Source organism: Pseudoalteromonas sp. SG44-8, from assembly GCF_014164125.1.
Classification (GTDB): domain Bacteria; phylum Pseudomonadota; class Gammaproteobacteria; order Enterobacterales; family Alteromonadaceae; genus Pseudoalteromonas; species Pseudoalteromonas rhizosphaerae.
Map to the genome: position 1 here is coordinate 115,344 of NZ_JACJEQ010000005.1, position 111,047 is coordinate 226,390.

Consider the following 111,047-nt stretch of genomic DNA (forward strand, 5'->3'; position numbering starts at 1 on the left):
TTTTATTTGGATGAAGAATAATACTTTTTTCAACCTTAGCCGATGAAATATTGCCAGTTTTATTGTCTGTATTAAACAAGTTTCACTTAAGTTACATCTTACTGTATTTGCTATAACGGCTCGCTTTTAAGAATATTTTCACAACTCGGTCAAAGATTTCTCTATTACTAAATTCCTCAATAGAGGCGTTAGCGAGGGTTTTCCTCTACCAAAACCTTATTGAGAAACGACGCAAGTACGCTGCGCATTTCGTCTACCCAAGGGTGAAATAGCCAAAAGGTGTGCGGTGTATCGGGTATGGTATACACTTGTTGATGGACGTTGTTTTTAATTAGCTGCGCTACAAAAGCATCTCTGCCAACATGAAAACGGTCATGGGAAGAGTTAATAAATAATGTTGCTGGAGTATGTTTACTTAAATATTCTACCGGCGAAACCGCATGCCAACGTTTTGGCTCTTGTGCATAACGCCCACCTAACCAAAGCGCTGCATAAGAAATCTTTCCAGGTTTATCTTCAAACATCCTCGCCGCTGTTGAGGTTAAATCAGCCACGCCGTCAATGTTCACGATTGCTTGCACTGCTTCGTAAGGCGATTTTGTATCGTGATTGGTACTCATGGCCCCGAATAACGTGGCCATATGAGCACCAGAAGACGCCCCTAACACCGCGATTTTTTTGGTATCTATCATATATAATTTATGATGTTGTTTTAGCCACTTAATCGCATCGTTGATATCTGCCATTGCAGCTGGATAGAGCGCCATTTTAGAGGTTCTATATTCGACACTTACCGCCACAAAACCTTGGCCAGCTAACCAGCGTGCCGTTGGCGTTTGATGAGACTTGTTACCAGTCCTCCATCCGCCGCCATGGATCATTACGACCAACGGTTTAGCCTGCTCTGCTTTATTAGGATAAAATAAGTCAAGGTGCAGCGTTGAGCCATCCACCGTTTTGTAAGCTAAGTTGTAATGTTCACTGATAGACTGTGCTGTTTGCTCGATATTTTCCGGTTTGTTTATCGGACTAATAAAAGGAAACTGTTTCTTGTTTTTTCGATACTCACTTTCAATGGTGTACTCAGCCATTTCACCACTGAGTGAACTGACAACCTCACGCGTCGATACCTGCTGTATTGCTTGTTGAATACGGGGAGATTGATACCATTCACCCAAGATATTTTCCCAAGTAAAAGATGCTGCTTTACTCTCATTTAGCTGTCTTCTATTCGTTGTTATAAATGCCCCAGGACCGGAAGAATTGTACTCAAAAAAACGAGCATCTTCTGCACGAAACACCTTTTTCCCACCGGCTCTAGCTGTTCCTTCCATTGGATGCCAAGCTTCTTGTTGAATATGCGCTCCCATCCAAGTATCTATAAATACTGTTTGTCCTATTGCATTAGGATCTGCATACCTTCCATCAGGGAATGTAGTTGTAGGATGCCAAGGTCTTCCTAACCCCATACTATTGTCTTGCACCCCTTCCTCTGCGCTAAGAGCACAATCAATAAAAACCAGACCAAATGCTTGCTCAATATTAGTACTTGGTGCAGTAATAAAACCTATCGGTAACTGTTTGTTAGGTCTAGCCCGAGTCACTATGTTCGACTTATAAAAAACGGCGGCTCCGCCCCCAAAAATAAAGTCAACATGACCACTTATGGTATTATTGATAAATAAAGATCTCCCTGCTTTCGTGTAAAGAGTATCTTGATATCCACTGATTTTTACATGATTAAACAATGCTTTATCACTACCATAGTCGGTCAATACAGCCACTGCTTGTAGACCTGATACGCGTTTTGGATCCTCGTTACTCAGCGCATCGTAATACGCAAAGTCAAAGGTGTTCTCAATATGCAAGTTTTCAACACTAAAATTGGGTGATTTAATAGTTAACGTGGCTGAGTTTGATGTTCCTAGGTTGCCACCATTTACTGTTGCTTTTCCTGAATAGTCATCAAAATATAATCGAGTAGTATCAGCCCCTGCACCTGATAACGTAATAAAAGGTTTGTTAATAACGAGTTTTTCATAATAGTCACCAGAGGCTATTTTAATAATATAGGGCTGAGATAAATTATTAGGTGCTTGCTCAATAGCTTGTGCAATGGTGGCAAAAGCGTGTTCATTGTTTTTATCAACAATTGCATCAACTCGTGGTGATACGAGTTCATTCGCAGATAAGCTTTGACATATAAGTCCAAAGAAAAATAATAAGCCCTGAATAGTACCGCTTATTGTTTTTAACCGACCATGTAACTGCATGTGAAGTTTTCCTTACATAGTAAAAATAGCATGTTTAAAGTAGGCCTGTGGCGAGTAAGTAAGATCATTTTTTACTAACTATATTTGGCTGCCAGCCACGCATCACGTTTTTAATGGTGTAGTCTTGCGCTTCGACTTGACTCAGTTGATGCGCCCAAGCCACTCGCTTAATACTATTAGTCCCCTGCCCTGAGTTATTAAACTCAGCATAAAAAACGGTTTCCTGTTTACTAACATCCCCCCAATTTTGCCAACCTTCAGGAGCAATATGCAGACCTAAGTCAGAGTTAATGAACACAGTTTTTGCGTGGTGTCTCCAAGGACGGCCAAGATAAACTTTATCAACAGCAGCACTGGCAGTTAGCTTCACACGATTAAACACAAATCCAAACGCCTGATTTTTAGGGGTAGAAGCAGCTGTAATATAAGAGTTACTGAGTGACTTAACTTCACAGTCTTCGAACATTGCTGTGCCTTCACCAAAAATAAAGTCTGTGGTGCCTTCGATATAACAATCTTTGAAATACGAGCGAAACCCTTCGCCAGCTAGGTACAAGGAATCTTGATGGCCTTTGATAGCTACGTTATTTATGCTTACTCGATCAGCCTCGATATGCAAAGCAACAGCCTGCCCAACCGCGCCTGCACTATTAATAATAGTCAAATTTTGGGCGCTAAAGTCATTCCCTCGCACCATTAATGTATATGTGTGAAAGGTACTATTTCGACCTAAATTTATCTTATTAAAATGGTCGCCATAGGTAATAATTGTATTTTCTTTACTTTCACCTATTAGTTTTATTCGTGTATTCCATGAGTAAACTTCTACCTTTTCTGCATAAACGCCATTTTTAACGAAAATACTTATGTCATGCCAAGGGTAAGTTTTACTTGCATTGATTGCTGCCTGAATGGAAGTAAAATCGCCCGTACCATCTTTGGAGACTACCATCTTTGTGGCGTACTCTTGAGCCACTACCGATCGCGCCCCAAATGATACAAGAAACAATGTAATTAAAAGCGCTAAAGGACTTGTTCTTTTGTTTTTTGTAATCACTGTCGTAACCACCCTTTTATTATTGATATCACAATCGCTCTCATCTTATGGGGACAGCAACTGAACACCTGTAGCCATAACTTCTACATAGCAGTCACAGTTTGCAACATAGCTGATTATCTGTGAACGAAGTTAGCATGTAACGCAATTCCAACTAATTGGACTGGTATTTATCCAAAAAATCTTCTTCAATACTTATTTCTAACAAATTATGCTACCGGTGGCAAATTTATTTAAATATCATTCCCTAAAAAAATCAGCGTGTTATTTTTTACAAAAATAAAGCTCGCAGATCTAACGATACAAATCATACATTATATTAACAAACAACTTGACACCAAACTGCCACCGGTGGCAATCTGATAAAAATAAATTTTATTAGTGGTAACTTATGTAAACAAAGTAACAGCATCTCTACTTTTAATTTAACGCGCTACCTTATCAAATAGTGCGCAATTTAATCTCTCTTTGTTCCAAGGAAGCAATAATGAAACTAACACACACATTTATGAAAAGCTTAATTGCTACTAACGTGCTTGCCGCCCTTACCGTAAGTTCATTCTTTAGTAACGCTCAAGAATCTCAACCAGCAGCATCTGAGGATGTTGAGGTCATTGAAGTAAAAGGCTTTCGTGGTTCTTTAATTAAAGCCTTAGAAGCCAAACGAGATGCAGCTAATACTCGTGAGTCAATTATGGCTGAAGATATTGGTAAGTTTCCAGACTTGAATGTGGCAGAAGCCATTCAGCGAGTTCCTGGAGTGGCAATATCGCGCGAAGGTGGTGAAGGTCGTAATATTGTTCTACGAGGTTTTAGCCCGGGTTTTACCCGAACCACGCTTAACGGTATGGAAGTACCCGCAGGAAGTGATGGTCTCGATTCTGGCGGCGTAACTGTTAACAATAGTCGAGCCTTTGACTTCCATGTATTTGCATCAGAGCTTTTCAACCGTATAGATATTCAAAAAACGCAAACAGCCTCGATTGAAGAAGGTGGTATTGCTGGTACAGTCGATATGTACTCTGCACGCCCTTTTGATAACCCCGGCTTCAATTCGACCCTGTCACTTAAAGGTGGCTATAATGATTTAACCAGTGAAGTTGACCCTAGATTTGCTTTCTTAGCCAGTAATACATTTGCTGATAATACCTTTGGTGCACTTTTTTCGGTCGCAGTATCAGATAGAAGTGTGCGTCAAGAAGGCTTTGGCAGCGTGCGCTGGGAGCCAACAAATCGAATTGGTAATGGCACATGGGGTGACACTTCTGGGCTATCGACCATCAACGGAACGCCTAGTAATTACTGTGGTGCTGAAGAAGCTATATCCTGTTTATGGGTACCTCGGTTACCGCGGGCTGATTTTTTCGGGAATGAGCAAAAACGTATTGGGGTTACCGGTTCTTTGCAATATAAGCCTAATGACGACATGTTATTCACATTGGATATATTGCATTCTGAGTTAGAAAATGATCGCAGAAACTACAACTCTATGGAGTGGCTAGTTAATCGTGGTGCTCCGGGTGATTTCCAAGGTCAAAGCCCCGTTTCGTTTACAGTCGATGAGTCGGGTAAAGTCCTTGTTGCTGGCAGTTTTGAAAATGTCACCTCATGGTACGAAAGCCGATACCAGGTGTCCGATTCGATATTTGACCAGTATGTATTATCTGGCGATATTCAACTTAATGATCGCTGGTCGCTTGACCTTATGGCTGGTATGGCTAAAAACGACGCTGACAGAGAAGAAATTCGTTATTACTACCGATCGGTTCCCCACTTCTACTCCTATGATTACAGCAGTGGAAATGCAGCGACAGTAGATTATGGCGATTACGATACGACCGATCCTAATAACTACCTTGATGCAGTCAATGCCTCTAATCGTAGTGACGATGTTAAAAAATCAAATACCACAGTGAAACTGGATCTCGCTTATGCCGGAGATAGCTTTGATATAAAAACCGGACTTGCCTTTAATGACAGAGAAGTAGAATATAGAACGGCAGATGGTGACTTTACTCCCTTTGACCCTTCAAAATATACAACCCCATTTCCGTATTCGGATTTTGGTAAAGGCTTAGATGGCGCTACTTTGGCTCCTTTTCTTGTTGCTGACTTTGATAAGCTAGAGGCCGACGGTATTCTTACTCATAATTATACCAATAATGCAGCTCAAGGCTGGGTGGTAGGTGAGAAAACACAAGCCCTTTACCTTGAATTAAACAGTGATCATGAAATTGGTGACATGTATCTTCGTACTAACTTTGGCGTGCGCTATGTCAACACTGAGGTCACTTCTGAAGCCATTATAAACAATAGTCCTTTGTCGGTTACGCGCGATTACAATAACTTCTTACCATCGATGAATTTAGCACTTGAAGTCACCGATGATATAGTGACTCGTTTTGCTTATGCTCGCAGCATGACTCGCCCAAGTCTAGGTAGTTTAAATATTGCTTCACCGCAGTTTGGGTATACGACTTTTACTGTAGGTAACTTAGGTAATCCTGGACTGAACCCTTATGAATCAAATGATGTTGACCTGAGTGTTGAATGGTATTTCGCAGAAGAAGCTGTTGTTGCTTTTAATGTTTTTAATAAAGACATAGTGACCTCTCTTGATACTGAAGAAGTAGAAAAACTGGTAGACGAAGAGTTTTGGCCATCTATTTACGCTGATCCTCAGTATATAGCCACAGCCCCCCTAGGTGACCCCGCATCGCAAACCTATACACACCGCATACCAGTCAATAATAACGACGGCTATAGCGTGACTGGTTATGAGCTGATGTATCAACAACCCTTTATCTTTTTAGACGGTTGGCTGTCTAACTTTGGTGTGGTTGCTAACTTCACACATGTAAGCGCACAAGACTCTACAGGCTTGTCACCCAATTCTTATAATGCAACATTGTATTATGATGAAGAAAACTATGGCGCTCGTATATCATTAAACAAACGCGATGATTACCTACTTCAAGAGCCAGCCGGAAACGGCCATGCTCAAGAGCGTAAGTTTGGTCCGACTCATGTAGACGTATCTGCATTTTATAATGTGAATGAAAACATTTCGCTTTCACTGGAAATTATTAATTTAACAGACGAAGTTGAACGCATATATGGTACCGGAGACGGAGATCTCAACTTAACGAGAGAATACAGCCATACCGGTACACAATACTTTATCGGCGCAAGTTATACATTTTAGTAAACTGCAACGAATCAGTGTCTATTTGAACTGATAAAAAAGCCCGCAGATACATAAAATATGCGGGCTTTTTTGTATCTAGCTTTTATGTAATGTTTGTAAAAACCCATTAAAGATATGCAAAAAAGTAGGCTGCAATGAGATTGCAATAATCGATTACTGAGTAACGCGCCTATATGTGTTTGCCGTAAGCTACTTGCTTAACAGCCACATCGACAGACGAAGTAAACGAATTTGTTTATTGATTTAGAATTGACCGTCACTATATAAAAACGGTCAAATAAAATACTAGTGCCTATTGACAGAGTTTAGGCTCATATGTGTTAAGTGCTGATTACATTCAATACTTTTTAAAATATTGCAAAACCTCAACTTTAGTCAGTGCAGTTGGATCACATGTATACTCAAACTCTTCCATTTGCTCTGCACTATGCTTATTTGGTGATGACAACACAGATCCTTTGGGGGCATAGGCTTTGAGCAATACACCACCTGACTCAATAGAATTTAACCCACTAGCAAACATTTCAGCGACACTACGTTTTGGAGTCCAACAAAAACCAATTTTATTCTGTTCATGTAAAAATCTACATTCACCGCGATATAAAACCAAATCATCACCATCGTATTTTGGTAATGAAAGCTTAAGGATCTTAAGCAAAAGCATATCATCTGATAGCTTACGTCTTATATGGCCACCATTTTCAGTCCAAAGAAGATGTATTTTATCTCTTTTAAAATCAAGTGAATCAGACATTTTCAATATAAAACTAAAAGCCTGAGTCCAAATCTCCCCATCGATATCACATGTATATATACCGCGAATAAACTTGCGCGCGATTTCTTCGGATAACTCCATGACTCATTTGCCTTATAAGTATTTAATTAACACTTTTTAATTTACCTAAATAAACTTTATGTACTTTTGCAACTTCAATAACCTGATAATTTGTTAAGCCACACAAACAACCAACACGAGTATGCCCCTCAACTAAATGTAAATCTATTTCTGGCTTCCCTAGTACTTCACCTTTAATAAATATAGGAGGTGTAATCCATGTTCCGTGTTGCTTCCAGTGCTCTAAAACATTTTCTCTGCAATCTATTGCTGAATCACCAATTTCGTCATAGTGAGAAGCGTCTTCTGAAACTTCTAGAATAAAATCAGGGTGGGTAGCAGAGCGACCTAAATTAAGCATTTTACTTGTAGGTATTTCTACAAGTTGCCACTCGATCGAGTTTAAGTCGATTGCACCATACAGCTCTTGAAATTGAAACTTATCACTATGGTCAATATAAAATTGTTCAATTACTGATTTAGGAGCATCGATTCCATATTCATTTTGCAGTCGTTTAATAGAACTTTCCGCTTCAAACCTTAGAAAATTGATATTTTGTAAGTCGCTAAATTTCAACGCATCTCCCATAGGCACTTAACGCCCGCAGCACGCGCGGCTTTTTTAATGGAGGCGCAGCCGCAATGAAAAAGCCGTCGCTGTGCCTGCGCTTGTTAACTTTTGTCTCGGTCTGCAATCTGTTGAATCCCCTTGGTGGCTGAGACAACTGACTGATTGAGGGCCTTAAACTCCTTCACCAAGTTAGGCCCATATCCGTGCTCTGCCGATTCACTACGCTCAAATGTTCGGATATCCAGAGAGGACGTTGCGCTTAACCGTCTAGAGTAAAATTTCGGATTTCCCACTGCATAGTACTGGGATTCAACTTGTATCGGCTCATCGCCGATATACTTGTAAAGGCCACCATACTGCCCCCAAGTTAAGGTGATTTTCTGACCCGGTGCTAAAAATGGAATTCCTGTCACGATGGGGCCAACCTCCATCGATGCTGGCATTTTCTCTGGTACCTCGATGCTGAATGCTTCGTAGGGAAGCGGCCGATTTGGATTAAACTGTATGCTGTGTGCCGCTCCATTACCGATGTTCTTGATAATAAGGTTTACAAATGAAGGTCGTTTAATGTCGGGATCGGCGTAGACAATAACAACTGGATCAGTAGATGAGCGAAAGACAGCGTAAGTGACGACTACGGACGCCGTTGCAATCAAGGCCATAAAGACCGAAATCCAGTTACCAATATCCATCTTGTCGTGACCTCTAAGAAGTTAACGCCTAAATAACAGGCTAAGTAATGGTTGGCTATAATGTGTAGCGAAACGTAGCCAACTGTTACGTGTCCTTGTTGATTTTCTTGTTAGCCGAAAATTGGCAACATGCAAGTTTATACGCAGCAATACCGAACCAGCCCATTGTAGGAATTGCCCATAACCTTTGGATTAAACCATTAATTTCTTGAGGAATAAACCCTGCGTAAATAAGCCAAAACATAAAAACATGCAATACAGTAACAGCAACAGATAAACTTTCAAATACACTAGATTTAATTACATTTTTAAACTCAAGTGCAAAAGCCATAGGAGCAATAATCATGAATATTGATAAGTTATACAAAAGATGAAGCGGAGTTTCGAGTGTCCAAATTCCCGCACTAATCATGCTTATACCAAATAAAGATGTTGCTAACATTGCGGTAGAAAATCGATTTAGCGAGAGTGATTGCATTGCAAATGCGAAACCACACATAGATAACCCAATGATAATGTCAGCTATACGGTGGGTATAAGCATAAATTGGATCTTCTAATGCAACATAACTAATACTTTTTTCAACGAAATCAAAATCAGGAATAACAACTCCAAGCCCTATATTCACTATTGAAGCGATCCAAATAATATGAGCTTGTTTAAGTAACCAGTAGTTTAGATTATTCACCGTACTTCCTTTTTCGGCTAACGCCGCTATAACCTGCCCAAATTATGGAGCAGTTTTGTGCGACAATGAGCGCAGCGAATTGCACAAAATCGCGTAGTAATTTGGGTCAGGTTGATAGCTTTGTTAGCTACTGAACCTTTCGATAAAACATGTTACCGAATTTAGACTTAAAAACGTAATAAAACTTCCGATTACCCCTGTATAGAGCTGGATATTGATCTACCAATTCGTGTTCCTGCTCCATGACTATCCGGAATAACATTGGTGGTGAGTCCCTATACCACTCGATTACACCTTGAACTGTTTTAACACTTCCATCTTTGAGTTTTTCATTAAAAAGAAACTTATCATCTTTTGTTATTTCAAAAGTAAAATGTTCTTTTTGCCAGTCAGAATTTCTGCCTGGGTAAAAGCTACTATCTATTTCGTAAAGTCCTACGACACGCTCTTTCGTTATTGGAAAATGAGCATATAGAGCAAGCCCAACAAGAATGCTAGGTAACACCCAAATTACACCAAGTTTTTTAAGGTAAATTACCTTTCTCGTTTTTACGTACTTCCATACATTTATAAGCGAAGACACACCCACAAATATGGCAAAGAGAAAGAAAAACAAAAAACCAAAAAACGGCACGTACTTAATTCCCCTGGGTAGCTAACGCCGTTTTAAGCGGCAAATTGCAGTTGGCTAAAATAAGTGAGGCACGAACAAAAAGCCAACTGTAATTTGTCCGTCTTGAAAACCCTTGTTAGCTTTTAATGAATTGCACCATATCATCCAGGTATGAATAAAATCCGCTTCTCCATAAATAGCCTGGATGGTATGTTCTTAAAGTCTTCTCTGGCAAATGATGCGATGAAACCTTTGCTAGCTGTCTTTCTGAACGGTCGTTGATACTAGAGAACGAAACATCATCAAATATGTTAGAAATATGTTTGTCGTAGTTTGGACCAGATAGAAAAATTACAATATCAGGCTTATAGTATTCTAACTCTTTCTTAGTGAGCTCTAGCACGGAATTTTGCCATTCTAAAACAACTTTAGATGGTGCCCCAACTTCCCCACAGCGTCCGATTTTAATCACATTATTCCAGACAAATCCAACAGTTTTAGAATCAAAAGAAAATTCATGCCTGAGTCGTTCCTGTATTTTTGAGAAAGCATTCCAAAACTGTCCGCTATAACTAAAGCACTTTCCTTTGTTGAAAAAATCGTCGTATACATTCAGCAAATGGGATACTCCACCTGAGTGTGGAAACTCACACTCCCAATCGTTGGTTTCTTGACCAAAAATCATTACCTTCACATCGGCCTCAACGAAATCATTACTAGCTTTCAAGCATAACAAGTTCGTTGGACTATCAGAGGAAACTTGTTCCGTGAAAGTATTTTCAAGATGGGTTAATACGCCCTGATAATCTATTGAGTGCACAATGTCTCCTAAAAGCTAACGCCCTGCTAAGGGGCAGTTGCGAGTGTTGTTGGCGAAGCCAGCGAGTAACTGTCCCGCAGCGTATTTTGCTGCGAACTTGAGCAGTTTGTTAGGTGTTTGGGTAGTAAACAAGTGAACTTCCTTCTTCAAGTGCTTCTGTATAAAAACCAGTAAAACCTTTATAAGTGTCGGTATTAAGCACCTCTACCTTCAAGGTGTTACCTGTTAAATTTATCACTTGGTCGAAGCCATATTTTTTAACTTCAATTAATGCCCGATCAAAATTTAACTCATCAATATCTTGAGCTATGAACACCATACATTTATGAACAACACCAATTTCAGGCTCAACATAGTCATATTCTGAGTTTCCAACAAACATCCCTTGAAAACCGTAAATGTAGACAACTTTCATAGACACCTAACGCCCCAAGCAGCGGAAAACGCGAACGTTTTGGCGCAGCCAGTGAGTGGTTTTCCGATGACTTGGATTGTTAGGTGCATTCATTTACAACTGCCAGCCCCAAATCTATGTGCGCGACTATATAGCCGTAATCCTTTTTTGAAAGGATGTCGCTTTTATATTGACGCTTTGCTAATTGGTGCGTCCAGATTTCACCACATGGTGCATCAGGAATGGCAGTGTCAACTTCAAGCAAATAGGTTTCACTTATTGTGTGACCCTTTTTCACGATACTTTTAGCACACAAACTCAATGCGTACTCAACAGCATATTTATCGACACTTGGTAACCCTACAAATTCAACGTCACAACCGAGCTTCTCATTACCTTGAGAGTCGACATACCGTAGTTGGCCGGTAGTACAAGAAACCAAAAACAACGAAATAAAAATTACCAAAAGTCGCACTATATTCAAAATTTTATCCTGTGCACCTAACGCCCTAATAATGGGCTAAAAATAGTTTGCTAAAATGTTGAGGAACGAAAACAGCAAACTGTTTTTAGTCCTTATTTATTAGCTTGTTAGGTACCGAAGTACACCTTAGCTTTATCGTACTTGAATAGATAAGCAATAAGCAAGCATGGAACTATTAAAGCAAAAGGTAAATAGATAAAACTATCGCCATTAGCGTTTGGAATGACAAAAGTTGCTAAAATAACAAAAGCATAAAACTGGCGGCAATATTGCCATTTTTTAATAAGTAAAATAGCGCTAGTAGGAAAAAACAAACCTATTAAAATTAAGTGAACACCCAAATCATTTTGCCAAATTTCATCAAAACCCATTGACTGACCTTTGTAGGAAAAATTCACATCAAAGCCAGGTATTACAGCCGACAGGAAAAACAAAAAGCAAAATAATCCGTGTGCTGTTATGAATTTCAATATTAGAGGCATAGATTTGAAATCTTCGACCACGATTAGGTACCTAACGCCTTGCTAAGCGGATAAAAATGGTTGGCTATAATCGCGGAGCGATGGCCAACTGTTTTTATTCCGTTTAAGCAACTTGTTAGGCCTTTTTGCGATTAGCACGCTTGTATTTAGCTTGATACTCACGCCTTTGCTTTGTAACTTCGTAAAGAACTATACCAGTCGTTGTTGCTAGATTTAAACTCTCAATCATTCCAAACATTGGTATAGATATACAAGCCTCACTTTTCTCAATGACTAAATCACTTACGCCACGGGCTTCATTACCAAACCAAACTGCAAGTTTAGGTTGTGTATAATCAGCTTCATGTAACACAAAGTTTTGTTTTCCCTTTATATGAGGTGAAGTTACTACTGAAGTGAATCTATTGGCTTCAAGATGATCTAGGCACTCTTCAGTACTATCGAAGCGTTTCACGAAAGTCCATTTTGAAGCAGAAACAGATATCTTGGAAAGTGATTTTCTCTCTCGAATTTCTTCCCAATCATCAGGTAAGGATTTTCGGCTATCAACTACATATATTTTTTCTACACCTAGAGCATTTGCATTTCTAATAACAGACCCAATATTTTTTACATCCATTGGATTTTCTAAGACTGCAATCAGGTTTTTACATTGATATTCTTTAATTTCATCAGCTCGTTGTCGAACCGTACTTTTTGAGTTTTCCATTATACTCTCGATTTATAGAATGAGGCCTAACGCCTCAAACACTGGCGCGTAGGTTGGCGCTGTTTTTGCGGCTTTTGGTTTTTAGCAAAAAACCGCGACAGCCGTTATGCGTCCAGTGATTTGACTTGTTATGTTTTTGATTACTGAACTAAAAATTCTAATTCAGGTGACGTTTTACTAGGAATGAACTCTGTTACTTCATAGCTAGCCAAACCGTAAATTTTAAATGGATCCTCAGATAATATTTGTTCTAAAGCCTCCCTGCTTTCTGCTCTAGCTAAGATCACCCCACCTATGCGAGGCTCTTTTCTACCTGATGCTAGAAATACACCATTTGAGTATTGTTTGTTCAAATATTCAATATGGCTATTCAGATGCTTATCAACTTCACTCATATCACAAACATATGTAAGGGAAACTACGAACATGATTCGATACCTTCTTATTCAAATTAAAAAATTATAAACTCTGGTTTTCTACCGCATTTACACTCAAAACGAGAATAAAACATAACGCCCCAAGCAGGGGATTTTGTGAGTGTTTTTCAGCGAGTAAAATTCCCGCTGACTTGGTTTGTTATACATCCGCCTTACAACCTCTTTTGCCAACGAGTTGGGTAAACCCCTTTGAATACAATATTCATGAATTCATCTTTACTAATAAGTTCTTTCTTGAGTTTAAAGCCATAATAAATAGCGCCTGATACTAGACAAAATATATACAGCGAGACTGCCAAAGCCAATATACACAAGGCGAATGCGGCCGACATTAAACCACCACTATAGCTACGAATAGGCACATCAGCCTCAATACCTAAGCTGGAAGCTATTACAAAGAACAAGTTGTACGCAACGATAATTCCTAAGGTGCAACCAACAGAACCTACTTTCACAGTCTGCGAATAAAAATAAGGCTTTAACTTCCTCTGACTGTTTATAGCTCGGATTAAAATGTGACGTACCTCAAGGATGTATAACAGTTTATTCAAAGGATCTAAACCCACAAGTTGCAGACAGAAAATCCTTTGAGTTTTTTAATAATTTCAGTCTAACTCTGTATCTAAATGTAAATCAAGGGATTTATCTTTGTTGTTATTTTGTTATTGTAAATCACAAGAAATAAACCCGCGAGTTGTTAAAAAAAATCAAAACTGTTTATGAATACAGGAAAATAAAGCAGATAAAGATACGCGTGTCGCTCATTTTCCTGAATATGGGAGCAAACAACAGCTTGATTATTCAATGAGTTATTATCCTAAATCTATATCAACGTCAGTTTCCCACTTGAAACAATCTCTAAACTTTAATTTTCACCGTTGGGTTTCGTTGCTCTGAACCACAACCTACGATAATAAATTTTACGCCGACCTGCTTTGGTTTTTCCTAGTTCCTAGCGCCTAAATCCTAGTCCCTCACCCGAATCGCCAATAAAAAAGCGCGAGATTAACTCGCGCTTTAAAATAACTCAAAACTGTATTTTGTCTTAAACTTACCGCTTAAGGCTTACAACTTATAGCTCTAAGAGCTATTCGCCCTTCGCTTTTAAATTTATAAACTCTGCCAATTCTTCTGGTTGCCCCATTAGGGTGAAGATCTGTTGGTTAATTTCGGTCATGGTTTGCCCTTCTGGCAAGCTTGCTGACACGGTTAATGAGCTTAAGCCTTGCGTGAAGTTTTTAATCGCTTCACTCAGTTCCTCGCTGACTGGCGCTTGTTGTAGCTGCATATTGACCATTTGCTGCATTTGCTCCAGCGTCATACCTTGCTTTTCAAGCGTTTGTTCAACGAGTGCTTTAAATTCACCTTCGTTATTGAGGGCAATTTCGATGCTGCGTGGTTCAAGCTCTGCAAGCGCCTCCATTAGTAAGGTTTGTTGCTGTAATTGCTGCTCTAAAGTCGGCTGTTGACTACCTAGTTGTTGCTGCATTTTGCTCAGCGCCAATGAAGCATTCATCAATGCGGTTGATTTTGCTAGACCAAGGTTAAAATTAAGGCCTACAATATTTTTAGCATTAAGCGCAAAGTCGATATCACTATCACCTGATTTTTCATCATAGTTCATCAATGTATGGAGATCATAACTAGCAGCAGCGAGTTTATTGTTAGCGTCTGGTGGTAACTGCGCTAAAAAATGCTCACTGAAGGTAAAGTTTTTTATGCTCAACTCGGTACGAGGAGCAATTTTATCTACTTCATATCCCGCCACTTCAATGCTCGCAATATTAGCAACTAGCTGCTGATCAAAACCAGTGATTTGCATATTTGATATTTCAACACTTTGCCCAAGCACGCTGGCCGAAATATCTTCATAACTGGCTGTTACACCCATTTGCTGGCTCATTAATGCAAGCTGACGATCAACCTCTACTTTAACTTCTTGAGTCAGTGCATGATTTGCATAGCTAACACCACCGATAGCCGCAACGACAACAACAGCAACAATTGCGAGTTTTTTCATTCTATTTCCTTATTACGATTTCTATTATCACCGTTGTTATTTAGCTTAGTCTCTAACGGCTTTAGACTTAAGATTTTGCTAAGCGTATCATTCAATAATACCTTTGATAAGGCCTAGCATAAGTAAGTGCAAATTGATTTGCACTTTTTTGAGCGTGGCTAATTAATTAAACTTAGCAGTTCATGCACTGTTTTAACTGGGGTTATTTTAGCGCCCAGCCCTTCCATTGATTTATGGTAATTACGAAATGGAATAAATATTTCGGTAAAACCATGTTGGGCAGCTTCTTTAACGCGTGGCACGCCACTGTCGATTGGCCGTACGTCACCGTTTAAACTCAGCTCGCCCATTATGCAGGTGGTACGCGGTACAACAAACTCATTTAAGCTACTGAGTAAGGCAGTCACTAAGGCTAAATCGATACAGGTTTCGGTTTCATCAATTCTCAGCCCGCCAACAATATTAAAAAACGTATCATGAAAGATTTTGGTTTTAGTGTGCTTGCGTAAAATACCAGTGAGCATTTTTATTCGGTTCATATTTAAACCTACGCACACTCGCTGTGGAAACTCCGCCTCGGTTTCGGTGGTTAAACATTGTATTTCGAGCAACAAGTTGCGGTTACCTTTTCGAATGCAAGTAATGGTTGAACCGGGTGAGTCGGTACTTGATCCCGATAAAAATATTTCACTGGGGTTATCAACACTTAGCATACCGCGTTCGCACATTCTAAAAATGCCTACAGTATCAATGTCACCAAAGCGGTTTTTATTGGCGCGCAAGGTACGTATTTGCCCATCGTTAGTGTCGATATGTAATAACGCATCAACAATATGCACTAAGGTTTGCGGCCCCGCTATTTCATTATTTTTATTTACGTGGGCAATAATAAACATAGTGACGTCGTTTTGCTTACAGTACTGTGTAAGCGCTTGCGCGGCACTTTTAACTTGTGACGGTGAACCTGGGCTGCCGTTTGCGGTATCAGTAACAACCGCTTGAATAGAATCGATTACTGCAAACTTGATGTTATTTTTTTCAAGCTCGTCGATAATGGTTTCAACACTGGTTTCTGATAACAAATACAGTTCGTCTGGGTTGTAATCGAGCTTTAAACGATTAACACGGTTTTTAAATTGCGATAACGACTCTTCTGCGGTGCAGTAAAGTGATGGCATACGCTGTGACATGCGCGCGACTAAATCCGATAATAAAGTCGTTTTACCTGCTCCGGGATCGCCTGAAATAATATTCACAGAACCTGTGGTTACGCCACCTGATAATACTCGGTCAAGTTCACCAATACCGGTTAGTTGCTTTTCGGCTTCGGTGGTTGCGATGTCATTAATTTTTTTCGAGCCACCGCCAACGCCACCAGCATAGCCGCCAACAACGCTGCGCGTTGCTGCTTTTTTAGTTTGCCCTGCTGAGGGCTTAAATTCGGCTAAGGTATTCCATGCGCCACAGCGACACTGTCCTTGCCAGCGTTGGTAGTTCATTCCGCATTCGGTGCAAACAAACTCTATTTTTGCTGCTTTTGCCATTAACTTTTGCCTACCTTCGTCATTTTGAAATCATTTATGTCCATACTAGGATGATCTTTAATTTATTGTTACGTTATCGTGCGCTGAATATTGACCTTGCCAATCAGGCAATTCAACGCCACAATCGAGATATATAAAAAAGCAAGGTTTATCACTTTTACTTTAGGGCATATTTTTTGCTTAATCTTTTTAGCTTGGGCTTTTTTGATTAATAAACTAAAGTAATGAGCCATTTATTTGGCAATCTCATAATAATAAAAATTAAAGATGGTAACTCATTACACCGCACATGCTGCAAACCAGCAACCAAGTGAGTGTGTAAATACATGTGCAGTATACCAACTTTTTAGAATAGACGGTGATGGTTTTATAAATGACTGAAGACACTCTGCTTAAATATGAAAGTTTAGTTGATGAGCTTAAATCATATTTAGGTAATGCCAAATTTGACACGATCTTTAAATCGAAGACAGCGGGTTTAACAAAACCTGAGCAGTTCTTGATCAAGATGGAAATGTCGCGCTTGTCGCAACCTATCGCCCGTTTTATTGATTTACGCGGCCAAGTAACAGGTCAAGTTAAACCTTATGAGTATGAAGGCAAACAACACTTTATGGATGAAACCGCTATTGCGGTATTTGAACAAGCCATAGAACGCCATGGTGGTTATACCCTTGCTGTTTACGAAGCTGTAATGAACACCGATAATAACCATCGTGTAATGCAAAAAAAAGCCGCTGAACAAGCTAAGCAACCTGAGTTACAGAATGAACAAAAATTAGATTGCCAGGTTATTAAATTTGCCTCTTATGAAAGTCGCCGTGAAGAACGGATGAACTATTCAATCAAAATCACTGTAGAACTCAACAAAGACAACACCATTGCAGCAACCACCTCAGATATATCTTTAAGTGGCGCAAAAATAAAGCTCTCACCGCGCTATCAAGTCAAAAAAGGGCAGTTATTAGGACTGCGTTTAGTCGGTCTTGAGCAAGATTTTGAATTAGGTTTAAAAAACGGCATTCAATATGAAGTTGTTGCAGTTGAGAAAATCTCTGCGGAATTTAATCATATTCGCTTAAAACGTACTTTTATAGAAAATAACGCAAAATTTGATGAGTTTTTAGAAAGCTTTATTCACGGCAATAAGCGTCGCTATAAAGTAAATTTAGATAATACTTTAGATGCCGTCGTATCAAAAGGCTATGAGCAGTACTATATTCCCCGGGTGACTTCGTTATTTACTTTTTTTAGTTTGCAAAACGATAAACTCTACCCAAGTTTAGTGCTGACCACTGAAAACAATATTTTTATTCAGCGTTATTTTTGCGATGAGCGAAAGCTGTCATGTTTATACACTATTTTAAATCAGCAACGTTTAAGTCAGTTACTAAGTAACCCAGCCCCAGTTAAAGAAGAGTATTTATACACCTTTACGCACGTGGTTGCTGGAAAAGTATATTATTACTCAGCAACACGCACGGAGTTGACTGCAGAGCCGCAATTAAGCGCATTATTTTTTGGTTTTGGTAGCCAAAAAGAAAGCTGGCAATGTTTTAAAGTACAGTTAATGCCAAGCCATCCAGAAGATTCATTTATTCCATTAAGCTTACCAAATACCGCTGGCAAAGATATTGAAAAATTAAACAAGCCACCAACGCCTCGCGTACAAGGAATGATCAAAGACGTAAAATATCTAGTGATTTTAACAGCAGTCGGAACAGACGTTGAACGAGCGCATTATCAAAGTTTTAGTTACGATAAAAGTATAGTTAATCAGCTCAAGCACTTTGGCCATGGCAAACATAAAACCCCACCAAAGCTTGAAACCGTGGATTTAGAGTATGTAAACCTACGCTCTCACAAACGCTATTTGTATAAAACCGATGTAGTATTAACAACTCAGGATGAGCAAACACATACCGCTCATAGTCGTGATTTCTCGGTGATGGGGTTGCAAATTGAGTGTGACCAACCGGTTACTTTTCAAAAAGGTGAAGTTGTTGAATTAAGCTTACCTGAGCTGCAAAAAATAACCAAAAAGCACACGCTGAGTAAATTAAAGTACGAAGTGATGGCGGTCAGTAAATCGTTCACCACTATCAACTTAAAAGCCTTACGTATTGTTGATAACCCACACGAAGGGGTGAAATTTTTTACGCAGTTAATTGAAAATAATAAAGATAAACTAAAAGTATCTGAAGAAGCGCCAAAGGTGCCAGGATTATCGACAGCGCTGCGAAATATGGTAACTAAAAGTGTCTGCCAATTTCCGTTTTATTTACATAAAGAAGCTGCACATTTTAAAACAGGAGCAATTGGTCAAGGCTTGTACCCGAGCCCATTGCATATTATTTTGCAAAACTATGGCTTGCTTAATAATACCACCAGCATTGATGCTTTTTTATCGCCAGAGCAGCTCAATGGCGTGATCACACCGCTTATAAAAGATCGCAGTCGTCAAGATCCTCCTCTACCTTTCACTTTATTTATTCGTTTTGATCCTAAAAAACCGACCATTAAAGACGCTATAAAAAGCAAGTGCAGTGCAGGCGAGGATTATGCCCCACAGTTACTCTTTTTAAAGAAAGGTCTCAAATCTGAGTTGATCTTTATAATGCGTATTTATATTTCACGCACTGGCCGCCCTGATACAGATTACTTATCTAACGAGTTAAAATACGTAAGCCAATATGCATTGCACAAAGCAAAAGATCTTGAAGAGGCACTGTGGGCAGTAACAGGTGTTGGTGACATGGTTGATGTAACAAATGAAACGCTTAGTCATTTGGACTTTACCGCAGAGCTGGTAGACCAAATGAATAAGCGCAAGCAGACTTGGCTTAAACGCCTAACTTAACTCCGTTACTTAATAACAGGAATAGTTAATAAATATAACAGTTGTAATAGCGAGCCTTGGCAAATTGCAGCTTGGGCTTGTTCAACAACTTTAGGTTTACCGTGTACGGCAACACCGAGTCCTGCCGCAGCCATCATGGTCAAATCATTCGCACCATCACCAATCGCTACTGTTTGTTGCGTAGGTAAATTTAATCGTTGCTGTAATTGGCTCAACACCACGGCTTTTTGCTGCGCATCAACAATCGTGCCTAGCACTTTACCTGTTAACTTATTATCTTTAAATTCCAAAACATTGGCATGTACTTCGTCTAGTTCAAGCAGTTTTTGCACTTGTTCAGCAAATGGCACAAAGCCACCTGAGGCAATGGCTAAATACCAATTATGCTGCTTTAGCACTTGGCATAGCGCTTTGATCCCTGGCATTAATGGTAAACTATTTTTTAGTTCATCAATTAAGCTTTGCTCAATACCCGCAAGTTTAGCGACTCGTTGATGTAAGCTTTCACTAAAATCTAACTTACCAGCCATCGCTTGTGCGGTTACCGCTGCGACATCATCATATACATCAGCAAGCCTTGCGATTTCGTCAATACATTCAATCGTAATGGCGGTTGAGTCCATATCCATTACTAATAAACCGGGCTTAGTTAAAATCGGTGGCTTACTAACTTGTACAAATTGAAATCCTAATGGATGGGCAAATTCATTCAGTACCAAAGGATTAATGCTTGGACTTAGTGTCTCGCTGTAAAAACACAGTGCGGGGCTTAAGTTTGGCTCTGGTTGATAACGACAAAATGCACTGACAATAAACTGCTGCTGAGCTAAAAAGTTAATTATATTAGCTAGTTGTTGGCCGCTAAAGTCCCCTGCAAAAGCAATACTAAACATTCCTTGCGGATCAGTTGGTAAGCTTGTTGGTACTAATAAAGCATCTTGATAGTGATACCACATACCTAACGACAACTGTGCCGATAACTGCTCTGATGAAAGGCTCGCAAAGCGCTCCAATGTCATGATAACTCCAAAAATGATACTAATGTCTCCCCTGTAAAATAACAATTATACCAATCGGGTTAGGTTATTGGTCATTTATAGCGACGGATAAATAGAGTGATAACAAGGCATAAATTTTATATGTAGTTGTTCTACATAAAAAACTTATAACGCCGTTAGCGCTTTATTTAGCACGCTAGAAAGACTAAATATTTAAGTCGATTGGTATTAATTCGCCATAAAGGGGGATTTAAGGTTATAGTTACGCTTAGTTGTAACATCAAAAACAAAAGCTGTCAGCAGCGTAAACGGTGACTATGAAAAATAACCATCTTAAAAACCCTATTTCAGCATCTCTTAGGCAACGCCTAGTGCGATTAAGTATTGCTGCGGCATGCTTTGTATTGCTGACTTGGGTTGCTGTTAATGGTAGTTTTCAAAGCCACCAGTTGCTTTATGATAGTGCCGACAGCACAGCAAAAAGCTTAACTCGTTTTATGGCTCTCAATGCCAAAACGCCGCTACTTGAAAAAAACAAACCTGAATTAACAGCCTTATGTAACAGCATAAGCAAAGATGAGTTTGTACTGGCTGCAACGATTTATGATCAGCAAGGCATACTTATCGCCAGTAGTGATAATTGGCAAGCTCACCATATTTTAGGTAAGCTGCCCAACTCCACTCCAGGTATTAGTAAACTTAAAACCCCGTTTGTTGAACCGATAATCAGTGATGACGATCGCCCACTAGGATTTGTTGCAATAACTTACTTGACCCGCTCAGCAGTAGCAACCAGTCATAGCAGCTTTCATGACTTAGGCCGCCAAGTATTACTAATGCTAGTGATAACCTGCATTTTTACTTGGCAATTAGGCCGTGGTTTAAAGCGCTGGCAAGTAAATCGTTATATCCGAAAAAGTTCTGAGCACGAATCATAAAGCTGCTTTTGAAAACCAGCCTTATAAGGTGTTGTGATCTGCTTTAATTGACATAACTGCTCAAACACTAGGGGTAACTGTAACGGCGTGTTTATTTGCCCTTGAAAGCCCGCTAACGGCATTGCAGGTGCATCTGTTTCAAGTAGTAAGTGTTCAGGTGCTATGTGAGCAACAACGGAACGTGTTTTTTGTGCTCGCTGATAAGTGATCACCCCGCCCACCCCGAGTTTAAAACCCTGTTTAATATAATACTGTGCTTGTTGTAATGAGCCTGAAAAAGCATGTATAACACCACCATATTTTGGCTTACAGCGCTTAAATGACTGTGCAATAAGGTCATGGCTTTGTCGATGATGCACAATCAATGGCAATTCAAGCTGATTAGCAAGATCGATATGGTGCTCAAATATCTGAGTTTGCAAAACAATATCGTCAATACTGCGGTCAATACCACACTCGCCAATAGCGACCAATTGCTGGCGATGTTGCACAGTAAACTCAGTCAGTTTGGCTAAATGACTGTGGTGATATTCTGCTAAAAAGTAAGGATGTAAACCTGCACCGATGCGCACTGCAGAATGCTGTTTAGCAAAAGCGCATAAAGAAAGAGATTGTGCCAAAGTGATCCCCGGCACGATCAATTTTTCGATCCCCAGCTGCTGACATTGCTGAATTAGCTTGCTGCGGGTGGCATCAAATTCAGTAAAATCTAAATGGCAGTGGGAATCAATAAACGCCATAATAAATTATGGGTTTAAACGCGTTATTTGCCAGCTGTTATCAGCTTGACGCTGATATATAAAACGGTCATGCAGGCGGTGTGCACCACCTTGCCAAAACTCAATTTTTGTTGGCACAACACAGTACCCCCCCCAAAAATCTGGCAATGGTATTTCGCCTTTAGCAAACTTGGTTTTCATATTAGCAAAAGTTTCCATCAACACTTTACGCGATGATACAGGACGGCTTTGCTTTGAAGCCCATGCAGCTAACTGGCTTTCTTTGGGACGTGACAAAAAGTACTTGGCAACCGCTGAAGTTGGCAGTGGTTGTGCTTCACCATAAACAATCACTTGGCGCTCCATATGGTGCCACGGAAAATGCAAAGAGATTTTATTATTGCCTTTAAGCTCTTGCGCTTTACGCGAGCCGGTATTGGTAAAAAACACAAACCCGTTATCATCAAGATGCTTTAACAACACAATACGTTGCGAAGGCTGACCGGTTTCATCAACCGTTGCCACCACCATCGCCGTTGGATCGGGCAGTTTACTTGCTACCGCGTGCTCAAGCCAGGTTTCAAATTGCTTGAATGGATCATCAAGTAAATTCTCTTCGCTCAGAGCATCTTGCAAATACTCACGACGGATATCTTCAAGTTTCATATCAAATCCTTCTTTATCAGCTGTAAGCTGTAAGCTACAAAATTAACAATTGCAGCTCAGTGTCAAGCTACACCTAGCACCTAGCACCTAGCACCTAGCACCTAGCACCTAAAATTATCTGCAAGTGTAGGAGCGCTAGCAAGGCAGTGAGTTTATTTATGCCGCCAAGGAGCATACGTATTTTGTATGTGACTTAGGCTAAATAAACTCATTAACGCAGCTAAAGCGAACTACACGCAGCAGACGTTCACCTAAGTAGTTTAGTCTAAGATAAGGCGGACACTCGACTTATCCCTATGAGCATACGTAGTTGTATGTGATTAGGGTCAGTCGAGTGGACAACGCAGTATTAGATTAAAATACGACGGTGATTACATTTGCTCCATGACTTCAATGCCTAAAAGATCTAGGCCCGTTTTCAGTGTATCCGCTACCAAATTACACAGCACTAAACGGCTATCGCGTACACTTGGCTCTACGCCTTCTTTAAGTACTGGGCAAGCTTCGTAGAAGGTCATGTATAGGCTGGCAAGCTCGTATAGGTAACTACATAATACGTGCGGTGTTGCCTCACTGATCATTTGATCAAGTACTTCTTCTAATTGCAGTAGTTTAAGCGCAAGGGTTTTTTCTTGCGGCTCAACAATAGCGACATCTGCGTTTAAACTTGCTGCGTCTACGCCTGATTTACGGAAAATACTGCGTACACGAGTATAAGCATATTGTAAGTAAGGTGCTGTTGCCCCTTCAAAGCTAAGCATACTGTCCCAGTTGAAAATGTAATCACTGGTTCGGTGCTTAGAAAGGTCTGCATATTTAACTGCGCCAATACCTACTTTACGGGCAATTTCACTGCGCTCTTCATCAGTTAAGTCAGACTCACGCTCAGCAAGCTTAGCAGCAGCTCGAGTGATTGACTCTTCAAGTAAATCAGCAAGTTTTACCGTGCCACCTGTACGCGTTTTAAATGGTTTGCCGTCTTCACCCATCATGGTGCCAAATGGGCAAAATTCGTAGCTAGTTTCATCGCGTAGTAAACCGGCTTTACGTGCAGTAAGCTCTACTTGATTGAAGTGTAGGCTTTGACGCGCATCAACAAAAATTAAAATGCGGGCTGCGCCTAACTTGTTTGAACGGTAATCACAGGCGGCTAAATCGGTGGTTGCGTATAAGAAACCGCCACCTGATTTTTGCACGATAAACACTGATGGCTCACCATCTTTATTTGCCAGCTCATCTAAAAACACCACCTGTGCGCCTTGTGACTCAACAGCAATATTCTTATCTTGTAATAACTTAATGATATTGTTCAGTTCACTGTTATAAGCACTTTCAGCCATTATGTCGTCTGGTGTAAGCGTTACATTTAAGCGTTTATATACTTCTTCAGAATGCTTTACCGAGGTTGCGATAAACAACTTCCATAGTTTTTCACAATGCGCGTCGCCACCTTGTAGTTTTACTACGTAATCACGCGCTTTATCTGCAAAACCTTCTTCATCATCAAAACGCTTTTTAGCGTCGCGGTAGAAGGTTTCTAGATCAGCAAGTGCCACAGAATCTAAATCAACACCTTGGCTGATTTGATCTTCCAGATGCGCAATCAGCATACCAAATTGCGTGCCCCAATCGCCCATGTGGTTTTGACGAATAACCGTGTCGCCACGAAACTCCAGTGCGCGTACTACTGCATCGCCAATGATCGTTGAACGTAAATGCCCAACGTGCATTTCTTTAGCAAGATTAGGTGATGAGTAATCAACCACTACTTTTTGCGGTTGTGCATGCTCAGCAACAGCAAGCTTTGCATCTTGGTTTGCCGCTTTTAAGCTTTGCGCTAAAAACTCAGGTTTTAGGTGAATATTGATAAAACCAGGGCCGGCAATTTCTGTTTTATCTGCGATATCACTTACATCTAAGTGATCAATAATTTGTTGTGCAAGCTCTCGCGGGTTGCTTTTCATTTTTTTAGCAGCGCCCATTGCACCATTAATTTGGTAGTCACCAAATTGTGGTCGGGTACTCTGTGTTACCGCAGGATTAGTATCTGCTGGTAAGCCAGCGCCAGTCATGGCTGCGATGGCTCTTTCAATTAGTAGGGTACGAATATTCATGTAATTTATTACCTTTACCAGCCCGCGTTGGCGAGCTTTAAATTAAAATTTGAGTCTAATTTTCACGCGTGTGGTTAAATGTCACTTCTGGATAGCGCTCAATTGATAAGTTAAGATTTACACGACTCGGCGCTATGTAAGTTAAATTATCGCCGCCATCAAGCGCTAAGTTGCTTTCGCACTTACGTTTAAAATCTTCAAACTTTTTAACGTCAGTCGAACTTACCCAACGTGCGGTATTTACATTTACGCTTTCGTATAAAGCATCTACGTTATATTCTGCTTTCAAACGCGCTACAACCACATCAAACTGCAATATACCAACCGCGCCTACAATTAAGTCGTTATTAATAAGCGGTCTAAATACTTGTACTGCCCCTTCTTCAGATAGCTGCACCAAGCCTTTTAATAATTGCTTTTGCTTAAGTGGATCACGCAGACGAATGCGGCGGAATAATTCCGGCGCAAAGTTTGGAATACCAGTAAATTTAAGCTTTTCACCTTGTGTGAAGGTATCACCTATCTGGATCGTACCGTGGTTATGTAAACCAATAATATCACCTGCAAAAGCATCACCTGCACGCTCACGATCACCCGCCATAAAGGTTACCGCATCAGAAATACTGACTTGTTTACCTATACGCACATGGTTCATTTTCATGCCTTGGCTGTATTTACCCGACACAATACGCATAAACGCAATACGGTCACGGTGCTTAGGGTCCATATTCGCTTGAATTTTAAATACGAAGCCAGTGAAGTTCTCTTCTGTTGCAACAACAGTACGGTCTTCTGTTTCACGCGGTAATGGCGTTGGTGCCCACTCAGTTAGGCCATCAAGCACATGGTCAACACCAAAGTTACCAAGCGCAGTACCAAAGTACACTGGTGATAACTCACCCGCTAAAAATAGCTCTAAATCAAATTCGTGCGATGCACCAATAACAAGTTCTAACTCTTCACGCAGTTGCCCAGCAAGCTCATCGCCAATCGCTGCATCAAGCTCAGGATTATCAAGCCCTTTAATGCTGCGTACTTCTTGAATAGTATGACCTTGGCCGGTTTTGTATAACAAGGTCTCCCCGCGGTGAATATGATAAACACCTTTAAACTCTTTACCGCAGCCAATTGGCCATGTGATCGGTGCACAAGCTATATTTAGCTCTGTTTCAACTTCGTCTAACAACTCCATCGGATCACGAATATCGCGGTCACATTTATTCATAAATGTGACAATTGGCGTGGTACGTAAGCGCGTTACTTCCATTAATTTACGAGTACGATCTTCAACACCTTTAGCCGCATCGATCACCATCAAACATGAATCGACCGCAGTTAAGGTACGATAAGTATCTTCAGAGAAATCTTCATGTCCTGGGGTATCAAGTAAGTTTACTAGCGCTTTATTGTATGGGAATTGCATAACAGAGGTCGTGACCGAGATACCACGCTCTTTTTCCATTTCCATCCAGTCAGACTTGGCATGTTGATTAGAGCCACGGCCTTTAACGGTACCCGCTTTTTGAATAGCTTGTCCGAACAACAGTACTTTTTCGGTGATGGTAGTTTTACCAGCATCCGGATGCGAGATGATCGCGAACGTGCGTCGCGTATTGATTTCGTTTAATAAATTAGACATGTAAGCCGCTTTAAGTCATAACAAGGCGCAACCAAAAACAAACCTAAGCACAGGTCTTCGCTACGCACTGTAAATATAAAATAGAATTTGTTACATTATACCTTGTTTGTCTTAGCCAAAAAAGCAACGATTGCAAGTAATTAGCCGATAACTTGGTTTAAAATCAGCTCAACCCGTTTGCTGCAGCGAACGCACTAAACTTGTGTAATTTTACGCTAACGCATACTATTGATAGATTACATGGAGGATATTTTGTTTGGGTATGAGAACAAGTAAGTTAAGTATAAGATTATTATGGTATATCACGCCTTTGGTGATTTTACCGTTATTGTTTTTAGGTGGCTTTACTCTCACCAACGTTACCAGCTCCACACAAAAACAAGCCGAGCTCATTGTTAGCCGTTTTGTTGAACAGCAACAACAAAAAATGTTCAATTACATCGATTCATTCCACTCTACTACAAAGTTACTCTCGGCCTCCCCTGTACTAAGTGACTTTTTAGCAGATGACTTACGCGATAACGGCAATTACACCCGTCGTCTAGGCGCACTAATGGATGTATTTGCAAGCTATTCAGAAGCTTACCCCGATATTGTTAGCGTAAATTTAGTCTCTCCGGATGGTCAAAGCGACGCCTATTACTCCAGTAATTTAAATACCGCACCAACCAGCTATCCATTTTTCTCACAAGTTTTACAAAGTAACTTACGCCAACAACAGTTTATGGTGCAAAAACAAGATGGCACTACCAGTTTGTATTTTATTCAACGTATTTACAGTGCTGATTACTACCTTAAACGTCCGCAACAACTAGGGTTTATTGTGTTGCATGTTGAGCCATCGATTTTAAATACCAGCATTTTAGAAGCGCCCTATAACAATACCTTAAATTTATTACTGACCAGCAATGGCAAAATATTATTTAGCTCAGACTACAATAAGCGCGGTCAATATATTAGCGAATATGAGCTGCAACAAATTCACGACTTAGCCGATCTAGGTAAGCTCTCAACCATAGAGTTATCGAGTATTGATAAGGTTGAACGGATGATTTACGCCATCCAAATGAGCGGTGGTTATTATTATGTCTCGACCATCCCCAAAGCCTTGCTTTATCAATCCGGCAAAGCGATCAGTTTGATCACCGCCTTGATTGTGATTATTTCAGTGATCACCCTGCCGATGCTGATTTTTATTGTGGTACGTAATTTACTACTTAACCCAATTGAGTTACTTGGGGCAGCCAGCCATCGAGTAGGAGACGGCGATTTGTCGGTATATTTGCCTGCCCATAATAATGATGAGGTGGGGGTATTATTTAATGATTTTAATCACATGGTGAACCAAATTCGTCATTATCAAGACGAACTTGAAGAATATAAACATCACTTAGAAGATAAAGTCGAAAGCCGTACCAAGGCACTTGAAACCATGAATAGTCAACTCGAGGTGGCCATTGCCCAAGCGGAACAAGCGAACCAATTAAAAAGCCGCTTTTTAGCCAATATGAGTCATGAAATACGTACACCACTAACCGCCATCATGGGCTTTACTGAGCAGCTATTACACAGCCAAAATACAACCGGCGACGCTTGGCACCTAAATACTATATTACGTAACTCTAAACACTTACTTGAACTCATCAATAATATTTTAGACTTGTCGAAAATCGAAGCCGAAAAATTAGCTGTTGAAAAAGAACCGCTAGATATTGTGCAGTTAGTTCATGATATTGATTCGATTATTCGTCCTTTATCACAAGAGAAGAAACTTAACTGCAATATCAATTTTCACTTACCATTACCGCGTATAATTAATAGTGATAGCACTCGTTTAAAGCAAATTCTCATTAATATTGCCAGCAATGCAGTGAAGTTTACCGAGCAAGGTTTAATTGAATTAGATATTACCTATAACAGTGATTTACAACTCATAGAATTTGCCATTAAAGATAGCGGTATTGGCATGTCAGAGCGAGAAGTTGAACGGGTATTCAAACCTTTTGAACAAGCGGATACAACAACAACACGACGCTTTGGCGGCACTGGCTTAGGCTTATGTATTTCTAAAAATTTAGCACAATTGCTCGGTGGTGATGTTTATGTAACAAGCACGCCAGGCCAAGGAAGCTGTTTCTGCGTGCAAATTGCCTGTAACTTACCTGCTGATAAACAACAAACAGTGCCAATGCTGACTGAGTTAAGCCAATTAACTCCCGCTAAGGACTTACAGCTTTCATTCGCAGAAAATAGCTTTGATGCCAATATATTAGTCGCCGAGGATAACCCTGACAACCAAGTACTAATCAAGTTATTACTGCAAACATGGGGGCTTGAGCCTGATATAGCCAACAATGGTGCAGAAGCTGTTGAAATGGCGCTGGTGAATGACTATCAATTAATCATTATGGACATGCAAATGCCGGTAATGGGCGGCTTAGAAGCCACACAAATGCTCCGCCATGCAGCCTACGATGGGCCGATCATTGCACTTACCGCGAATGTAATGAAAGATGACGTAAACACCTATTTGCAAGCCGGTTGCGACGAAGCACTGGCTAAGCCTATCGATAAAGATGCCTTAGAAAGTGTGCTTGTTAGCTATTTAAATATTGAAAAAGACAGCCAAAATAAATGGGATAGCTTGCTAAACAGCGAAAAATTTCAACAGATCAACGACAACTATCGCTTAAAACTGCCAGGTTATTTAACCGACGTTACGCAGCTATACAATAATGGTGAGTGGGAGCAGCTCAGAGCACTGGCCCATAGTTTAAAAGGCAGTGCTGGTTGTTTTGGTTTTAGTAATATTCACCATGCGGCGGCCACACTTGAAGATAATTTACGTGGCCGTGATCACAACCGCCGTGATTATTTAGCACTGAGCTTAATTGAAGCTATAAAATATACCTTGCAACAAGAACAGTCATTAACCAAAAAGTAATGTCATTCCCATTAAGATAGCATCTTCATGGCCATTTTTTGATGGGTCACTACTTGGGTAGTAATTTTTACGTACCGACATTTCACTAAAGCCTGCCTGCTCATATAAGGCGATGGCACGAGTATTGGTTTCACGTACTTCTAAAAATAAGTTTTCAGCGTGATGCTTTTCGCCGTATTCAATAAACGCTGCAAGCAATTGTTTGGCAATCCCCTGCCCCTGAAAATCAGGTGCCACGCAGATATCCATTAAAGTAAAATCAGGCCCTGCTTTTTCACCGATATAAAAACCAATAATTTGCTGCTCATTAAACGCAGCTAAATTAAAGTAACGCCCAGCGAGACATGATTGCATAGTGTTTACTGTCCACGGATGAGTGTGACACGCGTTCTCAACACGCATCAGCGCATCAATGGATAATTCAGTAACAGATTCAAAGGTTATCAAGGTGTGTGCTCATCAGCGCCCATAGCGCGCGTTTATTATCAGCATTAAGCTGCTGGGTTGGTAAGCTCAATTGACCATCATGCCATGCAAGCTTATCGCTTTGCACTACTTGGCTAATTTTTAATGGCGCAATAGCGCGATTTAAATCAGCCAATAGCGTTGTACTTAGCTCTATATTTATCTGCGGCGCTGCACTTGGTGCATCAGAACGTTGTTCAGCGACTGGCTGTAATCGGAAATGCTGATTTAGTTCGAGGTTTTCTATACCAAAAATAGCTGCGTATCGTGGATGCATAAAAACTCAGTAGATTTAAACACTGGAACAATATAAGAAGTAATCAAGGCTATGTAAAGAAGAAGTGGCAGGGGCGGAGAGACTCGAACTCCCAACCATCGGTTTTGGAGACCGCTGTTCTACCAATTGGAACTACGCCCCTGCAATGACGACGAATTATAGAGAAGTTTCGCTAAAGGTAAAGAAAAAAATCACTCTTTTAGTTTAACTGCTTTTTAAATAAACAAAACGGCGAATTAGCCAACTAATTCGCCGTTTTTATAATTACTTACCTAAACTAGGATAAGCCTTCATATATATCCATGCTCAGCATTTTTTACTTTTTGCTACTCGCAGACGCTTTAGTTCAGCTTTGGCCCAGACTGAGGATTCGGCCATATCACAACGAAGCCCATGCTTCTTTTCAGTAGTAAGCGCGGTTAGGTTCAATTCTATTCACTTTTTATACTCAACTTGTTGTCCACTTTTAAAGCGTATCAAAACATGAGCGACCAGCTACATATCAAGTCATAGTAAGTGGTGCAGACTCTTGTTGTTAAAACACATAACTCGCTTTTGCCCCAAAGTTATTTAACGCTCGTCGATATAAAAATATCCTTACTATTTTGTTCTTATTGTTTTTTAAACGAAACTTTGTTGTTTATGCATGTACATAAAACCTTTCAGGTTGCTTAATAGCATCGGCAGTACGATCAATGCGAAGGCAATGTTAGATAAAGGGACGGCTAACCAAACACCATCGATACCTAGGTATTTCGGCAAGATGAATAGGAAAGGAAACTGTATCAACATATTGCCGACGGAAACAAACAGGGCTTGTCCGCTTTTACCAACGGCGACGAAGTAGATGGACGCCATGAATAAGAAGCCATCTAAAAACAATGCCATTAAGTGTAAACGAATACCGTTTTTGCTTGCTTCAAGTAATGCATCATTGCCTGTGGTAAAGATGCTGATAAAGATTTCTGGAAAAATGTTAAACAGTATTACCAAAGCTATACCGGACCCAACGGTAACAGAAAAGCCAGTTTTACGGTTTCGCTAATGCGTTTGTATTGCTTGGCGCCTAAGTAGTAACTCACTGGTGGCTGCAAGCCGCTGACTAAGCCTTCAGCGAAGAAGTAATAACAGCTCGCTAAGTAGCCAACAATCGCGAATGCGGCTAACTGCGTGGTGTCTCCGTAGGCCATAAATTGCATGTTATGGAACGCCATGACGAAGCTGAAGTAGATAAACATCACTAAGTTTGACGACCCTAATTGCACGATACGAGTGGCGATGGTCTTATCAAGTTGTTTAACCGATAGCTTGGTTTTAGCTTTTGACGACGTAAAGTAACGTATATCGGTAAAAAGCACCCTCTCGCTAAAGAAGATGTGTTGACTCTTTCGCAACTACAACAATATCGTCAGTTCGTACTATGTAACCGCTCAGGAGAAAACCGCGAAAATGCCCTAAGCCCAGATCATTTTGATTTAGACAGTTATTATTTGATTTGTGAATTGGTAACGCAGAATCAAGGCTGGGCCATATTTTGACTTATAGAACAAAGTGTCACAGCATTTTTTCAGTGATGTTCCGAACAAAAAAAGTCCGCAATTACGCGGACTTAATTAAGATTTAATGCCTGTTAGTGCCAGACGTTTCAGGCCTAAAAATTATTCCCACTCAATAGTCGCAGGTGGTTTTCCTGAAATATCGTAAACAACGCGTGAGATACCGTCGATTTCATTAATGATGCGGTTTGAAACCAGACCTAAGAACTCATACGGTAAATGTGACCAACGTGCAGTCATAAAGTCGATAGTTTCTACACAACGAAGTGAAACAACCCAATCGTACTTACGTGCATCACCCATAACCCCTACCGACTTAACCGGTAAGAATACCGTGAATGCTTGGCTTACTTTATGGTAAAGCTCTGCTTTGTGAAGCTCTTCAATGAAGATAGCGTCAGCACGGCGTAATAAGTCACAATACTCTTTTTTGATTTCGCCAAGTACACGCACACCTAGACCAGGCCCAGGGAACGGGTGACGATAAAGCATGTCGTACGGTAAACCGAGCTCTAAACCAATTTTACGTACTTCATCTTTAAATAATTCACGCAGTGGCTCAACTAAGCCCATTTCCATGTCATCTGGTAAGCCGCCCACATTATGGTGAGACTTGATCACATGCGCTTTACCAGTTGCAGACGCTGCTGACTCGATAACATCTGGATAGATAGTACCTTGACCTAACCATTTTGCATTTTTAAGCTTTTTAGATTCGCTATCAAATACCTTAATAAATGTATGGCCAATCGCTTTACGCTTGTCTTCTGGGTCTGATTTACCAGCAAGATCCGCTAAGAATAATTCTTCGGCATCCACTTTGATAATGTTTAGGCCAAACTTATTGCCAAACATATCCATTACTTGCTGACCTTCGTTTAAACGCAGTAAACCGTTATCAACAAATACACAGGTTAAACGGTCGCCAATCGCGCGGTGAATAAGCATAGCCACCACTGATGAATCAACACCACCAGATAAACCTAAGATTACTTCGTCATCACCCACAGTATCTTTAATGCGCTCTATGGCGTCATCAATGATTTTTGCTGCAGTCCACAGTTTTTCACAACCACAAATATCAATCGCAAAGCGTTCTAGTAAACGTTGGCCTTGATGGGTGTGGGTTACTTCTGGGTGGAATTGTACGCCGTAAAAACGCTTTTCTTCGTTAGACATTGCCGCATGTGGGCAAGTAGATGTTTTAGCAGTAGTTTTGAAAGTATCTGGAATTTCCATTACTTTATCACCATGGCTCATCCACACGTCTAAAATGCCTTCACCGCCATCGGTAATGCTGTCTTCAATGGCATCAAATAATGCACAGTTACCGACTTTTTCAACTTGCGCGTAACCAAACTCTTTCTTATCAGAGCTATGAACGCTACCGCCAAGCTGAGTAGCCATTGTTTGCATGCCGTAACAAATACCAAGTACAGGTACGCCTGCATTGAATACATACTCAGGGGCACGCGGGCTGTTTTCTAAGGTTGTTGACTCAGGGCCACCAGATAGAATGATACCTTGTGGATTGAACTCACGGATCTGCTCTTCCGTTACGTCCCATGCCCACAGTTCACAGTAAACACCAATTTCTCGCACACGGCGGGCGATCAATTGCGTGTATTGCGAACCAAAGTCTAAAATAAGAATTCGTGAATCGTGAATGTCTTTGCTCATTGAGGGTCTCGTTAGTCAAGAACTAGCACTCAGGTTACCTGAATGACTATAATAAATAAGGGCTAGCGAAGCTAGCCCAGTAATTTTAATAGATTTGAAGCTATTAACCTAAGCGGTAGTTAGGTGCTTCTTTGGTGATTTGCACATCATGAACATGTGACTCACCCATACCTGCTGAAGTAACACGTACAAACTGAGGTTTAGTGTTTAATTCTTCAATCGTGGCACAACCGGTTAAACCCATTGCGCTGCGCAGGCCGCCAACTTGTTGATGAATGATTGTCGCGATTGGACCTTTATAAGCCACACGACCTTCAATCCCTTCTGGCACAAGCTTGTCTGCTTGATTTGATTTTTGGAAATAGCGATCTGATGAACCTTCTTTTTGGTTCATCGCACCAAGCGAGCCCATACCACGGTATGACTTGTAGTAACGGCCTTGGTAAAGCTCGACTTCACCAGGCGCTTCTTCAGTACCCGCTAGCATTGAGCCAACCATCACACATGATGCACCAGCAACAAGTGCTTTTACAATATCACCTGAGAAACGAATACCACCATCAGCAATCACTGGAATGTCACGACCTTTTAGGCCATCAACAGCATCAGAGATAGCTGTGATTTGTGGTACACCACAACCAGTAACAATACGCGTAGTACAGATTGAACCTGGGCCAATTCCTACTTTAACTGCATCAACACCGGCGTCGGCAAGCGCAATCGCACCTTCAGCTGTTGCCACATTGCCAGCTACAATTTGTAGTTCAGGGTAAGTTTGACGAGTTTGTGCAACACGGTCGATAACACCTTGAGAATGACCATGTGAGGTATCAATTAGTAATACATCAACGCCCGCTTCGACTAATGCAGCAATACGCTCATCAGTACCTGGACCTACACCAACGGCAGCACCTACACGTAAACGACCTTGTTCATCTTTACATGCATGTGGTTTGTCTTGTGCTTTTTGATAATCTTTTACTGTGATCATGCCTTTTAATTTAAACGCATCATCAACAACAAGGATTTTTTCGATACGGTGTTCGTGCATTAATCCTAAGATTTCATCACGCGCTGCACCTTCTTTTACAGTGACTAACTTTTCTTTTTTAGTCATCACTGTTGAAACCGGTTGCTCAAGCTTGGTTTCGAAACGCATATCGCGGCTGGTAACAATACCAACAAGGCCGTTTTCAGCGTCCGTTACCGGAAAACCTGAAAAGCCTTTTTCTTCAGCAAGTACAATTGCATCTGCAATGGTTAAATCCGCTGTCACAGTAACAGGGAAAGAAACAATACCCGCTTCATACGTTTTAACTTTACGTACGTTTTTGGCTTGTTCTTCAATTGTCATGTTTTTGTGGATAAAACCTAAACCGCCCTCTTGCGCTAGCGCAATCGCTAAGCGTGCTTCGGTAACAGTATCCATAGATGCTGAAACTAGCGGCAAGTTAAGTTTGATACCACGCGTTAAGCGAGTTGAAATGTTTGCCGTGTGTGGCAAAACAGTAGAATGACCGGGTACTAAAAGTACGTCATCAAAGGTAAGAGCTTCTTTAGCAATTCTAAGCATTTTGGCAACTTCTCACATGTGGATCTTGTTTAAGGAATTGCGGCCAAATTTTATCAGCGTTGTGGGCACGAGTAAATAAGATTTCACAATTATTTATGATAAAATACCCCCATCATCGCTTTTTAGAGTCGCTTTATGGCCGTAACATCCCAGCAGCAAACGATTTATACCGTTTCTAGGTTAAATAGAGAAATAAGAACCGTACTCGAACAAGGATTCGCATCGTTAAATTTAACCGGCGAAATATCAAATTTCATTACACCAGCCTCTGGTCATTGGTATTTCACGCTCAAAGATGATCGCGCTCAAGTAAAAGCGGCGATGTGGCGAGGCAACAATCGAGGCCAACGCTATCGCCCTGAAAATGGCGCACAAGTGACAGTTCGAGCCCGAGTATCGCTGTATGAACCGCGTGGTGACTATCAGCTGATTGTTGAACACATGGAAGCTGCTGGCGAAGGGCAACTAAAGCAACAGTTTGATGAATTAAAAATGCGCTTAGCCGCCGAAGGTTTATTTAGCTCCGCCCATAAACAACCATTGCCTGGGGTTGTGCATCGTGTTGGTGTTATTACATCAGCCACAGGGGCGGCTATCAAAGATATTTTAACGGTACTTAAGCGTCGAGCGCCACAACTTGAAGTCGTGATCTACCCTGCTATGGTGCAAGGTAAAGACGCGCACCTACAATTAATTGATAAAATCAATATTGCTAATGTCCGCAATGAAGTTGATGTAATTATTTTAGGCCGCGGTGGTGGATCACTAGAAGATTTATGGTGCTTTAACCATGAGCTACTGGCACGCGCTATTTTTGCCAGTAACCTACCAATTATCAGTGCTGTCGGTCATGAAATTGATACCACCATTAGCGATTATGTTGCCGATGTGCGCGCCGCAACGCCAAGCGCGGCTGCAGAGCTTGTTAGCCCCAATAGCAGCGAACTTTATAATCAAATCCAACAACAATTAAATCGCTTAGCCAATGCGTTTAAACATCAGTTATCTGCAAAGCAAAGCGTTGCAACAGCACTTGAGCACCGTTTAACATTATGTCATCCGCGTAATCAGTTAAATCAACAAGCGCAACGTTTAGATGAATTGACAGTAGCATTACAGCAGGCGATACAAAATCGGCTCTATCAATATGAGCGCCGCTTAAATAATCTAACGCCGCGACTAATGCAGCGCTCACCAGATCGCAAAATTACTCAGGCAAGTCATCAATTACAGCAACTGCAAGGGCGTTTAACACAAACCATGCAGCAACAATTACACAGTGCCCAAAATACCCTCGCAATGCAGGCTAGCCGATTAGAATCGGTAAGTCCGCTCAATGTACTCGCTCGTGGTTATAGCATCACTAAAAATGAGCAAGGGCAAGTGATTAAGTCTATTAAGCAAGTAACTCAAGGTGATTTAATTGTAACCGAGCTTGCTGATGGCGTGATTCAAGCTCTTGTCAGCTGAGGCTCGTTATTCTGACTCAGTACTTAATAATAATGAAAAATCGCGATCGCTTGATTTTGAAGTACTGACTTTAAATTGCTGCCAAAAGTCTTGTTGTACCAACTTATCGTTGAGTTCGCGCCATTGGGTATGATCAAAATCATCTACATCCTTTGGCGCTGCAAGTTCAAATTTACATACCGAACTTTTACACTGCGCACTAACTAATTCAGGGGTGATGCCAAGGTCAGCAATCTGTAAAAAGTCTTTCATAGCAGTCTCGGTACGATAAGCCCACTCTTCATTGCGACTTTGCTCAGTAAACTTGTCTAGCAAAGCTTGTTCAAAATCGGACGGTGCTTGTAATTGTTGTTCGTAAGCTTTTACTAATTTTTGCTGTTGCAGTAACTCACGCTTGAGCTGTTGCACTTGTTGCTCAAGCGTTTGTTCATCCGTTGTTTGCGCTGATGTATCTTGGGCAGACGAGGTAATATCAGTCACTTGTTGAGACTGGGATACTGTATCTAGCTCTGCAGCTACGGTACTGGCAGGCATTATTTTGACTTCTTGTTCAAGTACCTGTGTTTGTGTTGTAGTCACAGGAGCTGCTTCGTCAGAGCTCAACGCAAAATAACTCCACGTTAGAACAACACCTGTGATAAATGCTAACAACAGCGAAAATGGATCATTTTTACTCATACTTAATTCCTTTTAAGTTTTTTACTTAGAGCATTGCACTGGTGTGTGATTCGTTTTGCGGCTCATCAACCTCTAAAAAATTCTGATTCATACTTTTCGCTGGACAGGGGCAATTTGGTTTACCAACAATTTTAGCTGGTACGCCTACAACCGTGGTGTGTGGTGGTACGGCGCTCAGTACCACTGAGCCTGCGCCAATTCGGGCGCCCTCGCCGACCTCAATATTGCCGAGCACTTTAGCCCCAGCACCAATTAAAACACCGGCGCGAATTTTCGGATGACGATCGCCTTTTTCATTACCAGTACCACCTAGAGTAACTGATTGTAAAATAGAGACGTTATCTTCAATAACAGCTGTTTCACCAATCACTATACCAGTTGCATGGTCAAACATAATACCATGGCCGACTTTACAAGCAGGATGGATATCAACGCCAAATACTTCTGAGGTACGGCTTTGAATAAAGCGAGCGAGCTCTTTACGGTTTTGTAACCATAAGCAATGGGCGAGTCGATGTGCTTGAATTGCATGGAAACCTTTTAAATTTAATATCACAGTTAAATATGTATCGGCAGCGGGATCACGATCTTTAACGGCTTTTATATCATGGGCAACATGAGTAAGCATTCGATCACATTCAACAAAAGCCTGATCAAATAACTCCCGGATAGTAAATGCAGATACCACAGCATCAGATAACTTATTGGCAACGATAAAACTCAACGCAGACCCTAAACACTCATGATTTAAAATGCATGAATACACATGACTTGCTAATAGAGGTTCACGGGTAACGACTTCTTTTGCTTCGGTGCGGAGCTGTTGCCAAATTTCATGACGCATAGGACGGCCTTAGATTAATACGAAGATAAGCTTTTATGCAGTTTAACGGATTTCAAGTCAGATGTGTTAACGCTGCGGTTATTTGTTCTAGTTATTAGATATAACTAAATTTCAAAATCATTCTTTAATAATCTCATTATAGTTTTACATAATGAGTTACGACAGTAGATAAAATTAACGTGTAGCCATAAAAAATATAAAACTTTAAAATTCAATAACTAAACATCAATGACAGTTATACTGTCATATGACAAAATAACAACTGGCGTAAAGCTGACGGCGTAAAAAATAATAATAAACGCTAAATTAGCATCATCAACTTAATAAGGAATACGATGATGAACAATGACATACTCAATACAAAGAAACTAGGCTATAAATTTTACTTTCAAGATGGCGACGATCAAATAGCCTGCTTTGGCAGTTACTTCACCGGTAAGGAAGAAGTCTATATTAATGATGAGCTAGTTAGTGAAAAGCGAAGTATTAATGTCACAAGTAAACACCAATTTGAACTATCAGGTAATACTTTTAATGTTAAGTTTGAAATGCACAATATTTTAACTGGTAGGCTTGAGTGCTCACTGTTTAAAAATAAAAAGTTAGTTAAAAGCTTAGAGCAAACAACTTTATTTAGTAACCCTAAAAAATCAGCTCTTTTTATTGCAGGGTGTTTTGTTGTTGGTTTTACTGTTGGGTATATTATTTCAACATTAGCTTTGGGGAAATAATCATGCAATTAAACCCCAAAACTATAAAAGCATTAAGGCAAAAGCTTGATTGGACTCAACAACAGCTTGCAGATGCCTGTGACGTAAGTTTACGAACTATTCAACGGGTAGAAAAAGAAGGTGCAGCGTCTAAAGAAACCACCATGGCCTTGTGTGCAGTGTTAGAAGTACGTCAAGGTGAGTTAATAAAACTTGAGGAAAATACAGTTTCAGTTGCTCAGACACATACTTTAAATACGCAAAGTATCACAACAATTTTAGCGCTGTCGTCCATTGCCAGCTTTGCGCTTGGCATGATCACCGTGTTTTTAATTATGAAATAAGGAGATTTAAACTATGTCAAAGGAATCGCGAGGACACATCACCTTACTGCTTATCGTCAGTGCAATTATACTTTTTGGATTAGGTGTAAAAATTGGCGCAATGTTATAAAAATGCCCCAAATTTGGGGCATCTAAATTAAGCTTCTTAGTTATTTAAATGCTCGTTATTCAAACACCTTATCTACAGCAAGTACTTCAATATTTTTCGCTGGTATTGCCAGTTTGTAATTAGCGATTACTTTATCCTCAGCAACTAATTCAGCTGGTTTCTCTGCATTATATACCATAGGGGATGTTTGCTCTGACGCTAGGCGCTTTTGCATATCTTTTCCGTCGCCGGTGATAAACACATACTGAATATCATCCGTTTGTAAGTTCTCTTTTATGACACGATTTACATCAGCTACTGTCAGTTTTTCAAGCTTGCTCGTTACATACTTTACGAAAGTATCGGTGTTGTAAAACTCACTATCTAGCGCATACCCTAATTGACGGTTTTGGCTTGCTACCATTTGCGGCACAAAGTTAATTAAGAAGTTACGCGTTGCGTCAAAGTCTTTTTCTGTCATGCCATTTTTGATTAGCTTATCAAGTTCAAATAAAGCGGTACGCGTTGCAAAATGAGCGTCATTGTTCGAGCGCAGCGGGCGAAGCCATACTTGAAATATTTGCTCAGAGCGGCCTAAGTTTGCATCAGGCTTAGTCTGGAACATACCTCGTGGGAAATACTCAATATACGCGTAATCGCCGTAGTTCATACCGCGGGTTTGACGAATGCGCTCATAAAGATATGAGTTTGAACTGCGGTGCTCGCCAAAGTATGAGCGAACTAACCACAGTGCCGTCCAGTCTTCACTACTACGAATGGTATCAATTGGGAAGCCAAACGATACCGCAGTCGATTGCGCTGATTTTTCTACAATTGTAGCGTGATGACCTTTTAGCGCTGGTGCATCAGGAATCGATAAACGACTTTGCTGACCTTTAGGCAAAGCGCTTAAATCGCTAAACATGGTTGCTTTAAGTGATTCAGGTACTGCGCCAATTAAACCGACAGTCAGTTTAGCTTGAGTAAATTCTTTCGCATAAAACGCTTTCACGTCATCAAGTGTTAATGCTTCTAAATCAGATAGATCACCGTAGTTATAGCTCTCATATGGGTGACCTTGATACAGCTTATGATAAAGCACTTCTTTACCTAGCTCTTCGTCATTTGAGGCTTTTAGGCCAGATTTTATACCGTCGATGAGCTCTTTCTTAAGGCGTTTAAAGTCATCTTCTCTAAAGCCAGGATTTAGTAACTGCTCACTAACCAGTGCATACCATTGTGCAGCGTTATCTTTATGGACACGCCCTTGTAGCGAAATCATTTCTTTATCTATCTGATAACCAAAGCTACCTGCCAATGGATAAAGTGCCTGTTTAATGTCGTTGTAGCTCTTCGCCTGTGAACCACCTTGAGCAAGCATGGCCGCAGTGAGTGCAGCTACGCCTTTTTGACCTTTAGGATCAGCCGCAGCACCGGTATGGAATAACCAGTTAATATCAATCAATGGCGAACTATTGGTTTTATCTAGCACTTTAAAATGACGCTGTTGCACAGTTTGCTTGCTAGCAACGAGAGTGTTTAAGTCCACTTCTTGTTCAAAGCCAGCCACTTTATCCAGTGCAGACATAGTCACAGTAGTACGACCACTGTCTACAAAATACTTATTAGCAATGTCTTTAATATCTTGCGCGGTGATGCTATCTGCCGTTGCATATAACTGATTGACGACTTCTGGATCGCGCTCAAAATGCATATAACTGGCAAGGGTTGAACCTATAGCTTGTGATGAGTCTAGGCCGTTAATAAAGCTGTATTTAAGATTGGATTTTAAATCAGCTAGCTTTTGGCTATCAACCAACTCAGTGCGAGCTTTTGCGTAGGTGCTATTAATTGCATCACGAGCAACCGCTAAATCAGCCTCATTTTCAACTTTCACAAAAACATGTAATAAGCCGGGATCTTTGGTATCAGGGTTATAGCTAAACATTTGGCTAGCAATTTGTTTATCAACCACTAACTCTTGGTAAAGCTCTGAGTTGGTTGAAAAATAAAGCTGTGACAGTAAATCAAGCGCGGCTCTGTCTTTTTGTTTTGGCTGCCAGGCTGTGCCTTTATAAGATACTAATAACCAATGCCCTGGTAAGCCTTCGTTTTGCTCATGTATATATTTCGCCGCTTGCTGTTTTGGTTCGGTTGGAATATCAGCAACGAAATCGCCTTTTTGCCATTGGCCCCAGTGTTTTTTAACCATAGCCATAGTTTCAGCTGGATCAACATCGCCTACAATCACTAATGACACATATTCAGGTTTATAAAACTTAGCAAAAAACTCTTTACCGTATGCCATTTGATCCGGCATGGCTTCAATATCTTCAAAAAAGCCCATGGTGGTATGTTTATAAGTATGTTTTTCGAATGCTTCATTACGTACTGCAGAAAGTAACTTACGAACCGGGCTGGCATTATTTTTAAGGTATTCGCCTTTAACTGTTAATGCTTCGGTACGAAATTGCTCTTCTGAATAAGTCAGGTTTTGAAAAATATCCGCTTCAATTTCAAGTACTTTATCAAGATGTTGCTTTGAAAAGTTTAAGTGATAGTTAGTGTAATCATTGGTTGTATAAGCGCGATTATCAACCCCAGAATTTTTTAGAATATCAGAATACACATCTTGCGGATATTTTTCAGAGCCTTTAAACATCATGTGTTCAAAAAAGTGTGCAAAACCGGTTTTACCTGCTTCGACTTCATTACGAGAACCGACAGACACTGGAATTTGTAGTGATACCACATCAGGGTAATCAGTTTTCACCACCATAACGCGTAAACCGTTATCAAGCTCTTCTAATAAATAATCTTGTGAGAACACCCGATCATTACTACTGGCAACCGTTGACTGTTCAATCTCAACCTCTTTGACCATGTTTGAGCCGCTGTTATTTGCACAGCCGCCCAGTGCAAGCGTTACCGCAAGGCTCGTTGCTAATAATTTAAATTTCATTGCTATCCCTTGTTAGTTGAATAAATTTCTTGTTTTTAGTCATCCGATTATGCAACAAAGCAAGTCAATATAAGACCCCTGAGGTAATAAATTATGTAAACAGTTGTGTATCAGAGAACTCTTCATTCAGAGCAACATGAATAAAACTCACCTTCGTTGAAAAAGTTTCACTAAAAAAATCTATCTAGACGTCTAAATGGCTGCTATATTATTTGCCATAGACACTAACTTAGCTGGAATGAGGATTATGGCTTTATCACTACAAGAGAAAATTGAAGACACCAATCAGGGTGTGTACTTAATTGGTACCACCCCACCACGTATTGGTACTGATAAAGCGCAGCTTGAAATTATCGCACAAAAGCTCTTAGCTCGTTTGCATGAAATTGAATACGATGGCGTGATTATTTATGACATTCAAGATGAAAGTAGTCGCACTGAGATGCCTCGCCCTTTTCCGTTCAAACAAACAGTAGATCCTCGAGAATACAGTAACTTACTACGTAATTTATCGCATCAAGAAGTGATCACTTATAAAAGTGTTGCACAGCGCGGTGTGGCCGAATTTAAACAGTGGTTAAGCGAAACTAAAAACCAGTTTAATTTAAAAAACCTAGTATTAGTCGGTAGTCCATCATCTGACGGGGATATTAAATTAAGCCTGCCTGATGCTTATAAAGTCTTAAGCGAACAGCCTCAAGACTTCTTTTTAGGAGGCGTTACCATTGCCGAGCGCCACGCAAGTAAACGTAATGAACATGAACGCTTACTTGAAAAAACCACGCAAGGCTGTAAATTTTTTATCTCACAAGCTGTGTATAACGCGCAAGCAACCGTGGATTTGATCACCAGTTATGCGCGCAGCTGTAAAGCTCAAGGTATCGAACCTAAACGTATTATTCTAACCTTTACGCCCTGCGGCAGTGAAAAAACCTTAGAGTTTATGCAATGGTTAGGAATTTCCGTACCTGATGCAACTAAATGGCGGATGCTTGATTCGCAAAACCCACTGAGTGAATCTGTACGTATTTGCCGTGAAAACTTAGATTTAATACTAAGAAGTTGCGCGCATTTAGACGTGCCACTGGGGTTAAATATTGAAAGTTTAACCAACCGTAAAGAAGAAATTGATGCATCTATTAATCTTTACCGCTTATTAAAAGCGACGATGGAATTAAACTTAGCTGAAAAACAAATTGCGTAAGTATCCGTTTTTATAATTTATCACTCAAAGTAAGCATATCCGTTTGCTTATTTTGAGCTTGATAATAAATACTATATTATGCAATGAATTAATAAGTCACGACTGAGAACGATTATTTGCGTCTTCTGTTTGGTGTTTTTTGCCCTGTAATACGTTTTTTGTCGCGCTCTTTACGTGATTTATTGGTGTTTTTACGGTTGTCTTTTGGCTTTTTATTTGGATCAGGTTCATAGCCAGCTAACCACTGCGGCGTTAGACGAGTATCAAGCAACACTTCAATTTCTTCAAGTAACCACTGCTCGTCAAGGCTGACTAATGACATCGCTAAGCCTTGCTCGCCAGCGCGCCCTGTGCGGCCAATACGGTGGACATAATCTTCAGCTATATAAGGTAATTCAAAATTAATCACATACTTTAACGAGACTATGTCTAGACCTCGAGCTGCAACATCGGTTGCCACTAGCACACGAGTGGTACCTTCTTTAAAATCTTGCAGTGCTCTATCACGTGCACCTTGAGATTTATCACCATGAATTGACTGTGTTTTTAAGCCATCTTTACACATTTCTTTGGCGAGTTGATCGGCCATTTGCTTTGTGCGAGTAAAGATCAGTACTTGGCGCCAGTTTTTCATGCCAATCATGTGCGAGACAAGCTCACGTTTACGGTCTTCATCAACCGCGTAAATGATTTGCTCAACTTCTACAGCCGCAGAATTACGTTTATTGACTTCAACAAGTTTTGGATCTTTTAATAACTTTTTACTGAGCTCAAATACACTATCGTCAAAGGTCGCTGAAAATAGTAAGGTCTGACGATCACTGGGAACATGGCGCAATATACGTTTAATTTCGTCAATAAAGCCCATATCAAGCATGCGATCGGCTTCATCAAACACCAGTGAATCAACACTTGATAGCTTAATGCTGCCTTTGATTATATGATCAAGTAATCGCCCTGGCGTTGCCACTACAACTTGTGCATCTTTCATGGCTTTAATTTGCGGGCCAATACTGGCACCACCATAAGCGAGTGCACCTTTAATATCAGTACCTTGCGCGTATTTTTCAAAGCTACCGAAGACTTGCTGAGCAAGCTCTCGAGTTGGTGTCAAAATAAGTACTCTAGCAGTACCCGGCTCATCTTTACTTGGTGTATTAAGTAATTTATGTAACAGAGGTAATACAAAAGCAGCTGTTTTACCTGTTCCTGTTTGTGCACTCCCCATAACATCATGACCAGCTAAAATCAGCGGAATAGTTTTTAACTGTATCGCCGTAGGGGTATGATATTCATTTTGTTCAAGTGCATTAAGCAGTACAGGATCGAGTTTTAACTCAGAGAAAGTAGTCGCAGACATAAGTTTAGCTTTGTGTAACAAATAATGGCGCTATTGTACGCCCAAAGCGAATAACAAAAAAGGCGCTTTGCAGCGCCTTTCTAAGCTTGCTAAATGTTCAAGCTGGTTTGAGGGTTTCTTTTCGTTGGTTATAGAACGTAATTAGATCATCCACCGTATCTTGGCAATATTGTTGAATACCTGATACCAACATGTGCTTTTCACCACAGCCGACTTTTACGCCATTTTCTAACAAGTTAAAACGCAATGTGATTTTTCCACGCTTGCCTGTATATTCAAAACTCGGCTCTGCGTATTCTAACGTAGGTGCATGGATCTCTAATGTATCGAGATTAATCAACATTGACTCATAGATAACCATAGGGCGAGCTGGATTGATCATGACATCTTGCTTGCCCATAAGTGGAATAATAACATGCGGAAAAGTTGTACCTGAAAACTCAACGTAATTTTTTATTAGACTATCTGTGAGTGTTTGGCACTGGCTAGTTTTACCTTCGCGCTTAACCTTCAGCATGACTTTATCGCCACTGGTAATATCAAACTCATCTGCCCCCTCAGGGAAGTTGAGTTTGGTATTCTCATCAACCATGCCGGCAAAGGTAAATTCCATTTTTTCACTGATGCCATAACGACTTAATACCAATGAAAATAATAAATCTCCAGGCACACAAAAACGTTTTGCATCTTTATCATGAAGTGGATTGTAATCATCAGCAACGCACTTTGCGAAACGACACCCTTGTTCACGAGAAATAGAGACATAGTCAGCATGTTGCTGATAAAAAGGACTTAACATAGTTGTTCACTGCTTAAACTGCTTATAACCTGCCTATTCTACCAGATAAAATTACAATAGAGGTCGAATCTGTTAAACTTTTGTTTCAGATACAAAAAAGCCGCGATATCGCGGCTTTTTTAATGATTTATTATAACTTATAAACCAGCACGTTCTTTAATAGCTGGTATTAATGCAGAACCGCCATGACCATTTGCTTCGGCCCATGCTATGTCAGCTCCATCTTCTAAAGAGCTTTTAGATAAGTTTTTCACAATGTATTCACCAGTATCAACTGCATTACTGGCAACCGCATGGCGTAGCAAGTTAAGACCATTACATTGTACTGCATCATAAATATTACGAATTTTCACACGTGAGCTTTTTAATTTATCACGTAGACGGTTTTTATCATCCGCAGCTATGTATTCACAGATTGAAACAGCTAACTGATCATCCGCTTTAACTGGCGCGCTAAAAGCAACAGAACCAGAAATAACAGCTGCAGCAATAACGAGTGTTGATAATTTAATCATTTTATACCCTTGTGTAATACTTTATAACTACCTTAGTTGTTTAATATTGTATCAACCTATAAGCTTAACCGCAATAATGTTACTTAACTTTATCCAATGTGACGAATTTATAACCATAAATGTTTTTATCGTCAGGTTGATTATACAGCTCTTCTACAACTTGCCAGTTTGCTGATTGTTCATAATCAGGGAACTGAGTATCCCCTGCAACATCAAGGTCAATAAACGTTAAATAAAGTGTATCGGCACTTTTTAAAAATTGTTGATATATATTCCCGCCACCAATCACCATTACCTCATCAGACTCACACAGCAATGAAATTGCGGCTTCAGGAGATGTTACTACATCAACCCCAACTGCAGTATAGTCTGTATTTCGGCTAATAACGATGTTGCGTCGACCAGGTAAAGGGCGACCAATTGACTCAAATGTTTTACGTCCCATGATCACGGGCTTATTCATTGTAACCGCTTTAAAATGCTGTAAATCAGCAGGTAAATGCCATGGCATATCATTATCTTGGCCAATCACTCTATTTTTAGCCATAGCTGCAATCATTGAAATTTTCACATTAAAACCCAATACTTTTTTATTATAAAAAGAAAAAGGAGCACCAGCTCCTTTTAAAATATTTTACTTTAGTCTAACGCTCATAGACAACTTCAACGTCATAATCGTCATCATCCCAACTATCCCAGTCGTCGTCATCATTCTTCTTAGTGGCATCTTTATGATAAGTATCCCATTTGAATTCAACTTCTTCATCTTCAACTGGTACAAACTTTTCTTTTGGCATGCTATCAAGTAGCGTCATGATGTTATGAATTAATGGCTGAGTATTTAGCTTATTAATTGCAGAAATATGATAAATATTTTCAGTCTCGCCTAACTCTTCAGCGATTTGCTCACATAGCTCCTGAGCTTCATCTTCAGGCAATAAGTCTATTTTATTAAAGACTAACCAACGTGGTTTTTCAGCCAGCTTCGGGCTGTACTGATGCAACTCATTGATGATCGCAAATGCATTATCTACTGGGTTTGAACCATCGGCAGGCATAACATCGATAATATGCAGTAATACACGGCAACGCTCTAAATGTTTCAAGAAGCGAATACCCAAGCCAGCGCCATCAGAGGCACCTTCAATTAACCCTGGGATATCTGCAATAACAAATGATTTATTTGCTTCTGGACGTACCACACCTAAATTTGGAATCAGCGTAGTAAATGGGTAATCAGCTACTTTTGGTTTCGCTGCCGATACACTACGAATAAAAGTAGACTTACCTGCATTTGGCAAACCTAATAAACCAACATCAGCTAATAATAATAGCTCTAGTTTAAGGTTACGTACTTCACCCGGTGTGCCTAATGTTTTTTGACGAGGCGCTCGGTTAGTACTTGATTTAAAACGCGCATTCCCCAAGCCGTGGAAACCGCCTTTTGCAACCAAAATTCTTTGACCATGTTGAGTTAAATCACCAAGACCTTCTTGGGTATCAACATCCATGATCCGAGTACCTACAGGCACCATCACATATAAGTCATCAGCCTTTTTACCGGTACAGTTACGACTGCGGCCATTAGTACCACGTTCAGCTCTATGAAAACGCTCAAACTGATAATCGATTAGGGTATTTAAGTTTTCATCAGCTTGTAGATAAACACTACCACCATCTCCACCGTCACCGCCGTCTGGTCCACCATCTGGGACATATTTTTCACGACGGAAAGATACGATGCCGCTGCCACCGTCTCCAGCTTCTGCGCGAATTTCTACTTCATCTACAAACTTCATGATTACTCACTTTAGGGATTGGCTTGTTAATTTCACTATTATATACCTAAGCCAAGCTGATTGCAGGCTTGGCTTAGGTATATATTTATTTTCAAAACAAAAAACCCCGCAAAGGCGGGGTTTTTTAAGAACCGATTCTGATTACTCAGATACGATGCTTACGTATTTACGGTTTAAAGGACCTTTTTGTTCAAACTGAACTTTACCATCTGCTTTTGCGAAGATAGTGTGGTCTTTACCGATACCTACGTTTGTGCCAGCATGGAATTTAGTTCCACGTTGACGAACAATGATGCTACCCGCTAGAACTGATTCGCCACCAAAACGCTTAACACCAAGGCGTTTGCTTTCTGAATCGCGACCGTTACGAGTACTACCAGCTGCTTTTTTATGTGCCATTTCTAAGTACCTCTAATTAAGCGCTAATGCCAGTGATTTTAACTTCTGTGAACCATTGACGATGGCCCATTTGCTTACGAGAATGCTTACGGCGTCTAAATTTAACAACCTTAATCTTCTCACCGCGACCATGTGAAACAACCTCAGCTGTTATTTTACCACCGTTTACGAACGGTACACCGATCTCGATTTTCTCACCATCAGCAACTAAAAGTACTGAATCAAATTCAACTGCTGCACCAGTCTCAACGTCTAATTTCTCAAGACGAATTGTTTGACCTTCAGTCACACGGTGCTGTTTACCACCACTTTGGAAAACCGCGTACATAATTAACTCCGTCTGTGCGCCCTCAAATCGACGCAACTAAAATATTATTCAATAGGGCGCGAAGTTTACGCTAATGTGCAAAAACTAGCAAGCCTGTTTTATTAATTAAATGAATAAAAAATAGCTGCATTGAAGGCGATTCAATATTTTCACCTATTTTATATTAAATTGGCATTATGCCAAGCCTTTTTAGCGTTTCATGACAAATAAATTACACCACGAACAAACACGCACTAAGAATAAAAAACAACCATGTTGAATTAACGTAAATTTTCTCAAATAAAAAAGTTATCTTTCCAAATTAAGGCTAAATTAAGCTGCTTAACCGTGTTTTTTCAGCGAATCGTCACAAACTGTCGAGCAAAGCTGTTTTTTGTTGTACAATCAGCCCCGTATACCCATTAAAATTGGCTCGGAGATCAATGGATATAAAAGCTATCCAGGCGTTAATCGAAAACGATATGAATGACGTCAATCAACTAATTTACGCGCAAATGCGCTCTGATGTAGCATTAGTCAATCAACTAGGCTTATATATAGTAAACAGCGGCGGCAAGCGTGTTCGCCCTATGTTGGCTATTTTAGCGGCTAAAGCACTTGGCTATGAAGGCAAAGATCATGTTACTTTAGCAACTATTGTTGAATTTATTCACACAGCTACATTACTGCATGATGATGTCGTTGATGAATCAAATTTACGCAGAGGAACACCGACAGCAAATGCTGAGTTTGGTAATGCAGCCAGCGTACTTGTTGGTGACTTTATCTACACCCGCTCATTTCAGCTGATGGTTGGTATTGGTAAAATGCAAGTTATGCAAATACTCGCTGATGCAACCAACGTGATTGCGGAAGGTGAAGTGCTGCAATTAATGAACTGTAACGACCCTGATACCACCGAAGATAGCTACATGCAGGTAATTTATTCTAAAACAGCTAAATTATTTGAAGCTGCAACAGGCCTTGCTGCGATTATTACCGAAAAAGACGACTCTACGCTGCAAGCGCTTAATCTTTATGGTATGCATTTAGGAACCGCTTTTCAATTGGTGGATGACGTACTTGATTACAATGCTGATGCTGAGCAGTTAGGTAAAAACATCGGTGATGATCTGGCCGAAGGCAAACCTACCCTGCCACTACTTTATGCTATGCGCCACGGTAATGCTGAGCAAGTACAGTTGATCCGTGATGCCATTGAGCACAGTAATGGTATGGACCACTTAGAAGCTATTCTAAGTGCCCTCAATGAAACCAAAGCACTTGAGTTTACGATGAATAAAGCCAACGAAGAAGCTGATAAAGCGATTGCGTGTTTATCTGTATTAGATGAATCACCGTATAAAGAAGCACTCGTTAGCTTGGCTCGTATTGCCGTTGATCGTAATCACTAATAAACACCTAATGTATAAAAATCCTTCGAGCATAAAAAAGCCTGCAAATGCAGGCTTTTTTGTATCAATCGACTTAGCAATTAAGCGTTGATGAAATCAACACCTTCTTGGATGTCTTTTTTCAGCGTATCAAGCATGTCGTTTTTAGCTTGCTCTTCAAATGCGCTTAGTTCACCGTAAGAAAGAATTTCTTCTACGCCGTTTTTACCTAAACGTACTGGGTGTGCAAAGTATGCAGCATCGCCATTTTCAACAGCAACGTAAGCGTAATCTACAACGTCTTCACCTTGTAAGCCTTTAACTAAAGACATACAAAAACGTGCAGCAGCAGCGCCCATTGATAATGTTGCAGAACCACCGCCCGCTTTTGCATTTACTACTTCAGTACCTGCATTTTGGATACGTGGAGTAAGTGCAGCAACTTCTTCATCAGTGAAAGTAACGCCTTCAACTTGAGATAGTAACGGAAGGATTGTTGTGCCTGAGTGACCACCAATTACTGGTACTTTCACAGTTGCAACGTCAACACCTTTAAGCTCAGCTACAAATGCTTCTGAACGGATCACATCAAGAGTGGTAATACCGAAAACACGTTTCGCGTCGTAAGTACCTGCTTTTTTGAATACTTCCGCAACAATTGGCACAGTGCCATTTACTGGGTTAGTGATAATACCCACTAATGCTTTTGGACAGTTAGCAACAATACCTTCTGCTAATGTTTTGATAATACCAGCATTAACATTAAATAAATCAGCGCGGTCCATACCAGGCTTACGTGGCATACCAGCAGGGATAAGAACGATATCACAACCAGTTAACGCTTGATCTAGTGCATCAACACCAAAGCCTGCAACTTTAACGTCAGTTGGGATATGAGAAAGATCAACAGCAACACCAGGAACAACTGGAGCAACATCATAAAGTGATAATTCAGAACCAGCTGGTAAGCCTGTTTTTAATAATAAAGACAACGCTTGGCCGATACCGCCAGCAGCACCTAATACAGCAACTTTCATTGGAATTCTCCGTAATTTGAGGTAGGAAATATTTGTGGCTCTAAAGATAATGAAATTAACGACTAAAGACAAATTTATCCTGCTTATTTCACATATAATTTAGACCATAGTTGTAAACTTGCTGGTTTACAGCACTAAAATCCATCGCAAAAGCAAACAACTACTGCATAAGTATGCAACATTGTGTACAATTAGCGCATCACTTATGAATAAGAACCTATAATATGCAACCACAAGATAAACAAGAAGCATTAGTAAAGGCCTTTAAGGCACTTTTAAAAGAAGAAAACTTTGGTTCACAAGGTGAGATTGTTGACGCCCTAAAAGAGCAAGGCTTTGATAATATTAGTCAAAGTAAGGTGTCGCGGATGTTAAGCAAGTTTGGCGCGGTACGCACTCGTAATGCCAAACAAGAAATGGTCTATTGTTTGCCTGCTGAAATGGGCGTACCTACAGCGAAAAGCCCATTACGTCAGTTAGTGATCGATATAATGCATAACGAAATGATGATCATTATTCGAACCAGCCCAGGAGCTGCACAATTAATTGCTCGACTATTAGATTCATTAGGTAAAGCAGATGGCGTACTAGGTACCATTGCTGGTGACGATACTATTTTTATCGCTCCAGCTAAAGTATCTGAAATTGATGTAACTCTTGAACGTGTGCGTATTTTATTTGATACGGTATAAATCTACCGATTCAAACTTTTTACAGCTGCTTTAAAAAGTTAATTGATGGGGCAAAAAACGCAGAACCCATATCGGCTTGAGTAAAATCAAGCCAATGATCGTAGCAATCGGCATCACCTAATCGACTTCGTAATACTTGCTCAAATGCATTTCCCTGTGCTGCATAACTAATCGCTAATATACCCTGTTCGTAAACGTCACCATAAGGCATGTTTTGATTTAATTGCAGTGGTTGCCCTTGCTCATCTTTTAACTCAGTGCGTACAGCATGACTATTCTCAGTCGCAGGCATAATCAAGGTATTATCTAAGCGAGTGCGTCCCATTATTTGCTCTTGCTCACTCAGAGGTAAATTTTGCCACACACTTAAGTCATGCTTATAGCGCTGTATATGTACGTAACTGCCTTGATCTTCAAAATGGTTGGGTTTATTGATTAACGCTGTGATGCGCTTTTGGCGACCATGAGGAGTGTCACCACCGAGTATAAAACCATTAAAATCGCGACCATCTAAAAATCGAAAGTTTCGCACTTGCTCAACCAATTCAACATCGGGGGCAAATAACTTAAGAATTTGCAAAGCAAATAAATGGTTTACATCTTCCCTATCGGAACGAATTTGGACAAATAAATCAAAAGGCTGAGCCCCCATAATATGATCATTATGAGTAATATTAGGAAAGCTCTGTAATTCACTAGGCAGAAATTCAGGCAGAATGTGCGGCCAGTACTGTGCCCCCACTGCAACTAGGCTGGAGAGCATCGATTCAGAAAACTGATCTGAAAACTCATCTTGGATAGCGCTAACGTATTTTAACTTTTTGCGTAATGACTCATCGTGGCCATCAAATACATTAAAAAACAAATGTAAACCGTGCAAGTTTGCCTCAGCACAAATTCCAGATTGCGCTTGCGCCATGGTATTTCCTTAACTCAAAATCTCATACACGGCGTTTTTAATGAAATTAAAAATACTAAAGCACTTAATCTGCGAAAAAGTTAACCGTGTGTGGTGTTATTTTTATTGTCACCTGTTCATTTGCTAAAAATGAGTGGCCCAACTGAGCAGCAACTTCAATTTCTTGTCCATCAACCATAACCTTATACACAAAATGCGAACCAACAAAACGACTGTTTAAAATAGTCACCGTATTTGCACTACAGCCTTGTGATTGAAAAGGTATTAACTCAAGATGGTGTGGGCGAACATAAAGTTTCCCAACTTGCTTAACATGACGATGCGTAACTAATGACTCAACACATCCGAAAGCAGTATGATATTCAGTTGCTGTTAATACTTCTGCATCTAAGTATATGCCCTGACCAAGAAATTCTGCAACTACCTTTGAGCTTGGAGCACTAAATAGCTGCTCAGACGTACCTTGTTGAGCAATTTTCCCACAGTGCATTACCGCTAATGTATCAGCAAACGCAAATGCCTCTTCTTTTGAATGAGTAACAAATACAGCTGATACTTGCTGGGTTTTAATAATACGACGAATATCTGCAATTAACTCAAACCGTACTTGCGTATCAATATTGGAAAACGGTTCATCTAATAACAATAAACTAGGTTTATAAGCCAGTGCCCTAGCAATTGCCACTCGCTGCTGCTGACCCCCAGATAACTGATGCGGGAAACGTTCTGCACAATTAATTAAATGCACTAATTCAAGCATTTCAGCAACGCGCTTTAACTTATCCGCTTTTGTCATATTGGTTAAGCCAAAGGCAATATTATCAGCCACAGTTAAATGTGGAAATAGCGCATAATCTTGAAACATCATGCCAATATTTCGATACTCTGGCGCTAAAAAAGTATGCTCATCACTGACTAACTTACCATCAATAAATACTTTTCCTTGCTTTGCTTCAATCAGCCCAGCAATAGCTTTTAATGTGGTGGTTTTTCCACAGCCACTAGCACCGAGTAAACACACTATTTCATCTTGTGCGACAGTTAAATCTAAGTGCTCAATCACGGATGTGCCGTTGTATTGATACGATAAATTTTCTAATACTAAACTGCTCATTAACTGCGTTGCTCCATCGAGCGATTAATAAAGTATAAAGGAATTAACCCCACCAAAACAATTGCTAACGCTGAAATAGACGCCAGCTCTAACTGCTCATCACTGACATACTGAAACACATGAGTCGCTAAGGTTTCAAAATTAAATGGCCTTAATAACAATGCGGTAGGTAATTCTTTCATGCATTCAATGAATACCAACAATCCTGCGGTTAAAATACCACGACGTAATAACGGGATATGTACTTTGCGTAGAGTTTGGCCTTGGCTTTTCCCCATTGATTGACTCGCCATATCAAGCGATGGGCTTATCCGCATAAAACTAGCTTCAATTGCACCATGAGCTATAGCGTAAAAGCGCACCACATATGCAAATATAATTGCAAACAAAGTACCGCTCAATAATAGCCCCGGTGTAATACCTATTGGCTCTAACCAAGTATTTAATTTATCGTCTAACAAGGTCAATGGTAACAACACTGCAATAGCGAGTACTGTTCCAGGTAACGCATAACCTGTACTGGCTAATCGCCCAGGTACAAGTGGATATTGCTGCTTAGCAATGCGCTGATAAAATACCACTAACAGACTCAAAATAATGGTGATAATGCTCACGATGGCCGCGACTTTAAAGCTTTGCCATGCATAGAGAAAAAATACGCTATTCCATGCTTGTCCGAAATATGAAATGGCATAACCCATTAACACAGCGACAGGTAATATAAAGGCAAAAAATAACACTGCAATACAAAAGATAGTTGCCAGCCATGCACTTTTGCCCGTTAAGTTATATAGCGCATCACTGTTGACGCTTGGTTGGCGCTCAAATACAGCTTGATTACGACGACTAAAACGCTCCATCGTTAACGCTAAAAACAATATAAGTAACATAATACCTGAAATTTTAGCCGCAGCTGTTAACGAATAATACCCTAACCAAGTATCATAAACCGCTGTAGTTAAAGTACTTACCGCAAAATAATTAACGGTTGCAAAGTCAGCCATTGCTTCCATACTGATCAGCGTCAGTCCAGCCACAATCGCCCCTCGAGCAAGTGGTAAACTAACTTTGAAAAAGCTCTGCTTAGGTGATAATCCCATCAACTGACTCGCCTGCACCAATTTAAATGACTGTTCGCGTAATGCAGTTTTAAAAATCAAATACAAATAAGGATAAAGCACTAAGGCAATCATAATAATCGCACCAGATAAAGTACGAATATCAAAAAACCAATAATCATTAGGTGATTGCCAACCAAACCATTCGCGTAACCCTATTTGCACCGGACCGGCATAATCAAACAGATCAGTGTAAACGTAAGCAATAATATAGGTCGGCATCGCAAGGGGCAGCATAAGCGCCCACTCAAACTGTTTACGGCCGGGAAAATCACAATAAGCGGTTAACCAGCCAAGCGGAAGGGCAATAATACAACTGACAACGCCAACACCCAAAATAAGTAACAGTGTATTGCGGGTATAATCCCATAGCACGGTATCCCAGAGGTGGCTAAATACGTCAGAATCGCCTTGTAGTGATTCGAACAATAAAAAACACAATGGGGTTATCAACACTATGCCAATAACCCACGCGAATAACTGCCATCGCGACAGTGAAAATTTTAAACTCATTAAAGGTCGAACTTCACCTCATCAATTAGCTTAAGTGCTAAAGGACGATATTTGCTAATTTCATCAAGCGCTAAGCTATCTTCCTTAAAGCTACCCCATGATGCTACCAAGCTTGATAATTCAACGCCCAGTCTTACTGGATATTCCATATTGACCGAAGCGTACATATTTTGCGCCTTATTGTCGGTCATAAACTCGATTAGTTTCAAGGCATTTTCAGGATTTTTAGCGTACTTGGTCATAACTACACCAGATACGTTAATATGTGAGCCTCTGTTATCTTGATTCGGAAAGTTAATATGTACGGCATCAGCCCATGGTTTTTGCTCGGGATCTTCCATCATCTTACCAAAGTAATAACTATTACCGATCGCTAAATCACATAAGCCTTCTTTTACTGCCTTTACTTGCCCGCGGTCATTACCTTGAGGTTTACGAACTAAATTTGCTTTCACACCTTCAAGCCATTTTTTAGTTTCTGCTTCACCATGGTGTGCAATCATTGAAGCGACCAAGCCTAAATTATATGGGTGCTTACCCGAACGGGTGCAAATTTTGCCTTTGTATTTAGGATCGGCTAATTCTTCATAGCTTAAATGCGCTAATGCACCTATGCGCTCTTTTGATGAATAAACGTTACGCACCCGCTTAGTTAATGCAACCCATTGTCCTTCAACATCACGAAACTTAGCCGGTACATTACTATTAACGGTTTCACTATTAATTGTTTGGGTTAAATCTAATTCATCTAGCTGCACTAAATCACTAAAATTAGAGGTTAAGACTAAATCAGCTTGGCTATGCTTTCCTTCACGCTTAACACGCTCTATTAATCCTTTTTTAGCAAACACCACATTTGTTTTAATGCCTGTTTGCTTAGTAAAATCATCTAATATTGGCTGAATTAAAAACGGTTGTCGAAAAGAGTAAATATTTACTGCTTCATCTGCAAACACAGGGGTTGTTAACACTAAGCCAACTAAAGCTGCTAATGTCTTTTTCATAAATCGCTTCCAACTAAATAATAACTATTATCATGTAATGATAACTTGCTCCTTGAAAAAGTGCACTTATTAAATCTTAATCAATGATGACCATGCCCATAATGGAAATCACTTGTGCGATATATCTCACGGTTATGACAGCTATTGAGTATAAAACATCATAAAAAAAGTCTAAAAACAAACTAACCACATGAAATATAATAACTATTATAAAATTTCAAAATAATGACTGTATTTTCGTTACTGTTTTTAGCCTATTTTGTTTGCAGATACTCTCTATACTTACTTCATCGGTTAAGCAGTGACGCTTAAATGAGTAAACGGACAAGGAATGATTACTCATAAACCTCGAATTAAAGGTTACGTTAGGAAAAAATGGATTCACGGACAGGCTCAGGATGATGCGAAAAGGAATAACAACAGGGCTCGCAAGAGAGTTGTTAGACAGGATGTTATAAAAGCGGACAGATGGACAGGCCCTAAAGGGTATCACAATGGAACTGTTAACTAAGGGATAGCATCAGGACGATGCGTAAAGGACCGGTAATAGAGATTATCAAAAAGGATCAAAAGGAAGCACATAGGACAGAGGCACGGATAGCCTATATCACGCAGAACGAATAAGTAACAGTGTGATCACATGGATGAGTAAAGTTTAGGAGTTGATTAAGTTCAATTGCAGGATGCAGAAAATTAGAAGATTCCGCAAGCGCGACTAGCGATAGTTCGCGCTTTTCTTTTGCCCAAAAATACCCTTTGCTTAACGACTACTTGTCAATTAACTCGCTCATTAATACTCTCGCGTCTAATCTAATACGTTATTGATTGTGTATAAGCGATGACTTCTCTAAAATAGCGCGCTCATAAATCATTGAGGTCGGCCGTGTTAATTAACTACAATCCTCCATTAGATCCGTATTTAACCATTTTATTTCAAGATGATGATTTACTGATCGTCAACAAGCCCAGTGAACTTTTGACTGTGCCGGGAAAAGATCCTAAACACGCCGATTGTTTGATAGCTCGCGTTAACCGTGTTTTTCCTACGGCAAAAATAGTTCACCGCTTAGATATGGCAACCTCTGGAATTATTTGTTTAGCAATGCATAAATCGGCTCATCGTCATTTAAGTATGCAGTTTCAAGAACGCCAAACTGCAAAGCGCTATATTGCACGAGTGTACGGTAAATTAGAGCCATTAACGGGATCAGTCAATTTGCCACTGATCTGTGATTGGCCAAACCGCCCTAAGCAAATGGTTGATCATGACAAGGGGAAGCCCTCTTTAACTCATTACACTGTATTGGAGCATGAGTTGCACGCCACTCGTGTGGAACTTACCCCTATTACCGGACGCTCACATCAATTACGTGTGCATATGTTGTCATTGGGGCACCCTATTTTAGGCGATAGGCTCTATGCTCACCCTGATGCCCTGGCTGCTGCCCCGCGCTTGCAATTGCACGCACAAATGCTACAGCTCACTCACCCGGGAACAGCACAAATTATGACTTTTGAAGCTGAGCCAGAGTTTTAATTACGAGCTTAAAATCACACTAAACTTTTTGCTGTACACGCCGATAACAACTTATTGATTCATCGTGGTGGTTTATATGGCTATCGGCAAACAGTTTAAAGTATGGCAATTAATTAGTTTGGTTTACGCGACTTTCTTGGCCATGCCAGCCCAAGCAGCCGACTTTATTGCACCCACACCATGGTCAACAATCAGCAGTAATGATTTATCACGCTTAATGCCGCAAGATGAACTAAAACCGCTACTTGCCGGTGATACTGAGTTTTTAAGTTTATATCGCCAACACATGAGTGCCCAGCAGCGCGGTGTGGTGTTGATTATCCCTGATTGGCAACACTTACCTACCAATAACAACGGGCTCAACTTTTTACGCACGCAACTTAACGATTTAGGCTATGCCACAATTGCTATGACGGTACCCGATATTGATTGGCAAGCAGTGCCACCTGCGGATGCAAGTGAAACAACTGAACCTGCAGCGGCTAAGCAAACTACAAGTTCAGACAATGGCGAACCATCAGCTGACACAGCCACTCCTGTTGTACATGTTGATGCTATCGCTCATATAAGCAATGCGATAATAGATAATTATAAACTCAACTTAATTGCACGCTTTAATGCGTTGTATCAAAGTGCATTGGATGAAGATGGGAAAATTGTTGTTATTGCACAAGGTGCCTCTGCTGGAGTATTGCTCGAACACTATGGCGAATATCCAAATACCAACATAGATGCATTTGTCAGCCTTAGCAGTTATTTACCAAACAGTAAACGTAACCAACAACTTAACGCGATTATATCGACTATTAGCCCGCCGTTATTGGATATTTACTACAACATAGATAACCCAGACTTACTGCTGAGTGTGGCGGATAGAAAACGCTGGGTTAAACGTCACAGTAAATATGATTACCGCCAACGTGAGCTGTTTGGTTTGCGCTCTGAGCCTGAGCAACATGAGCGCTTGACCAAAGAAGTAGAAGGGTTTTTACGCCGCCTTTTTTAAATATTCGTAAGCGGCTTGAATATCTTGGCTTTTCTTGACTGCCAGTTCCATCATATGTTTAGGTAAACCTTGAGAAACTAATTTATCAGGATGGTGCTGCGCCATTAATTTACGGTACGCTACTTTTACTTCTCGTTCACTCGCCTCATTATTTAGCCCCAGCAAAGCCAGAGCTTGAGTACGGCTCATGCCACTATTTGGCGGTACATGATGCCCTGAGCCTTCACGATAACTACTGCTTTGCCCTTGTTGACGTTGCTGCTGCTGTTGATAGCGTTGTTGTTGCTGACGAAATGAAAATTCAGCTTGGTAACGTTTAAGTACAAATGCAAAGTGAGTTTTAGAGATCCCTAATAACTTACTTACCTCTTGGAGTAGCTCCTTTTCTTGCGCAGCTAACACCCCATCAGAAAACGCCATTTGGATTTGAATTTCTAAAAACAGTTGTAATAAATCATGGCGACGAGCAAAACGCTCTTTAAAATCGAAAACAGTTTCTTTTAATGAAAAATCAGCGTCTTTTCCCGCTTTAAATGCATCTTGTGCCTCTTTGCGATCATCACCAGTGAGTCCCATTTCATCCATAAATAAACTGGCAGCACGGATGTGGGTTTCGCTTACACGGCCATTTGACTTAGCAATGTGCCCCATTACTCCAAAACAGCTGGTAAAAAATAACGCTTGGCGCTGATTAATATCATCATCGCCTTTAAATAAGCTTGAAAAGCCGCCGGCTTTATCAAAGTTCTGCTTTAAACTCTTGTCAAACATATGGCCCAGGTATAAGCCTATAAATAAGCCTATAATGCGCCCAAACATAAAGCCAAAGCAGGCACCTAAAATTTTACCCCACATGAGGCGCTCCTATTATATGTGAATTACTTAATGAGTTTTTTGTTGCTCTATCAACAACTCATTCAATTGAGCTAATCGTTCTGGAGTTCCGATATCGTCCCAGTTACCTATGTACAGCTCCGTAGAGACAACATGCTCAGCCAATTTACTTTTTAATAATGGCCCTAAGCGATGAGTACCCGCTGTAATTCCTGCAAAAAATTGCTGATGAAAGCGACTGATACCAGAAAATGTATACTTGGGGCTATCTGCGCTTAGATGACGCAACGTAAAGTCACCATTTGGGTTGTGGGCTGGATTTTCAACCAACACAATATGTGCCTCGCCCGCATCTAAGTGAATATGCAGTAATGAACTAACATCATAGTCGGTAAATATATCGCCATTAATAACAATAAATTGCTCACCAAGCAAAGGTAAGGCTTGAATAATACCACCTGCAGTTTCTAATCCCTGCTCAGGCTCTTGGCTATACTCAATATGTACACCAAGCCGGCTACCATCGCCAAAGTAAGCACGGATCTTATCTCCTTGCCAAGCAAGGTTAATAATAAAATCAGTGATCCCTGCTGTTTTTAGTCGCTCAATATGATGCTCGATTAATGGTTTTCCTTGCACCTTTAACATAGGTTTAGGTAATTCTGCGGTAAGTGGCATCATTCGCTGACCGCGACCCGCGGCTAAAATCATCGCTTTCATTATTTAGTTGGCACTTTATTAAGTGCGACTAAGGTAGCAGGAATAATCTTACTGCTGATCCATTTACCCAGCTCCACCAACGATGAATGATCTTGCGCCACATCACTAATGTAGCGCAGTGTCGGTAATACATTATCCATATAACCGAGTTTACCATCGCGTAAATTTAACCGGCAAAAAATACCCGCCGCTTTTAAATGGCGTTGAATACCGGTTAAATCAAACCATTGTTTAAAGGTTGCAAAGCTGATGTTACTGAGCAAGCCCTGTTGCTCAAACTCAGCAAATGCATGCTCAAGTAAGTATTCAAGTTCATCGTGAGGAAGTTTAAAATAACAATCACGCAGTAACGATACCAGGTCATAGCATACCGGGCCTTGCACGGCATCTTGATAGTCAATAATTGCCCATTGCTGTTCACTGTGCATAATATTACGGCTATGAAAATCACGGTGTACGGTGACGCTAGGTTGCGCGAGTATATTTTCAATTAATAACTCACAGCTCGTTTGCCATAAAGTACGTTCTGCAGCAGTAACTTCTAGCTCTAAAAATCCCTCTACCAACCATTCTAAAAAAATACTTAGTTCTAATTCTAAAAATGCCCGATCAAAATCTTTCATGTGCTCAACAGGCGGCATTTTTGCCCATTGTGCACTAAGTTTTATAAGGTGTTTATAGTGATTAATACGTTCTTTATCATCTAGCATATCAGCAAGATGTGTGTTGCCTAAATCGCTTAATAAGAAGAACCCTTGCTTTTCATCAGCATGTAATATTTTTGGTAGTTTGAAACCATGCTCAGAAAAAACTTTGTTGAGTTCTATATAAGGAGTGTTATCGAGCTTAGCTGGATCTGAGTCCATAACTATATAGCTATCTTGACCGCGATTTAGACGGAAATAACGACGAAAGCTGGCGTCTCCGGTGATCGCAGCTAGCTGGTATACTTCATCTTCGAAGTGCGGATTTAAAAACTGCTGTAAACTTTTATAACGATTCATTTTACAAGATATCTATTTTTCACTAAGTCAATTACTGTATTTGCCATTGTTTTCCTTTATTATGTCATTCTTACATCCAACGACAGCATATTAAGGCTAATAAATGAGCAAAACCTGGGGCATGATGATGCTAAGTGTGATCAGCGCACCATCGTTCGCCGAAACTGAACTGACACACAACTTTTGTGGCAATTCAATGCAAACCAGAGCTTGGCAACCGCTTGCTGGCCTTGACTTAGGCATGATCGATATCCGTTCAGATGATATTGAACTGCTTGGCACCCAAAGCGCAGAATTTACCGGTAATGTTGATATTAACACCCTTACTATGAGTTTGTCCGCACAAAGTGCGCTAATTGACAAACAGCGTGGGTTACTTAATGCAACTGGCCCTATTACTTACCGTGACACTATCAGTGAAGTAAATAGCTCAGGTCTTAATGCTGATTTAAATAGTTCTGAAATCAGCCTACTTGGTGCCGATTATAAGCTGACGGATCAACAAGCACACGGCGGAGCGGAAAAGCTCACTATTAATAAGTCTGGCTTAGATCTGCTGAACGCAAGCTTTACTACCTGTCCAAGCGATACGCCCGTGTGGGCAATTCAAGCTGAACAAATTTTATTATCCAGTGATGAAGGCTGGGGCGAAACCCATGATATGGTATTGCGTATTATGGATACGCCTGTACTTTATTTACCCTATTTCACTTTCCCAATTGATAATCGCAGAAAGTCGGGCTTATTAACACCCAATATTTCCAGTTCAGATCGCTACGGCGTAGAAACAGTTACTCCATATTATTGGAATATTGCACCAAACTTTGATGCCACGATTACACCACGCTATATGTCTAAAAAAGGCTTGCAGCTGCAAACCGAATTTCGTTATTTGAGTGATAGCAATGAAGGTCTCGTAGCACTTGAATACCTTGACAAAGACGACTCCGAACCAGAACTCAAAGAGCGCTTTCTATTTCACTGGCAACAACAAAGTTATTTTGCCGAAAATTGGCGTGCTAATGTTGATATAACCAACGTCAGCGATGATAACTATCTCACTGATTTGGGTTCTAATTACGCAACACGTACTGACACCCAACTGTACCGTACTGGCTCGTTATCACACTTAGGTGATACTTGGCGTACAGATATAAAAGTACAAAACTTTGAAGTGCTCGGTGATCATGTTGAATCGTATGCGGCGTGGCCACAAATTAGCTTTTCGCAAACAGCACCATTTAGTTTTCAGGATATTGAACTTACCCTAGACGGTGAACTGAGCCACTTTACAAATGACACTCAAGTTATTGAAAAGGCAACTCGTTTACACATCGAACCAAAAGCAAGCTACGGCTACCAAGAGCATGCATGGTCGTTTTTATCTGAATTTAGCGTATTGCACACTAACTATAAGCAAGAAGGTGATTTGGCAAATACTGATTATGCTAAATCAGTATCGCGTACTTTGCCTAAAGTGCGTTTATACAGCCAATTAAACTTTGAGCGTGAAACCACTATCTTCGCTGATGATGGTATTCAAACCTTAGAGCCACAACTGCAGTATTTGTATACACCGAATAAAGATCAATCCAATATAGGTTTATACGATACAACAAAATTACAAGATGATTTTTTTGGTTTATTCCGTGATAGTCGTTTTTCAAGTGTGGATCGTATAGCCGCAGCAAATCAATTTACATTAGGTGCAACCACGCGTTTATTTAATAATAAAAGTGAAGAGTTGTTTAATTTTAGTGCTGGTCAAATATTTTATTTAAGTGACTCAGCCAAGCCAACATCGCAAGGGTTAAACTCAGATACCAACTATAATGCCTTGTTTGCCGCACAAACCATGTTACATTGGCACCGCCGCTGGTATTTATCAGGCGGAATTCAATATGACACCGATGGTAAACAGATTATCCAGTCAAATGTGACCTTAGATTATAAAGGTGACGATAATCAACTCGTTCAATTGAACCATCGCTATGCAAATGATGTCTCAGGCAATACAATCGAACAAGTTGGCTTTTTTACTAGCATTCCGCTCAGTGATCAATGGCAGTTTGTAAGTAGCTATCACCGTGATTTAGAAAACGGTCGTAGTGTCGAGGTGTTCAGCGGATTGCAATATGAATCATGCTGTTGGGCCTTTCAAGTTACCGCCCGTCGCCAAATCGCAACTGATTTAAATCAAGCGATAGGCCAAGAACAAGCCACTTTTGATTCAAGTATTGGATTTAATATTGTCTTAAAAGGGTTAGGTAGTAAAAGCCGTTATGATGCACAAAAATTATTACAACAAGGTATTTTTGGCTATCGTAGACCGTATTTTCTTAATAACTAGTATCACCGTACTATTAGCAAGAGTATTAGAAAAAGTATGAATTTAAAAAAATTATTAGCATCAGCATTTTTGACGCTTGGTTTATGCCAAAGCGCTTTCGCAGCCCCTGTTGAAATAGACAAGGTGGTTGGTATTGTAAACCAAGGGGTTATTTTACAAAGTGAAGTAAACACTATTGTTAACCGCGTAAAAACCCAAGCCAAAGAGCAAGGACAAGAATTACCTTCGGATGATACGCTACGTATTCAAGCAATGGAGCGTTTAGTAAATCAAGCGTTGATGATGCAATTAGCTGAGCGTATGGGGTTAGAAATCTCTGATAGCCAACTGGACCAAACTTTGGTTGGTATGGCGAAAGAGCAAGGCGGAACAATCGCAGACCTACGCCGTACTATTGAATCATCAGGCGAGAGTTTCCAATCTTATCGTGAAGAAATTCGTAAAGAGATCACAACTCAACAAGTAATGCGCGCAAACGTAGACCGTCGTATTTATATTAGCCCACAAGAAGTTGATAATCTCTTAAAAATAATGGAAAGCCAAGGTCAAAATACGGAAGAGTATGACATTGGCCATATCCTCGTTGATATTCCAAATAATGCCACTGCGGATGAAATTGCTAGCGCAAAAACTCGCGCAGATAAAGTTATTGAGTTTTTACAAGACGGGAAAGAATTTAAACGTATCGCCATTTCATCATCAAGTGGTTCAAAAGCACTTGAAGGTGGTCAATTAGGCTGGATGAGCATTAATGAAATGCCATCACTCTTTGCTGAAGCAGTTAAGGGCACCAAAAAAGATGCCATTATAGGCCCGCTTCGTTCAGGCGCTGGTTTTCATATTATTAAAGTTCAAGACATTCGTGGTCGCCAGGTTGTTGAAACAACCGAAGTGCGCTCTCGCCATATCTTAATCAAGCCGTCAATCATCTTAAGCGAAGAAAAAGCCCGCAATATGCTTAATGGCTTTGCTAAAGATTTACGTGCTGGGACTGCTGACTTTGGTGAACTTGCTAAAGAGTATTCAGAAGATCCAGGCTCTGCACTTAAAGGTGGAGAGTACGATTGGACAGATCCTACGACCTATGCGCCACAGTTTAGAGATGCCCTACTATCACTTGATAAAAATGAGATCAGTGACCCGTTTAGAACCACATTTGGTTGGCATATAGTGCAGCTATTAGACAAACGTATAGCTGATAAAACCGAACTAGCTAAACGTAACCGTGCTCACGGCATGCTCTTTAATCGTAAATTTAAAGAAGAAAGCTTTAACTGGCAGCAAGAAATGCGTGAGCAAGCCCATGTTGAAATTTTCCCAATTGATGAATAACCAATGATCCTACGTATTGCAATTACTCCCGGCGAACCTGCCGGGATCGGCCCAGATTTACTGTTGCAACTTGCACAGCATGATTGGCCTGCGCAGCTGGTTGTGATTGCTGATAAGCAATTATTACAACAGCGAGCCAAACAGCTTGGTTTAACAATCAATTTAATTCCATTTGATGAAAATGCACCAGCTGTAATCGCCCCTGCAGGGAGTGTCTATCTGCACCAAGTTGATTTAGGTGCCGACGTTGAGATGGGTGTGTTAAATGATGCCAACGGTCAATACGTACTCGATACCTTGCGTATCGCGTGCGAAAAGAATATGAATGGTACGTTTGCAGCCGTTGTAACTGGTCCTGTTAATAAAGGTATTATCAATAAAGCTGGCATTTCATTTAGTGGCCATACCGAATACTTTGCCCAGCAATCAAACACCCCTGATGTGGTGATGTTATTAGCTACTGAAGGCTTAAGAGTTGCACTAGTGACCACGCACATCCCACTGGCTTATGTATCACGTGCTATTACAAGTGAGCGTTTAAGTAAAGTTGCAGGTATTTTAAACCATGATTTACAAACTAAATTTGGTATCGAAAAACCACGTATTTTAGTCTGTGGGCTTAACCCTCATGCGGGTGAAGATGGCCATTTAGGGCGTGAAGAGATTGACACCATCACCCCAACCATTGAACAGCTAAATAGTGAAGGTATGAATTTAATCGGGCCATTGCCTGCTGACACCTTGTTCCAAGACAAATATCTATCACAAGCTGATGCAGTGCTGGCAATGTATCACGATCAAGGTTTACCTGTGCTAAAATACAAAGGTTTTGGCAAATCAGTTAATATCACCCTTGGTTTGCCGTTTATACGCACCTCAGTTGATCACGGTACGGCGCTCGATTTAGCAGGTACTGGTGATGCTGATGTAGGTAGTTTTGAATTAGCGATCCGCGAAGCAATTAAGCTCGCCCATGAAAAAGCACAAAATCAATGACAGATAAAGTACATTTAGGACACCGCGCCCGCAAACGTTTTGGGCAAAACTTTTTATGTGATGAGATGATCATCGATAAAATCGTCACCGCGATTGATCCTAAACCTGAAGATAATTTAGTTGAAATCGGTCCTGGTCTAGGTGCTATCACTGAACCGGTAAGTGAGCTAAGTGGCCACTTAACGGTTGTTGAACTAGATAAAGATTTAGCCCAGCGCTTAACTGAGCACCCATTTTTAGGGCCTAAGCTTACTGTGCATCAAGGTGATGCGATGAAATTTGATTTTTCAAGTTTGATCAAAGCTGACCGCAACAAACTAAAAGTGTTTGGTAATTTACCATACAATATTTCAACACCATTGCTGTTCCATTTATTTGAGTTTGCCGACAACATTGAGCATATGCACTTTATGCTACAAAAAGAAGTGGTGAAACGCATGGTAGCAGGACCTGGTAGTAAAACATTTGGTCGCTTGAGCGTAATGACACAGTATTACTGTAATGCAATGCCTGTCATCGAAGTACCACCAGAGTGTTTTAAACCAGCACCGAAAGTTGATTCTGCCGTTATTCGTTTAATACCGAAAAAGCCAGAGCAACGTACAGCAAAAAGTACTAAAATTCTTAACACTGTGTGTTTAGAGGCCTTTAATCAGCGCCGCAAAACATTGCGCAACAGCTTAGCTAATTTACTCACCGCAGATGAATTAACTAGCATTGGTATAGATATCACGTTGCGTGCTGAAAGCCTTTCGTTACAACAATTTATTGATATAGCTAATTGGATTTATGACAACAAGCAGTAATTTGGGCTCACCCATCAAAGTATCGGTAGAAACATTTTATGTTGAGGGTCAATCACAACCTGAACTTGATAAATATGTATTTGCTTATTCCGTTACCATTAAAAATCACAGTCTATGCAGCGCAAAGTTAATTAGCCGCTATTGGTTGATCACTGATGCAAATGGTAAAGAAATCGAAGTACAAGGTGAAGGCGTAGTCGGTGAAAAACCAACTATTGGTCCTGGTGAAAGCTATAAATATACCAGTGGTGCAGTGCTAGATACTCCCGTAGGAACGATGCAAGGTTATTACACCTTGAAGAATGAGTTCGGTACAGAGTTTGATGCACCTATTAATGTTTTTCGTTTATCACTGCCTAATATTTTACATTAAATAACCTGAAATCGGGTTAAGATATTTATTAACGCATTGATTTAATGATATAACTAGCCTTTAAGCTGTCCTGTCGGAGATTTTCAGAGATAACAAGGCGAATTTACGCGTCAATAGCTGGCCTATTGCAAGTAGATTCAACGCAGTTAGCGTTGAAAATAGCCACAGGAGATAGATTTATTACCCCGAATTTAGGTTAAATAATGGCAAATTATGCGATAGGTGATCTACAAGGTTGTTATAAAGAATTTCAAGCTTTGTTGCTGCAAGTTGACTTCAACCCAAGTAAAGATCACCTTTATTTAGTGGGCGACATTGTCGCCCGCGGCCCCGACTCTCTTGCCTGCCTAGATTATTTATATACACATCAAGATAGTATCACCGTTACCTTAGGTAATCATGACTTACACCTGATTGCCAATTATATGTTAGATAAACCCGCTAATCCAAAAGACAAGCTCACCGCCCTGCTTGGTTCAGCAAAGCTACCTGCTTATATAGCCATGCTAAAGCAGCAACCATTGGCTCTATGGCTTGAAACAGAACAGGTATTTATTAGCCACGCCGGCCTCAACCCCGCATGGTCCATTGAGCAGGCTCTGCAACATGCTCAATTTGCTGAATCCTGCTATCAAGGTGAGAATGCGCGCGATTTTTTCAAACATATGTATGAGCAGCACCCAGGCCTTTGGAGTGAGCAACTCAATGAGTTTGAGCGATTTCGTTATATTGTTAACTACTTTACCAGAATGCGATTTTTAACCCTTGATGAACAATTAGAGTTAAGCTATAAAGGTAGTATTACTAACGCTACTGCAATGATGCCTTGGTTTGAGCACCCAAAATTTACAACTTTTAAACAGCACATTGTATTTGGACATTGGGCTGCTCTTGAGGGCGTAACTAATCATGCAAATATCCATGCTTTGGATACAGGCTGTGTATGGGGTGGGAAGCTGAGCTTGATGGAGTTAAAAAATAAGCAATACTTTAGCGCTAATTCTACTGATTTCATCTAATTTAACTGAAAAATTAATCATCTTCTGTTAGATTTATAGTAACGAATGTTAAAAGTAATTGAATTTAATTACTTAACTTATCCGCAATAAAGCCGATAAAGTCTAATTGCTACTCTCTTTATGGAATTTTTATATGAACTTAACTGTCAGCCAACGTATTTGGGGTGGTTTTATTTGTATCACCTTATTACTTCTTTTAATTGGGGGTAATTCACTGTTCAGAATCGCAAATATTAATAATTCAGCACAGCAAGTAAATCAATTATCATTGCCGGCATTAGAACAAAGCTCAGAACTACAGGTTGAGTTTATCCTGATGAGTAAAGCCGCCCAAGCTAGTTTTTATACCTCTTCAGCAGCAGAGCTTGCGCCAATTGAAAAGTTGGTGTTCGAACAAAAACAACGCTTTGATAAAGCTTATTCACAGTTAAAACTCGTTGTACGTGACAACGATCAACTAAATCAAAATAGTCAAAACGTTGAGCGAACTTACAAAAGCTTTATTAAATTAGTAGAAGATTTATTAAAAGATAAAAAAACCCAATTAGAACTCAATAAATCATTACGAGCACAATTAGAAACGATAGAGCTTGCAGCGGAAGATGCTAATTCTGTGGTTTTGGATATTATCGATATTGATGGTTTAGAAAGCAGTGATAGCAGAGCCTATCAAGCGGCTAATAAATTAGAAAATAACTTTTTGTCTTTAGTCACCAACAGCACTGACATGCTGACAGTTAAAACCCAAAATACCTTAGATATCGTCAAAAATGAGCAGCTTTATTATTTAGAGGAGATTGAGCGTAGCTTAAAGCTACTAAAACCGGTTGTTGAAGCAGCAGAGCCTGGTTTATATAACGATCTAAACAATTACTTCGTCTCTCTTCGCGATAACATTCTCGGCAACAATAGTATCTCAGCTAACAAAAAGCGTTTAATTGATGTAATCGCAATGACTGAAAAGGAACTTACAGAGGCAGAGCAAGCTACGGCAACTGCAATAAAACAACTTAATGAATTAGTTTCTCAAGCTAGTAATGTTGCTTTTGAATTGCAAAAAGAAGTTAGGACCGACGTAGATTCAGCTAATTTATGGACCTGGGTTGGTATGATCAGCGCAACTTTGCTAGCCATAATCGTAGCTTATATAACGGTTAACCGCATTACTAAACCGCTTGCAGAAGTAAACCGCATTCTTGATATTGTTGCTAGTGGCGACATGACACAACGTCTAGACGATACAGCTAAAGATGAATTTGGTGAACTATCGCGTAGCTGTAATACACTTATAGCCAGCTTACGCAGCTTGATCCAAGGTATTATATCTCGTTCCACACAACTTGCTGCGGCCTCAGAAGAAACGTCTGCTATCACCGGTGAATCAAGTCAAGCAATTCGTAATCAACAAGCACAGGTAGAACAAGCTGCAACAGCGACAACGGAAATGAGCAGTACCTCACAAACAGTAAGCAATAGCGCACAACAGGCACTTAAAGAAATCAAAAATGCCGATAAAGAAGCTGAGCGTGTTAAGGGTATTTCTAGCCAGAATAAATCGACCATTGAGCAGCTAGCTCGTGAAGTTGAATCAGCCTCACTAGTCATTAATAAGCTTCATCAAGATAGCGCCTCAATTGGTAGTATTCTTGATGTTATTCGTGGTATCGCGGATCAAACTAACTTACTAGCACTTAATGCAGCTATTGAAGCAGCACGTGCTGGTGAACAAGGTCGTGGTTTTGCCGTTGTTGCTGATGAGGTTCGTTCATTGGCTAGTAAAACACAAGCCTCGACTCAAGAAATTCAAGCCATGATAGAATCATTGCAAACAGGCGCGGAAGCAGCCGTGACTGCAATGTCTAAAGGCAAGCAACAAGCTGATTCTTGTGTTGAACAATCAGACCTAGCCAACGCAGCACTGGATTCAATCACCTCAGCGGTTGCTTTAGCACATGATGTGAGTGAAGAAATATCGACAGCAGCACAAGAGCAACAACAAGTCTCACAAGAGATTAGCGAGCGCCTTGAGTCTATTGTAGCCATTGCAGAACAAACCGCAGAGGGGGCTAATCAGACTAATATATCAAGCTCTGAGGTCGCTAAACTTGCCGAAGAGTTACGCTTATCTGTAGATGAGTTCAAAGTCTAGGGCAAAGCAAATTAAAACAACAAAGCCGTGTTGATTTAAAACACGGCTTTTTTTTTGAAAAAAATAAACCACCGATATCCCACTTCTCACTGCTGAGCTAACAAATTGCGTGAGAACAGCCAATTATTATTATTTCATCGTCCACAAACTAGCTTTGCTTGTTGGCAATACTCCATTATTTTTCCACAAAAAAGCCGAACTCCACGTTAATAAAGTTCGGCTTCTAATGATCATCAAGCTTAGCTAGATTACTTTACCTATGCAGCAGGATACTCGCGATACGCACGCTCAATATTCTTCGCTTGCTTTTTAGAGATACCTAAATGCGCAAGTGCTACACGTAAACGTGCGCGCGATAGATCTGAGCCTAATATTTCCATTGCATCAAGTACTGATGTTGAAGACGTTTTGCCAGTAATAGCGACAAATATCGGCTCTAAAAAGTCTTTAATCTTCAGCTCATGGAAAGTAGACACCGCTTTAGCTATAGCAAATATTGCTGATTTCTCCCAGCTTCGTAAGCCCTCAAGCTCCCAGATAAAGAACTGTAAAGCTTGGCGAATTACATCTTCATCGGCTTTACCAGCGGTCAGTAACGCAGGGTCGTAAGTTGGAATACCACCGACAAAATGACCGGCTAAATCAACCATATCTGATAGGGTATTAATGCGGGCTTTCGCCTCTGGTAATACTTTAGCAAGCATTGCCCCATTAAACTTCCAATCTACAAAGCGCTGAATTAGCTCTTCGTTGCTGAAGTTTTCGCGGATCCACATGCCGTTTAACCAGCTTAGTTTATCAACGTCAAATACTGGGCCACCGAGAGATACACGCTTCATATCAAAATGTTCAATCATTTCAGCAAGCGTGAACTTTTCACGCTCATCCGGCATTGACCAGCCCATGCGTCCAAGGTAGTTAAGTACCGCTTCAGGTAAGTACCCCATTTCTTTATAGTAATTAATAGAAGTTGGATTTTTACGCTTAGATAGCTTTGACTTATCTGGATTACGTAATAGTGGTAAGTGACCAAGCACCGGCGCTTGCCAACCAAAATCTTCATATAATTTTAGCAACTTTGGCGCAGAGTTGATCCACTCCTCACCACGGAAAATATGGCTAATTTCCATGTGGTGATCATCAACCACATTTGCTAAGAAGTACGTTGGGAAACCATCGGCTTTTAGTAACACTTGCATATCAACGTTTTCCCACGGGATCTCAATTTCACCACGTAAGTAATCGTTAAATTTAAAGGTACCTTCGCTTGGAATATTCATACGTATAACGTAAGGCTTACCGGCAGCTAAGTTGGCTTTAATTTCGTCATCAGTAAGGTTTAAACCACGGCCATCGTATTTAGGACGCAGGCCTTCAGCCATTTGCTCTTCACGCATTTGGTCCAGCTCTTCGCTAGTTGCAAAACAATAAAATGCTTTGCCATCATCAACTAACTGATGTGCATATTTTTTATATAAATCGCTACGCTCTGATTGACGATAAGGACCAAACTCACCACCGACATCAGGACCATGATCCCATTCAAGCCCTAACCAACGAAGACTATCCATAATCGCTTGTTCTGATTCTGAAGTGCTACGTACTTGGTCTGTGTCTTCAATACGAAGTACAAATTCGCCACCTTGCTGCTTAGCAAAACAGTAATTAAATAAGGCGATATAAGCGGTACCAAGATGCGGGTCACCGGTTGGTGACGGCGCAACACGTGTACGAATTGTCATGGTTATGTTCTCTTTCAATGGGCAATAAAATATGCGCTAAATGCTAACACAGCAAATGCGCTTGAAAAATGAATATTAAGCTGCAGCTTTATTTAAGTAAGCAATGATATCGTTTGATTCATATAACCAAGTGACTTGGTTATCTTTTTCGATACGTAGACACGGTACTTTTATTTTTCCGCCTTGTTCGAGCAATTCTTGACGATACTGTTCATTACTTTTCGCGTCGCGCGTTTCAACTTTTAACCCTTCGCGTTTAATTGCACGGCGCACTTTTACGCAGAATGGGCAAGCTTTGAATTGATATAGTTTAAATTGTGCAGTGAGTTGATCAAGCTGAGCTTGCTCTCCCGCAGGACGTTTTTTACTACGTGGTGTAAAAACAAAATCAAAAAATAAGATCAAACTACCTAATAACCAACGAACTAATTTCATCAACTGGGCCCTGTTTACAACAATTTAAGGGCACAGATTTTAGCACAGAATATAAAGCTAAAATAGCATCAAAGAACGCGAATCCATCTCCTAAAAGGTAAAGCAATCCACGTTATTTTAAAAATATAAAGCAAAACTCAATACCGCAGTGAAAAGGCCGGCATCAAAGAATAAAAGCTTGAGTCTTGCTGTATTATTAAACTATTCATTTATATCCTCAATGGATGACTTTAATGTTTTACAATGTAGTAGCTTGATAATCTAAAACAACACCAAATCATCTCGATGGATCACTTCACTACCGCAATCAAAAGCTAGCAACTTTGTAATTTCACTTGAATGACAACCTTTAATCGTATCGGTTTCTGCTTTACTAAAACGTACTAATCCACGGGCCACTAATTGTTGATCGCTGGTGACTAAATCAATCAAATCGCCACGTTCAAACTGCCCGTGCACACCGCGTACGCCTTTGGCTAATAAACTAGCGCCTTGTTGCTGTAAAGCATTTACTGCGCCATCATCAATCACTATTTGGCCACTACTTTTAGGTCCAGCTAACAGCCATTTTTTACGGCCATCTCTTGGCGCTGTTAGCTTTACAAAGCGTGTGCCTGGTAACTGTTCGCTCATACAATTAAGGATCACATTTTTACCAGCACCTTTGGCTATAATCACTTCCACCCCAGCTCGACGAGCAATATCAGCGGCTTGCAATTTCGTTGCCATGCCACCCGTGCCTAGACTAGTTCCACTGCCACCAGCAAGCTGGCGTAACTCATCATCAATATGTGCCACTTCGTCAATTAATTGCGCATTAACATCAGTACGTGGATCACTGGTAAATAAACCTTCTTGGTCGGTTAGTAATAATAATTTGTCGGCATTAGCTAATATAGCGACCAGTGCTGAGAGGTTGTCGTTATCACCTACTTTAATTTCAGCAGTTGCGACCGCATCATTTTCATTAATGATTGGCACCACGTCATAACTTAATAATGCAGTTAAAGTATCGCGGGCATTGAGGTAGCGTTCTCGGTCATCAACGTCAGCGCGAGTCAGTAGCATTTGCCCTACATTGACGCCATATAAAGCAAATAAGCTTTGCCAAATGTGGATAAGCTGACCTTGACCAATCGCGGCAAGCATCTGTTTATCAATCAAAGAACGACCGCAGGGTTTTAATAGTTGCTCTCGGCCAGCAGCCACCGCGCCACTTGATACCAGCACAACTTGATGACCTTGCTTTTTTAATTCACAACATTGGCGAACTAATTCAACCATGTGTGCTTTGTCGAGTTTATCGGTTCCACCAGTGAGTACACTCGTTCCCAGCTTAACCACTATTACCTGTGCCCTTTGCATGCTTTTTACTACACAAAAATATTGAAGGATTTATTTATACCAGTTATCGATTTTTGAACAAGTTAAAAATATTCAATCACGGTGCTGACGTGCTAGGATCGTGTTTTAATTCACTTTAAAGCGACCTTCATGCCAGCCAGTTTATGTTTAATAATCGCCACCTTTTTATGGGGCAGTTCTTTTATCGCGCTAAAATACGCGATCGCCATTTATGACCCTGCACTGGTGATTTTTTTACGCATGTTAACCACCTTAGTCATGGCATTGTGCTTATGGCGTTACGTTATTCGCTTTAAATATCATCAAGGTGACTGGAAATATCTGGTGGGGATGTCGCTGGCTGAGCCCTGTTTGTATTTTTTATTTGAAGGCCATGCGATGGAATATACTTCAGCTTCTCAAGCGGGAGTTATTGTATCGTGCTTACCGATTATCGTAGCACTTTTAGCGTTTTTTATGCTCAAAGAGTACATTAGTAAGGCCATTGTTATTGGTTTCACTTTTTGTATTGGCGGCAGTATCTTATTAACTTTAATGTCGCCAAGCTCAGAGCAGGCTCCCAATCCATTGCTGGGTAACTTTTTGGAGTTAATGGCAATGGTCTGCGCTGCATTTTATACTATTTCAGTTAAACATTTAGTTGCTCGCTACTCACCATTAACCTTAATTGCATTGCAAGGTTTTAGCGGTAGTCTGTTCTTTGCGCCATTTTTACTGTTTATTGATTTACCCAGTGAAAATCAACACGACCTTGGCGCATTATTAAGTATTTTATATTTAGGCTCTTGCGTCACCTTAGGCGGCTATGGTTTGTATAATTACGCAATTAGTAAGGTGTCGGTGCTCACTGCCGCAGCCTATTCAAATTTAATACCGATTTTCACCCTAATATTATCAGCAATTATCTTGGGAGAAGTGCTTTCTCTTAGCCAATGGCTCAGCATTGGCGTGGTATTTGTAGGTGTAATGATAAGTCAGCGTCATCAAGAATTGGTAGTAGACATAGATAACACCGATGCAGGTGATGGCAATTTATCGGCAGAGACTAATAATCGTAATTCAGTCCCGGAGGCTAAAGAATCAAACGGATAACAGGTTAATAAATACAAGCCTTTATGCGCTAAAAAATCGTACTGGGACTGATGAATAACCGCAATCCCACGCACTCGATAGCGATCAATTTGGCCATTTTGCGTTTGTAAGCTAAATTGCTCACCCACATTCACTTTTTGTAAGAAAGCAAAGTGAGTGTCATTATGTCCAGCAATTAACACGCCTGCTTGCTCAGAGCCTAGCTCTGCACTAGCTAAAAAGTGACTCGGGGCAAACGCTAAGTTACGGCCACTGGCTCCTGCTAATATTGTTAAGGTTTGCTTTTGGCTTGGCCAATTCAGTTGTGCAGTTACATAACTATCAGCATAGAACCAGGGTTTAACTTGTTGCTCTGGCGTTGTCAGTGCCACTTGCCAAGCCTGCTCTATAAGGCGTTGTGCCAGCCACGCTTTAGCTTGCATATAACTACCATGACCAAGCAACGCCAAGCCAACAATCAACAATATAGCGCCAATCACTGCTTTCATTTTTTCAGTCTCAACACTGCAAATCCAGCCAACAGCATGCAACCGAGTAAAATATGTAGTCTGCTTTGCCCATCAGTTTGTGGCAAACTCATTGCTAGACCCTGAGGTCGTTGATTAGCCACTTGCACATTCTGCTCAGCAACAGTGCTCGATGGTGTCTGTTCAATCGCTACAAAGGCGGTAAACGGACTAAGTAATTGATGTTCAAGCGCTAGACTCTCAACCTGTGCTTTAACCTGCTCTTGCTCGTTATAAAGTAATAATGATTTAATTTTTTGCCGTGCCCACAACCTTGCAATTCCATGAGCCGGTCGCCCTTGTTGTGTATTTAACTTTATCGACAACGGTCCTTGCGCCGTTTGCCCCGCTAAAGTAACGCCGGCATTATTATCAAGCTTTATAGCAACCATCACCGGCTCTGAAAAGTACAGGTCGGGTAACGGCGATGGCCAATATTCAAGAGCTTGATTTGCCAAATCACTGCTAAGCGCAAGTTGAGTAATTGCAGGATGAGCTAACTTATCAAATAGTTGCTGCATTTTTGGTTGCACGTCACTACTGCTGCCAATATAAGTAAACGTTCCGCGTCCAACATCTGCAGCTCGACGCATAAAGTAACTATTAGGCGCACTACCGATACCAATCGTAAACAAACGACTATCACCTAGTTGCGCACTAATATGTTTAAACAATGCATCTTCATTACTGACACTGCCATCGGTTAAAAATACCACTTGACGCACATACCCTAGATGCTCACGAGCATCTAGTACACCATCTAATGCCCCTTTAATATCAGTGCCGCCATCAGCTTGTAAATTATATACAAAGCGCTCAGCACGGCGTAAATTAAAATCATTAGCCGGCACAGGTTTATCGCTCATAGGCATAATTTGATCGTCAAAGCCGACAATATTAAAGCTGTCGTTACTATCAAGTAACGATAACGCATAATGAAGTGCACTTTTGGCTTGCTCCATTGACTGTCCGTGCATAGAGCCGGAAGTGTCGACTACAAAAATCATTTCTCTTGCTAGACGCTGAGTCTGCGTAAAATGATCATCCGGCGGCAGCAACATTAATAATCCATAACGTTCATCATTACTGAGCTGCTCAGTAAAAAATGCGGCTTGCGCTTGCTCTTTTTGCAGCGGTTTAAACTCCAGTAAAAAATCACGATTCACGGCACGTTGTTCATTTAAAGTAACTTGATACTGACCAAATGCCAGATTTTCGGTATTAATACGATAATATTGAGACTGAATATCCACCAGCTCTAGGCCAACATCAATATTAACCGTTAGCTTAAACTCGCCTTGAACCGAGCCGGTATTTTTAGTGGCCATGTAAATCGGTGCAATCCAACCGGTGGCAGCAATACTCGCTGATGATAACTCATTACTCTGCGAGTCAATCATATCCTCTGCTGTTTCATTTAATACCCCATTAATCGGATGGTAACGCGGCGTTATCGTGGTTGGAAATCGTAGTGCAAATGTACCACTGCGATAATCAATCACTTCTTGATATTGCAGCTCTATTTGTACTTCTTCGCCAGGGCCGATGTTTGCCACATTAGTGACAAACATGTTTGCACGCTGCTGGCGCACTAAAGCGGCTTGTTTACCCGCTTGTTGCGCCTGTTGAAAGCGCAGCTCGGCTTGTGCTTTTTTATCAATTTCACCTTTGATCACTCGCTCACCAATGTGCATAGTCATAGCATGCACCGCACTTTCATCGGGTAGCGGAAAGACATAGCGTGCATTAACAGCAAACGGGTTTTCATTGCGATAATGTTGAGTTACCAAGACATGGTTTATCAATCCGGTGACTGTCATGGTGGCATCACTTTTTAAGATAACGCCAGGCGCTGCCTTTGCACCATTGCTGTCGAACATAGTTAGTTCTGGCGATGTGCTGGCGTTACTCGCACAGCTAACAAACGCGATGAAGGTAAAAAGGCTTCCCCGTAACCATAAATGGCTACGGGTCAGCACTTTGCTTGGTTTACTCAACATAAAAATCACTCCCTTGGCGGCTACTTGGCAAAATGGCGATTAGTTACTCGCGGTTTGGTTATACGGCTGCGTGCTTGGACGAGTTGTTAACGTTACACGGCGGTCAAACATGTTTTCTTCATAATTATCGCTATCTGCCACAGTTTGTTGCTCACCAAATGCGGTAGTCGTTAAGCGGGTATGGCTAATACCTTGCTTTATTAAGTAGCTTTGTACATTTGCGACTCGCTGTTTTGAAAGCGCTAAGTTAGCGAGCTCATCACCACGTTGATCGGCAAAGCCATTTAAATCCAGCTGCAAGTCTGGCTGGCTTTGTAGTAAATTCACTAGTTGATCAAGTTGGCTGGCAAAGTGCGGGGCAATCTCACTTGAACCGGTTTTAAATTGAATGGTCATTGCCATTAGGTTATGCATTTTGGCTAATGCAAGGCGTTCGTTATTACTCTCAAGCTTATCGAGCTGCTCACTCATTTGCGTATTTTGAGCAAGTACATGCTGGTAATCATCGGTTTTATCTTGCAGCACAACTAAAGCTCGTTGTTGCTCGGCAATTTTATCTTCTGCCACTTCTTGCTCGCCAATCAAGCCTCCGGCAAATGCACCAACAAAGGCACCAATTGGGCCGCCAACAATACCGCCAACAATTGCCCCCGTACTTAAACCTATCACCGTTTCTTTATGAGTTTCTTTTGCTTTAACTGCAACTGTGTCAGCGTGGGCTAAGTTAGGTGCTGCAAAAATAGTAGCGACAGTGCAAGCGATAATCATTTTTTTCATGGTGTAATCCTTTTTTGCTTAATTACTTAATAGTTGGCAACTCATGGGTTGGTAGCTGCCCGATTTGGTATAACGCCATTAAAGCAAGCTCAAGTGGCAACAAAGGGGATCAAAAAAGGCAAACTGCTGAGCAATTGTGGCAAAAAAAAGGCAATTGCTTTTTCGCCAGTGCGAAAGCAAAAAAATTAGGTATAGTGCAACTAGAATATAAGAAGGTGCTGTAAATGAAGAAGATTGCAATTATTGAAGACGAACCCGCGATCCGCGAAAATTACATGGAAATGCTCAGCGCGCAGGGTTATCTGGTCAGCGGCTATAGCAACCGTCAAAGTGCAGAGCATGCTTTTAATGACGCACTACCAGACTTAGCGATTGTCGATATTGGTTTAGGTCATGAAATTGATGGCGGTTTCTTACTATGCCAAACTCTGCGTTCGCTTTCTAAAACCTTGCCGATTATTTTTTTAACCGCCCGCGACAGCGAAATAGATACTGTGTGTGGCCTACGCATGGGCGCTGATGACTATCTCACTAAAGATATCAGCATGGCGCATTTGGCGGCTCGTATCGGTGCACTGTTTCGACGTATGGAAGCACTCGAGCAACCCGCTGATCAAAATGCTTTACTCAATCGCGGCCTGCTCACGCTTGATACTAAACGCATGCAAGTATTTTGGCAGCAGCAAATAGTCGATTTAACCGTAACTGAATTTTGGATGCTGCATTCACTGGCACAGCGCCCTGGGCATGTAAAAAGCCGTAACGAACTAATGAGTGATGCAAAGATTTACGTTGATGACAGCACTATCACTTCTCATGTTAAACGTATTCGCAAAAAATTTATCGCTTTAGATACTGACTTTGATTGTATAGATACCGTGTACGGTATGGGTTATCGCTGGGAGCAAGTGTAATGCTGCGTTTTGGTTTGCGCAGTAAATTTATATTGCTGTCGTGTTTTTTATTTTTACTGCCTTGGCTTGGCTATGAATACGTGTGGGAAATGGAAAAATTTCTGCGCCAAGGTCAAGAAAAAACCTTAGTCGGCACTACTCGAGCACTCGCCACGGCCCTGCATGAGCGCCCAGCATTATTTGACTCGCAAACCAATTTTTTAGATCAGGTTATAAAAGGCCGTGATCTCTACGCCTATAACCTTAGTAACCCCATTCAACTTGATGGCAAACTGTCGGACTGGCAGCCTTATCAAAGTCTTTTTTGGCATTACGACGAGCGCTATTTACAAACTAATAAACCAGACCATCAGCTTGAGGACTTATCGTTTGAGCATATGGTTGGTAAATATGAAAACTTTTTATATGCAGTATTTAAAGTTACCGATGACTCGGTGGTTTATCGCGCTAAAAACACCCTAAGTTTAACCCGTAATGATCACTTACAGATCATGTTAAAAACCCCACAAGGGGAATTTAAGCACTATATTGTTGCCGCTCGCCAAGATGGCTGGATCAACGCATTTGACGCACAAAGCAAAACCCCAATAACAAAAATTCAAGGCTATTTTGTCAGTACAGAGACTGGCTACAACATAGAGTTGCGGTTTCCGCTAACGATGCTTGGCAATAAGCTCGGCTTTGCAATTGAAGATTGGGATCAAGGCAAGCCTGAGCCACAGACTATGTCGACTTCAAACTTACAAAACCCCAATGATATTGGCTCAGTGCTGGTGCCCTCCCCTGAAATAAATCGTATATTAAAAGGTATGGGTCACAGCGGCAGCCGAATTTGGGTGGTTGATAATCATCACCGCGTGTTAGCGCAGTCGGGATCAATTCATCATGCCGACGGCGTTTGGGCTGATGGGCTTAACGACCAGCCAGCAAAAACCTGGTGGCAACGATTTGAGAAAAACTACTTACATCTACTTTACTATAAAGTACTTACCCGCCCTGAAAATGAATTTTTAGATACATTGCACGATGTCGCAGCGATGCAAGGCACACATATAGGTAAAGCACTCAGTGGCACACCAGCATCGTCTTGGCGACTCACTCCAGATAACAAAGCGGTTATTTTATCAGCCGCATATCCTATTTGGATCCAAGATAAGGTCATTGGTGCTGTAGTGGCCGAAGAGACTACCAATGGTGTTCGCACATTACGCAACAAATCGTTAGAGAAACTATTTAATGTGATTTTAGCAGTGATGCTAATAGGCACAGTAACGTTATTCTTTTTTGCATCAAGGATCTCCAGTCGTATTCGTCGCTTAAGAGATACCGCAGAGCAAGCCATTGATGCTCAAGGGCGAGTAACTGGCACTATTAATTACAGCGATTCAAACGATGAAATTGGCGATTTATCTCGCAGTTTTGCAAATATTGTAAGTCGCTTAGGTGGTTACACTAACTATTTAGAAACCATGTCGTCGCGATTATCTCACGAACTCAGAACACCCGTTGCGGTCGTACGTAGTTCCCTTGAAAACTTACAAATGCAGCCACAAAGTGAGCTGAGCCAAAAATACCTTGATCGTGCCAGTGAAGGGGTCGAGCGTTTAGGTAAAATAATCACCACCATGAGCGAAGCAACTCGCCTTGAGCAAAGTATTCAAAGCGCTGAAGCTGAACCATTTGATTTGCGAAATGTGATCAATGGCTGTATGCAAGGCTACCAGCTAACCTATGCACAGCAACAATTTAGCCTTAATATTTGTCCGCAACCATTACTACTTAGCGGCGCGCCTGAGTTTATTGCTCAGTTGCTAGATAAACTAATCAATAATGCCTTAGAGTTTAGTGTTGAAGATAGCGCTATAAGTGTCAGCCTTGATCAACATGATAATGAAGCCCTGTTATGTGTCAGTAATCTAGGTCCACTTTTACCCGAGGGATTAACAGAGCATATTTTTGATTCGATGGTGTCGGTACGTAGTCAACAACTGCAGCAGCAACCACACTTGGGTTTAGGGCTTTATATAGTACGTTTAGTGTGTGAATACCATAAAGGCACAGTTAGCGCGGCTAATAATCAACAAGCTGATGGTGTGACTTTTACCGTTCGACTGCCTATTAATAATAATTAAGGATTACATTTATACACATTTTGTACGGTTAATGTTCACTTACAATTCAGTCGCGCAGACATATGCTTACTACTTAACTAAGTTGATAAGATAGGAGGCAATATGCAAGCGATACTGAAACGTGAAGAAATTGATTTTATTTTTGATTTATACAGCTATGAAGATAGTGATGAGTTAAACAGTAGCGAACCTAACTCTGATACTGAAAAACATGACATAACGCAATCAAAAGTAATTTATCAGCCTAGTTGTTTGACCTAAAAGCGGTTTGCTCATTACAATGGCGCACCTTGTAAAAGTACTGCCTAATAATGAAAACTCATTCTGCTAAAAAAGAACTTATTTTATTACCGATCTTACTAATTGTTATTTTACTGTGTATTGCTGGGCATTTTTTACTACAAGCCAGCTTCCAAGATAGCAATGTTACCGAGTATATGCTTGCTGCATTACCTTTTGCTATGTTTGGCTTAGTGATTATCGCTTTTAAAATTGCCAGTAACAGTGAAGACAAAGAGCGTGCAGAACAAAGTGATAACGGCTAACGCTTGCACCACACACACTCTTGATTATTTATAATATATGGTAACCAAACCAATCGGGCTTAATCGCTTGAGATTGCTCACTCGGGGTTAGCTTGATATGTAATTGACTGTCGAGCAAGTCAATTGCAAAGCAATCATCTACATCATGTAAGTCATCTTTATGAATATGACTTAAACCTGCTAGTAAATCCTCTTTTGCTCTTTGTTTAGCTTCGTCGCTACTACTAGCTACATATAACGCAAAGTCATGCTGCTCAGCTAAGCTATCAGCACGATACGCTCCTAAATTTACAAAGTATAACTGCTGCGATTGGGCCACGGGTTCATCAACCACGGTTACTGCAAAGCCATCAATGTGATTTACCGCCATATAGCTGTCCATGTGCACGCTACTTTTATCACCGACCCACTGCGCTTTTAATTTTGAGTAAGTTTGTTCTATCGATTCCCCAACAACAAAACGAACATCATGCATTTCAATATGGCAGCCCTGAATACGCCCACCTAAATACACCATAAATAACTGCATTTTCTCTCCTAACAAATAGTATCAACGTCAATGTTGTGTTTTTTAATCAATTTATAAAAATCTGAGCGATTTCGCTTAGCTAGTTTTGCCCCTTCAGCCACGTTACCGCCAGCCATCTTTAAAGCATTAATCACATAATCACGCTCAAATTCTTTTTTAGCATCGTTAAGTGAAAGCGGCTCAACATTGCTGGTATTACTATTAAGCGCACTTTCAACCAGCTGTGCTGATATTACTTCACCTGGGGTAAGTGCGACAACCTGCTCTACTACATTTTGTAACTGGCGAATATTACCCGGCCAATCGTGACGTACTAATGCATGCATTGCATCATTGGCGAAACGCTTTTCTTTTTGATCCATACGTTTAGCAATGGTAGCGCTAAAATACTGCGCTAATAAACTAACGTCTTCTCTGCGCTCACACAGTGGTGGTAATTTAAGATTCACAACATTTAAGCGATAGTATAAATCTTCGCGAAATTGCTGATTAGCAATCGCATCAGGCAAGTTTTTATGAGTTGCTGATACAATCCGCACATCAATTGGAATTTCTTCTTCAAAGCCCACAGGGCGAATAGTTTTTTCTTGTAATACGCGCAGTAACTTAACTTGTAAATTAAGTGGCATATCACCAATTTCATCTAAAAATAAAGTACCGCCTTGCGCTTGCTGAAATAACCCTTGGTGGTCTTTAATCGCGCCCGTAAAAGCCCCTTTTTTGTGACCGAATAGTTCTGATTCGAGTAATTCACCCGGTACCGCACCACAGTTTATTGCGACAAACGGACCTTCACTAACATGGCTATGTTGATGAATAGCATTAGCTAGTAACTCTTTACCTGTACCACTGGCCCCCGAGATCAACACATTGACCTGAGTCGGACCTAATAATTTAACTTGCTCAAGTAAATGCAGCATAGCACCACTGCGGGTCACGATATTGCTGTTTGATGCGCTTTCATCGGCACTGAGACCATGAATTTCAATCGCTTTTGCTAAACTATCAAATAACTCATCTTTATCTACCGGTTTAGTAATAAAGGCAAAAATACCTTGCTTCGTCGCTTCAACAGCATCAGGAATAGACCCATGAGCTGTCATCATCAACACTGGCAGCGCTGGGTAGCGATTTTGTAACTGACGGTGTAATGCCATACCATCCATTTCATCCATGCGTAAGTCTGTAACCACAGCATCAAACACATAATTTTTTAATAACTGTAGCGCAGCAATACCACTTTCGCAGGTAGTCACTTGATAGCCTTTAGATTCTATGCGAATAGCCAATAGTTTTAATAAACTTGCATCATCATCGACCAGTAAAATTCGCGCGCCTTGGTTTTGCTCTGTTGACATAATTACTGCTCCTTAGTTTCTTCGCGTAGTAATAGTTGCTGCTCGATGGCTGCCAGTGATGACAGGGTTTCTTGCATTTTATTATTCAGCGCTTGCTGCTGTTTTTTAGCGTTGATCTGCTGTTTTATTTGTTGTTTTTGCAGCCATAAATACTGTTTTATATCATCTGGCCAATAATAAGCTTGATCCAGTTTTAGCAGCTGCGTTAATACTTTTTCCGGTGCTAATACATTATTTTTACAACTAAAATCAAAATAATTCTGAAGCTCTTTAGCACCAATATAAACCGTTTTACTCGCTGCCACTTGAAAACCACCGCACGACTTTGCATGCCAACCAATGACCGTTTCGGCAGGTGCATACATAGGATCGGTTTTCGGCCTAGGTTTCGGATTCGGTAAACTATCCCCTTGTGGTGTAGTCACCTTACCCGGCTGTTCAGCTTCAGGGTTGCTTTTATTTACTGGCTGCTCAGTTAACTCACACCCTGCGAGCCCTAAGGTTGTGATGCAAACCACTAAAATGGCATTTAAACGCACGCCCATGCTAATTAACTCCTTGGTTTTTATTGGTTGGAGGGATGATTGGGATTTGAATTATAAAACGACAGCCTTGTGGCTCATTATGCTCAACGTGTAAAGTACCCATCAATTGCTCAACAGACTCTTTTACAATGGTAAGCCCTAAGCCACTACCTTGAGCGGTTACATCTTTAGCATTCTTACCTTGATAAAAGGCACTGAATATATGTGATTTCTCTTGCTCTTTAATACCGGTGCCTTGATCGCTAACGCTCATAGTCAAAGTACGACCAGCTAATGACAGAGCAATATTGACCGCCTGTCCTGCTGGTGAAAACTTTAAGCCATTAGAGATCAACTGAATTAAGATCATTTCAACAAGCTCTGCAGCAATTTCCAGTGGTTGCTCGGGTAACTCACAATGCCAACATAAGCTTTGCTTACGCGCCACTAAACGATGTTCAAAATGGCTGTTTATCTTGGTTATTAATTGCGAGAATTCCAGCTCACTTAAGTCTTCTTTGCTGCTGCGAATCGCATTGTAACTAAGTAAACTATCGATCATAGCGCGCAAACGCACCATGCTCTGGGTAATTAACGCCAACACCGCTTGCTGCTCTTTGTTAATTGGCCCAACGATTTCATCGGCAAGTAAGTCAGTGCCCTCAACCATTGACGCTAATGGAGTTTTCAATTCATGGGTAACATGGCGTAAAAAAGTATCTTTTTGTTGCTCTAATTGATGCAACTGCTCTTGCACCCATTGTAATTTATTTCCTAGTTCAACCAACTCAGCAGAGCCTTGTACAGCTATTTTTTGTTGCCAATGACCTTGCCCAAGCTTATCAATAACCGACGTTAATCCTTTTAAGCGACCACTTATACGCCATAAAAAACCACCACCTACTAGTAAAGTTAATGGGATAAGTGCTATTAACCAATTGATAAATGAGCTTTGCAAAGCTTTTAACTGTTGCTGATTTTTAGTTATTTGCAGCTCATTTTGATCTCTTAGCCACACCGTTTGACGCGCAATTAATTCACTCACAGGAATAAACAATTGCGCATCTTGTTGTCCTTCAGTAACGAGTTGAGTATGCGCTAATTGCAATACCTGTGCGAGTTGCTGCCATTGCTTAATATACTCCCCCGTAGAACTTATAAAAGTTAGTTCATCAATGCTTTGTAGTGATGATTGCCACTTATCAACAATCAATTCATCGAGTGATTCGCTTTTCAGCACCCAGTTTTGTCGCGTTGCGCGCTCTAAGCTATTGAGGTCTTGCTTAAGATTATTAAATGACTTGGTAATTTGATAATTTTCACTGACGATTTGTTGAGTTACTGCTAGCTGTTTATTCAGCGCATTTAAAAATACAATCACTACCAGTGATAATGGCAGCAGCGATAACAAAGTACTAAACAAAAACTGGCCTATTAAATTGGGTCGCCAACTAAGTAATGCACTGTACTTTTTAGCGAATGAGGCCACTATCGCCACTCCTTTAGTTAAAAGTCTGATTATGGAAGGTGTTACTTATACACTAGCTGAATCAATAAAAATAATGAATAAGGCGAACTGTGTAGCGCTATATAAAGCGACTGATGCTAAATTGAAACAACTTAACCAACTGTTTTTTAAAAACTTAATCAATACCCGTTAAAAGTTGTTGCAAAAAAGACACACTGCTCGGTCATTTTTTCCCACTTATTATCATGCAAAAAAATTAAACCACTGATATTTATACAATAAAAACAATTGGCATCGTTCTTGTAATATCCGTATCAACGACTGTTTATAAGGAAATAATATGAAAATATTAACACCGCTGTGCTTATGCATCAGCCTACTGCTTAGCTTTAACAGCTTTGCCATTGATGTCGAGGCCACCTTCGCAGAACTTGATAAAGACAGTAATGGCACATTGAGTGAAGCAGAAGCATCTGAAGATGCGGTATTACACGAAAGTTTTGAGCAAATTGACAAAGATCAAAATGGTCAAATTTCATTTGCTGAGTTTAAACAATTTTTGCAATAAATTTCCCAGAGGAAACACTGCTATGAAACAACTTATCACCGCTTTTTCACTGATGTTTTTAGTCATTAGCGCCACTGTTTTAGCATCACAATTAAACGTTAAGTTTGCGCAATTAGATACCGACTCTGACGGACAAATTTCATTGCTTGAAGCCAAGCAAAACAACACGCTATTAAAGCAGTTTACTGATCTTGATGATAATAACGACGAGCAATTATCTGAGCAAGAGTTCGCAAAGTTTAAATTTTAAAAGGCTTTAAAGTATTTGCCATAATCCCGGAGGGAATGTGTAAACGGATTTAATGTTGGGATTTAAATTATGGCAAATGCTTTATTCTTTTTATTGGTAGGATGTAAATAATGAAAAGCATATTAATAATATTAAGTGTGTCGCTAGCCACCAGTTTTAGCGCAATGGCACTGGATGTAAAACAACGTTTTGATCATTTAGATAGCAATAAAGATGGCTATTTAACGCATAATGAGCTTGAACCACAACCACAATTGTTGAGTAACTTTCAACGCTGGGACAAAAACCAAGACAATAAAATTTCCCTATCTGAATTTAAGCGTTTTTTAACTAATAACCTAGATTAACGAGTTTCCCCAATGAAATTTTGTACACAACTGGGACTAAGTTGGTTATTTGTCAGTAGCTGTTGCAGTTTTGCAACAACTGATAATATAGCAGAACAATTCAAAAACTTAGACCGCGATAACGACGGTCTTATCACGCGTTCAGAGTCAGCAAAAGATCCTGCCCTGTGGTCTCGTTTTAAAAACTATGACCGCGATAAAGATGGTAGATTATCACTGTCTGAATTTACTCTATATGCAAATAAATGAATAGCTAATTCATCAGCATAGTTGAAATGCACAACGATAAATAATTTATTATATTTAATTTGCAGACTCAGTATTCTCTGTTACTGTTTAACTAACAAAAGCAGAAAAAGAATTCTAACAATGAAATGCTTACTCGCCTGTTTAATCACTTTATCTTTACCTGTGCTAGCTGATACCACGGTGATCTACAATGCTAATGGTTACACTCCAACTTACAGTGGCCAATTACAGCAATTTTCTACACTGGTTATTAAAGATAGCAAAGTAGTAAAAGTAGGAGACGATAAACTAAAAGCGAGTTTCCCTAATGCTGCAGTATTTGATGCCGAGCAACAAACCTTATTACCTGGTTTAATTGACGCCCACGGTCATGTGATTGGACTTGGTAATAATTTAGCGCAACTCGATTTACGTGGCAGTACGTCGATTGCAGAAATACAAAAAAAGCTTGCTGTATTTGCTAAAAATAACCGGGGCTGGATTATTGGCCGCGGTTGGAATCAAGAACTGTGGCCTAATAAGCAATTTCCTACTGCTGCTGACTTAGATAAAGTTGTCAAAGATGTTCCGGTGGTGCTTTCTCGTGTCGATAGCCACGCGATTTGGGTTAATAGCAAAGCGATGGAGTTAGCCAAATTAACACCCACAGTACAGTCACCAGCAGGTGGTGAAATTATTCGCAACCAAGCAGGTCAACCTAGCGGTATTTTTGTCGATAAGGCCGAAAGTTTAATTACTGCACATATTCCTACGCCATCTGATCAAGACGTAAATAATACCTTAAATCAAGCTGGTCAACATCTGCTCAGCTTAGGTATAACCTCAACCCACGATGCTGGGATTGATAAACAAACATGGCAAGTTTACAAGCAAAGAGCTGAACAAGGCACCTTACCGCTGCGCATTGTTGCAATGCTAAGTGCAACAGATCCGTCCCTTGAAGATATGCTCAGAGCCGGTCGCTATAAAGATCTTAACGATTTCATGTCTATTCGTAGTGTAAAAATATATGCTGATGGTGCGTTAGGAAGCCGTGGCGCCGCACTACTGGCCGATTATGCAGATAGAAAGAATCACCAAGGTTTAATGCTCGAAACTCAACAAAAATTAGAGCAGCTGTACACATTGAGCTTTAACCATGGTTTTAGCGCCAATACCCATGCCATCGGTGATAAAGCAAATCATATTGTGTTAGATGCCTATCAAAATGTATTTAAAAAAACCGGCGGGATTTTACTACGTAACCGTATAGAGCACGCACAGATAGTTGATCCAGCAGATATTCCTCGCTTCAAAGCACTTAAAATCATTCCATCAATGCAACCGGTGCATGCAACTTCTGATATGCATATGGCAGAGCAGCGCCTTAGCGATACACAATTACAAGGTGCATATGCATGGCAAACGTTTTTAAAGCAAGGCTCAGTAGTAGCTGCAGGCTCAGATTATCCAGTTGAACTGGCCAACCCCTTTGACGGTTTGTATTCAGCAATTACTCGCCAAGATCACAATCAATTACCCGCTAATGGCTGGCGAGTCACTGAAGCACTGAGCAGAGAAGATGCACTCAGAGCATTCACGTTAGGTGCTGCGTATGCCGCACATCAAGAATTTAAATTAGGTAGTTTAGAGCAAGGAAAGTGGGCTGACTTTATTTTAATCGACAAAGACTATTTTAAAGTGCCAGTACAAGAAATTTTTACCATTGTCGTAAATCAAACATGGATTGGCGGTGAATTACGCTACCAAAAAGCGCAAATTGATAACCAGAGTAAGGCTCAATAAACCACGCTATTATTGCGGTTTTTGTTGTTGACGTTTGAGCTTAATTAAATGATAAATATTTACGAAGGTTAGCAAACCATTGGTGATAGCCACAGGCCATGCAGCAATCGCAATACCGTAGGCTGTGAAAGCAATACAACCGGCAAGATTAAACCAACGAAGTTTGCTCACATCACTCATAGTTAAAGAGGCAATAAGTAAAGCTGAGGCAAAATACCCCAAATATTCCCAACTCATTTGTTCTCTCCGGTACTTTAGGTTAGCATTGCAAATGTTGTAGTTTAGGCAAAGTTATTCCACAATATAGCAATAGTATAAAAAAGCTAACTTACTAAAAACCCAAAGCTGCTAAAAGCACACTTTAATAATCATTACACGGGATATCAGGTATTAAGCTTAATTAACCGAGTTAACTAAGCTAGTAAGTTAGCGTAAATTCTTAGAATCTTAATGCTAACGTCATTAAGATGTAATAAATAGGACAATTGTCCGAAGGGCATTGTTGATGTTTCAATATCATTTTTCTAGTTATCTCGTCGACCAGCTACTAACCTTTGCTGGCAGCCGTTATCAACAATCTAAAAAAGAAGTACTGATCCACCAAGATCAACCTCTTACAAAATTAGTGTTAGTCAGAAGCGGCACCGTATCGTTTAGTTATGATGTCGGTAATGGCCGCCGCTTACTGCTGGGCCAACTTGATTGCAACAACACCTTAATTGGTGAAATTGAAGCGCTAAACAATAACCCCTGCATTTATACAGTTACCTGCTTCAGTGACGTTAGCTACAACCTAATAGAACTAAAGCACTGGCGTGCCCTGTTACTTGAAAAGCCAGAGCTGAGTTTATACACAGCACAAACTATTGCCGCTAAGTTTCAAGAAAACCAAAAAATTAATTTAGATAAACTATTGTTGCCATTGGGTTACAATATCGCCAAAGACTGTTTATTACGTGCCGAAAATAATAACCCAACCCTGCTGCGCGCATACCCAACGGTAAATGCTGAAGCTGAGCGTTTTGCCACCACAGAGCGAGCCTATCGCCGCGTAGTATCGGAACTGGTAGAAAGAGGTTTAGTTGCACGCTCAAATGATGGACTCAAAGCGGTTGATTTAGATAAACTTAGCGATTACGTGGATAGTTTTTCGCAGCTATAGTTGCTAATTTAAGTAATTTAGCATTACTGCAATATCTTCTGATTATAAAAGATAAAAAGGCCTAGGGGCGATTAACTCTTTGTTACTTACATGGATGTAAGTAAGGGGCGTGAGCAGGACGCGGAAGCTTTGCTCGATTTTTACTTAGCCCACTAGGTTACAAATCTCGCGCCGCGATTAAATCGCCCCTAGATTGAACAAATTTCAATCCACAAAGGTCAACAGACCCTAATTAAGGCCTTTTTTATTTTTACTCAATAGATTTATTTTGCTAATAAAATATCGTGTATTTTTACTAAATCTGTTTTACCAGCGATGATCTCATCAGGTGTTAAACCCGATAGTTCATGCGGGAATACTAACCACTCTTCTGATTCATGAATGTAGTAGTCAGGCTTCATATCAACTTTAGAATTTTTTGGTTTGTAATACGGGCATGCAATGCGGATATCTTTAGGTAAGTTTAAACGCATCAATTCCGAAAGCTTTTCTTTCAGCGCAAAAATACTACGCCCTGAATCAAATACATCATCAACAATCAATAACGAGTCACCTGCGTTAGCATTTTCAATAATGTAGTGTAGGCCATGTACTTTAATTTCTTTAGATTGCTTATTAATACCGTAATACGATGAAGTTCGCACCGCGATATGATCTGTCTCTATGCCCTTATAATCATAATACTCTTGCACTGCAATCCCAATTGGGGCACCCCCACGCCAAATACCAATAATAAAATCAGGACGAAAACCATCTTGGTATACTTGCGCCGCAACGCGAAATGAATCTTCAAGCAATTGTTGCGCTGTGATGTAGCACTTATCTGACATAATTAGAATTCCCAGTGTGAGTTGATCATTCAAGTATAGTTTATGAATACGACTTAAATAAAAGCAGCGCTTTTAATATAAGAAATATAACTTCAAACCTTAATCACTTGAAATGCAAAAGTGGGGCGAGATTTTAGCGCAAATAAACTAAAAAAGCTTGTTTCTGTTTGTAATTACATTTTTATAGCCAACAAAAAAGCGCCTAAAACGGCGCTTTTTTAAACATATTTAAGATTACGCTTTTTCTAGTAAAGTACGTGCAACCGTGCGCATCCCGACTGTTGTCGCGCCCGCAGCCCATTGACTCGTGCTACCCATATTAAACGCTGCCGCTAAATCCATATGCACCCAGCCTTTGCCGTCGTTTGGTACAAAACGTGACAAGAAACCAGCAGCATTTGATGCGCCACCATAACCACCGCCTTTTTGGGCACGGCTGTTAGCTGTATCAGCGTATGGTGAAGGACAGTTTTGTTGATGCCACTTTTCAAGTGGAAGTGGCCACGCGCCTTCCATTTCTTGCCCAGCAAAGCCTTCAACTTCACGTACAAACTCTTTATCAAGTCCAAATAAGGCATTGTACTCTTGACCAACAGCAACTAGCGCAGCGCCTGTTAGTGTCGCCGCATCAATAATTAAAGGTGCACCTGTTTCAGCTGCAGCCATTAAGCCATCAGCAAGTACTAAGCGTCCTTCAGCGTCAGTGTTAACAATCTCAACTGTCGTGCCGTTTTTATAGGTAAGGATATCACCCAGCTTATATGCATGGCCTGAAATAAGGTTCTCAGCACAGCATAAAAACAGTTTAATACGTTTATTAATACCGCGACTAATAGCCAATGCCAAACCTGCGGTAACCGTTGCAGCACCGCCCATGTCGCACTTCATACCTAACATACCTTCGCTGGCTTTAATTGAATAACCGCCAGAGTCAAAAGTAATCCCCTTACCAACAAGCGCTGCATCTACAGGCGCATTTTCATCGCCAGTTGGATTGTAATCAAGTGCAAGTAATACAGGCGGGCGCTCACTACCGCGACCAACAGCATGGATACCAATCCACTGCTGCTCAAGTAGCGCATCACCTTTGATGATTTGATAGCTCACGTGTTCAGGAGCTAGTGATTGAATAAATTCAGCAGCTTTACCAGCTAAACTTTCAGGGAAGATATAATCCGCCGTGCCATTGATCATTTCACGCGCCCAAGTAGCAGAACGAAGTAATGAAGCAAGCTCTTGGCTATCTGTTTTAGCATTTTCAGCAAATTCAACACCGTGTAATGACTTAGGCGATACAAACCCTTGATAAAAAGCCCACTGTGTTTCTGTACACCAGCAATCACCAGCTAGCACGACATTTTTAACGCCTTGATTGGCAATACTGCGCGCGGCTTTTTGTACATTTACTAATGTTTCTTGTTCAGATAAATGAACCGTTGCACCGTGCTCATTAAAAGATAACGTGGCGGTTTCGCCCCAATGCGATGCAGCACCCTGCTCGCTTAATTGAACAACAAATTTTTCAGACATGTTAGAATACTCTTTGCGCTAAAATAGTGACAATGAGTTTACTATAGCCACAACAACTTCCCAACTGCTTGAGACCAAATAACTAAAATAATGAAATATACAACGCCACTCCAACACGCTACTTTAATCAAACGCTACAAACGTTTTTTAGCCGATTTACGCCTTAGCGATGGCTCAGAGTTTACCGCCCATTGTGCCAACACAGGTAAAATGACTGGTTGCGCGGAGCCTGACTTTGCAGCCTTTTATTCCACCAGTAGCAATCAAAAAAGAAAATATCCTCATTCATTAGAATTGACGCAAAACCAGTTTGGCCATCTGATCTGTGTAAATACGGCAATCGCGAATAAAATCGTTGCAGAAGCACTTCATGCAGCGCTAATCAGCGAGCTTAACGGCTACACTAAAATACAGCCAGAGGTTAAATATGGTGATGAAAATAGCCGTATCGATTTTTTACTTACAGCTCCCCAACGCCCAGACTGCTATGTAGAAGTAAAATCTGTCACTTTACTCAGTCAAAATGCCCCACAAAGTGGCCAAGGTTACTTCCCTGATGCCGAAACTCTTCGCGGTCAAAAGCATATTCGTGAATTAATTGAAATGGTTGCACAAGGCCATCGTGCAGTGCTGCTGTTTGCAGTATTACATCAAGGGATTAAGCAAGTTAGTGCGGCGCGCCATATTGACGAAAAGTACGCCCAACTAGTTGATTTGGCAATTACTAAAGGTGTAGAAGTACTTGCTTATAAAGCAGATATTTCGAGCGCTGAAATTACACTAATAGAAAAGCTCACTTTTAATTAAAAGCGACTTGTTTTTAAGGTTTTCGCCCATATAACAAGGCAAGTTTTTAAGCACTTATCTATAAGTAATGGGTGTAAAAACCACTTATCGTACCTTTTTTAATTTTATTGATGCGGTTTAAGTAGGACTAATTAATGAAAAATAAATTTGCCTAGGCCATAGGATTCTGTTATTTATAGCCGCCGGCTCATGCTGGGCATTATATTAAGGATTTAGGAGAAAGTTATGCCAGACCAAAAAAAATTAGGGTTATTGGCTCAGGCCGGATTAGAACCATACCAGGAAAAGCCGGGCGAAGAGTATATGAATGATGCACAACGCACTCATTTCAAAACTATTTTGGAAGCATGGCGCAACGATTTACGCAATGAAGTTGACCGAACTAAATCGCATATGCAAGACGAAGCTGCTAACTTCCCTGATCCAGTTGACCGCGCAGCACAAGAAGAAGAGTTCTCTTTAGAACTTCGTACTCGTGACCGTGAACGTAAACTGATCAAAAAAATTGAAAAAACGATCCAATTAATCAAAGAAGATGATTTTGGTTTTTGCGATTCGTGCGGGATTGAAATTGGTATCCGCCGTTTAGAAGCACGTCCTACAGCTGACTTGTGTGTAGACTGTAAAACGCTTGCGGAAATCAAAGAAAAACAATCTGGACGTGGTTAATTACTAGTAATTAATCAATGTCTACCACAGCCGTTACTGCGCCTATGCGCAACTATCGCGGTCGCTTTGCGCCGTCACCTTCTGGACCACTTCATTTTGGTTCTCTTGTGGCGGCTGTGGGCAGCTACCTTGACGCGAAAAGCAACCAAGGCACTTGGTTAGTCCGTATTGAAGATATCGACACAACACGTGTTGTAGACGGCGCCGCTAAAGATATTCTCAATACCTTAGAAGCCTATGGTTTGTACTGGGATGAAGACGTAGTCTATCAAACTCAACGCCATGACTTGTATGCGCATACCATTAATAATCTAAATAACCAGCACCTAATTTATGCTTGCCACTGCTCGCGCAAAGAAATTAAAGCGCTTGGCGGTATTTATCAAGGCCATTGTCGTCATTTAAAGCATAGTCAGAACAGCAGCGCACTGCGGTTAATTCAGCAACATGCTACATGCCAATACCATGATCTCATTCAAGGTGAGATAAATGTAGCTCATGATCTCGCCCACGAAGATTACTTAATAAAGCGCAGTGATGGGCTATTTGCTTATCAACTAGTGGTGGTCGCAGACGATATTGCCCAAGGTATCACTCATGTCGTACGCGGCGCAGACTTGCTTGAACCAACCGCACGCCAATTGAGTTTATTTAAACAATTAGCTGCCACGGCCCCCCATTACGCACATTTACCATTAGCAGTCGCTAAACCTGGGTTTAAATTATCAAAACAAAACTATGCCCCAGCTATTAGCAAAAGTAACCCCAAACCGGCTTTGCTGAGTGCATTCGAATTTTTAGGGTTGGCGCCCAAAGATGAATTACTTGAACTAAATATCGAGCAAATGCTAGCTTGGGGAGTCGACAATTACAGCTTGCAAAACGTCCCTAAAATGACACAAATTCAAATTTCGCAAAACCCGCACAGTCATACAACCGCCTTTACGCATTTAAACAAATAAAAATTCACTAAAAAGGGCTAATTTTAAGGCCTTCAACTTAATTTTTAAGCTGTGCTGGTATATGATAGCCCACCTTAAATGTGCAATTCATTTAATTAATACCAATTGCGTTAAGGTTGTACACTATTATAGCAACAGTCAAGTAGCTCAATAACAGGATAATAATTTCCAGCATCGTTATGCTAGAAAATTTTAACCCTAGCAATGACTGTTTAACTGACTAGAATGAACAAGACTCTAATACCATAGGTATTACCAAGTAAACGCAACACATGTGCAGTTAATAGCAAAGTGAAGCTATACTTGGTTTGATTTTGATGGCGTCCATCAAATAACCGAATTCTGTAGGAGACAGATTATTATTTCCAAGCTTTTTCAATTTTGTCGGCAAATTATTGGCCCAACCGCCTCTGTAACAGCCGAACATACTCAAGTCTCTGCGCAGCCTTTAATAGTTGGACGCAATGAGCATGGTATTTCTCGCAAACAATTTAGCCCAAATGCAATCAAGGTATTATATCGCCTGAAAGACGGAGGCTTTGATGCCTACCTTGTTGGTGGTTGCATTCGTGATATTTTGTTAGGTCAACAACCAAAAGATTTTGATGTGGTCACCAATGCCACTCCTGATCAGGTTAAAAAGCTATTTCGTAATTGCCGCTTAATTGGCCGTCGCTTTCGTTTAGCACACATTGTTTTTGGTCGTGAAATAATCGAAGTGGCCACCATGCGTGGTCATCACGAAGCGCCTGAAGATAAAAACCAAATTAGCCAATCGAGTGACCAAGGACAACTGCTGCGCGATAATGTTTTTGGTAGTATTGAAGAAGATGCTGAACGCCGCGATTTTTCAATCAATGCGTTATATTATTCAATTAATGATTTTTCAATCCATGATTATGCTAATGGCTTAGCAGCTATTAACGCTCGACAAATCGAGATGATTGGTGATCCAGCAACCCGTTACCGCGAAGATCCTGTACGTATGCTGCGCGCAGTTCGCTTTGCAACCAAACTCGATATGTCGATTGCACCGGCAACAGAGCAACCATTAAATGAATTAGCAAGCCTGTTAGATAATATACCTGCAGCGCGGTTATTTGAAGAAACACTGAAACTGTTTTTAAATGGCAAGGCCGAAGCAAACTTTTTAATGCTACGTAAATATGGCCTTTTCAAATCATTATTTCCAGCCCTTGATAGTATTTTAGATAGTAATCCTGATGGCTTAGAATTCGCTTTAATTCAACAGATGTTCCGTAATACAGATGAGCGTATTAATGCGGAGAAAAAAGTAACTCCAGCATTTATTTTTGCTGCATTGTTATGGTTCCCATTATTGCAGATCACTAAAGCACTGCAAGAACAAGAGCAACTATCTGAATACGATGCTTTCGCTCAAGGTATGAACAAAGTACTCAGTGATAATGCCCAACATATCGCCGTACCAAAACGCTTTACCCTTGGCGCTCGTGATATCTGGCATATTCAACACCGCTTAGATAAACGCTCAGGACAACGTGCATATCGCCTGACACAGCAACCACGCTTTAAAGCTGCGTATGACTTTTTACTCTTGCGCGTACAGGCCGGTGAAAAACAGCATCAGCAATTAGTTAACTGGTGGACTGACTATTTAAAACAAGACATCAATGGTCAAAAAGAGCTAGTTAAAGCGTTAGGTACGCAAGGCGCAACAAAAGGCCGTCGTCGTACTCGCCGCCGCAGCCCAAAACCAGCGGCTGAATGATCATGGAAACCGTCTACCTTGGTTTAGGGGCTAATTTAAACGCCCCTCGTACTCAGCTAGATCATGCTGTTGCAGCACTGCGTGCATTGGCTGATTGCGAGTTTATTGGTGTATCGCATTATTACGCTAGTAAACCGATGGGCCCGCAAGATCAACCTGACTACGTTAACGCTGTTGCGGCGCTAAAAACCACGCTATTACCTGAGCAGTTGCTTGATTTAACACAACAGATAGAACTTGAACACGGTCGAGTACGAAAAGCACAGCGCTGGGGGCCGCGCACCTTAGATATTGATATTTTATTATTTGGTGATCAAGTCATTAATAGCGAGCGTTTAATTGTGCCACATTATGGTCTAACTGAACGCGAGTTTGTGGTTTACCCGCTACTTGAAATAGCCCCAAATATTACGCTGCCAAATGGTATATTACTTCACAGTATTAGCACTAATTTGGCACTAAACGAATTACAACAATTACCTCTGTAATTAATTTCAGGCCGTTGCCTACGAGGATACTATGTCTAAAATAACCGTTTCTACGCTTAATAAAATGAAAGCAGACCAACAAAAAATCACGGCATTAACGGCCTACGATGCCAGCTTTGCAAAGTTATTTCATGATAACGGCGTAGACGTTATTTTAGTCGGTGATTCGTTAGGCATGGTGTTACAAGGTGGCGACGATACACTGGCTGTCACCAATCAAGATATTGCATATCATACTCGCAGCGTACGCGCCGGGAGCCGTGATTTATTCGTCATTGCAGATATGCCATTTATGACCTACTCAAACCCAGCCGAGAGCTGTAAAAATGCAGCAGAATTAATGCGAGCTGGCGCTAACATGGTCAAACTTGAGGGGGGCGAATGGCTGTATGACTCAGTTGTTGCGCTGACTCAACAAGGTATACCGGTATGTGGACATTTAGGCTTAACACCGCAATCAGTACATGTGTTTGGTGGTTTTAAAATCCAAGGCCGTAGTGAACAACAAGCACAAAAAATGATTAGCGATGCTCAGGCGCTTGCCGCGGCAGGCGCACAAATGCTGGTTCTTGAATGTATTCCATCTGAACTTGCCAAATTAATTACTGACGCGGTTAATATTCCTACCATTGGTATTGGTGCAGGTAATCAAACTGATGGCCAAATTCTAGTCATGCATGACTTAGTTGGCATTTCAGCAGGTTACATCCCTAAATTTTCTAAAAACTTTTTACTCGAAACAGGCAATATGCCGGATGCGGTTAAAAAATATTGTAGCGACGTTAAAAGTGGTGCTTTTCCAAGCACGGAACATGAGTTTAAATAATGCAGTCGATCACTGAAATAAAATCATTACGTAGTCAAATTAAAGCATGGCGCCAAGCAGGGCTTAGTGTAGCACTAGTGCCAACTATGGGTAATCTACATCAAGGGCATTTTTCACTCGTTGAGAAAGCCAAAAACATGGCTGATAAAGTCGTGGTTAGTATTTTTGTAAACCCAATGCAATTTGGTGTCAACGAAGATCTTGATAACTACCCGCGCACCCTCATTGCGGATAAACAAGGACTGGCAGAGCTTGGTACTGATATTGTATTTACCCCAAGTGTGGAAGCCATTTACCCTAACGGTTTAGATGCGCAAAGCTTTGTCGATGTGCCAAATATATCAATGGGTTATTGCGGCGGATCACGTCCAGGTCATTTTCGCGGTGTAGCAACGGTGGTTACTAAATTATTTAACTTAGTACAACCTGACTATGCGTGCTTTGGTGAAAAAGACTATCAACAGTTGCAAGTGATTAAAACCATGGCTCATGACCTGTCAATTCCAGTAGAAATTATTGGCGTTGCAACCAGCCGTGAAGTGTCTGGGTTAGCTATGAGCTCTCGCAATGGCTACTTATCAGAAGCTCAAAAAGAAACAGCGACAGTGCTATTTAAAACCCTTAATTGGAGCGCAGAACAGTTAAACTCGGGGCTGCGTGATTTTGACGACATATGCCGACAAGCAAAGCAGCAACTAGAGCAAGCAGGGCTCAAAATTGACTACTTTGAAATAGCTCAGCGCGATACCTTAAAAAAAGCTACACTCAATGATAGTCAACTAGTGATTTTGGCGGCAGCCTTCTTAGGGCCAGTAAGGCTAATAGACAATCTGCTCGTTGATATTACATAACAATAATTGGGATAAGCATGAATTCATTATTAAAATTATCAAGCATTTCGCTGTGTATAGGCATATTAGCTGGGTGTCAAAACCAAATAGAAAATCCAGAAATGCAGCAATGCGCACAACAGAATTATCAATGTGAAGTGAACTGCGAACAGCAAAGCACCGGCGAAGGCATGGTATATAAAGTATGTAATACTAAATGTATTGAAGCCTATAACCAATGCAAAGCAAATGCCCAAGCATTAGGTAATGTGCAATAACTAATGTTAACTTGCCAATTATCATGATTGGCAAGTTTCCTCCCTCCCAGCGCCTACTTTAGGCAAACTTTCTACATCAAACCATCGTGATTTTTCTGCCATTCACCTTATAGCAAGGTTTACTCTAGTAATATCTACTGACATTAGTAATAAGTAGTCATACATTGCGTGTAATTATTTTCAGTTTATACAAAGAAAGTACACCCTCTACGATACTAGTAAATATAAAGTCATTGAAATATATAAGTTTATTTTAGGTTCGTTTTTTGCAAACTTGAATTCAACTAACTAAAGCATTTTAAAATTAACCAGATAACGGCTAAAGGAAAAAACCTCATGGAAACGATAACGCGGGCAGCTCTGTATCCATCATTTAAAACGAGGGTATTATTAGGTGCATTATTAGCCTTGTGTGCATGTAATGTCAGTGCGGCAGAACAACCAATAACAAAATCTGATGCGGATACTGCTGATGCTGTACCAACTACACAGCCAACTTTGCTTACAATCCCTTCTGAAAAATTATTTGCGGTGGTAACAGCTAGAGCCAAACAACTGGCTGCCAAAGACTACGTAGCAGCTCCCGTAATTGCTGTTGATGCGTTAAATAATATTAATTATCAGGACTATCGAGCGATTCGTTTTCGTCAAGACCATGCGATCTGGAAAGATGAAAGTTTATATGAGGTACAGTTATTCCATCCAGGTTTTCTCTATAAAAACCCTATCGTGATTAACACAGTTGATGCTGATGCAAAGGTAAAAAATCTACCATTTAAAACTGATTACTACCGCTATGATGGCACCGCAGCACCACTTGAGCAGGAAATTACCGCGGCTTTAGGCACCACTCAGTTGGGGCATGCCGGTTTTAGATTACACTTTCCTCTAAACAATAACGACTACAAAGATGAAGTTGCTGTATTTCAAGGCGCTTCATATTTTCGCATAGTGGGCCCTGATCAAGTGTATGGTATTTCAGCACGTGGCCTAGCGATTGATACAGCACTCAGCTCTGGTGAAGAGTTTCCAGTATTTAAAGAGTTTTGGTTAGTTAAGCCAAAACCTGAAGACACACATATTGTGCTATATGCATTACTTGATAGTCCTTCTGTTACTGGCGCATATCGTTTTGAGATCAGTCCATCAACAGCAACTGAAGTAACAACTAAAATGCAAATATTCGCCCGAAAAGATATCAAAAAACTAGGTATAGCACCGCTTACAAGCATGTTTTACCACGGCGAAAATAGCACTAAATTCTTTGATGATTACCGACCAGAAGTACATGACTCTGATGGTTTACTAATGCAATCACAAGACAATAAATGGGTGTGGCGTCCGCTAAATAACCCTAAACAGCTTAGTGTAACGTCATTTGGTTATGACAATCCAAAAGGTTTTGGACTAGCACAGCGCGACCGTGAGTTTAATAACTATCTCGATACTGAGGCACATTATCATGCCCGCCCAAGCCTGTGGATTGAACCACAAGGACAATGGGGAAATGGTCGAGTTGAGTTAGTAGAAATACCGACTGATACCGAGACCAATGACAATATCGTTAGCTATTGGGTACCAGAGCAACCACTTAAAGCAGGTGAAACACTTAGTTTTAGTTATAAATTGTCAACATTTAACGCGGCGCTTGCAAGCCAAGATAAAGCCCGAGTTTTACGCACTCGCATTGGCAGTGCTGCATTACCCGGTGAAGAAAATCCACCACCAAAAAGTCATCGCCAATTTACGGTTGACTTCACTGGTGACAATATTAACAACTTGTCAGCCAAACTAAAATTGCTTGCTAATTTGACCCTAAATTCAGGTGAAATAAGCGATAAAACAGTTCAACAATTACCAAATAATGAAGGATGGCGTGTTGCTTTTAAAGTCGCGCCAGAGGGCGGTAAGCCTGTAGACATGCGCTTATCATTAACACTACGTGACAAAGAAGTTAGCGAGGTATGGAGTTATGTCTGGTATCCAAATGACGTCGAGTAACAGTACAATGCCTTTTAAAAAGACTCGTGTATGGCTTTTTTCACTGTTAGTGTTAGCCATCTCAGCTTATGGTATGTGGATCATGTTTGATATTTTAAATTCAAATGGCATGACCCCGCTTGAGTATGCATTACTTGCGCTGTTTTCAATTACCTTCACTTGGATTGTGACCGCATTTTGCAGTGGCTGTATGGGATTTATTTTACAATTATTTAGAATTGACCCGCTGACACTGACGCGCCAAAAAGCAATCGAAATTGATCAGCAAGCATTGAGTAAAACCAGAACTGCTGTCGTTATGCCTATCTACAATGAAGATACGCAGCGAGTTATCGCAGGTTTTGAAGTGAGCTTACGTTCACTGATAAAAACAGGCCAATTTGCGCATTTTGATTTCTACTTATTAAGTGATACACAAGATAAAGAAATAGCTAACAATGAGCTAAAAGCGTGGCATGCCTTGACCGAACGCCTAGGTGATTTTGCCAAACAAACTTTTTACCGCCGCCGTGAAGATAACAAACACCGTAAAGTAGGTAACTTAACTGACTTTTGCGAGCGTTGGGGCAGTAAATACGAGCATATGATTGTACTTGATGCAGATAGCATCATGACGGGTCAGTGTATGCTTGAGCTCACCAGCAGCATGATCAACAATCCACAAGCTGGGCTTATTCAAACGATTCCGATCCCTGTTAGGCAAGATACCTTCTTTGGTCGCTTTCTACAGTTTGCGTCAGTACTTTATAGTCCAATGCTAGCAACCGGTTCAGCTTTTTGGCAGACTAATCACGCTAATTACTGGGGCCACAATGCCGTTATTCGGGTTAAAGCGTTTATTGATTGCTGCGGTTTACCGGTGCTCAAAGGTAATGCCCCTTTCGGCGGCGAAATTTTAAGTCATGACTTTGTCGAAGCATCATTACTGCATCGTTCTGGCTGGGATGTATTATTACTCAGTGATATACAAGGTAGCTACGAAGAAGTACCGAGTAATATTTTAGATTACGCTATTCGCGACAGGCGTTGGGTGCAAGGCAACATTCAGCATTTAGGTTTGTTACCTGCGTCGGGTTTAAAAATAATCAGCAAGCTGCACTTTTTATTAGGTGCAACGGCATATATTTCATCATTAATTTGGTTATCAATGTTAGTGCTAAGTACCATAGATGCGGTCACCCGTGCACTAAACAGTAATGTCTATTTTAATCAGGCGTATCAATTATTTCCGACTTGGCAAATAGCAAAAACAGAATTAATTAACTCGTTGCTTTTTGTCACAATTGTGTTGTTATTATTACCGAAATTAATGGGGATTATTGTCACACTGATCCATCGTAATAAACAATTTGGCGGCTCATTTAAATTAATTTTAGGCTCAATCATTGAAACCGTGTTTGCCATTATTATCGCCCCGCTGATGATGGTTTTTCATAGCTACTTTGTGGTGTGTGTATTTTTAGGTAAAAAAGTAACGTGGGACGCCCAGCCTCGATCAGGCCGCATGGTTCCGTGGCAAGAAGCGATAGGTTACACATTACTATCAACCTTAATCGCCTTAGCTTGGGGCGGTATTGCTTATTACTTTACGCCTGTATTCTTTTGGTGGTTATCGCCGATTTTAGTTGGATTGATCTTAGCAGCCCCAATTGTACGATATTCAAGTAGCATAGGCTTAGGCGTTAAATTACGTAAAATAGGCATATTTATTTGCCCGAGTGAAGTTGATAATAACGACACCCTTGCAGCCTTACGTGTACATGAGCAAGAAATAGCATTACCGAATGATGATGTTGCTAACTTTACAATCCCTACATTGCCGCAAGAGCAATCTAGCGTAATGCCAATTCAGAGCTTTAAGCGCCAAGGTTTAAGTAAACGTAAACGCGTTTTAAATGCCCATCAACAGCTCAAAAAGAAACTATTTAACTAACCTGAACCTAGTTGATATAAAAAAACCGCGCAATTTACATTGCGCGGTTTTTTATTAATTCATAGTTGGCGTTAAGTTTAAAGAAGACCTAGCTTCTTAAGTTCGCCCATTGCCATCTTGCCAGAAAGTGGTACATAACCATCTTTCTCTACAATTTTTTGGCCATCTTGTGATAACACCATTTTTAAGAACTCTGCTTCAATAGGTGCAAGCGGTTTATTCGGGTGTTTATTCACATAAACATATAAAAAGCGCGACAGTGGGTATTTACCTGTTGCTACATTTTCAAGTGTTGCATCAACAAAGTTATCGCCTTTTTTCGCCAGTGGTACAGTACGTACGCCTGATGTTTTATAACCGATACCTGAGTAACCAATTGCATTCACTGATGAAGAAATTGATTGCACTACCGATGCTGAACCTGGTTGCTCGTTCACGTTGTTACGGAAGTCACCTTTACATAGCGCTTTGTTTTTAAAGTATCCGTAAGTACCAGATACAGAATTACGGCCATAAAGCTGAATGTCTTTTGCAGCCCAATTCCCCGTTAAACCTACATCACTCCAACGAGTCACATCTGCATCAGCACCACATTTACGAGTTGAAGAGAAAATCGCATCGATTTGGTCGATACGTAAACCTTCAATTGGATTGTCTTTATGAACAAATACTGCCAATGCATCAATCGCTACACGTACTTCAGTAGGTTTATAACCGTAACGTTTTTCAAACGCTTCGATTTCTTTTGATTTCATTCTGCGGCTCATCGGGCCAAAGTTTGCTGTGCCTTCTGTCAATGCCGGTGGCGCAGTAGATGAACCAGCCGCTTGAATTTGGATGTTCACATTTGGGTAAATACGTTTATATTCTTCAGCCCAAAAGGTCATCATGTTGGCTAAAGTATCAGAGCCCACAGATGAAAAATTACCTGAAATACCACTGGTTTTTTGATACTCAGGAATAACTGTATCTACTGCCATTGCTTGTGCAGATACAAATGTTGTTACTGCCACACCCATTGCGGCTACTAGGTTTTTAAATCTCATTAGGTTGCTCCGATTTTGTTCGTCTATTTCTTAACTGTCGTCTACTCTAAAGAGAATAGATGACAGTTAGATTACTCTAAAATGACACTTTTATGACTTTGGCTTTTTGGCTCAATTATTTAATAGCACTGTTTTTTCACGACTAAAAGCAAACGAAAAACATGATCCTTCGCCTAATTTACTTTTAATTATCAATTGGCTATCGTGACGAGTTAATACATGTTTGGTGATGGCTAAACCCAGCCCTGAGCCACCGGTTGTACGACTACGCGCTTTATCAACCCGATAAAAACGCTCAGTTAAACGATTAATATGCTCTGGTGCAATACCATCGCCATTATCAACCACTGAAAAGTACGCTTGATTATCTTTTAGCTGCCAGCTTACGGTTATTTTACCGCCCGCCTTGGTGTAATGAATGGCATTAAACACTAAATTAGAGAAGGCACTGCGCAGCTCCTCTTCAGCGCCTTTTATATCGACGTTAGCATCAATATCAAATATCAACTCATGCCCTTTGTCTTGATTCAATGATTGTGCTTCAGTCCTAATATAGCTAAGTAACTGCGGTACATTGATCGCTTTATCATTATCTTGACGTCGAGCGCCTTCAATACGTGATAACGACAATAGCTGATTTACCAAGCTATCCATGCGTTTACACTGTTCAAGCATAGTACCTTGTGCTTTATTCCACATTGCCGGTGGTGGCACCATATCGCCATCAAACATTTCTAAGTAACCTGTAACAACGGTTAATGGCGTACGTAGCTCATGAGATACATTGGCCACAAAGTCTTTGCGCATTTGCTCAAGTTGCTTCAGTCGCGTGACATCACGCACAACAACCATTAATTGTGAGCTGGCATATGGCATTACCCGAAACTCTAAAACTTGCTCAACACTGTGACCACTTTCAAGTTCTAATGCTTCATCAAACAATTCCGTTTGCATATATTTCGCAAATTTAGGATCGCGAATAAGGTTGTCAAGCCGTTGACCATGATCCGCTGGCCACTGTAATCCAAGCACTTTTAAAGCTAGTTGATTACACCAAACAATACTTAAATCACGTTGTAGAACAATAACCGCATCAGGCACTGCTTCTGCGCCATCGCGAAAACGACGGATCAAATCAGCTAATTCATTACGTTTTTTACGGTTGCGATGTTGTAAATGGTAGATCCCTTCAAATACTTGCTCCCATGCCCCCTCGCCTTCAGGTGGATTAAAACTACGTTGATTCAATAGCCAATCACTGAGCCGATAGAGTTGATGATAATGCCAAACAAGCAGTGAAAAAGATCCTAAAAATAAAAGCAAAAATGGCGCACCAATAAGCACGCCAATTAATAATAAAGGTAGGAAATAGATAAACAGACGCTTTGCTAACGCCTGCTTATTAACAACTCGATACATACACTCACTTTACCTTAGAGTAAGTAAATTTAAGCCAAAATTAGTTATTGGCTTGGTCATCTCCATGACTCTTATAATTTACTGGAAAAACGATAGCCTGCACCACGTACAGTTTGTACTAAACGGTCATGACCAAGCGGTGCAATCGCTTTGCGTAAGCGACGAATATGCACGTCTACGGTTCTATCTTCAACATAGACATTAGTCCCCCATACGTTATCTAGTAGCTGTTCACGGCTATAAACACGTTCAGGATGAGTCATAAAGAAATGCAATAAGCGAAATTCTGTCGGTCCCATATCCAACTCGCTACCTTCAGAGGTAACACGGTGTGAAATAGGATCAAGACGTAAACCATGTACATCAATCGCTTCTTCCAATGAAGTAGGCGACACACGACGAATAACGGCTTTAATACGCGCCATTAATTCTTTTGGTGAAAATGGTTTAGTAACATAATCATCAGCACCGACTTCAAGACCGCGAACTTTATCTTCTTCTTCGCCGCGAGCAGTCAGCATAATAATAGGAATTTGGCGAGTATATTCACTTTGCTTAAACTTTTTAGCAATTTGAATTCCACTACCACCTGGTAGCATCCAATCTAATAACACCATATCTGGATAAGGCTCTACCATCGCTGCAATGGCTGAATCGTAATCTTCCGCTTCAATTGCTTGAAAACCATTTTGCTCTAATACAAAAACCAGCATCTCTCTGATCGGTGCTTCGTCATCGACGACAAGTACTTTACGTGACATTCCAATTTATCTCTTTCGTTATCGAACTAGTTTTCATTATTATGACTAAGTATGACATTTTTATGAAAGTGTAACGTGTAAATCGAAATGCGGGGTAAAAAATGCAAAATAAACCCTTTTAAGGTACAAAATTAGCATACATTATCAAATTTCACATTTAAAAATCATACTTTATAATTGCTACATTACTACTTTGTATTAAATTCCCCTTTCAATAATCAACTATACAGTATCACGATGTAAGCCACGAAAGCATCTTCACACTCTAACTCAATTAAAACGCCTATTAACATCGGCGATCATTAACAGAGATCAAAATCCTACCAAGTTTCATTTCAGGGATCATTCGTTTACCAACCGAGTTAGATCTGGGATCAGTGTTTTACCTAGCCAAAGCCATAAGTTGTTGATCATTTATACAACAAAGCTTTGAAATGGCTATTTTTATAACAAAACCTCTGCCAATCAAGCTGATCCTTAGTAAAAATCTGATCCCAACAAAGCACAGTTAGTAAAGCAATGATCCCAAAGCCCCTGCTTGGTAAAATAATGATCTTTTACGATCAGGCATAAAAAAGCCAGTAGCTTTAACACTACTGGCTGTTTTATAACTTAATAAATTAAATTATTTAATTTTCGGATCTAATTCACCCGTTAAATATTTAAGGTGCATCTCATCAAGTGAGATTGGTTTGATCTTACCTGCTTGACCCGCTGTACCAAATGACTCATAACGTGCAACACAGATCTCAGTCATTGCTTTTGTCGCTTCAGCTAAATACTTACGTGGATCAAAGTTTGCTGGATTAAGCGCAAGATGGCGACGAATAGCCCCTGTAGATGCTAATCGTAAGTCTGTATCGATATTTACTTTACGCACACCAAACTTAATTCCCTCAACGATCTGCTCAACTGGCACACCATAGGTTTCTGGGATCTCACCACCATATTGGTTGATGATCTCAAGCCATTCTTGCGGCACTGATGACGAACCGTGCATAACTAAGTGAGTGTTAGGAATACGTGCGTGGATCGCTTTAATACGATCAATCGCCAAAATATCATCCGTTGGCGGACGTGTAAATTTATACGCGCCGTGTGAAGTACCACACGCAATCGCTAAGGCATCAACATGGGTTTTACTTACAAAATCGGCCGCTTCTTCTGGATCGGTTAGCATTTGGTCTGTGGTTAGTTTACCTTCAGCACCAACGCCATCTTCTTCGCCAGCTTCGCCAGTTTCAAGTGAGCCTAGCACACCTAACTCGCCTTCAACAGACACACCACAAGAGTGTGCAAGTTCAACAGTTTTACGCGTTACATCAACGTTATACTCATATGATGATGGTGTTTTACCATCGCTCATTAACGAGCCATCCATCATCACTGATGAAAAACCTAATTGAATTGAACGTTGGCAAACGCCAGGTGAGGTACCGTGATCTTGATGCATTACCACTGGAATATGTGGCCACTCTTCAATCGCAGCTAAAATCATATGACGTATAAATGGGGCACCAGCATAGGCACGAGCGCCAGCTGAACCTTGTACAATTACTGGGCTGTTAGTTTTGTCAGCCGCCATCATAATAGCGCGGATCTGCTCTTGGTTATTAACGTTAAATGCTGGTACGCCATAACCATGTTCAGCTGCATGATCAAGAAGTTGTCGCATACTGATTAAAGCCATTTGGTATTCTCCAAATTGTCGATAGCTGCGCACGCGCAAAACTACCTAGTTCGAACGGAATAGTTGAGTTCGGTGCAATCACTGCACCTCGATAGTATTGGCTCTTGCCAAATTTACCGTCATACAAAACCAGCTATTAAATAAGGGTGAGAGGTATTTAATATCTGATCATACTCAGTGTAGTTAGCAGCCTAAACTAACGATTGCTAACTACATTGAGAAACGCTAATTACTTAGCGCGTTGTTCAAGCATAGCAACTGCTGGTAATTTTTTCCCTTCTAAAAACTCAAGGAAAGCACCACCGCCAGTTGAAATATACGAAATTTTATCGGCAATGCCGTATTTATCAATCGCTGCTAACGTATCACCGCCACCAGCTATTGAGAACGCATTTGAATTAGCGATTGCTTGAGCAATAGCACGGGTGCCATTACCAAACTGGTCAAATTCAAATACACCTACTGGACCATTCCATACAACAGTACCTGCATTAGCAATAATTTTTGCAAGTTTGCTCGCTGTATCTGGGCCAATATCAAAAATCATATCTGTGTCTGTTACTTCGCTAACATCTTTTAATGTTGCAACGGCTGATTCTGAAAACTCATTGCCAACAACCACATCAGTAGGTACTGGTATTTCACCATTATTACTTTTAGCAGCCGCACTTAGCTTATTTGCTTCATCAATTAGGTCAGCTTCGTATAATGACTTACCAACCGGGTAGCCTGCCGCAGCAATAAAGGTATTTGCAATACCGCCACCAGTGACTAATTGATCAACAATCGTTGAAAGTGAATCAAGTACTGTTAGTTTAGTTGATACTTTAGAGCCGCCCACAATCGCCACTAATGGACGAGCGGGGTTATCAAGTGCTTTACCTAATGCCTCTAATTCAGCCGCCAATAGTGGGCCTGCACAAGCAACATCTGCAAATAAACCAACGCCATGGGTAGACGCTTGAGCACGATGGGCGGTACCAAATGCATCCATTACATACACATCACATAATGCAGCAAGCTTTTTAGATAACGCTTCGTCATCTTTGCTTTCGCCAACATTAAAGCGTACGTTTTCAAAAACGACCACTTCATTATCAGCAATTTCAACGCCATTTAAGTAATCTTTTTCAAGACGTACATTTTGTTCAAGTGCTTCATTAAGGTAATCAACAACTGGCGCTAAAGAAAACGCTTCATCATATTCCCCTTCCGTAGGGCGGCCTAGGTGTGACATAACCATTACTTTAGCGCCTTTTTCAAGGGCTAATTTAATACTCGGTAATGCAGCACGAATACGTGCATCTGAGGTCACTTTACCTGCTTTTACTGGTACATTTAAATCTTCACGAATTAACACGCGTTTGCCGTTTAAATCTAAATCCGCCATATTTATGACCGACATGGACTTCTCCTTAGTTAACGATACTGACTTGAAATATATAGGTTTTATTTTTAGGTTTGAACTTTTATATTAATTACTTGCTGCCATCATCACTCGTGCTGTATCGAGCATTCTATTAGCAAACCCCCACTCATTATCACACCACACTAACAACTTTATCAGTCGTTTATGACTGACTCGTGTCTGTGTGCCATCTATAATACAAGAATGTGGGTCATGATTAAAATCAACCGAGACCAATGGCTCTTCGGTATAACTTAAAATACCTTCTAGGCGGTCTCTCGCTGCTGCTTTTAATACCTTATTTACCGCTTTTAAATCAACATCGGCGTTGACAGTCACACTCAAATCCATCGCAGTAACATTGATAGTAGGTACTCGCACCGAAATAGCTTCAAAGCGGCCATGGAACTTAGGTAAAATACGCTCAATACCGCGAGCTAATTTAGTATCAACGGGAATAATCGACTGACTCGCAGCGCGGGTACGACGTAAATCATGATGATAAGCATCAATTACTTGCTGATCATTCATCGACGCATGAATAGTCGTAATCGCCCCTGATTCTATACCAAAGGCATCATCAAGTACTTTAATCACCGGTACTATACAGTTTGTGGTACATGATCCATTAGAGACAATCGTATGCTCAGCGAGTAGTTCATCATCATTGATACCATAAACAATAGTGGCATCAACATCCGCATCTGCGGGCTGAGAAAATAAGACTTTCTTTGCGCCAGCATCAAGATGTAATTGCGCATGTTCACGAGAGTGATACACACCAGTACATTCTAAAACCACATCAACATCAAGTAACTGCCAAGGTAATTCACGCGGGTTTTGTTCTGCAAATAAAGCAATTGTATCGCCCGCTACCGATAAGGTGTCTTCACCTAAAGTAACTGGAAACGCAAAACGGCCATGAGACGTATCATATTTAAGAAGATGAGCGATCCCTTGAGGATCAGCAAGTTCATTAATCGCAACAATTTTGATCTCGTCGCTTAAGCCCGATTCATAAAGAGCGCGAACAATATTTCGACCAATTCGACCAAAACCATTGATTGCAAGTTTGATTGCCATGAAGAAGAAAATCCACTCTAGTTGCTTGCAGATAAAGGCAACCTGCCTTTTAGATGCGCGTATTGTAATCGACCTTTGTCTTGATTATAAGAGGGAAAGTTAAATAAATGTTTTAAGCCCGCTTTTGATGCTGCAATTTTGGTAATCGACCTTTGTCTTGATTATAAGAGGGAAAGTTAAATAAATGTTTTAAGCCCGCTTTTGATGCTGCAATTTTGGTAATCGACCTTTGTCTTGATTATAAGAGGGAAAGTTAAATAAATGTGTTAAGCCTGCTTTTGATGCTGCAATTTTGGTAATCGACCATTGTCTTGATTATAAGAGGGAAAGTTAAAT

The 111,047-nt window shown here is 40.6% G+C and carries 102 protein-coding genes, 1 tRNA gene and 1 pseudogene; 40 read left to right on the plus strand and 64 right to left on the minus strand.

The genetic code is table 11. The features are described 5' to 3' along the window. Positions 1 to 188: 188 nt before the first annotated feature. Positions 189 to 2,273, minus strand: coding sequence for a pectinesterase family protein (locus H5163_RS06255; RefSeq protein WP_182734689.1), 2,085 nt, complete (start codon positions 2,271 to 2,273; stop codon positions 189 to 191). Between the two features lie 64 nt (positions 2,274 to 2,337). Continuing rightward, complete coding sequence (locus H5163_RS06260; protein ID WP_257324046.1) at positions 2,338 to 3,330, minus strand: pectinesterase family protein; 993 nt, start codon at positions 3,328 to 3,330, stop codon at positions 2,338 to 2,340. Positions 3,331 to 3,817: 487 nt separating this feature from the next. Between H5163_RS06260 and H5163_RS06265 the strand changes: the two genes are divergently transcribed. Next, complete coding sequence (locus H5163_RS06265) at positions 3,818 to 6,535, plus strand: TonB-dependent receptor (RefSeq protein ID WP_182734690.1); 2,718 nt, start codon at positions 3,818 to 3,820, stop codon at positions 6,533 to 6,535. A gap of 340 nt (positions 6,536 to 6,875) precedes the next feature. Here H5163_RS06265 and H5163_RS06270 read toward each other — a convergent pair whose 3' ends face one another. The 14 genes from H5163_RS06270 to radA all read right to left on the minus strand — a co-directional run bounded on the left by H5163_RS06270 (position 6,876) and on the right by radA (position 16,827). Continuing rightward, a complete protein-coding gene (locus H5163_RS06270; protein ID WP_145241263.1) occupies positions 6,876 to 7,394 on the minus strand; it encodes a hypothetical protein in 519 nt (172 codons plus the stop codon). Between the two features lie 22 nt (positions 7,395 to 7,416). Next, the gene (locus H5163_RS06275; protein WP_182734691.1) at positions 7,417 to 7,950 is read right to left on the minus strand and encodes a hypothetical protein; all 534 of its coding nucleotides are present in this window, start codon (positions 7,948 to 7,950) and stop codon (positions 7,417 to 7,419) included. Between the two features lie 95 nt (positions 7,951 to 8,045). Continuing rightward, a complete protein-coding gene (locus tag H5163_RS06280; RefSeq protein ID WP_182734693.1) occupies positions 8,046 to 8,636 on the minus strand; it encodes a hypothetical protein in 591 nt (196 codons plus the stop codon). An 85-nt stretch (positions 8,637 to 8,721) separates the two neighbouring features. Then, positions 8,722 to 9,324, minus strand: a complete 603-nt coding sequence (locus tag H5163_RS06285) for a DUF998 domain-containing protein (protein ID WP_182734694.1) — start codon at positions 9,322 to 9,324, stop codon at positions 8,722 to 8,724. Positions 9,325 to 9,451: 127 nt separating this feature from the next. Further along, on the minus strand, positions 9,452 to 9,958 hold the full coding sequence (locus H5163_RS06290) for a hypothetical protein (protein WP_182734695.1): 507 nt from the start codon (positions 9,956 to 9,958) through the stop codon (positions 9,452 to 9,454). Positions 9,959 to 10,073: 115 nt separating this feature from the next. Further along, complete coding sequence (locus tag H5163_RS06295; RefSeq protein WP_182734696.1) at positions 10,074 to 10,757, minus strand: hypothetical protein; 684 nt, start codon at positions 10,755 to 10,757, stop codon at positions 10,074 to 10,076. Between the two features lie 109 nt (positions 10,758 to 10,866). Continuing rightward, positions 10,867 to 11,172, minus strand: a complete 306-nt coding sequence (locus H5163_RS06300; RefSeq protein WP_145240751.1) for a hypothetical protein — start codon at positions 11,170 to 11,172, stop codon at positions 10,867 to 10,869. Between the two features lie 79 nt (positions 11,173 to 11,251). After that, positions 11,252 to 11,626 carry a hypothetical protein gene (locus H5163_RS06305; RefSeq protein WP_404936308.1) on the minus strand — a complete coding sequence of 125 codons (375 nt, stop codon included), beginning with the start codon at positions 11,624 to 11,626 and terminating at the stop codon, positions 11,252 to 11,254. 116 nt (positions 11,627 to 11,742) lie between these two features. Beyond that, positions 11,743 to 12,006 (minus strand): hypothetical protein, encoded by a 264-nt coding sequence (locus tag H5163_RS06310; RefSeq protein WP_182734698.1) that lies wholly within the window; start codon positions 12,004 to 12,006, stop codon positions 11,743 to 11,745. 226 nt (positions 12,007 to 12,232) lie between these two features. Beyond that, complete coding sequence (locus H5163_RS06315; protein WP_182734699.1) at positions 12,233 to 12,826, minus strand: RNA methyltransferase; 594 nt, start codon at positions 12,824 to 12,826, stop codon at positions 12,233 to 12,235. 140 nt (positions 12,827 to 12,966) lie between these two features. Continuing rightward, entirely contained in the window at positions 12,967 to 13,254 is a 288-nt protein-coding gene (locus tag H5163_RS06320; protein WP_182734700.1) for a YciI family protein, read from the minus strand. A gap of 161 nt (positions 13,255 to 13,415) precedes the next feature. Further along, positions 13,416 to 13,718 (minus strand): hypothetical protein, encoded by a 303-nt coding sequence (locus tag H5163_RS06325; RefSeq protein WP_310736640.1) that lies wholly within the window; start codon positions 13,716 to 13,718, stop codon positions 13,416 to 13,418. Between the two features lie 632 nt (positions 13,719 to 14,350). Then, entirely contained in the window at positions 14,351 to 15,283 is a 933-nt protein-coding gene (locus H5163_RS06330) for a hypothetical protein (protein WP_182734701.1), read from the minus strand. Positions 15,284 to 15,441: 158 nt separating this feature from the next. Next, positions 15,442 to 16,827 (minus strand): DNA repair protein RadA, encoded by a 1,386-nt coding sequence (gene radA / locus H5163_RS06335; protein ID WP_182719606.1) that lies wholly within the window; start codon positions 16,825 to 16,827, stop codon positions 15,442 to 15,444. 373 nt (positions 16,828 to 17,200) lie between these two features. Here radA and H5163_RS06340 point away from each other — a divergent pair, with 373 nt between their 5' ends. Further along, positions 17,201 to 19,687: a PilZ domain-containing protein gene (locus tag H5163_RS06340; protein WP_182734702.1), complete on the plus strand. Its 2,487-nt coding sequence runs from the start codon at positions 17,201 to 17,203 to the stop codon at positions 19,685 to 19,687. 5 nt (positions 19,688 to 19,692) lie between these two features. Here H5163_RS06340 and serB read toward each other — a convergent pair whose 3' ends face one another. After that, positions 19,693 to 20,706, minus strand: a complete 1,014-nt coding sequence (gene serB, locus H5163_RS06345; protein WP_182734703.1) for a phosphoserine phosphatase SerB — start codon at positions 20,704 to 20,706, stop codon at positions 19,693 to 19,695. Between the two features lie 296 nt (positions 20,707 to 21,002). On the opposite strand from serB, the gene H5163_RS06350 reads away from it, so the two are divergent. Beyond that, complete coding sequence (locus H5163_RS06350; protein WP_145235511.1) at positions 21,003 to 21,623, plus strand: AhpA/YtjB family protein; 621 nt, start codon at positions 21,003 to 21,005, stop codon at positions 21,621 to 21,623. Here H5163_RS06350 and H5163_RS06355 read toward each other — a convergent pair. The 4 genes from H5163_RS06355 to prfC form a co-directional block, all read right to left on the minus strand. Further along, positions 21,590 to 22,363: a TatD family hydrolase gene (locus tag H5163_RS06355; RefSeq protein ID WP_182731505.1), complete on the minus strand. Its 774-nt coding sequence runs from the start codon at positions 22,361 to 22,363 to the stop codon at positions 21,590 to 21,592. The genes H5163_RS06350 and H5163_RS06355 overlap by 34 nt on opposite strands. Positions 22,364 to 22,369: 6 nt before the next feature. After that, the gene (gene pdxH, locus H5163_RS06360; protein ID WP_145235507.1) at positions 22,370 to 23,008 is read right to left on the minus strand and encodes a pyridoxamine 5'-phosphate oxidase; all 639 of its coding nucleotides are present in this window, start codon (positions 23,006 to 23,008) and stop codon (positions 22,370 to 22,372) included. A gap of 371 nt (positions 23,009 to 23,379) precedes the next feature. Beyond that, a complete protein-coding gene (gene argS / locus H5163_RS06365; protein ID WP_182731774.1) occupies positions 23,380 to 25,122 on the minus strand; it encodes an arginine--tRNA ligase in 1,743 nt (580 codons plus the stop codon). A 55-nt stretch (positions 25,123 to 25,177) separates the two neighbouring features. Further along, a complete protein-coding gene (prfC, locus tag H5163_RS06370) occupies positions 25,178 to 26,761 on the minus strand; it encodes a peptide chain release factor 3 (protein ID WP_145235504.1) in 1,584 nt (527 codons plus the stop codon). 262 nt (positions 26,762 to 27,023) lie between these two features. Between prfC and H5163_RS06375 the strand changes: the two genes are divergently transcribed. After that, positions 27,024 to 29,705: a hybrid sensor histidine kinase/response regulator gene (locus H5163_RS06375; RefSeq protein WP_182717137.1), complete on the plus strand. Its 2,682-nt coding sequence runs from the start codon at positions 27,024 to 27,026 to the stop codon at positions 29,703 to 29,705. On the opposite strand, the gene rimI is transcribed toward H5163_RS06375, so the two are convergent. The 6 genes and pseudogenes from rimI to guaB all read right to left on the minus strand — a co-directional run bounded on the left by rimI (position 29,691) and on the right by guaB (position 35,256). Further along, positions 29,691 to 30,152: a ribosomal protein S18-alanine N-acetyltransferase gene (gene rimI, locus H5163_RS06380; protein WP_182717138.1), complete on the minus strand. Its 462-nt coding sequence runs from the start codon at positions 30,150 to 30,152 to the stop codon at positions 29,691 to 29,693. The two genes, H5163_RS06375 and rimI, sit on opposite strands and share 15 nt — an antisense overlap. Further along, on the minus strand, positions 30,139 to 30,447 hold the full coding sequence (locus tag H5163_RS06385; RefSeq protein ID WP_182734704.1) for a hypothetical protein: 309 nt from the start codon (positions 30,445 to 30,447) through the stop codon (positions 30,139 to 30,141). Before H5163_RS06385 ends, rimI begins: the two co-directional genes overlap by 14 nt. A gap of 65 nt (positions 30,448 to 30,512) precedes the next feature. After that, a tRNA-Trp gene (locus tag H5163_RS06390) sits at positions 30,513 to 30,589 on the minus strand. A gap of 479 nt (positions 30,590 to 31,068) precedes the next feature. Next, a pseudogene (locus H5163_RS21505) lies at positions 31,069 to 31,685 on the minus strand (MATE family efflux transporter). A 420-nt stretch (positions 31,686 to 32,105) separates the two neighbouring features. After that, on the minus strand, positions 32,106 to 33,683 hold the full coding sequence (gene guaA / locus H5163_RS06400) for a glutamine-hydrolyzing GMP synthase (RefSeq protein ID WP_145235498.1): 1,578 nt from the start codon (positions 33,681 to 33,683) through the stop codon (positions 32,106 to 32,108). Positions 33,684 to 33,786: 103 nt separating this feature from the next. Then, positions 33,787 to 35,256: an IMP dehydrogenase gene (guaB, locus tag H5163_RS06405; protein WP_149982073.1), complete on the minus strand. Its 1,470-nt coding sequence runs from the start codon at positions 35,254 to 35,256 to the stop codon at positions 33,787 to 33,789. A gap of 135 nt (positions 35,257 to 35,391) precedes the next feature. Between guaB and xseA the strand changes: the two genes are divergently transcribed. After that, positions 35,392 to 36,726, plus strand: coding sequence for an exodeoxyribonuclease VII large subunit (xseA, locus tag H5163_RS06410; protein WP_182731777.1), 1,335 nt, complete (start codon positions 35,392 to 35,394; stop codon positions 36,724 to 36,726). A gap of 6 nt (positions 36,727 to 36,732) precedes the next feature. On the opposite strand, the gene H5163_RS06415 is transcribed toward xseA, so the two are convergent. Together H5163_RS06415 and cysE are read right to left on the minus strand one after the other, a co-directional pair. After that, positions 36,733 to 37,404 (minus strand): hypothetical protein, encoded by a 672-nt coding sequence (locus H5163_RS06415; protein ID WP_182734706.1) that lies wholly within the window; start codon positions 37,402 to 37,404, stop codon positions 36,733 to 36,735. Between the two features lie 25 nt (positions 37,405 to 37,429). Continuing rightward, the gene (gene cysE, locus H5163_RS06420) at positions 37,430 to 38,248 is read right to left on the minus strand and encodes a serine O-acetyltransferase (RefSeq protein ID WP_145235490.1); all 819 of its coding nucleotides are present in this window, start codon (positions 38,246 to 38,248) and stop codon (positions 37,430 to 37,432) included. A 338-nt stretch (positions 38,249 to 38,586) separates the two neighbouring features. On the opposite strand from cysE, the gene H5163_RS06425 reads away from it, so the two are divergent. Together H5163_RS06425 and H5163_RS06430 are read left to right on the plus strand one after the other, a co-directional pair. Further along, entirely contained in the window at positions 38,587 to 38,979 is a 393-nt protein-coding gene (locus H5163_RS06425; protein WP_182717228.1) for a hypothetical protein, read from the plus strand. A 2-nt stretch (positions 38,980 to 38,981) separates the two neighbouring features. Next, positions 38,982 to 39,302 (plus strand): helix-turn-helix domain-containing protein, encoded by a 321-nt coding sequence (locus H5163_RS06430; protein WP_016708636.1) that lies wholly within the window; start codon positions 38,982 to 38,984, stop codon positions 39,300 to 39,302. Positions 39,303 to 39,466: 164 nt separating this feature from the next. Here the strand turns inward: H5163_RS06430 and H5163_RS06435 are convergent, their stop codons facing one another. Further along, the gene (locus H5163_RS06435) at positions 39,467 to 42,352 is read right to left on the minus strand and encodes a pitrilysin family protein (RefSeq protein ID WP_182734707.1); all 2,886 of its coding nucleotides are present in this window, start codon (positions 42,350 to 42,352) and stop codon (positions 39,467 to 39,469) included. A 247-nt stretch (positions 42,353 to 42,599) separates the two neighbouring features. Between H5163_RS06435 and H5163_RS06440 the strand changes: the two genes are divergently transcribed. Next, entirely contained in the window at positions 42,600 to 43,556 is a 957-nt protein-coding gene (locus H5163_RS06440; RefSeq protein WP_145235486.1) for a methylenetetrahydrofolate reductase, read from the plus strand. Between the two features lie 112 nt (positions 43,557 to 43,668). On the opposite strand, the gene H5163_RS06445 is transcribed toward H5163_RS06440, so the two are convergent. The 7 genes from H5163_RS06445 to rplU all read right to left on the minus strand — a co-directional run bounded on the left by H5163_RS06445 (position 43,669) and on the right by rplU (position 48,756). After that, complete coding sequence (locus tag H5163_RS06445) at positions 43,669 to 44,916, minus strand: DEAD/DEAH box helicase (RefSeq protein ID WP_182734708.1); 1,248 nt, start codon at positions 44,914 to 44,916, stop codon at positions 43,669 to 43,671. A gap of 97 nt (positions 44,917 to 45,013) precedes the next feature. Continuing rightward, the gene (locus H5163_RS06450; RefSeq protein WP_145235481.1) at positions 45,014 to 45,715 is read right to left on the minus strand and encodes a DUF3581 domain-containing protein; all 702 of its coding nucleotides are present in this window, start codon (positions 45,713 to 45,715) and stop codon (positions 45,014 to 45,016) included. 137 nt (positions 45,716 to 45,852) lie between these two features. Then, a complete protein-coding gene (locus H5163_RS06455) occupies positions 45,853 to 46,230 on the minus strand; it encodes a DUF3718 domain-containing protein (RefSeq protein WP_145235479.1) in 378 nt (125 codons plus the stop codon). A 79-nt stretch (positions 46,231 to 46,309) separates the two neighbouring features. Further along, positions 46,310 to 46,801 carry a type 3 dihydrofolate reductase gene (gene folA, locus H5163_RS06460; protein WP_182731782.1) on the minus strand — a complete coding sequence of 164 codons (492 nt, stop codon included), beginning with the start codon at positions 46,799 to 46,801 and terminating at the stop codon, positions 46,310 to 46,312. 73 nt (positions 46,802 to 46,874) lie between these two features. Further along, positions 46,875 to 48,029, minus strand: a complete 1,155-nt coding sequence (gene cgtA / locus H5163_RS06465; RefSeq protein ID WP_145235477.1) for an Obg family GTPase CgtA — start codon at positions 48,027 to 48,029, stop codon at positions 46,875 to 46,877. Positions 48,030 to 48,170: 141 nt separating this feature from the next. After that, complete coding sequence (gene rpmA, locus H5163_RS06470) at positions 48,171 to 48,428, minus strand: 50S ribosomal protein L27 (RefSeq protein ID WP_064665557.1); 258 nt, start codon at positions 48,426 to 48,428, stop codon at positions 48,171 to 48,173. Positions 48,429 to 48,444: 16 nt separating this feature from the next. Continuing rightward, positions 48,445 to 48,756: a 50S ribosomal protein L21 gene (rplU, locus tag H5163_RS06475; protein ID WP_006794538.1), complete on the minus strand. Its 312-nt coding sequence runs from the start codon at positions 48,754 to 48,756 to the stop codon at positions 48,445 to 48,447. A 422-nt stretch (positions 48,757 to 49,178) separates the two neighbouring features. Here rplU and ispB point away from each other — a divergent pair, with 422 nt between their 5' ends. After that, positions 49,179 to 50,150, plus strand: a complete 972-nt coding sequence (gene ispB / locus H5163_RS06480) for an octaprenyl diphosphate synthase (protein ID WP_145235474.1) — start codon at positions 49,179 to 49,181, stop codon at positions 50,148 to 50,150. Between the two features lie 80 nt (positions 50,151 to 50,230). Here the strand turns inward: ispB and mdh are convergent, their stop codons facing one another. Continuing rightward, on the minus strand, positions 50,231 to 51,166 hold the full coding sequence (gene mdh / locus H5163_RS06485) for a malate dehydrogenase (protein ID WP_145235472.1): 936 nt from the start codon (positions 51,164 to 51,166) through the stop codon (positions 50,231 to 50,233). A 224-nt stretch (positions 51,167 to 51,390) separates the two neighbouring features. On the opposite strand from mdh, the gene argR reads away from it, so the two are divergent. Next, complete coding sequence (gene argR, locus H5163_RS06490; RefSeq protein ID WP_145235470.1) at positions 51,391 to 51,858, plus strand: transcriptional regulator ArgR; 468 nt, start codon at positions 51,391 to 51,393, stop codon at positions 51,856 to 51,858. Positions 51,859 to 51,877: 19 nt separating this feature from the next. Here the strand turns inward: argR and H5163_RS06495 are convergent, their stop codons facing one another. The 4 genes from H5163_RS06495 to H5163_RS06510 form a co-directional block, all read right to left on the minus strand. Continuing rightward, complete coding sequence (locus H5163_RS06495) at positions 51,878 to 52,777, minus strand: Dyp-type peroxidase (protein WP_182731784.1); 900 nt, start codon at positions 52,775 to 52,777, stop codon at positions 51,878 to 51,880. Positions 52,778 to 52,841: 64 nt separating this feature from the next. Then, positions 52,842 to 53,891 (minus strand): ABC transporter ATP-binding protein, encoded by a 1,050-nt coding sequence (locus tag H5163_RS06500; protein WP_145235466.1) that lies wholly within the window; start codon positions 53,889 to 53,891, stop codon positions 52,842 to 52,844. Continuing rightward, entirely contained in the window at positions 53,891 to 55,522 is a 1,632-nt protein-coding gene (locus H5163_RS06505) for an iron ABC transporter permease (RefSeq protein ID WP_145235464.1), read from the minus strand. The genes H5163_RS06500 and H5163_RS06505 overlap by 1 nt, the downstream gene beginning before the upstream one ends. Then, positions 55,522 to 56,526 (minus strand): Fe(3+) ABC transporter substrate-binding protein, encoded by a 1,005-nt coding sequence (locus H5163_RS06510; RefSeq protein ID WP_145235462.1) that lies wholly within the window; start codon positions 56,524 to 56,526, stop codon positions 55,522 to 55,524. Before H5163_RS06510 ends, H5163_RS06505 begins: the two co-directional genes overlap by 1 nt. An 883-nt stretch (positions 56,527 to 57,409) precedes the next feature. Here H5163_RS06510 and rluA point away from each other — a divergent pair. Together rluA and H5163_RS06520 are read left to right on the plus strand one after the other, a co-directional pair. Beyond that, positions 57,410 to 58,063 carry a bifunctional tRNA pseudouridine(32) synthase/23S rRNA pseudouridine(746) synthase RluA gene (rluA, locus tag H5163_RS06515; protein ID WP_145235460.1) on the plus strand — a complete coding sequence of 218 codons (654 nt, stop codon included), beginning with the start codon at positions 57,410 to 57,412 and terminating at the stop codon, positions 58,061 to 58,063. Positions 58,064 to 58,139: 76 nt separating this feature from the next. Continuing rightward, positions 58,140 to 59,069 (plus strand): DUF3530 family protein, encoded by a 930-nt coding sequence (locus H5163_RS06520; protein WP_182734709.1) that lies wholly within the window; start codon positions 58,140 to 58,142, stop codon positions 59,067 to 59,069. Here the strand turns inward: H5163_RS06520 and djlA are convergent. The 3 genes from djlA to H5163_RS06535 are packed head-to-tail and all read right to left on the minus strand — an operon-like array spanning position 59,052 to position 61,627. After that, positions 59,052 to 59,924 carry a co-chaperone DjlA gene (gene djlA, locus H5163_RS06525; protein ID WP_149982088.1) on the minus strand — a complete coding sequence of 291 codons (873 nt, stop codon included), beginning with the start codon at positions 59,922 to 59,924 and terminating at the stop codon, positions 59,052 to 59,054. The genes H5163_RS06520 and djlA overlap by 18 nt on opposite strands. 27 nt (positions 59,925 to 59,951) lie before the next feature. Further along, positions 59,952 to 60,623, minus strand: coding sequence for an N-acetylmuramate alpha-1-phosphate uridylyltransferase MurU (gene murU, locus H5163_RS06530; RefSeq protein ID WP_145235454.1), 672 nt, complete (start codon positions 60,621 to 60,623; stop codon positions 59,952 to 59,954). Further along, entirely contained in the window at positions 60,623 to 61,627 is a 1,005-nt protein-coding gene (locus tag H5163_RS06535; RefSeq protein WP_182731787.1) for an aminoglycoside phosphotransferase family protein, read from the minus strand. Before H5163_RS06535 ends, murU begins: the two co-directional genes overlap by 1 nt. A gap of 103 nt (positions 61,628 to 61,730) precedes the next feature. Here H5163_RS06535 and lptD point away from each other — a divergent pair, with 103 nt between their 5' ends. The 7 genes from lptD (at position 61,731) to H5163_RS06570 (ending at position 70,652) form a co-directional block, all read left to right on the plus strand. After that, positions 61,731 to 63,977 (plus strand): LPS assembly protein LptD, encoded by a 2,247-nt coding sequence (lptD, locus tag H5163_RS06540; RefSeq protein WP_145235450.1) that lies wholly within the window; start codon positions 61,731 to 61,733, stop codon positions 63,975 to 63,977. Positions 63,978 to 64,013: 36 nt separating this feature from the next. Then, positions 64,014 to 65,309, plus strand: a complete 1,296-nt coding sequence (gene surA / locus H5163_RS06545; RefSeq protein ID WP_145235448.1) for a peptidylprolyl isomerase SurA — start codon at positions 64,014 to 64,016, stop codon at positions 65,307 to 65,309. 3 nt (positions 65,310 to 65,312) lie between these two features. After that, positions 65,313 to 66,305, plus strand: a complete 993-nt coding sequence (gene pdxA, locus H5163_RS06550) for a 4-hydroxythreonine-4-phosphate dehydrogenase PdxA (RefSeq protein WP_145235446.1) — start codon at positions 65,313 to 65,315, stop codon at positions 66,303 to 66,305. Beyond that, the gene (rsmA, locus tag H5163_RS06555) at positions 66,302 to 67,111 is read left to right on the plus strand and encodes a 16S rRNA (adenine(1518)-N(6)/adenine(1519)-N(6))-dimethyltransferase RsmA (protein WP_145235444.1); all 810 of its coding nucleotides are present in this window, start codon (positions 66,302 to 66,304) and stop codon (positions 67,109 to 67,111) included. Before pdxA ends, rsmA begins: the two co-directional genes overlap by 4 nt. Then, a complete protein-coding gene (gene apaG / locus H5163_RS06560) occupies positions 67,095 to 67,484 on the plus strand; it encodes a Co2+/Mg2+ efflux protein ApaG (RefSeq protein WP_145235442.1) in 390 nt (129 codons plus the stop codon). The genes rsmA and apaG overlap by 17 nt, the downstream gene beginning before the upstream one ends. 203 nt (positions 67,485 to 67,687) lie before the next feature. Next, the gene (locus H5163_RS06565) at positions 67,688 to 68,503 is read left to right on the plus strand and encodes a symmetrical bis(5'-nucleosyl)-tetraphosphatase (RefSeq protein ID WP_145235439.1); all 816 of its coding nucleotides are present in this window, start codon (positions 67,688 to 67,690) and stop codon (positions 68,501 to 68,503) included. A gap of 133 nt (positions 68,504 to 68,636) precedes the next feature. Continuing rightward, positions 68,637 to 70,652, plus strand: a complete 2,016-nt coding sequence (locus tag H5163_RS06570; protein ID WP_182734710.1) for a methyl-accepting chemotaxis protein — start codon at positions 68,637 to 68,639, stop codon at positions 70,650 to 70,652. 257 nt (positions 70,653 to 70,909) lie between these two features. Here H5163_RS06570 and gltX read toward each other — a convergent pair whose 3' ends face one another. From gltX to proB, 3 genes are all read right to left on the minus strand, one after another. Continuing rightward, positions 70,910 to 72,394 carry a glutamate--tRNA ligase gene (gltX, locus tag H5163_RS06575; RefSeq protein WP_182717159.1) on the minus strand — a complete coding sequence of 495 codons (1,485 nt, stop codon included), beginning with the start codon at positions 72,392 to 72,394 and terminating at the stop codon, positions 70,910 to 70,912. A 75-nt stretch (positions 72,395 to 72,469) separates the two neighbouring features. Continuing rightward, positions 72,470 to 72,829 carry a glutathione S-transferase N-terminal domain-containing protein gene (locus tag H5163_RS06580; protein ID WP_145235432.1) on the minus strand — a complete coding sequence of 120 codons (360 nt, stop codon included), beginning with the start codon at positions 72,827 to 72,829 and terminating at the stop codon, positions 72,470 to 72,472. Positions 72,830 to 73,090: 261 nt separating this feature from the next. Next, the gene (gene proB / locus H5163_RS06585) at positions 73,091 to 74,194 is read right to left on the minus strand and encodes a glutamate 5-kinase (protein WP_182734711.1); all 1,104 of its coding nucleotides are present in this window, start codon (positions 74,192 to 74,194) and stop codon (positions 73,091 to 73,093) included. A gap of 129 nt (positions 74,195 to 74,323) precedes the next feature. On the opposite strand from proB, the gene H5163_RS06590 reads away from it, so the two are divergent. Then, positions 74,324 to 75,286 carry a DMT family transporter gene (locus H5163_RS06590; RefSeq protein WP_145235428.1) on the plus strand — a complete coding sequence of 321 codons (963 nt, stop codon included), beginning with the start codon at positions 74,324 to 74,326 and terminating at the stop codon, positions 75,284 to 75,286. Here the strand turns inward: H5163_RS06590 and H5163_RS06595 are convergent. Genes H5163_RS06595 through pdsO form a run of 3 tightly spaced genes read right to left on the minus strand, consistent with a single transcriptional unit; the run spans position 75,178 to position 78,569 of the window. After that, positions 75,178 to 75,774: a class GN sortase gene (locus H5163_RS06595; RefSeq protein ID WP_182731794.1), complete on the minus strand. Its 597-nt coding sequence runs from the start codon at positions 75,772 to 75,774 to the stop codon at positions 75,178 to 75,180. The two genes, H5163_RS06590 and H5163_RS06595, sit on opposite strands and share 109 nt — an antisense overlap. Further along, positions 75,771 to 77,792: a marine proteobacterial sortase target protein gene (locus H5163_RS06600; protein WP_182734712.1), complete on the minus strand. Its 2,022-nt coding sequence runs from the start codon at positions 77,790 to 77,792 to the stop codon at positions 75,771 to 75,773. Before H5163_RS06600 ends, H5163_RS06595 begins: the two co-directional genes overlap by 4 nt. Before the next feature lie 39 nt (positions 77,793 to 77,831). Then, complete coding sequence (gene pdsO / locus H5163_RS06605) at positions 77,832 to 78,569, minus strand: sortase-associated OmpA-like protein PdsO (protein ID WP_145235421.1); 738 nt, start codon at positions 78,567 to 78,569, stop codon at positions 77,832 to 77,834. Between the two features lie 224 nt (positions 78,570 to 78,793). Between pdsO and pdsR the strand changes: the two genes are divergently transcribed. The 4 genes from pdsR (at position 78,794) to H5163_RS06625 (ending at position 82,160) form a co-directional block, all read left to right on the plus strand. Continuing rightward, positions 78,794 to 79,483 (plus strand): proteobacterial dedicated sortase system response regulator, encoded by a 690-nt coding sequence (pdsR, locus tag H5163_RS06610; protein ID WP_182734713.1) that lies wholly within the window; start codon positions 78,794 to 78,796, stop codon positions 79,481 to 79,483. Further along, complete coding sequence (gene pdsS / locus H5163_RS06615; RefSeq protein WP_182734714.1) at positions 79,483 to 81,615, plus strand: proteobacterial dedicated sortase system histidine kinase; 2,133 nt, start codon at positions 79,483 to 79,485, stop codon at positions 81,613 to 81,615. Before pdsR ends, pdsS begins: the two co-directional genes overlap by 1 nt. A gap of 102 nt (positions 81,616 to 81,717) precedes the next feature. Next, positions 81,718 to 81,876 carry a hypothetical protein gene (locus tag H5163_RS06620; protein ID WP_179959192.1) on the plus strand — a complete coding sequence of 53 codons (159 nt, stop codon included), beginning with the start codon at positions 81,718 to 81,720 and terminating at the stop codon, positions 81,874 to 81,876. Positions 81,877 to 81,926: 50 nt separating this feature from the next. Next, positions 81,927 to 82,160 carry a hypothetical protein gene (locus H5163_RS06625; RefSeq protein WP_145235415.1) on the plus strand — a complete coding sequence of 78 codons (234 nt, stop codon included), beginning with the start codon at positions 81,927 to 81,929 and terminating at the stop codon, positions 82,158 to 82,160. A gap of 28 nt (positions 82,161 to 82,188) precedes the next feature. Here the strand turns inward: H5163_RS06625 and H5163_RS06630 are convergent, their stop codons facing one another. Genes H5163_RS06630 through H5163_RS06645 form a run of 4 tightly spaced genes read right to left on the minus strand, consistent with a single transcriptional unit; the run spans position 82,189 to position 86,063 of the window. Continuing rightward, positions 82,189 to 82,689: a DUF1543 domain-containing protein gene (locus tag H5163_RS06630; protein WP_145235413.1), complete on the minus strand. Its 501-nt coding sequence runs from the start codon at positions 82,687 to 82,689 to the stop codon at positions 82,189 to 82,191. A gap of 8 nt (positions 82,690 to 82,697) precedes the next feature. Then, the gene (locus tag H5163_RS06635; RefSeq protein ID WP_182734715.1) at positions 82,698 to 84,047 is read right to left on the minus strand and encodes a sigma 54-interacting transcriptional regulator; all 1,350 of its coding nucleotides are present in this window, start codon (positions 84,045 to 84,047) and stop codon (positions 82,698 to 82,700) included. A gap of 2 nt (positions 84,048 to 84,049) precedes the next feature. Next, positions 84,050 to 84,592 carry a hypothetical protein gene (locus tag H5163_RS06640; protein WP_182734716.1) on the minus strand — a complete coding sequence of 181 codons (543 nt, stop codon included), beginning with the start codon at positions 84,590 to 84,592 and terminating at the stop codon, positions 84,050 to 84,052. A 1-nt stretch (position 84,593) separates the two neighbouring features. After that, a complete protein-coding gene (locus tag H5163_RS06645) occupies positions 84,594 to 86,063 on the minus strand; it encodes a HAMP domain-containing sensor histidine kinase (RefSeq protein ID WP_145235537.1) in 1,470 nt (489 codons plus the stop codon). 316 nt (positions 86,064 to 86,379) lie between these two features. Here H5163_RS06645 and H5163_RS06650 point away from each other — a divergent pair, with 316 nt between their 5' ends. The 5 genes from H5163_RS06650 (at position 86,380) to H5163_RS06670 (ending at position 89,238) form a co-directional block, all read left to right on the plus strand. Continuing rightward, positions 86,380 to 86,607 (plus strand): EF-hand domain-containing protein, encoded by a 228-nt coding sequence (locus H5163_RS06650; protein WP_145235406.1) that lies wholly within the window; start codon positions 86,380 to 86,382, stop codon positions 86,605 to 86,607. 22 nt (positions 86,608 to 86,629) lie between these two features. Further along, the gene (locus H5163_RS06655; RefSeq protein WP_182731797.1) at positions 86,630 to 86,857 is read left to right on the plus strand and encodes a hypothetical protein; all 228 of its coding nucleotides are present in this window, start codon (positions 86,630 to 86,632) and stop codon (positions 86,855 to 86,857) included. A 110-nt stretch (positions 86,858 to 86,967) separates the two neighbouring features. Further along, the gene (locus H5163_RS06660; protein ID WP_182731798.1) at positions 86,968 to 87,204 is read left to right on the plus strand and encodes an EF-hand domain-containing protein; all 237 of its coding nucleotides are present in this window, start codon (positions 86,968 to 86,970) and stop codon (positions 87,202 to 87,204) included. A gap of 12 nt (positions 87,205 to 87,216) precedes the next feature. Continuing rightward, positions 87,217 to 87,453, plus strand: a complete 237-nt coding sequence (locus tag H5163_RS06665) for an EF-hand domain-containing protein (RefSeq protein WP_182731799.1) — start codon at positions 87,217 to 87,219, stop codon at positions 87,451 to 87,453. A 120-nt stretch (positions 87,454 to 87,573) separates the two neighbouring features. Next, on the plus strand, positions 87,574 to 89,238 hold the full coding sequence (locus H5163_RS06670; RefSeq protein WP_182734718.1) for an amidohydrolase: 1,665 nt from the start codon (positions 87,574 to 87,576) through the stop codon (positions 89,236 to 89,238). Between the two features lie 9 nt (positions 89,239 to 89,247). Here H5163_RS06670 and H5163_RS06675 read toward each other — a convergent pair whose 3' ends face one another. After that, positions 89,248 to 89,475 carry a YgjV family protein gene (locus tag H5163_RS06675; protein WP_145235395.1) on the minus strand — a complete coding sequence of 76 codons (228 nt, stop codon included), beginning with the start codon at positions 89,473 to 89,475 and terminating at the stop codon, positions 89,248 to 89,250. A 268-nt stretch (positions 89,476 to 89,743) separates the two neighbouring features. On the opposite strand from H5163_RS06675, the gene H5163_RS06680 reads away from it, so the two are divergent. Beyond that, positions 89,744 to 90,400: a Crp/Fnr family transcriptional regulator gene (locus tag H5163_RS06680; RefSeq protein ID WP_145235393.1), complete on the plus strand. Its 657-nt coding sequence runs from the start codon at positions 89,744 to 89,746 to the stop codon at positions 90,398 to 90,400. 263 nt (positions 90,401 to 90,663) lie between these two features. Here H5163_RS06680 and H5163_RS06685 read toward each other — a convergent pair whose 3' ends face one another. Both H5163_RS06685 and pepB read right to left on the minus strand, forming a co-directional pair. Beyond that, the gene (locus tag H5163_RS06685; protein ID WP_145235390.1) at positions 90,664 to 91,230 is read right to left on the minus strand and encodes a phosphoribosyltransferase; all 567 of its coding nucleotides are present in this window, start codon (positions 91,228 to 91,230) and stop codon (positions 90,664 to 90,666) included. 234 nt (positions 91,231 to 91,464) lie between these two features. Continuing rightward, positions 91,465 to 92,760 carry an aminopeptidase PepB gene (pepB, locus tag H5163_RS06690; RefSeq protein ID WP_182734720.1) on the minus strand — a complete coding sequence of 432 codons (1,296 nt, stop codon included), beginning with the start codon at positions 92,758 to 92,760 and terminating at the stop codon, positions 91,465 to 91,467. Between the two features lie 90 nt (positions 92,761 to 92,850). Between pepB and sfsA the strand changes: the two genes are divergently transcribed. From sfsA to mdoH, 10 genes are all read left to right on the plus strand, one after another. Continuing rightward, positions 92,851 to 93,567, plus strand: coding sequence for a DNA/RNA nuclease SfsA (sfsA, locus tag H5163_RS06695; protein ID WP_182734722.1), 717 nt, complete (start codon positions 92,851 to 92,853; stop codon positions 93,565 to 93,567). Positions 93,568 to 93,792: 225 nt separating this feature from the next. Next, positions 93,793 to 94,236 (plus strand): RNA polymerase-binding protein DksA, encoded by a 444-nt coding sequence (gene dksA, locus H5163_RS06700; RefSeq protein ID WP_145235383.1) that lies wholly within the window; start codon positions 93,793 to 93,795, stop codon positions 94,234 to 94,236. A gap of 17 nt (positions 94,237 to 94,253) precedes the next feature. Continuing rightward, positions 94,254 to 95,198, plus strand: a complete 945-nt coding sequence (gene gluQRS / locus H5163_RS06705; protein WP_182734723.1) for a tRNA glutamyl-Q(34) synthetase GluQRS — start codon at positions 94,254 to 94,256, stop codon at positions 95,196 to 95,198. 391 nt (positions 95,199 to 95,589) lie between these two features. Continuing rightward, the gene (pcnB, locus tag H5163_RS06710) at positions 95,590 to 96,948 is read left to right on the plus strand and encodes a polynucleotide adenylyltransferase PcnB (protein ID WP_246175570.1); all 1,359 of its coding nucleotides are present in this window, start codon (positions 95,590 to 95,592) and stop codon (positions 96,946 to 96,948) included. Between the two features lie 2 nt (positions 96,949 to 96,950). Beyond that, complete coding sequence (folK, locus tag H5163_RS06715; protein ID WP_145235378.1) at positions 96,951 to 97,436, plus strand: 2-amino-4-hydroxy-6-hydroxymethyldihydropteridine diphosphokinase; 486 nt, start codon at positions 96,951 to 96,953, stop codon at positions 97,434 to 97,436. 31 nt (positions 97,437 to 97,467) lie between these two features. After that, positions 97,468 to 98,262, plus strand: a complete 795-nt coding sequence (panB, locus tag H5163_RS06720; RefSeq protein WP_145235375.1) for a 3-methyl-2-oxobutanoate hydroxymethyltransferase — start codon at positions 97,468 to 97,470, stop codon at positions 98,260 to 98,262. After that, positions 98,262 to 99,113: a pantoate--beta-alanine ligase gene (gene panC / locus H5163_RS06725; protein ID WP_145235373.1), complete on the plus strand. Its 852-nt coding sequence runs from the start codon at positions 98,262 to 98,264 to the stop codon at positions 99,111 to 99,113. Before panB ends, panC begins: the two co-directional genes overlap by 1 nt. A 17-nt stretch (positions 99,114 to 99,130) precedes the next feature. Next, complete coding sequence (locus H5163_RS06730) at positions 99,131 to 99,370, plus strand: hypothetical protein (RefSeq protein WP_145235371.1); 240 nt, start codon at positions 99,131 to 99,133, stop codon at positions 99,368 to 99,370. Between the two features lie 336 nt (positions 99,371 to 99,706). Then, positions 99,707 to 101,371: a glucan biosynthesis protein gene (locus tag H5163_RS06735; RefSeq protein ID WP_259399787.1), complete on the plus strand. Its 1,665-nt coding sequence runs from the start codon at positions 99,707 to 99,709 to the stop codon at positions 101,369 to 101,371. After that, a complete protein-coding gene (mdoH, locus tag H5163_RS06740) occupies positions 101,343 to 103,304 on the plus strand; it encodes a glucans biosynthesis glucosyltransferase MdoH (protein WP_182734724.1) in 1,962 nt (653 codons plus the stop codon). Before H5163_RS06735 ends, mdoH begins: the two co-directional genes overlap by 29 nt. Positions 103,305 to 103,381: 77 nt before the next feature. Here the strand turns inward: mdoH and H5163_RS06745 are convergent, their stop codons facing one another. The 6 genes from H5163_RS06745 to epd form a co-directional block, all read right to left on the minus strand. Further along, positions 103,382 to 104,350, minus strand: coding sequence for a PstS family phosphate ABC transporter substrate-binding protein (locus H5163_RS06745; protein WP_145235368.1), 969 nt, complete (start codon positions 104,348 to 104,350; stop codon positions 103,382 to 103,384). A 111-nt stretch (positions 104,351 to 104,461) separates the two neighbouring features. Further along, positions 104,462 to 105,769: a phosphate regulon sensor histidine kinase PhoR gene (gene phoR, locus H5163_RS06750; protein ID WP_149982118.1), complete on the minus strand. Its 1,308-nt coding sequence runs from the start codon at positions 105,767 to 105,769 to the stop codon at positions 104,462 to 104,464. Positions 105,770 to 105,840: 71 nt separating this feature from the next. Beyond that, on the minus strand, positions 105,841 to 106,530 hold the full coding sequence (gene phoB / locus H5163_RS06755) for a phosphate regulon transcriptional regulator PhoB (RefSeq protein ID WP_145235364.1): 690 nt from the start codon (positions 106,528 to 106,530) through the stop codon (positions 105,841 to 105,843). A gap of 625 nt (positions 106,531 to 107,155) precedes the next feature. Then, positions 107,156 to 108,220 (minus strand): class II fructose-bisphosphate aldolase, encoded by a 1,065-nt coding sequence (fba, locus tag H5163_RS06760; protein ID WP_145235361.1) that lies wholly within the window; start codon positions 108,218 to 108,220, stop codon positions 107,156 to 107,158. A gap of 229 nt (positions 108,221 to 108,449) precedes the next feature. Next, positions 108,450 to 109,625, minus strand: coding sequence for a phosphoglycerate kinase (locus H5163_RS06765; RefSeq protein WP_145235359.1), 1,176 nt, complete (start codon positions 109,623 to 109,625; stop codon positions 108,450 to 108,452). 69 nt (positions 109,626 to 109,694) lie between these two features. Beyond that, positions 109,695 to 110,711 (minus strand): erythrose-4-phosphate dehydrogenase, encoded by a 1,017-nt coding sequence (gene epd / locus H5163_RS06770; RefSeq protein WP_145235357.1) that lies wholly within the window; start codon positions 110,709 to 110,711, stop codon positions 109,695 to 109,697. Positions 110,712 to 111,047 lie beyond the last annotated feature (336 nt).

What these genes read in the sequence shown, in the direction of transcription:
- H5163_RS06255 (WP_182734689.1), bottom strand. Translation starts at nt 2,273, where the DNA reads ATGCAGTTACATGGTCGGTTAAAAACAATAAGCGGTACTATTCAGGGC.
- H5163_RS06265 (WP_182734690.1), top strand. Translation starts at nt 3,818, where the DNA reads ATGAAACTAACACACACATTTATGAAAAGCTTAATTGCTACTAACGTG.
- H5163_RS06270 (WP_145241263.1), bottom strand. Translation starts at nt 7,394, where the DNA reads ATGGAGTTATCCGAAGAAATCGCGCGCAAGTTTATTCGCGGTATATAT.
- H5163_RS06280 (WP_182734693.1), bottom strand. Translation starts at nt 8,636, where the DNA reads ATGGATATTGGTAACTGGATTTCGGTCTTTATGGCCTTGATTGCAACG.
- H5163_RS06300 (WP_145240751.1), bottom strand. Translation starts at nt 11,172, where the DNA reads ATGAAAGTTGTCTACATTTACGGTTTTCAAGGGATGTTTGTTGGAAAC.
- H5163_RS06310 (WP_182734698.1), bottom strand. Translation starts at nt 12,006, where the DNA reads ATGGGTTTTGATGAAATTTGGCAAAATGATTTGGGTGTTCACTTAATT.
- H5163_RS06315 (WP_182734699.1), bottom strand. Translation starts at nt 12,826, where the DNA reads ATGGAAAACTCAAAAAGTACGGTTCGACAACGAGCTGATGAAATTAAA.
- H5163_RS06320 (WP_182734700.1), bottom strand. Translation starts at nt 13,254, where the DNA reads ATGTTCGTAGTTTCCCTTACATATGTTTGTGATATGAGTGAAGTTGAT.
- H5163_RS06330 (WP_182734701.1), bottom strand. Translation starts at nt 15,283, where the DNA reads ATGAAAAAACTCGCAATTGTTGCTGTTGTTGTCGTTGCGGCTATCGGT.
- radA (WP_182719606.1), bottom strand. Translation starts at nt 16,827, where the DNA reads ATGGCAAAAGCAGCAAAAATAGAGTTTGTTTGCACCGAATGCGGAATG.
- H5163_RS06340 (WP_182734702.1), top strand. Translation starts at nt 17,201, where the DNA reads ATGACTGAAGACACTCTGCTTAAATATGAAAGTTTAGTTGATGAGCTT.
- serB (WP_182734703.1), bottom strand. Translation starts at nt 20,706, where the DNA reads ATGACATTGGAGCGCTTTGCGAGCCTTTCATCAGAGCAGTTATCGGCA.
- H5163_RS06350 (WP_145235511.1), top strand. Translation starts at nt 21,003, where the DNA reads ATGAAAAATAACCATCTTAAAAACCCTATTTCAGCATCTCTTAGGCAA.
- H5163_RS06355 (WP_182731505.1), bottom strand. Translation starts at nt 22,363, where the DNA reads ATGGCGTTTATTGATTCCCACTGCCATTTAGATTTTACTGAATTTGAT.
- pdxH (WP_145235507.1), bottom strand. Translation starts at nt 23,008, where the DNA reads ATGAAACTTGAAGATATCCGTCGTGAGTATTTGCAAGATGCTCTGAGC.
- argS (WP_182731774.1), bottom strand. Translation starts at nt 25,122, where the DNA reads ATGAATATTCGTACCCTACTAATTGAAAGAGCCATCGCAGCCATGACT.
- prfC (WP_145235504.1), bottom strand. Translation starts at nt 26,761, where the DNA reads ATGTCTAATTTATTAAACGAAATCAATACGCGACGCACGTTCGCGATC.
- H5163_RS06375 (WP_182717137.1), top strand. Translation starts at nt 27,024, where the DNA reads ATGAGAACAAGTAAGTTAAGTATAAGATTATTATGGTATATCACGCCT.
- H5163_RS06385 (WP_182734704.1), bottom strand. Translation starts at nt 30,447, where the DNA reads ATGCATCCACGATACGCAGCTATTTTTGGTATAGAAAACCTCGAACTA.
- guaA (WP_145235498.1), bottom strand. Translation starts at nt 33,683, where the DNA reads ATGAGCAAAGACATTCACGATTCACGAATTCTTATTTTAGACTTTGGT.
- guaB (WP_149982073.1), bottom strand. Translation starts at nt 35,256, where the DNA reads ATGCTTAGAATTGCTAAAGAAGCTCTTACCTTTGATGACGTACTTTTA.
- xseA (WP_182731777.1), top strand. Translation starts at nt 35,392, where the DNA reads ATGGCCGTAACATCCCAGCAGCAAACGATTTATACCGTTTCTAGGTTA.
- H5163_RS06415 (WP_182734706.1), bottom strand. Translation starts at nt 37,404, where the DNA reads ATGAGTAAAAATGATCCATTTTCGCTGTTGTTAGCATTTATCACAGGT.
- cysE (WP_145235490.1), bottom strand. Translation starts at nt 38,248, where the DNA reads ATGCGTCATGAAATTTGGCAACAGCTCCGCACCGAAGCAAAAGAAGTC.
- H5163_RS06425 (WP_182717228.1), top strand. Translation starts at nt 38,587, where the DNA reads ATGAACAATGACATACTCAATACAAAGAAACTAGGCTATAAATTTTAC.
- H5163_RS06430 (WP_016708636.1), top strand. Translation starts at nt 38,982, where the DNA reads ATGCAATTAAACCCCAAAACTATAAAAGCATTAAGGCAAAAGCTTGAT.
- H5163_RS06435 (WP_182734707.1), bottom strand. Translation starts at nt 42,352, where the DNA reads ATGAAATTTAAATTATTAGCAACGAGCCTTGCGGTAACGCTTGCACTG.
- H5163_RS06440 (WP_145235486.1), top strand. Translation starts at nt 42,600, where the DNA reads ATGGCTTTATCACTACAAGAGAAAATTGAAGACACCAATCAGGGTGTG.
- H5163_RS06445 (WP_182734708.1), bottom strand. Translation starts at nt 44,916, where the DNA reads ATGTCTGCGACTACTTTCTCTGAGTTAAAACTCGATCCTGTACTGCTT.
- H5163_RS06450 (WP_145235481.1), bottom strand. Translation starts at nt 45,715, where the DNA reads ATGTTAAGTCCTTTTTATCAGCAACATGCTGACTATGTCTCTATTTCT.
- H5163_RS06455 (WP_145235479.1), bottom strand. Translation starts at nt 46,230, where the DNA reads ATGATTAAATTATCAACACTCGTTATTGCTGCAGCTGTTATTTCTGGT.
- cgtA (WP_145235477.1), bottom strand. Translation starts at nt 48,029, where the DNA reads ATGAAGTTTGTAGATGAAGTAGAAATTCGCGCAGAAGCTGGAGACGGT.
- rpmA (WP_064665557.1), bottom strand. Translation starts at nt 48,428, where the DNA reads ATGGCACATAAAAAAGCAGCTGGTAGTACTCGTAACGGTCGCGATTCA.
- rplU (WP_006794538.1), bottom strand. Translation starts at nt 48,756, where the DNA reads ATGTACGCGGTTTTCCAAAGTGGTGGTAAACAGCACCGTGTGACTGAA.
- ispB (WP_145235474.1), top strand. Translation starts at nt 49,179, where the DNA reads ATGGATATAAAAGCTATCCAGGCGTTAATCGAAAACGATATGAATGAC.
- mdh (WP_145235472.1), bottom strand. Translation starts at nt 51,166, where the DNA reads ATGAAAGTTGCTGTATTAGGTGCTGCTGGCGGTATCGGCCAAGCGTTG.
- argR (WP_145235470.1), top strand. Translation starts at nt 51,391, where the DNA reads ATGCAACCACAAGATAAACAAGAAGCATTAGTAAAGGCCTTTAAGGCA.
- H5163_RS06495 (WP_182731784.1), bottom strand. Translation starts at nt 52,777, where the DNA reads ATGGCGCAAGCGCAATCTGGAATTTGTGCTGAGGCAAACTTGCACGGT.
- H5163_RS06500 (WP_145235466.1), bottom strand. Translation starts at nt 53,891, where the DNA reads ATGAGCAGTTTAGTATTAGAAAATTTATCGTATCAATACAACGGCACA.
- H5163_RS06505 (WP_145235464.1), bottom strand. Translation starts at nt 55,522, where the DNA reads ATGAGTTTAAAATTTTCACTGTCGCGATGGCAGTTATTCGCGTGGGTT.
- H5163_RS06510 (WP_145235462.1), bottom strand. Translation starts at nt 56,526, where the DNA reads ATGAAAAAGACATTAGCAGCTTTAGTTGGCTTAGTGTTAACAACCCCT.
- H5163_RS06520 (WP_182734709.1), top strand. Translation starts at nt 58,140, where the DNA reads ATGGCTATCGGCAAACAGTTTAAAGTATGGCAATTAATTAGTTTGGTT.
- djlA (WP_149982088.1), bottom strand. Translation starts at nt 59,924, where the DNA reads ATGTGGGGTAAAATTTTAGGTGCCTGCTTTGGCTTTATGTTTGGGCGC.
- murU (WP_145235454.1), bottom strand. Translation starts at nt 60,623, where the DNA reads ATGAAAGCGATGATTTTAGCCGCGGGTCGCGGTCAGCGAATGATGCCA.
- H5163_RS06535 (WP_182731787.1), bottom strand. Translation starts at nt 61,627, where the DNA reads ATGAATCGTTATAAAAGTTTACAGCAGTTTTTAAATCCGCACTTCGAA.
- lptD (WP_145235450.1), top strand. Translation starts at nt 61,731, where the DNA reads ATGAGCAAAACCTGGGGCATGATGATGCTAAGTGTGATCAGCGCACCA.
- surA (WP_145235448.1), top strand. Translation starts at nt 64,014, where the DNA reads ATGAATTTAAAAAAATTATTAGCATCAGCATTTTTGACGCTTGGTTTA.
- pdxA (WP_145235446.1), top strand. Translation starts at nt 65,313, where the DNA reads ATGATCCTACGTATTGCAATTACTCCCGGCGAACCTGCCGGGATCGGC.
- rsmA (WP_145235444.1), top strand. Translation starts at nt 66,302, where the DNA reads ATGACAGATAAAGTACATTTAGGACACCGCGCCCGCAAACGTTTTGGG.
- apaG (WP_145235442.1), top strand. Translation starts at nt 67,095, where the DNA reads ATGACAACAAGCAGTAATTTGGGCTCACCCATCAAAGTATCGGTAGAA.
- H5163_RS06565 (WP_145235439.1), top strand. Translation starts at nt 67,688, where the DNA reads ATGGCAAATTATGCGATAGGTGATCTACAAGGTTGTTATAAAGAATTT.
- H5163_RS06570 (WP_182734710.1), top strand. Translation starts at nt 68,637, where the DNA reads ATGAACTTAACTGTCAGCCAACGTATTTGGGGTGGTTTTATTTGTATC.
- gltX (WP_182717159.1), bottom strand. Translation starts at nt 72,394, where the DNA reads ATGACAATTCGTACACGTGTTGCGCCGTCACCAACCGGTGACCCGCAT.
- H5163_RS06580 (WP_145235432.1), bottom strand. Translation starts at nt 72,829, where the DNA reads ATGAAATTAGTTCGTTGGTTATTAGGTAGTTTGATCTTATTTTTTGAT.
- proB (WP_182734711.1), bottom strand. Translation starts at nt 74,194, where the DNA reads ATGCAAAGGGCACAGGTAATAGTGGTTAAGCTGGGAACGAGTGTACTC.
- H5163_RS06590 (WP_145235428.1), top strand. Translation starts at nt 74,324, where the DNA reads ATGCCAGCCAGTTTATGTTTAATAATCGCCACCTTTTTATGGGGCAGT.
- H5163_RS06595 (WP_182731794.1), bottom strand. Translation starts at nt 75,774, where the DNA reads ATGAAAGCAGTGATTGGCGCTATATTGTTGATTGTTGGCTTGGCGTTG.
- H5163_RS06600 (WP_182734712.1), bottom strand. Translation starts at nt 77,792, where the DNA reads ATGTTGAGTAAACCAAGCAAAGTGCTGACCCGTAGCCATTTATGGTTA.
- pdsO (WP_145235421.1), bottom strand. Translation starts at nt 78,569, where the DNA reads ATGAAAAAAATGATTATCGCTTGCACTGTCGCTACTATTTTTGCAGCA.
- pdsR (WP_182734713.1), top strand. Translation starts at nt 78,794, where the DNA reads ATGAAGAAGATTGCAATTATTGAAGACGAACCCGCGATCCGCGAAAAT.
- pdsS (WP_182734714.1), top strand. Translation starts at nt 79,483, where the DNA reads ATGCTGCGTTTTGGTTTGCGCAGTAAATTTATATTGCTGTCGTGTTTT.
- H5163_RS06620 (WP_179959192.1), top strand. Translation starts at nt 81,718, where the DNA reads ATGCAAGCGATACTGAAACGTGAAGAAATTGATTTTATTTTTGATTTA.
- H5163_RS06625 (WP_145235415.1), top strand. Translation starts at nt 81,927, where the DNA reads ATGAAAACTCATTCTGCTAAAAAAGAACTTATTTTATTACCGATCTTA.
- H5163_RS06630 (WP_145235413.1), bottom strand. Translation starts at nt 82,689, where the DNA reads ATGCAGTTATTTATGGTGTATTTAGGTGGGCGTATTCAGGGCTGCCAT.
- H5163_RS06635 (WP_182734715.1), bottom strand. Translation starts at nt 84,047, where the DNA reads ATGTCAACAGAGCAAAACCAAGGCGCGCGAATTTTACTGGTCGATGAT.
- H5163_RS06640 (WP_182734716.1), bottom strand. Translation starts at nt 84,592, where the DNA reads ATGGGCGTGCGTTTAAATGCCATTTTAGTGGTTTGCATCACAACCTTA.
- H5163_RS06650 (WP_145235406.1), top strand. Translation starts at nt 86,380, where the DNA reads ATGAAAATATTAACACCGCTGTGCTTATGCATCAGCCTACTGCTTAGC.
- H5163_RS06655 (WP_182731797.1), top strand. Translation starts at nt 86,630, where the DNA reads ATGAAACAACTTATCACCGCTTTTTCACTGATGTTTTTAGTCATTAGC.
- H5163_RS06660 (WP_182731798.1), top strand. Translation starts at nt 86,968, where the DNA reads ATGAAAAGCATATTAATAATATTAAGTGTGTCGCTAGCCACCAGTTTT.
- H5163_RS06665 (WP_182731799.1), top strand. Translation starts at nt 87,217, where the DNA reads ATGAAATTTTGTACACAACTGGGACTAAGTTGGTTATTTGTCAGTAGC.
- H5163_RS06670 (WP_182734718.1), top strand. Translation starts at nt 87,574, where the DNA reads ATGAAATGCTTACTCGCCTGTTTAATCACTTTATCTTTACCTGTGCTA.
- H5163_RS06675 (WP_145235395.1), bottom strand. Translation starts at nt 89,475, where the DNA reads ATGAGTTGGGAATATTTGGGGTATTTTGCCTCAGCTTTACTTATTGCC.
- H5163_RS06680 (WP_145235393.1), top strand. Translation starts at nt 89,744, where the DNA reads ATGTTTCAATATCATTTTTCTAGTTATCTCGTCGACCAGCTACTAACC.
- H5163_RS06685 (WP_145235390.1), bottom strand. Translation starts at nt 91,230, where the DNA reads ATGTCAGATAAGTGCTACATCACAGCGCAACAATTGCTTGAAGATTCA.
- pepB (WP_182734720.1), bottom strand. Translation starts at nt 92,760, where the DNA reads ATGTCTGAAAAATTTGTTGTTCAATTAAGCGAGCAGGGTGCTGCATCG.
- sfsA (WP_182734722.1), top strand. Translation starts at nt 92,851, where the DNA reads ATGAAATATACAACGCCACTCCAACACGCTACTTTAATCAAACGCTAC.
- dksA (WP_145235383.1), top strand. Translation starts at nt 93,793, where the DNA reads ATGCCAGACCAAAAAAAATTAGGGTTATTGGCTCAGGCCGGATTAGAA.
- gluQRS (WP_182734723.1), top strand. Translation starts at nt 94,254, where the DNA reads ATGTCTACCACAGCCGTTACTGCGCCTATGCGCAACTATCGCGGTCGC.
- folK (WP_145235378.1), top strand. Translation starts at nt 96,951, where the DNA reads ATGGAAACCGTCTACCTTGGTTTAGGGGCTAATTTAAACGCCCCTCGT.
- panB (WP_145235375.1), top strand. Translation starts at nt 97,468, where the DNA reads ATGTCTAAAATAACCGTTTCTACGCTTAATAAAATGAAAGCAGACCAA.
- panC (WP_145235373.1), top strand. Translation starts at nt 98,262, where the DNA reads ATGCAGTCGATCACTGAAATAAAATCATTACGTAGTCAAATTAAAGCA.
- H5163_RS06730 (WP_145235371.1), top strand. Translation starts at nt 99,131, where the DNA reads ATGAATTCATTATTAAAATTATCAAGCATTTCGCTGTGTATAGGCATA.
- H5163_RS06735 (WP_259399787.1), top strand. Translation starts at nt 99,707, where the DNA reads ATGGAAACGATAACGCGGGCAGCTCTGTATCCATCATTTAAAACGAGG.
- mdoH (WP_182734724.1), top strand. Translation starts at nt 101,343, where the DNA reads ATGTCTGGTATCCAAATGACGTCGAGTAACAGTACAATGCCTTTTAAA.
- H5163_RS06745 (WP_145235368.1), bottom strand. Translation starts at nt 104,350, where the DNA reads ATGAGATTTAAAAACCTAGTAGCCGCAATGGGTGTGGCAGTAACAACA.
- phoR (WP_149982118.1), bottom strand. Translation starts at nt 105,769, where the DNA reads ATGTATCGAGTTGTTAATAAGCAGGCGTTAGCAAAGCGTCTGTTTATC.
- phoB (WP_145235364.1), bottom strand. Translation starts at nt 106,530, where the DNA reads ATGTCACGTAAAGTACTTGTCGTCGATGACGAAGCACCGATCAGAGAG.
- fba (WP_145235361.1), bottom strand. Translation starts at nt 108,220, where the DNA reads ATGGCTTTAATCAGTATGCGACAACTTCTTGATCATGCAGCTGAACAT.
- H5163_RS06765 (WP_145235359.1), bottom strand. Translation starts at nt 109,625, where the DNA reads ATGTCGGTCATAAATATGGCGGATTTAGATTTAAACGGCAAACGCGTG.
- epd (WP_145235357.1), bottom strand. Translation starts at nt 110,711, where the DNA reads ATGGCAATCAAACTTGCAATCAATGGTTTTGGTCGAATTGGTCGAAAT.